This is a genomic window from Robinsoniella peoriensis (genome assembly GCF_000797495.1).
Classification (GTDB): Bacteria; Bacillota; Clostridia; order Lachnospirales; family Lachnospiraceae; genus Robinsoniella; species Robinsoniella peoriensis.
This window is the reverse complement of record NZ_JTGN01000001.1, coordinates 757,227-872,569: the sequence shown is the minus strand read 5'-3', so window position 1 is coordinate 872,569 and position 115,343 is coordinate 757,227. Positions and strand designations below refer to the sequence as shown.

Here is a 115,343-nt window from a genome sequence, read left to right as displayed (position 1 = left end):
GCCGGGTGATGATTATACGATTCCGGATCATGACGTAACCTTTACTGCCCAGTGGAGTGCGTTTTATACCTTTGAGGCAGGTACCGACGTATGGAATGTATCTGCGAAATGGTGCTACGGTCCTGAGGATGCAGGAATTATTCCTGAGGAAGCTGGAGCTAAAAATGGCAAAATGCCAAAAGGCAACGTAGAACGTATATACTTTGGCATGTCCGGTGAGATCAATCAAAATGCAGATAATTATTACAAATTCGAAGGCTTTACCATTAACGGAAAAACTTATACCGAAGCAACGACGATCTCAAATACCGATTATTTTTCCGGAAATGTGATTATCAGCTTACCGGATAAAGAAGATGCAGATGGCTGCAAAAATGGTAAAGTTGAATTTAAAAATGGTGAATTTAAAGATAACGTTGAGATCAGGCAGCATTACACAGAAACAACAGAAAAACGATATCTGGCGGATATTTCATCTCTTGCAATTAACGGTCGAACAGGGAATATTACAAATGATAAAATTGTTGTAAGCGTACCTGAAAATACGGATCTTACGAAATTGAAACCAGTCATCAAATTAAGTGATGGTGCCACAGTTTCCCCAAAATCGGAAGAAGAAGTGGATTTAACGAAGCCGGTTGTTTATACGGTTATATCCAAGGATGGCAGAATAACAAAGAAATATACAGTGTCCGTAGAATTTATACGGAATCACCTGGAAGAAAATCTGCCGGGATGGATTACACAGACATTTGAGGCACGCCGGGACAGAGATGGTGATGGTACCCTGGTACTGGGAAGCGAGCCATTCCTGAAGAGTGCCAGTTCAACCTGGTCCGACTGGGCTGCATTTACAATGGGACGTTTTGGCACGGTTAATTCCGATGGAAGCGTAAACCTGAATTATAAAGATGGTGAAAATAATGAAGGCTACAGCGCTTACATGGAAGCAATGAAAGCAAATATCGAAAAAAGGTATGCGGAGAACGATGGAAAATTAGATGATAATAAAGTGACAGAATGGCATCGTGCTGCACTTGCAATCGCAGCAATCGGAGGCGATGTTACTGATTTTGGAACTTATAATGGCAATGGAATTAATCTAATCAATGATGGAGCCTTTAATGCTGTTGTAGACCCCTCAAGGCAGGGAATTAACGGACCGATTTTTGCATTGATAGCAATGAATATACAGGACTTTACCCGTCCCGCTGAAATGAAATACTCTGATGAATATCTGATCAAATATATTCTGGAGAGACAGCTGAAGGACGGTGAAAATGGAAGCTACAGCGGATGGGCATTGTGGGGAGCGGTATCTGATCCTGATATCTCAGCTATGGCAGTACAGGCATTGTCTGCCTATTACTGGGATGATACGGAATATACTTACACAAATCTGGCAAGTGGTGAGACTGTAACCAAAACGGTTCGTACAGCAATCGATGAAGCATTGAACAGATTGGGGACATTGCAGACAGATCTGGGTGATTACTTATCCTGGGGAACACGAAATATGGAAAGTACGTCTCAGGTACTGCTTGCTATTATTTCTGTGGGAGTAGATCCTTTGACCGACCAGCGCTTTATTAAAAATGGAAATACCCTGATTGACGGTGTTTTACGGTACAAATTAGAGTCCGGTGGATTCTGCCATACCTTTGATTATGATCCGGATAATGCTGCGGCATCTAACGGAGTATATAATTCCATGGCAACAGATCAGGGAGGTTATGGTTTAGTTGCTGCCTGGCGGTATCTGAATGGTATGCGTTATATATATGACTATCGTGCAGAGTTCTCAGCCCAGGATACATCCGTTATAAACACCTTAAAAGCAACAATTGACAATGCATTAGCGAAAAAAGGAACGGAAGGATATTACGAAGCCTTAAATAGTGCTATGGAAACCTATAATAGTACTTTCAAAGAATTAAATGATAATTCTTTACGTAGATATGTACCAAACTACTGGCAGCTTTCCGATGCACTTGACGCTGAAAATGTCACAGTAGATGAGCTGAAAGCAGCAGCAGCGCCGGTAGAAAAACTTATTGTAGCAATTGGTCCGGTAACAAAAGACAGCAAAGCGGCAATAGAAAAAGCAAGAGCTGCATATGAAGCTCTTGCAGATGCAGCAAAAAAATATGTCAGCAATTACAGTGTCTTAACAGCTGCAGAAAAAACTCTGGCTGATTTATCAAAACCGGTACCGCCGGAAGTAGTAAAGGTTACAGGAGTTACATTACAGACAGCATCCATATCTATGTATCCTAACCAGGTACAATTGCTGAAAACAACCGTGACACCAGCCAATGCCGCAAACAAATCAGTAACCTATAAGAGCAGTAATACAAAGGCAGTCACAGTTGACGCAAATGGAAAAATAACCGCAAAATCTGCAGGAACTGCTGTTATAACAGTATCCGCACAAGATGGAAGCGGTAAGTCTGCTGCCTGTAAAGTTACTGTTAAAAAGGCAAATGTGAAATTAAATGCAACAAAATTACCATTACAGTTAAAAAAGCGGGTGACGCTTAAGGTATCTGGATTGGCATCAGGGGATAAAGTGGTCTCCTGGAAGAGTTCCAATAAAAAATATGCGGTGGTATCGGACAAAGGGAAAGTAACAGCGAAGAAACCTGGAAATACGAAAATTACCGTAACTACAAAATATGGAGCCAAAGCAACCTGTAAAGTAACCGTACAGAAAAGCAAGGTGAAAGTGTCCTCTATTTCTGTTAATATGAAAAAGCTTGAGCTGAAAAAAGGTAAGAAGGCAAAATTAGCAGTAACACTTAAACCAATTACGGCGAAAGATAAGGTTACATTTAAATCTTCTGATCCTAGTGTTGCGACGGTAGGTTCTAAGGGAGTAGTAAGGGCAAAGAAAAAAGGAGAATGTAAGATTATTATCCGTACGTCAAATGGAAAGAAGAAAACGGTAAGAGTGAAAGTTATAAATAGTAACAAAAAATAAAATTTTGTCACGAAATTCCAATTAAAACAATTAAAATACGACTGCACGATCTGGCTGCAGAGAAATGATGAATCAATCTATGGTGATGTCCATATTTGAATTCTTTCTCTGCGGTTCGGATCGTGCAGTTTTTGTATGTAGTGACTAAAAGTATCAAAATAAAATTTTTGCAGGCCTTATTGACAAATAGATAATAATAGGATATGATAACGATATAAATTAAATTAACAGTGTTAAGTATATGCAAAAACCAAAAACCAACAACTAAAAAATAAGTGTATAGGAGTAAGTGCATGAAAATATTGATACTATATGCAAGTAAATATGGATGTACAGAGGATTGCAGCAACTATCTCAAAGATAAACTGAACCAGGAAGTAAAAACAATAAATTTAAAAGAAGCCGGATCCGTCGATTTGCAGCAATATGACTGGGTTATCATCGGCGGATCCATATACATAGGGAAAATACAAAAAGAAGTAAAAGTTTTTTGTGAACAGAATCTACAAAGCCTGCTTACAAAAAATATTATTTTATTTATGTGCTGTACAACACCTGATCAGGAAAGTGGGTTCTTCATCAAAAATTTCCCCGCTTCGCTGCGAAAGCATGCTGAAAAAACAGTAAATATGGGAGGTGAACTTCGTCAACATAAAATGGGATTTTTCGATAAAAAAATAACAGCCATGGTGTCGAAACTGGAGCCTAAGAAAAATGAAATACTATATAAAAATATAGATGGATTAGCTGATTTTCTAAATAAGAAATGTTCTTAAATGAAGCTGCTAAAAGAAAAATATTTTTATAGTTTTGGAGGTAAAATATAAAAAAGATACCAATTATCCAAAGAAATTCATTGACTTTCCCATATCAATGAGATAGTATTATTTCATAAACAAAATATTAATTGCGGTCATTTTTCATGCATTTTTTCAGAATCTGCCATGAAAGTGATAATAGGGAAGCCGGTTAAATTCCGGCACAGTCACCTCTACTGTAACGTGGACGAGGAAACAATATGCCATTGGCGCTGCACGGATAGCTGCTGAGAAGGCGTTTCTAAGGTCGAAGCGGAGTCAGGATACCTGCCGTAAAAACAGATTGCTGTATTTCCGGGATGAGGAAGCAGATTTGTTTTTATACCGCGATTTAATGTTTGGTGCATTAGAATGATGGAATAAAGAGGATGGGAATCCGATTTGATTATAATATAAAAGCCTTTCTGTTTACACACAGGAAGGCTTTTATTTTTGTGTAAAAAAATATGATACATAATTCAGGAGGAAATGAAATGAGGGAGAAAAAAGTGATTCAGAAATTTTTCGTTTGGATGATTGTCATGCTGCTGTTGATAACAGATATTCCGGTAATGATTGTTCGGGCGGATGAAACAGGTTCCGGTCAGCAAGAAGTAATCATGCTGAAAACGACTTTACAGGATGGTTTTATCCAGCGGTCAAGCAAAAGAACATTTGATGTCTGGGCAAGGGACAGCGGAGATAACAAAGTGGATTCAGAGGCATTTCTGTACAATGAAGATATGCCCAATGACAGAGAAGCACTGAAGGTGAGCTGGAATGATAAGAAAAAGACCAGCTATTTATTGAATATGTCAGGAAAGCCAGATGGCAGTTACGTTATTATTGTCAGGGGATTTAAGGCAGACAAAGCAGAAAATGAGATTCAATATCATTTTACCTATCAGGCGGCAGATAAAGGCGATTGTATAGGATATGCGGCTTTTGATATCGAACTTTTCACGATTTCAAAAGATTATCTGATTGAACCGGTTCTGGTACCGGTATATGAAGGTGAGAATTCCGTTCGTGTACTCCAGCGGCTGATTCAAAAAAATGGATATGATATGGTATATACGGGGAGCCTGGATACCGGCTTTTATTTATCTAAAATTCAGAATCTTCCATCTGGATTTTTGAAGGATGCGGCTTTAGAGCCTACGGTGGCAACTGTTGATGAAGTGCGCAATGCCTTTGATCCAACTGCTTTTATTGACGGAGAACTGGGAGAATTTAATTTCAGCCGTATGAGCGGCTGGATGTATTGTCTGAATAATGTATTCCCAAATGTAGGATTTGCGGATACCTATCTATCAGACGGAGATGTGGTACGCGTACAGTTCACGGTAGGATATGGTTCTGAGATCGGCGGCTCCGGTGCAATGGGTGGCGGGGATATTGACGATTATTATCTGGTAGCAGACAAAGACCGTCTGACATATCTGCTTGCCAGTATAAATTCTGCAGCAAATAGAGAAGCGTTGCTGAATGATCCAAAGATCAGCCAGATGGTAAATCAGGCGAACCAGGTCATGAGGGATATAGGAGCAGAGCAAAATGTGGTAGATGAGACATCAAATATGTTGGAAGAAACATTGATTGGTGAAGTAACTGCTATAAAAATGCTGTCAGAAGATAAAGAGATTATGATTAATGACAGTGAAGAATTGCAGGTGGCAGTGGAGCCGGAACAAACTCATTTTCCAGTTAATCTCCACTGGACATCCAGTGATCCGGAAGTGGTGTCGGTAGAAAGCGGAGTGGTGACGGCTGTAAGTCCGGGTGTGGCACAGATTACAGCCAGTTATAGAGATATGCAGGCATCCTGTACCATTACTGTACCGGTAAGCCCTATGACCGGGATTGACCTGAGTGCGGATCATTTGGACATTCTGAAAAAACAGGAAAGTGAACTGGAAGTAATCTATCTGCCATCAAATACATCGGACAGCAGGGAAGTACGATGGTCTTCTTCTAACGAAAATGCCGCAACCGTGGATGATAAAGGTCTGGTCGTGGGGAAAGGAACCGGTGAGACGATTATCACGGCTGTCTGTAATGATTTTGAAGCCTCCTGTACAGTAAATGTCAAAGAGATTCCTATGACGGATATGAGTCTTAGTATGGAATCCATGGAATTAACAAAAGGTGCCACAATGACATTAAAGGCAAGTAGTATTCCTGAGGATGCAACAGATGACATTACCTGGACTTATGTAACATCTGATCCGGAAGTGGCGACCGTGGGTAAGACCGGGATTGTCAAGGGAATAGCCGAAGGGGAGGCGGATATTACGGTTTCGTCAGGGGCATTTAGCAAAACATGTAAGGTAACCGTAAAGGAAATACCGTTGCAGCAAATCAGTATCAGTTCCCCTTGTTTTTCCCTGTCCAGCGTCAGCGGCGTAAAAATTAAAAACTTATTATTAACCGTATCGCCGGATAACTATACGGAAAATATTAGATGGAATAGCTCAGATTCTTCCATTGCAAGTGTAGATGAAAAAGGTCTGGTGATGGCGAAGAAAAACGGTACGGTATGGATAACGGCATACGGAGATAAAAGCGGAGTCAGTGCCAGTACTATGGTAAAAGTGATTGACAAAGCAGTTTCCGTAAACAGTCTGTCATTTTCCCAATCTGAAATATCTCTGGAAGAAGGAAAAACATTAACATTACCGATCAAAACATCACCGGCAAATGCTACGGATCCGTTTATATGGGTATCCGATCAGGAAAGGATTGTAACGGTCAAAGATGGCACCATTACAGCAAAATCTTTAGGTACTGCGAATATAACAGTATATTCCGGTGATCAGGCGGCTTCCTGTAAAATAACCGTTCAGAAGAAATCAGAACCAAAGCCAACGCCGCCGCCGACTCCAACACCGCCTGTTCCGCAGCCCCCAAAACCGGTACCACAGCCAAAAGCCTATGTGAAATTAAATGTAAGCAGTATTCCTCTGCAGGTGAAAAAATCAACCAAAGTAGTGAAAGTTAAAAGCATTGGAAAAGGAGACAAGGTTGTATCCTGGACCAGCTCAAATAAAAAAGTGGCAACGGTTACAAGGAGTGGGAAAATTACAGCAAAAAAGAAAGGAACTGCTAAAATTACCGTCAAGACAAAACGTGGTGTAAAAGCAGTCTGCAGGGTAAACGTACAAAAAAGCAAAGTTGTTACCAAATCGATCAAAGTAAATAAGAGCAGTATGAGCCTGAAAAAAGGGAAAAAGGCAACGATTACAGTGGTCAGAAAACCAATTACGGCAACGGAAAAAATTTATTTTGAATCGTCGAATGAAAAAATAGCTACTGTAAATTCGAAAGGCGTAGTAAGGGCGAAGAAAGCAGGACATTGCAAGATTAAGGTGAGAAGCAAAAATGGCAAATCTAAAACCGTAAAAATTATGGTTATAAAATAAGTATTTAAACTTATTCGCGGGATGAAGGAGGATGGTTATGAAGTGGAATGTTTTTTGTAAAAGGGTACTTGCCCTGGTGTTAGTTGTTGTAATGATTTTAGGAATCGTACCGGTCACTTCTCTTAAGGTTCAGGCGAAAGCGTGGAACCCCAATGAGGCAAATCAGAATCTGGATATTCGATTCTGGGAAGATGAAAAGCCTGGTATAAGATTCTATATCAATGCAGGAGCACGGTATATCCTGGAGCATGTGAAAGAACCCAGTGTAGGAACCAATAATGGCGAATGGTCAGTAATGGATCTGCTTCGGGGAATGTATATTGGCGCTGATTATATGAATTATATTGACGAGGGATATTTTAGTGACTATTTGAAAAGGGTTGAGCAGTATGTGGTTGACAGAGAAGGCAAATTGGATTTTGCAAAGTCAACGGAGTGGTCCAGGGTTATATTAGCACTCACTGCTCTGGGTTATGATATTACTGATATCGGAGGTTATGATTTTATAGAAAAATTATCATCTTCTTATAAATTTTCTTATTTGCAGGGAATAAACGGTCCAATTTGGGAAATTATCGCTATGAATACAGGCGGATATTCTTTTATGAAAAATCCATCCGATGCTGAACCTGGTGATGTAAATACATATGGAAGAATGATAGATTTTATAGTTAGTAAAGAACTAAAGCAGAAGGATGGTACAAAAGGAGGGTTTTCACTGATAAACAATTTTCCGGATCCGGATGTAACTGGAATGGCACTGCAGGCTTTGGCACCATATTATTTGGATCAGGCAAAATACCTTCGCAGTGGAGCAGATACACCTTATGGTGAATTTTTAAAAGTTGTGGAGCGCGGGATTCTGGAACTCAGTAAATTGCAGGCAGCAAATGGTGCATTTAAGGGATGGGGAAATGTTAATGCGGAATCTACTGTTCAGGTTATTGTGGCATTGACTGCTTTAAATATTGATCCGATGTCTTCAGATGTGGAGCTTCCGAATATTGGTAAAAGATGCGGATTCATTCAGAAGGGCATGGTACAGGATGGTGTCAACACAAACAATATGATTGACGCGCTTCTTACTTTCTGGGCTTCAAAAAGTGGAGCATCACCGGGGTCTGGAGGATTTAAGCACATAACATCCGGATTTGATGGCGGCGGTGGTGCAGGAACATCCGTTAATGGAATGGCTACAGATCAGGCGGTTTATGGCTTAATTGCTTATGACCGTTTTATAAATAAGGAAAATACATTGTATGATATGACTGATATGATGGATGGAAGTTATCAGGAAATGGCGCCTGCCTCATATACAGTTGTTTTTGATGGAAATGATCATGCTGTAGAAAAAGAAGATGTAAAGGAATACAGTCCCTATGCTGAAGTAACAATGCCCGTTTTTACTTCACTTGATGAACAGGAATTTATCGGATGGAATACAAAGCAGGATGGAAGCGGAAGTTTTTATCAGCCGGGAGAATTATTATCAATGCCGGAAAAAGATATTACGCTTTATGCACAGTATGGACAAAATAATTATTCCATAAGTATAAATCTTGGAGAAGGAACACTTGCCCAGGGAGTTGTTATTCCGGAAAATTACACTCCTTATAGTGATACGATTGTTTTGCCAACAGAGCAGCAGATAACTAAAGATGGGTGTATATTTAAAGGTTGGTACAGAAATCCCTCATTTACTGGGGAACCTGTAACAGAGATACCGAAAGGCAGCTATGGACCACAATCATTCTATGCAAAATGGATTGTAAACTACACTACCGGATTAAACGAATTTTTCGCTATTGTAAATAAGTTAGATGTAGAGGCATTAACAATTTCAGACAGGTCTAAAATTAAAAGAGCGAGAGAAATCTATGATGGACTGTGTGCAATACAGCAGGCAGAAATTAATGCTCGTTATTATAAGCGTTTGGTTCAGGCAGAAGAAAAGCTTGCTGCTTTAGAAGCAGGGATGGAAGAAAGTAAAATTGTAATTGAGTTAATCAATAATTTGAAAACTGAAGTCACACTGCAGGATGAGAAAGCTATATCGGAGGCAAGAGCAACCTATGAATTATTATCGGAAGACGATAAAGAACTGGTTACAAACTATAGTAAACTGGTTGACTCAGAGGCCAAACTTGCAGTACTTGTAGAAAATAGCAATAAGGCAAAAGAAGTAGTGGATCTGATAAATTCTATAGGTGAGATAACATTAGAATCTCAGGAAATAGTGGAAAGAGTCAGAGGAGCTTATAATGAACTTAGTGAAGAGCAAAAAGAATTGGTGGATGCAGATAGCTTGAAAAAGCTTGAGTCTGCAGAAGAAATACTTGCTACATTATTAGAGAGTGCTGAAAGAATCGCTTTGGTTCAGGAAAAGATATCAGTAATTCCAAAGAATGAGGACCTTAACCTTGAAGACAATAGTTTTCAGCTAATAACGGAAGCACATGCAGCATATTTAATGCTTACAGAAGATGAAAGAGCTCAGATAGAGGCAGGAACACTGGCACATCTTATAGAAGCAGAGAAACAGTTGTATGATATGGCTCAGAAACTGGCTAGGGAAGAAGATTTTGTGGCTGCAATGGATGTTGTAAATAAAATATTGATTTTTGGAGGAGAAATCTCCTTAGAGATGGAATCGGAAATCATTGCAGCCAGAGCTTCATATGATGCACTGGAAAATAATATACAGAAAGTATTAGTAGATAACTATTATACATTGCTTCGGGCCGAGATGGATCTGGAAAATATGAAGAAGGACAAAATTCTGGCTGATGGATTAATAGAGCGGATTGATGCTATTGGAGAGGTAACGCTGGATAAAGAAGAGGAGTTGGTATCCATTCGTCGTGAATTCGGACGAATGACAGCAAGTCAGAAGAAAATGATTTCCAATTATCAGGTATTAGTTCAGGCAGAAAAAATTCTTTCGAATATGAAATATAATTATAAAAAGGCAAAAGAGGTAATAGATAAGATTGCTGCAATTGGTACTGTATCAATGAGCAGTAAGGATGCAATTCTGTCAGCACGGGCAGCATATGATATCTTAAAGGAAGATCAGCGTGCTTTTGTATCACAGGAGGAGTATCAGATTCTGGTAAATGCAGAAGCAGAGTATGCAAGAATATTAAGCCTCCAGCTAAAGAGTATTAGTCTTAACACATATCAGTTAACTGTAGAAGTAGGAGCCAGTGCCAGCCTTCAGGTATCGTATAATCCGATAAATACGATAAACGATAAAACAGTAAAATGGAGCAGCAGCAATAACAAAGTAGTTACTGTGCAAAATGGCCAGTTAAAAGGAATTGCTAACGGAGAAGCAGCGATTACCGCTAATGTTGGTAAGTTTTCAGTATTATGCAGAGTAGTTGTACAGTCACCCCTTAAAAACCTGACTATAAATAAGAACAATATTGCGCTTGTAAAGGGACAGAGTAGCTTGTTATCCATAGGATACGTGCCTGCTAATACCACTTCTGACAGAACAATTTCATGGAGCAGCAGCAATAATAAAGTTGCAACAGTAACTGGAGGAAGGGTGACCGGACAAGGAGCCGGTTCAGCGGTAATCACGGCTAAAGTAGGAAACCAGACTGTTAGCTGTAATGTAGCAGTGTCTAATTACAGTCTTACTTATGTGCTTGCCGGAGGAAGCGATTACAGTAAAAATCCTATTACTTATAACGGGGATAAAACCATTACCTTAAAGGAACCGAAAAAGGCAGGTTATCTCTTTAAAGGATGGTATACCGACCGTAAGTTTAAAAAGCAGATTAAAAAGATACAAAAAGGAAAAGGCAGTAATTATACGCTCTATGCAAAGTGGGAAAAGGTAAAGAAGCCGGCAAAGCCAGTATTAAAAGACCTTACCAATACGGGATCCAAAAAGTTAAAAGTTGTGCTGAAGAAAAAAGTGAAAAATGCTCAGGGATATCAAGTACAATATGCTTTAGATAAACGTTTTCGTAAAAGTATGAAAACAGTAACAATGAAAGGAACAAGCAAGACGATTTCAAAACTAAAAAAGAAAAAGACATATTATGTGAGAGTGAGAGCTTATCGGAAAGATTCACTTGGTAAATACATCTACGGTTCCTACAGTTCTGTCAAGAAATTAAAGATTAAGAAATAAATAAGTTTGAATGAAAAGCACTTTCAAACGACTAATTAAGGAATAGCACAAGCCAGCTTGTGCTATTCAAGGAGGTATAAAGATGAAAAAATTATGGGCATATATCAAGGCTAGTGTAAAAAAACATAGAAGTGCTTCAACCGGAATAACAACACTTCTTGTGATTGTTTTGATAGCAGTAACTTTTATAAATGCCTTAAACAGCCAGGCTTCAGCTATGCCATCCAATCCGATCCAGGGACTGTCAGAAGACAGCTCCCTGGTAAAATTGACTAGTACAAATGAAGTGGTATCTACTTTGCCAAAAGGAATACCATCGGCGACAACTTCCAAAGTAAATGCTGATTCCAGTGAAGAACAGAAAAAGGAAGAAAAGAAAAACATTAAAAGTTCTGATAAATCTCCAGAAAAACAAAATCAACCTACAGGAGCTGGAAATCAGAAAGGTAATCAGGGAGCAAATAGCGGAGGCAGTGGTAACGGAAATACAAATTCCGGGGGTTCTAACGGGCAAAAAGGCAATGGTAATGGCAACAATAATGGTGATGGAACAGGTGGAAGCGGAAAAGAAAACAATAACAAAGAGCTTGATAAAAATGGAGACAAGAAAAATGAATATTTTAAATCGTCTATAATTGATGGAGAAACTGTTACCAATAGTAATTACTCGTTTACCATTACCCAGTTAAATAAGGAATTAACTGTAAAAAACACATTTGTAAATTTAAATAATGATGGAGATACCGATTTAACAGGATATGCTAAATTGTCTCCCGGTGAGAATCAAATTAAAATATCTGTAGTTTATCGGGATAAAGATAAGAAGGAATTCACAGTCTCTAAAACTTATACGGTTTTTTTAGAACTTTTGAAAATACAAATAAACTGCGATATTAAGGACAGTGATATTGTGACAAAAAGTGCGTATTCATTTACTGCATACGCAGAACTGTCAGGCAAAGAAATTCCTGTTATAGTCACTTTAAATGGAAAAACCATTACATCGGACTCTAATAAATATAAAACTGAATTAATGGAAGGTAAGAACCATTTCTCGATTTCTGCTTCAGAAGGTGAGGTCAATGAGAAGAAAGAATATACAATAACCTATGATAAACCCATCAGTGATTTATCTATAAGTACAAATCTGGGGGATTTTGAGGTAGTAGATATCCCGGAAATTACTTTTTACGCCTATGGGTTAAGGGGTGGAGAAAAAGTAGGCATGAAAGTTATCTGTGAGGGCAATGAACTGACAGATGACGGTAATGGTAATTATACGATGACTTTTGAAAAGGAAACAACATATCATTTTGTACTGACAGCGTATGATGATAATGGAAAGTATCCGGAACCTTATGATGTCAAGTATACATTTGCGACTGGTCCTGGTGAAGATGGTGAAGATCCGCGTTTGCCTGTAATCATAACGGATCTTGCGGAGATAGAAAGCAGTGGGGAAACTGTTCCTGAATTATTTACCTTCTACGTCGCAGCAAAAGATTATAAGGGCATGTATATCCAGCCAAGTGATATTAAAGTATATTTAAATGGTGAAGAAATGACACCTGTATATCCCAATATAAATAAGATAAGCTATAATGCCAGTGTACCGGACGGCACGTACTCAATCAAGGTATGGGCTTATGATACAAATCACCAAAAAGAACAAGATCGAACATTCACGATCACCAGCAGTCCTAAAATAGTAGGAACAATGCATATTTCCATGGAGGCAACAACAGTTGGTGCTTCAAGTATATTTGATGAAACTGTTGATATCAAACAAGGAGAAAATCTGGCATATGTGTTAGAAAGAATCCTGGGTAAATATGGGATTGAGACAGAAATAACCGGTTCTTTAGACGAGGCTTACTATCTAAAAGCGATAAAAGCCAATTATAATCTTTATGAAACGCTCCAGATACCGGAAGATCTAATGGAAAAACTGGTAGAATGGGATGCCGGTACGGCACAAGTTCTTCATTTAGAAACGTGTCGGGGAAGTAATCAATTAGGAGAAATGGACTTTACAATTGGTGCTGGCTGGATGTATTCCGTAAATGGAGAATATCCTAATATCGGATTTTCAGATTATGTTCCAAAAGACGGTGATGACGTTCGCATCCGTTTCACCCTCGCATACGGCAAGGACATCGGCGGCGGCGACGCAATGGGCGGTAATAATCCGCCACCAGATGGCAATCAAAACGGCACCGACACCGGATCAGTCGTCTGGGATAAGGAGTGGTAATCATCATGAGATTAAAAATGAACGCAGATAAATTAATAAAGAAGTTTCTGGTAATGTGTACTGCCTGCTGTCTCCTTGCAGGTATATTCACAATTACTGCAGAAGCATCCCACAAAGATTATACCCCGGACGAACTGTTAAATGTCATGGAGGGCATTATAAACTGGCGCAAAGCCATTTCAGGCGTCAGCATGGATGAACCTCTGATGTCAGAAGTCTTTTTAGACAGTGTGGGATCTACCTCAGGGGATTGGGCAGCTATTGGCATAGGCAGAAGTGGATATGCAGATGATTACAATGCTTATATTGCCGTTACGGCAGCGTATATCAGTAAATCCTATCAGGAAAATGGATATTTAGACCGTACAAAAGCGACGGAATGGCAGAGAATCGCACTTGCGGTGCTGTCAGCAGGAGGAGATCCGGTTTCCATAGGAGAGGATCAGGAGGGCAATCCAGTTGATCTGGTGGCAGATGGCAGCTATAATCGGGGAAAGGTAATGTCACTGGGTATACAGGGAACTAACGGACTGATCTTCGGACTTCTGCTCATGGATAGCATGCGTTATGATATTCCGGCGGATGCGGCAGATACGAGAGAGGGTTTGCTGGAGAGGATTCTCAGCAGCCAGATTAAGGATGGCGGGTTTAATCTGACATCCTTAGATGCTCAATCGGATGTGGATATGACTGCCATGGCACTTCAGGCATTGGCACCTTACTATAACAGTGAGAAGACCTATCGTTATGTGCAGCAGGGAACGAAGCAGGGAACAAAGCAGGGAACGAAGCAGGAACAGGAAAAAAGTGTCCGGCAGGTTGTGGACGAAGCCCTGCAATTCCTCTCAGCCAGCCAGCAGGAATCGGGCGGCTTCACAAGCTGGGGATCGGAGAATTCGGAAAGCTGTTCCCAGGTATTGATCGCTTTGGCAAGTCTGGGCATCGATCCCGGAAATGATCAGCGGTTTATTAAAAATGGAAATACCGTCATTGATGGGTTGATGCAGTACCATATGGAAGAAGGGGGATTCATCCATTCCAAAGAATTTGATGAGGAGAACCCCAATGCCGACCCGGATAAATCCAATACCATGGCAAGTGACCAGGCATTATGTGCGCTGACAGCTCTGTGCCGCTTCTATGGGGGAATGCGGAATTTCTATGATTTCCGTCCGGAACAGACAGCGGAATTAAAAAAACAGATATCGGATTTGGAAACCCGGATACATAACCTGAAGGAAGATACATCACCAGAGGAAATCACAGCGGTTTACGATGCATATGAACAAATTCCGCCAGAAGAAAGAAGCTATGTTTACTCCTATGCTGTCCTGGCAGATAAAATGGCTGAAAATGGGATTGCAAACAACACGGAGCCATTGTCTGAACATATGGGGGTGAATACAAAGGGAAATGGTTCAGTCACATCTCTCTTTGGACAGGACCTTGACATGTCCGCAAATATCCATTTTACAGATGAAGATGCAAAAAAAGTAGAAAGTCTGCCCGATCCCATTACCAGCGAATCTTACGTGGAAGTCGTTACGCTCCTGGACAAATACCGAAAGTCCGATAATAAAGAGGACTATAAGCAGTATAAAGAAAAACTGGAAGAAAAATCACAGGAGATCGACCAGATTAAAGAAACGATAAAATCAATTAATGAAGAAGTAACAAAGAAGCTGTATCCACTGGACAAAATATCCTTAAAAGACAGGGAAGAAGTGAAGCAAATACAAAATAAAATCGAAAGCCTCAGTGCCTATGACCGGACAAAGATCTTACAATATGAGGATATTGTACAGGCAAATGTAAGAATTAAGAATCAGATAACGGCTATAATTGTGGCAGCTTTCTTCGGAATTTGTGTGATTATTCTGGTTGTGATTGTAGTAATTCGCATGAGCAGGAGGAAACGGCGAAAGAATGAGAAATTTATGAAAGACAATAACGATGATGACGACGATGATGAAGAAGATGAAGAAGACTATGAAGAAAACGAAGATAAGCCACGAAGGTGAAGAAGACTATGATAACAATTACGGACTGAAAACATAACGGTTAAGCATTCCATAAAGGTTGAAAAATAGCAATTAGAAAGGAAGTCACAAAGGTTTTTAACCTTTTTTTGCAGTGACTGTATCACAGAAACTCTGTGATCGGAAATGGGTACACAAATGAAAAAAGATTTACTGATACTTGCCTTTGCGGCTATCATTATCATCGTTCTGTTTAAAGGCACAAAGTTCCAGTCTGTGGAAGATTATTACCTCACTCATGTGGACGATATCACAGAAGATTCCCAGACTGTTACATTAAGCATCCGTTGCGATACAATCCTGGATAACTGGGATCAGCTTAAACCGGAACTACAGGATGAAAAATACGTTCCGGCAGACGGTGTAATCTTAGCACCGACAAAATATGTACTGCGTCCGAAGGACACCGTTTTTGATATTTTAAACCGTGCTACGCGCCATGAAAAAATTCATATGGAATATCAGGGGGCACAGGATAACGTTTACGGAAGTGCCTACATTCAGGGGATAAATTTTCTGTATGAATATTCCTGCGGTCCTCTGAGCGGGTGGATGTACCGGGTAAACGGAGCATTTCCGGATTACGGTTGCAGCCGTTATAAACCAAAGGATAAGGATATAATCGAATTTGTTTATACCTGTGACCTTGGACGGGATATTGGAGGAAGCTTCGATACGCAAAATGACAGCAAAGCTACTGAGACAGAAGAATGAGTAAGCGAAGGAGAAAGACATGAGCGGTTTTGAAAAATACCATCCGATTGTATTATTTTTATATTATGTATGTGTTATTTTGTTTACCATGTTTACTGCGCATCCGGTGATTTTACTGTGTACGCTGTTTGGTTCAATTCTCTTTTTTTCCATGCTGCATTCCGCCCGTATTGTGGCGCGCAACCTGGTATTCTATTTTTTCCTGTTTCTTCTGCTGGCAATCACCAATCCCCTGTTTTCGCATAATGGAGAGACAATTTTATTTTTCATGAACGATAATCCGGTTACCCTGGAAGCGATTATGTATGGAGGCGCCATCGCCGTTATGATTGTGGGGGTAATGTTCTGGTGTAAATGTATAAACGTCATTATGACATCGGATAAGTTTTTGTATCTGTTTGGCAAAACGATTCCGAAATTGTCGCTGGTGCTGTCTATGGCGCTGCGCTTTATTCCACTCTTTAAAGTACAGATCAAAAAAATTAACCAGGCACAGAAGGCAATGGGGCTGTATGCCAGGGACAGTAAGTTTGACAAGCTGGGTAGTTCTATGAGGGTATTTGACAGCCTGCTGTCCTGGTCTCTTGAAAACTCTATTGAAACTGCCGATGCAATGAAAGCGCGAGGATACGGGCTGCCAGGGAGAAAGAATTTTTCTCTTTTCCGGTTTCGGAAGGCAGATGTTATTTTAATTACAGCGATTGGGATTATGATGTTTTATATAGGCGGAAATTATTTTGCCGGTAAACTTGATTTTTACTACTACCCGGTTGTCTCCGGGATTGGAACGAAAGCCGGAGATATTTGGCGGTATGCTGTCGTTTTATTATTTATGATACTTCCCGGATTACTGGAATTGAAGGAGAAAATACAATGGAAATACTTAAGGTCGAGAATTTAAGTTTTACATACCCGGAACAGGAGGCAAGTGCACTGGATCATGTGAGCTTTTCGGTAGAAGAGGGAGAGTTTATTGTTCTGTGCGGGGAATCCGGCTGTGGTAAAACCACATTGCTTCGATTATTAAAAAGAGAGCTTGCACCCCATGGGGAGAAAGACGGAGAAGTGCGTTATCTGGGGGTAAGGCAGAAGGAATTAACAGACCGTGTTAGTGCCTGCGATATCGGATATGTTATGCAGAATCCGGAAAACCAGATCGTGATGGATAAAGTGTGGCATGAGCTTGCGTTTGGTCTGGAAAATATGGGGCTTGATAATCAGATTATTCGCAGAAGAGTGGGAGAAATGGCTTGTTTTTTTGGCATAGACGGCTGGTTTCGCAGAAATACTTCTGAGCTTTCCGGAGGGCAGAAGCAGTTGCTGAATCTGGCATCTATTATGGCAATGCAGCCCAGACTGCTGATTCTGGATGAGCCCACTTCCCAGCTGGATCCCATTGCATCATCTGATTTTATCGCTACCCTTGTAAAGCTGAACCGGGAGCTTGGAACCACGATTATATTGACGGAGCACCGCCTGGAAGATGTTTTCCCGGCTGCGGATAAAGTTGGGATTATGGAAAAGGGTAAGCTGCTGTTGTGGGAGAATCCCAGGGAAGCAGGAAAAAAATTAAAAGAAATTAAAGCAAACCATAAAATGATGCTTGGACTGCCCAGTGCAGTACGGATCTATAACGGGCTGGATGTGGATTGTGCCTGTCCGCTTACGGTAAGAGAGGGGCGCCAGTTTTTAAGTACCTGGTACAAGGAGGAACCAGAACTGGATCAGAAGAGCGAATCCATTCACAGGGATCATGAATTCACGCAGCAAGGGCTGAAGCAGGAAATAGTACTGTCCATGAAAGACGTCTGGTTTCGCTATGAACGGGAGCTGCCGGATATCCTGGAGGGTGTCAGCCTGGAATTATATAAAGGGGAGATCGTTAGCATTTTGGGAAGCAATGGTTCCGGGAAAACCACACTGCTCAGTGTGATCTCTCATGTAAACCATGCATATAAAGGAAAAATCAAAATTTTTGGTAAGAAACAGAAAGCGTATAAAGGAAATGAATTGTACCGACAGATTCTGGCATCACTGCCTCAGAATCCCCAGACGGTATTTTTAAAGGAAAGTGTATGGGAAGATTATGAGGAAATGGGGAAAGTAATGGGTTATGATAAGGAAGAATTGAGTGGGATGATTGAGCAGACGGCCAAGATGTTAGAAATTGAACACCTTCTTCCCAAGCACCCCTATGATTTAAGCGGCGGAGAACAGCAGAAAGCAGCCATCGGGAAAATGCTGTTGTTAAAACCTAAAATTTTGCTGCTGGATGAGCCTACCAAGGGAATTGACGCATCTTCGAAGAATCGGTTACTGGAAATTATGAGAGATTTAAAGAAAAATGGGATAACCATACTGATGGTAACTCATGATGTGGAATTTGCAGCAGAGGCATCGGACAGGTGCGGTATGTTTTTTGACAAAGAAGTAACCTCTATTGATCTTCCAAAGAATTTTTTCTGCAATAACAGTTTTTATACCACGGCAGCAAACCGGATTGCAAGGCATATGTACAGGGATGTGGTTACCTGTGAGGATGTTATCGCTATGTGCAGGACAACCGGGAGGAAGCAGGTATGAGTAAAAAGCGGATAACTATAAATGTCCTGCTGATACTGGCAGCTTTTGGGGTAATTGTTTTCGGTGTGCGTATGTTTCAGGACCGAAGGTATAATCTGATCTCAATACTGATTGCATTTCTTGCCTGCATACCGTTTTATATGGCATATGAAAAAAAGGAAGGCAGCATACGCCGAATGGTAGTCCTGGCAGTAATGGTGGCGATATCCGTTGTGGGAAGATTGATTTTTGCGGTGTTGCCCGGTTTTAAACCGGTAACAGCGATTGTGGTGATCGCTGCTATCTATATGGGTTCGGAATCCGGATTTTTAATTGGATCGCTGTCAGCTATTATTTCAAATATGTTTTATGGGCAGGGGCCCTGGACGCCTTTTCAGATGCTTGCCTGGGGAAGCCTGGGGCTGATTGCGGGGCTGCCGGTGATGCAGAAAATTTTGAAGAACAGAGGAATTTTGGCAGTATACGGGTTCCTGGCGGGATTTGGATATTCAGCCATTATGGACATATGGACGGTGCTTTCATTTGACGGAAGCTTCAGTCTGGCGAGATATCTGACGGTACAGGCAATCGCACTTCCGGTAAGCATCGAGTATGCCATATCCAATGTGGTTTTTCTGATGCTGGGAATCGGTCCAATCGGAAGAAAATTAAAGAGAATTAATATCAAACATAGAATATTTTAAAGGTCAGGAAGGAGAGGTATACATACATGAAGCATACAGAACAGTTAGTTCAGGAAATACAAAAGGTTATCGTAGGAAAAGAGGAAGTTATTCAAAAAGTGCTGATGGCAATTCTGGCAAAGGGACATATTTTACTGGAGGATATACCAGGAGTGGGCAAGACTACACTGGCACTTGCAATCAGCAAAACACTGGGACTGGATTACAAGAGAATCCAGTTTACCCCTGATGTTATTCCGTCCGATGTTGTAGGATATACGGTATATGATAAAAAAAGCGGTGAGTTTGTTTATAAGCCCGGAGCAGTTATGTGTAACTTGCTGCTGGCAGATGAGATCAACCGTACCTCCAGTAAGACCCAGGCTGCACTTCTGGAAGTTATGGAGGAAGGAAATGTTACTGTTGACGGAAATACCTATGAGGTTCCAAAACCCTTTGTTGTAATCTCCACCCAGAACCCCTTTGGTTCCGCCGGTACACAGCTGCTTCCCCAGTCCCAGTTAGACCGTTTTATGGTAAAACTGGAAATGGGATATCCGGATTTTGAGAGTCAGGTCAATATCTTAAAGGACCGTCAGGAAATCCAGCCGCTGGATACAATCAAAGCAGTGATTAACAAGGCCGATTTGGAAGAGATGCAGATGGAAGTGTCCAGGGTCAAGGTAAAAGATGAGATACTGCGTTATATAACAAGGCTTGCAGAAGCGACCAGAAGCCATGAATATATTCAGCTGGGCGTAAGTCCCCGTGGTGCCTACGCGGTCAATAATATGGCGAAAGCATCTGCCTATATAGCCGGACGTGGTTATGTGACCCCAGAAGATGTCATCGGTATTTTCCCCTCCGTCAGCAGCCATCGTGTGATACTCCATCCCAAGGCAAAGGTAACCGGAGTATCTGCCATGTCTATTATGGAAGAAATTACTAAGACCGTTTCTGTACCGGAAATCGCATAACCAGGAGGACTTTATGTTAAAGACAAGAATATGCTATGGAGTATGGCTGTTGGGGACGGTAATCCTGTACATCTATTCAGACTCATACTGGGCATTTTTTCTCCTGATTGCATCTGTGGCAATTCTCCCTGTCTGCGGGGCGGCAATTCTGACTGTCCGTCACAAATTGTCGTATTCATTTCAAGCGGTATCCATGGCAGGCAAGGGAAAGCAGGTACAAGGGGAACTCAGCATTCAAAATCAGAGTATTTTCCCTGTGCTAAAAGTGTGCTGCTACCTTCAGTTTTTTAATCAGCTGACCGGAGAGACTCAGACCCAGGAGATTTATTGCGCCATACCGGCAGGAAAAACGGAAAAGCTGAACTGGAATCTGAAAAGCAGATATTGCGGAAATGTACAGGTGACCATTGAAAAGGTAACTTTATATGACTGGCTTGGGATTTTTACTGCGCGGGAGAAGCCGGATCAACATGGACATATTGTAATATTACCCGACATATTTCCTGCAAATGTACAAATCAGCGACAGCCTGAGTGCGAATTGGGACAGCATTACTTATTCAGACAGCAAAAGAGGGGACGATCCAAGTGAAATATTTGGCCTGCGGGAATATCAGGCGGGAGACAGTCCGAAGAATATCCACTGGAAGGTATCCGGCAAGCTGGATGGGTTATATGTAAAGGAACTCAGCCTTCCTGTAGAAAATTCCATAATTCTGTTATATGAAACGGCATCTTTTGAAAAGAAGAAAGAAAAAGCCGCGCTTCGCGATGCAATGATGGAATCCTTTTTATCAGTATCCCAGTCTCTGATTCAGAATGGGCATCTTCATACTTTAGGGTGGTATGATCAGGAAAAGGGGCTCTTCCGCCGACAGGATGTTACATCGGTGGATGAGTTAGCAGAGATGACAGCAGGATTTCTCGGAATTCAGAATAAAGAGCTGGGAGAGACCAGCCTCCATTATTATTTAGAGGACTGTATTGACAATCCCTATGCCCATGTGATCTATATAACAGCCTCAGATGGTGGAGAAGATCTGAAATGCTTAAGTGAGATTTGTTCTGTGGCTGTTTTGCAGTGCCGGATAAATAAGCAGGAAGTATCCGGGAATTTGGACCATTCGCTGGTAGTATTTACACCGGAGACAATGACAGAAGAATTATGCCAGTTGGTAATATAGGGGATACAATGATATGAAAAATGGAAATCGAAACACAGTTAAGAAAAAATCTCAAATTACAATTCAATTGGAAAATCGGAAAAATAGTGGCAGAGAAGGTTTGTTTCACTTGCTGGCAGGATTACTTCCGGCTTTTTTGCTTTATCTTGGCATCTCTTTGTCTTTTATTTATCTTCTTGATCTGCCGGTGGAGGTATACTATTCGGCAGCTTTTGGACTGCTGATCCTGATACTGCTGCAGTTACAGGGAAAGTACAGCCGTTATGTGAAGGCAGGTACGGCTCTTCTGGCTGCTGTTGGAATCCTGTTTCTCTTAATACGCCAGGAGTTGATGCTGGACGGCTTTCTGCTGACCATGAACCGGATTGGGCAGGTAGTCGGCAGAAACTTTGGAATTTTCCTGAAAGTTTATGATATTGGTATAGCTGAGGAATTACATGGAATATCCCTTTGTCTGTTCTGGATATGGAGCTGTCTGCTGTCTGCTTCAGTTGTAACCGTAATTATCCGGCTGCGCAGTATAGTACTCTTATGCATAAGTGTATTACCATTATTGCTGCTGGAATTATGTACTGGTGAAAACTATGGTATCATACCTGTGATAATGATGCTGGCGTCCGTAATGGTTCTATTGAGTTTTTTTGTACATGGCAGGAAAAACCGGAGGGCATTTGGCAATGGTAAATATTTGGCAATCCTGCAGGTATCAGGAATACTAACGGTTGCTTTTGCAGCGCTCCTGGGATTGATGGTCAGTACAGTATCTGTAAATAGCTACACGAAAGCAGGATTAGCAGAGGCGTTAAAAGAAGGAATAGCAAAAACAACTTCCAATATACGCTATGAAAAAGAGAAGACCAATTCTTTTACACAGGGACAATTTAAGGGACTGGGAAATTTGACATTGAAGGATACAACTGCACTGGAAGTGCTGATGGATAAGCCGGAATCCTTGTATTTGCGCGGGTTTGTCGGAAGTACTTACACCCAGAATGGCTGGAAAGAGTTAGAAAAATCCGTCTATTATGAAGCGAAGGACCTGTTTTACTGGCTTCACGAAACAAATTTTAATGGATTAAACCAGCTCTCCCTGGTGAATCAGCTGGAAAATGGGAAAACGGATGATGAGACTGTGGAGATTACGGTGCAGAATGTAAATGCAAACAGCAAATACATCTATACCCCCTATGAACTTAAGACAGATCCCGGTAAGATAGATGGGAGCAAAAATATGGGGGATGTTTCCTTAAAGTCACAAGGATTGTTTGGAAACCGCCTGTATCACTATACTGCAAACAGTAATCTGGTGAAACGGTATCCTACACTGGCATCAAAGTTTTATGAAATCAGGAATAGTGATACTGCAGCTGAGTATGCGGGAAATGAAAGTTACTATAATGCCTTTATCTACCGGAATTACCTGGATATACCGGACCACCAGAAACAGATTCTGAAAAGTCTTCTGAAAATAGAAGAGGCATCAGGGAGTGCTCATTATCCCTATGAAGAAGCAAATGCTTTGATTATGGGATATCTGGACAAGAATATAGAATATTCGGAAGAAGTGGATACCTTTTCAGGAAATTATGATTTTTTGCAATGGTTTCTTCAGAGCCAGAAAAAAGGATATTCCGTCCACTATGCAACAGCTGCAGTTCTGATGTACCGGTATCTGGGTATTCCTGCAAGATATGTGGAAGGTTATCTTGTGACACCGGAGGACGTAAAAGGTGTGGAGGCTTATGAACCAATCGAAATTACCGGAGAAAATGCCCATGCCTGGGTAGAAGTCTATCAGGATGGCATTGGCTGGGTACCTATGGAAGCAACACCACCTTATCTGGGCATTATGGAAAGACCGGAATTTTCACAGGCTCCGGCACTTACGGGAGACGGAGGTCAGTCAGATGACTCAGGCAAATCAGAAAAGATAAAAGATGAGGAAAAAGAATTAAAGAAAAAGAAGACAGGCAAAAAGGCAGAAGTACCCGTGAAAAAGATGTTAGTGACTGCCGCAGTTGCTCTGGCTGTCATTTTAATATTATCATTGCTGATCTATGTACTTTATCACAGAAGGAAACTTGCAAATCGTAAAAAGAGTTTCCTTGTAGCTGATAATAGGTTGGCGGTAAAGCATCTCTATGCTTATATTTTATTTTTGCTTCACTATGATAAGACCCCGAAAGCAAAGGGATCCCATTATGGTTATGTAGGAATTCTTTCAGAAAAATATTCTGAAGATTTTGGAGAAAAATTCAGGGAGACACTGGATGTGGTACAGGGAGCAGTTTATGGTGATCTGGATGTTTCAAAGGAGCAGAGGGAAATGGCAGAGCAGCTGAAAGATGAGACATTGCATCTTATTTTGAAAAAGAAAAATTTGTTTAAAAAGATTAAAATGTGGCTGATTGATTTTGTATACTAAAATTTGGAGGAGCTAATCACCCGGACTATTTAATCCCTTTCCAAAAAATTTCCTTCAATAATCTGTTTCCTGATGTAAATTTGAGATTAATATGATAAAATAGTTTTGTAATTTAATTTTACATATACAGCATTTATGAAAAAGGAAAAGAGAGGGAAAGGATATGAAAAAAAGACATGGTATGATGTGGACATTGGCGATATTAATGTTCATGATGGTATTGCTGCCAATGAATGTTTTAGCTGAAAGCAAGGTGATTCCCAATGATGAAACAGGTATTCCGGACAAAGCCCTGTATCTGACTATTTTAAGGGAAATGGAGAAAAATGACGATGAAACATTTACAGAGAAGGAAGCTGCTGAAATAACTCAATTGGATACCTACTACATTAAAGATACAAAGCTGAAAATAAGGTCCTTAAAAGGGATAGAAAAACTGAAAAATTTAAGTGGAATAGATTTTTCGAATAACCAGATTACCAGTATTTCAGAATTAAAAACGCTGCGCGGCTTGAGAGATTTGGACGTATCACAAAATCAAATTACATCCCTTTCCGGTATTGAAAGGCTAGTGAAGATTGACTGTCTAGATGTAGCCATGAATAAGTTAAAAAGCCTTTCAGGAGTAGAGCACTTAAGAAAGTTAGCGATGTTTTATGCTGATGCTAATCAGCTGACAAGTATAAGACAGATCAAGCATTTGGTCAACTTAGAATATGTAAGTGTTATGGGAAATAAGCTCACCAGTGTAAATGAAATAAAAAATCTGCCGGGTTTACAATATTTTATGGCTGACGGGAATCGAATAACGAAACTGCCGAATCTTTCAAAGCATACAAATTTTGTTAATCTTGAATTGAAAAACAATCGTCTAAACAAAAAAGAACTGGATAAAAAGGCTCCAATTGCATTTAGAAATAATAACACCTGGTATCAAAACACACTCCGGCTTCAGAAGCTTGTAAAAACCATAAACATTATGAAGCCCTCATCTATTGATAAGATTACAAAGAAAACGAAAAAAATTGCAGGAAAAGCTAATAAAAATGCTACCATAGTGCTCCGGGATCCATCCAGAAAAAGAATCCAGACTGTAAAGTCTGACAGTAAGGGTTATTTCACCTTAAAAAATTTAAAGCTTAAAAAATGGGCAGGAAAGACTTTATCCCTAGAGTCGTTTGTTGTGGATAAAGATTTATCACGGTCACATACACTGAAAGTTGTAAAATTCACAGTTCGAAAATAATAAGTACATATTTTGTTTTCATTAAAAGTGATATATTTGTATCAATATAGTCTTGACAGCCTCGTTATAAAGTGATATATTTGTCATGTAAAGAGATAAATATATCACTTTTAAGGAGGGATATTAATGAAACGAAATAAGAAGTTTTCGGTTTTAATTTTATTGATGCTTTTACAATTTGCTGCAGTATTTTATGCTTCTGTTTATAACGAAGGAAGGCTTGTAAAGCCAATGGATTTCAGTACCTACCAATTCCAGACGAATGATTTGCCAATGATTATCGCGACTGCCTGTTTTGTGATTTATATGTTTTATTTCATATTCAGTATGATAATTAGTTCTTTCAAAGTAAATAAAGTTAATAAGGAAAAAAACAAAACCAGAAGCCTGAATCCGAAATTCGGGTGGTTTGGATTTTTCGGGTTTTTCGGATTTTTTGGAATTATGACGTATATGGAACAGCGGACAGTATGGCCTTTTATGTTCTTTGTCTTTTTCGGATTTTTTGGCTTTTTTTATGAGGCTAAGCTGAGCAATACACTCATTGACGAGCGTTTTAAGGAGGAGAAAACCAGGGCTGATTTGTCAGCTTTAAAAACAGGATTTTCCATACTCTTTCTTGTGACCTGGTTCATGGGGTTTGTAGGGGATAAATTAAGTACGGATGTGGTTGCAATTGCCTATATCGTTTCCTCTTCTCTTATCATTGCTCTGGTTATATTCCTCTCAAGTTACCTGCTTTATAAATACGACACAGAGGATATAGAGTAATATGGGAGCAGATTTTGTATGCAATTTAAAAAAATACAGGCAGTTAAAAGAAATGACGCAGGAAGAGCTGGCTAATGAGGTGGGAGTACGCCGGGAAACTATAATGCGGTTAGAAAAAGCTCAATATAACCCATCGTTAAAGCTGGCAATCGATATTTCCAGAGTGGTAGGAGCATCTATAGAGGATATATTTATATTTGATTAAGTTTAAAAGCGATATACAGATTATCGCTTAAACACAAGGTTTATCAGCAATAACTCAGGTTTTGCATTTGATTTACTACTATTTTACCACTTACAAAAGAACTTAGATATGACACTATAATTAAAAGCATATGATAAATGTTACAAAACCGCAGATTATAATTCACTAATTAATGATTCATAATCTGCGGTTTTTATTTGCTGTATTTAAGAATATCTATATCTAAAATATCTATGTTAATAATTTATATTTTTGGTATTAATAACATATACAATAATATAGTAGCAAAAGTACAATACCAAAAAACATAAAGTGTAGACACCTAATGAATATAAACAAATATTATTCAATACGTTTGGAAGCAAAGTGTTTACCTTATGATTAATTAGTGGTGTAGCAACTAACAATATAACAAAAGCCATAAATGAAGGTATAGATAAATTTATTAATGTTTGTTTTCTTATTAATGATTTCAGTTGTTTTTTATCTTTTCCTAGATAAGTTAATAGCCTTACTTCCTCTTCCTTATGTTTATTTTCTATAATCTCTTTTAATGAAATAATAGAGAAAAATAAAACAATAAAAATTATACAGATGAAAATTTGTAATACTCCCATCCAATTTTGATTATCTTTATTTAAAAACAAATCTGTGTCTGTAAACATTAGTACACCGAATATGAATGCCATTGCTGAAAACAGCAAACAGCAACAAAAAACAGTATTTATGATAGTGTTACTCTTTGAAGCGGAAGTGATTTTACCAACTAAATAGAGATATTCCTTTTTATACAGCTTTTCATTGCATTCTTTTCTTTTTGAAATTAGCAGTTGAAATAACCAATTATAAAATGAAAATACGTTCAGTAATATTGGTAAAGAAATACTCGGTATTAAAAGAAATACAAAGTCTTCTGATGAAAACACTATTGCGCAAAGCATAAATACAAAACATATAAAACTACTCAAAAATATAAAATACCAAAACTGATAATTATATTTTACAGTTGAACTTTCATTACGCTTTTTCTCTTTCATTAGTTCACATATCTGTAAATCTTTTATACGATGATATATAATTAAACAAGTGGAAAACGATTCAATGATTATAAAATAAATGACTCCGTGAAATATGCTTTGAATGAATATAATTACTGACATATTTATATTGAGTAAAATCGCAGTCAAATAGCAAATTGGAAAACAAAGTAAACTACTAATAAAAAAACAAATAAGACTAATTCCATTAAATTCTATCACGAACATTTTAATTAAATAATTTTTTTCCATTCCCATAAGTAAATAATTTGCAAATTCTTTAGACCGCTGCGTTAACATAAATTTATTGATATATCCCACAAGCACAATCGAAATCAGAATGATCAGTATGGGGAGAGATACTGTTTGAAAACCAAAATTAATATTACTAATCATCGAAATATAATTGCTGACAGACATAATTGTGAGTAGAATTACTAAAGTAAAAGTATACAATAGATAATCAATCATAGAGCGTTTTGCATTTCTGAGAGCTAATCTAAAGTACATGGTTAGCACCTCCCTCAATTTTAGCTATTGTATCTAATATACGAGTGAAAAAGCACTGCTTAGGTTCTTCTTTTCTTTGAATTTCCGTAAGAATCTTACCATCTTGCAAAAATAAAATTCTATCACAATAACTAGCAGATACTGTGTCATGAGTCACTAACAAAATAGTCGCATTATATTTTTGACGAAGCAAACATATGGTATCTAATAACTGCTTTGCAGAAATAGTATCTAAAGCTCCCGTAGGTTCATCTGCCAGAATTATACTAGGATTTACGGCAATAGCTCTTGCACAGGCACAACGCTGACGTTGACCTCCAGATACTTCATAAGGAAACTTTTGCAGCACGTCAAAAATATTCAAAGTGTCCGCTATGCTTTCAATTTTTTCTTTTATTTTCTCTTTAGGGAATGCTTTAATTGTTAGAGCCAATGCAATATTTTCATAAATTGTCAAAGTATCAAGAAGATTATAGTCTTGAAACACAAACCCAAGATTTTCACGCCGAAACTTTGCTAAATTTTTTTGGGAAATTGTTTTCAAGTCTTGCCCATTTATGATAATAGTTCCACTTGTTGGCGTGTCAACAGTAGCTGCCATATTAAGCAATGTTGTTTTCCCTGAACCTGATGCCCCCATGATTCCAACGATACTGCCTTTATGAATTTCAAAATTAACATTATTAATTGCACGAACTTCAGAATCGTTATTTGAGTATATTTTAGTCAAATCAGACACCTTTAGTATAACTTCTGATTGTTTTTTTGACATATATGAAAAACTTCTATCCTTTCCAATCCAGGCATTAATAATTTCATAAAGAACTTGATTTGATTTTTCTTTTATATCTTCCTCTGTAATGTATTCTCCGAGTAATAACTCGTTTAAGGTTATTCCCAGCAAATTACATAAAGGCATAAATAATGATAAATCTGGCATTGACTTACCATTTTCCCATTTGGATATTGCTTTATCTGTAATACCAAATTTTTCTGCTAATTGACTTTGAGTCAGCCCTTTTTGCTTACGGCAATGAGCTATAAATTTCCCGATTTTTACTTGATTCACTGTTATCCCTCCAAATTTTAATGTAATCTACATATCAAATTTAATATAAATACATCACATTTAACACCAACCAAAGGTAGAGTTATCTGTTTGATTATTCACAACTCTACCTTTGGTTGAGTTATAGATGTAATTTGCATTTATAATGATTAAAATTATCTTCTGACTTAGATTATAGCATTTCGCACTTTAGGAAACAATTATTGAAGTCCGCAAATTTTAATGTGCTAAAGCTTATGTATCACTCATATCGTCATATCAAAGATAATCCTTCCCTTTGTGCCCAAGATGTATTAAAATGTATAAGAGAAATACAGAATAATAGAAAGAAAGTAAAATGTAATAAAAATAGAATAGAATTTAATCAGGAGGATTTTATGGAATTATATTATAAGCAGCCCGCTGCCAGGTGGGAAGAAACACTTCCCATCGGCAATGGAAGCCTGGGAGGAATGATCTGGGGGAATATCAGCCAGGAGCTCATAGGTCTAAATGAAGAAACGATATGGTCAGGTTATCAGCATGATAAGAATAATAAAAATGCACTGGAATTTTTACCCGAAGCAAGAAAACTGATATTTGAAGGGAAAAATGCAGAAGCACAGCGGTTAGTGGAAGAAAAAATGCTGGCTGAATTTACAGAGAGCTATCTGCCGCTTGGAAATCTGAAAATAGAGTTCTCCCATGGCAGTAATGTAGAAAACTATGTGCGGAGATTGGATATTGACCATGCTTTGGCAAATGTCGCCTATGATGTTGACGGGGTGGGTTATAGTAGAGAATTTTTTGCTAGTTTTCCGTCCAAAGCAATGTACATACGGCTTTCCAGCAGTGCAAGCGTAATGGGGATTCGGGTATCCATTGAAAGCGATTTAAAACCGGTTTATGAAAGTAAGCCTGGGATGATCCGCATGAATGGAACTTGCCCGGAGCATGTAGACCCAAGTTATGTGGACAGTGAAACACCTGTTATATGGGGAGATCGCGGACAGAAATTTCATGCAGATCTGACCCTGCTGTCAACAGATGGAACACATGAAATCGTATTCGAAGAGGAAAAGGCAGTCCTGGCAGTGAATAATGCTTCGGAAATAATAATAGCATTGACCGCAGTCAGGAATCCCGATGTGGTCTCTGAATTTAACAGCTGCGGATATAAAGGGGTGAAAGAAAAGCACGAATTGGACTATGGGAACCTTTACAACAGGGTAGAACTGGATCTGGGCAGTCAACCGGATGTGCCAACCGATATTCGCTTACAGAATATGAAAGATGGAATTGAAGATACGGCGATGTATGCATTATATTTCCAATATGGAAGATATCTGTTAATCAGTTCCTCCAGAGAAGGGGGAATACCGGCGAATCTGCAGGGAATCTGGAACTGGGAATTCCGTGCGCCCTGGAGTTGTAATTTCACCACAAACATAAATGCCCAGATGAACTATTGGCATGCCCAGAGCTGCAATCTTGCAGAGTGCCTGGAGCCATACTTCAACTTTGTAAAAGGATTAAGCATTGAGGGGCAGAAAACGGCACAAACACATTTCGGATGCAGAGGATTTACCGTGTCCCACAATACGGACTACTGGATGAACACCAATCCGGTTGGAGTGGCCCATGGAAAAACCGGGGGACAGGAAAACAGTGGGTGTTATTCCTTCTTCCCGCTGGGAGGGGCCTGGATGTGTGAGGAATTCTGGAAGCACTATGAGTATCATCGCAATAAAGAATTTTTGAAGGAAACTGCATATCCGGTTTTGAAACAGGCAGCGCTGTTCTGCGCAGACTGGCTGGTGCCGTATCAGGGTTATTATGTAACCTGTCCGTCCGCTTCTCCGGAAAATGTTTTTCTCGTACCCGGCAAAGAAGGGGAAAAAGCGTCACTGACCTATGCCTGCACCATGGATATGACGATTATCCGGGAAGTGTTTGGAGATTTTAAAAAGATATGTGCAGAGTTAGAAATAGAAGATGAATTATTGCAGGAAATAGAAGAAAAAGAAGCAAAATTATATCCCTATAAGATCGGCAAATATGGACAGCTCCAGGAGTGGCCTGTTGATTATGAAGAATCTGAGCCGGGGCACCGCCATATATCCCATTTGTATGGAATGTATCCGGCGGAGCTGTTTGAAGAAGAATATCTGAAAGAAGCCTGCCGCAAAACGCTGGACAGAAGGCTGGAAAATGGTGGAGGCCACACCGGATGGAGCTGTGGATGGATCGTTCAGGTATTTGCTGTCATGGGGGATGCGAAAATGAGCTTTGAATATCTGAGAACCCTGCTTACCAGATCTACCTATCCCAATCTCTGGGATATGCATCCGCCATTTCAGATCGACGGTAACTTCGCCGGCAGCGCAGCCATTGCAAATATGCTTGTGCAGGACAGAGGAGGAGAATTGAAGATACTTCCGGCACTTCCGGTGGAATGGAAAGATGGGTGTGTGAAAGGTCTTCGGATCAAAGGTAACAGAACCATTGATATTCGTTGGAAAGATCATGTTTTAGAAAAGTATGAGATTCATGAAGAAGGGTAATTACCGGAATATTATTAGAGATAGACATAAAGCGAATAAAGGTGTTGTTAATGGAATAAAAAGAGGAAATGCAAGTATCACAGTAAAGACAAGCAGCGGGATGCAGGCAGTTTGTGAAGTTAGAGTCAAATAATGTTATAGTAATTATTTATCTCCAGCCATATTTATGTGGTTGGAGATTTTTTCAAAGTTCAGGCAACGCAGCCCGCTATACATCCTGAAATAGTGGAAAAATACCGCAAAGAAGGGATTGCAGATGCAGAGAATAATTTTCATACGTATATAAAAGCTTTCGTTTACTTCCTTTATTAAGGATGCTATACTATAATAAATTTATCAGTTTTAATAGAAGTGAATGAATATTTGTAACTTTAGAAGAGCAGGAATAATTTGGGTTTAACTGATTAATGGACGCTTTGCAAAATAAAATTAATCTTATTACACACATATCACACAGAACGGGCGAAACACACTACTGTTCGGATGGAGTACTATGATACAAAAATATAAAAATGTTCCAGAGAGCAGGAGGATACAAAATGCTGAAATCACAGAATCAGAACGATATCGATTATATTCATAATGTATATCGCAACATCGCATTTCTGGGTATCATCTTACATATGGTATATGCATTTATATACATTTATTTTCAAATTGTTCCTGCATTTGCCTATAATATTTTGAGTGTGTTATTTTATACGATATTAGTGATGATTGTCAGTAAACATAAATATGCACTTACCGTGGTTCTGATCCATTTGGAAGCATGTATTTTTGTTATCACACAAACACTGCTGTTTGGATGGGATGCGGGCTTTTACATGTTTTTAATAGCAATGGCGAGTATGGTCTACTTCTGCCCGTTTCGTTCCTCATATACACCTTATATATTTTCATTCATGCATATAGCGACAATGTTTATATTGTACTTTTATTTTATAAGACATAACCCAATGGTTTATTCAGAAAAGACATCTTTATATCTTTACTTTAGCTGCAACAGCATCAGTATGTTTATTATGATACTCTACACAGCATACGTTTCAAAAATAAGTGCATTAGTAAATAAAAAAGAGCTGATTAATGAAAATAGGAATCTGCGTGAACTGGCAGATTATGACCAGCTTACCGGATTATACAGCCGTCGTTATTTAAAAGACTGCTTCAATATCTGTCCTGGCGATAACAGTTATCTGGCAATAGGTGATATTGATAATTTCAAAAGAGTTAACGATACCTACGGACATATATGCGGCGATTTTATCTTAAAAGAAATGGCTGAGCAGATGCGTTCCCAATTTGATCCGAATGTATTTCTTTGCCGGTGGGGTGGGGAGGAATTTGTACTGGTTTTTTCAGAAGCAGAATACAGTGATCCCAAAAAACAACTGGAATTTTTTTGCCGCTGGATAAGTAATTACCAGTTTCAATATAATGATAGTTCTATTCCGGTCACAATAACATTTGGTGTGACAAAAGGAACTAATAACTTACCGTTGAACGACTGGATCGATCAGGCAGATAACTTATTATATCAGGGAAAGCGGAGTGGAAAAAACAGAGTGATTGCCGATATCAAAAGGAGAACAAATGAAAGAACAAATGAAAGAATACATGAATGAGCCGGAAGCTGCTGAAATTAGTAGTGAGGCTATCAGCAAAACGTATAAAGAGATTCAGGATATCAAGACAGTTGCAAAGCAATATTGTTTATCATCAAAAGAAGTAAAAGCTTTGCTCAGGAAATAACAGCACTGATTTCTATTAAGGTCTGGATTGCATTTTATCCCATGACCGCCCCCTTAATATTGTTGATTACAAAGCGGATTTCCGAGAACGTCAAAAATAATATAAGGGGGCGTGAAAATGCGAAACTATGTATAAAAATGTGTGGTGGCTTGTCTAGATCTGCTGCCGGTACGGTGCCAATCTGTGAATTAAAACTTAATAGTCACGGGAGCTTCTGTAAATGAGGAGATAGTCGCAATAGCATCTTTTAGATAAAAAACTTCGGTATTGCCATCATAAGCTGAATACATTTTCTGCAATTCAGGATAAGCGTCAAGCATGTGTTTCCTTGCTTCAACGTTGTCGTCTTCAATAGCAGCAGCTTCCACGCGGATCCATTTACCATCTGCCATTCCACAGATTTCGATTTGCGGATTAGAATGAATCTGTTTTGACACATTTTTAGTTTTTCCGGTTTGGATATACATTTTGTTTTCGAAGATATCCACAGTTCCAAATGGGCGGACTCTTGGTTTATCTCCGTCTATCGTTGCGATATAATAGGTTCCACATTTTTTTAAAAAATCAAATACTTCTTTCATGAATGTTACCTCCTTTTTTTCGATTGACCGTCAGTCATCGTTGCTATATAATGTTACATTAATAGGATATGCTTTTCAAGTACGCATATTTTTATTACATAGTCATAAAAATGTGACTATTGGATAAAGGAGCGGATTTACATGAATGATAAAATTGATGCAAATATATTTTGTCCCATATCGGTAACACAAAATGTACTAATGGGAAAATGGAAATTAACTATTTTATGGATCGTAGCTCAGAAAACCAGGCGTTTTGGCGAACTGCAGAGACTCATACCCGATGTGTCACGAGGTGTCCTTACCCAGCAATTGCGGGAATTAGAAAGAGATAAGCTGATACATAGAGAGGTTTTCAAAGAGGTTCCGCCGAAAGTTGAATATTCCATCACTGAAATCGGCAAGAGCTTCATCCCCGTGATGATAAACATCATGGAGTGGGGGGTATCTTATATTAAAGAAACAACCAACTGCGATATGGATATGTGCGTTGAAAATAATTTTGCATGTTCTAAATGTTATGAAATGTTAAATAATGTGGAATCTATGACGGAAAATCAGGAATAAATCAGTTGTAGACAGACACTGCAGTAAGAGCGCGTATGTTTTTAAAGAAATGAAAATGTAGTAGGAGGATTGCTGTTAATTTTCGGCGGTTCTTCTATTTTTTGATTCTATATATTTTTAGTCATATTTGCCCCGAATTCAGGTTACGTAGCCCGCTGCGCGCCTTCCATCCGGGTCAAATCGGCCACAAAGTGTGACGCACAGCTGCCAGAAAGCAAATTAAAATCACGCTCTGGTGCAAAATGGAAGAGTATATAAACTACTCTTCATTTTTAATTATAATCTTTTAAAAAACCTGGTACTTTTCTGCAGAATTCGAATAATTCTTTATCAGAAATATCAGGCGGCATAATTTCCCACAAAAAATCATAATCGTTATCAACTAACTTCCAATGGTAAAGTTCCACCAAAAAAGAAACTCTGCTTGTACCATGTTTAATGTGATTCCTATAGGCTTGCAGATATTCAATCATATGCTCAGTACCTCCCTTATACTATGTAATATATTATATTCTCAAATAAGAATATATTCAAGAATAAGAATATAATTTATGCTAAGTCTATTATTAATTGAAAGGTAGGAATTAGCATGATCGATTTTAAACCATTTTGGGAGACATTGAGAAAATCTGACGAAACATACTATACTTTAACAAATAAGCACAAAATTTCTTTTAGTACCTTAAATAAGCTAAAACACAATAAAGGTATCACCACACAAAAATTGAATGACTTATGCAGAATTTTAAAATGCGATGTGTCAGATATCTGCAGATATGTTCCTTCCGATGAGGATCAGCAACTGTAAAAATAAGTAAACAGGAGAGCAGTCATCAATCTGCTCTCCAAATGAAATATATTTAACTAACAATCCGTATGTATAATTTCTTTTATTCCTCCGACTTTTTCAATTCTCAGCACTTTTACTGACTTTTTTGATTTTTCTTCTCTTTCCAGCATAATCCACTCATCATCCATATCGATTAAAACACCCCTGGCGCTGTACATGACATCTAATAGATACAATCACAACTTGACAATAAAATTATTAGTGGTTATAATAAATATAAAACACAAACATATGTTTGGTAAAAGGACGATTCACATGAGCAAAAAAATGAAACACAAAGATATAAAATTTGAAAATGAGAGTGCAGAGCTGCTGTTTCAGGAAATAGAAAGCCATTATCCATCACTGGATCTTAAGGGGCAGCCACTCTCAGAAGAGCAGGCACTCGCTATGTATTATCATGCAAAAGGTCTTCAAATTCCAGAAATAAACAACAAGCGGTATATTCCAGTCTACAATATAATTGCATGTTAACTCTTTGAGCTACATATTTATGAAAGAAATGGAGATGATAATTTATGACTACCATAAATAATATTCCTTTTGAAAATGAGAATGCAAGACTTCTGTTCGAATTAATCCGTATGTTCTTTCCCAACATGGAATTAAACTGGTCTGGGGAAGAACTATCGGAGAGGGAAGCCTTAAAAATGTACCATAAAGCGTGCCGAAGACTGAAAGTAAAAATCGTCCCATATATAAATAGGAAGATAATGGTGTAACAAAATGTATAATCCCTGGAATCTCAAGATATCCATATGAATCCGGATGTAAAAGAGTCAAAAATGAGGTGCCCCCAATAAGTTGGTTTTTAGTTCTAACTTATTGGGGGCAGTTCAAAACGGCTCTTTTTTATTATTTAAATCTATAAGGGAAAAATTATCAAATTTGCTTTATTGATTGTTAATTCATACTTTAAAGACTACTGGAATAATAGATATTTTATACATAAGTCAAAAAATGTAGACTTTATTTGACGTATGGTATATAATAGGAATTGTGGAAAAAATACACATATTTTTCCTTTTTATGGCTGTAAAATAAAGTCTACATTGTTTGATAATTATATCAAATAAATCAATGTAAGAAATATCATGGCCAATTGTTAAGACAAATCACATATATAGAAGGTAGCTTGGAGAATGGAGGATTATGGATAAAAATTGTTGTAATTGTATTTATTCTTCGTATGGTAAAAAGAAAACAAAAAGATGGTTTTGCCATTTAAAATCCTGGTATGTCAAGAAAAAGGATACTTGCTGCTACTTTAAACTCCTTAATTAGTTAAATATAGCACCAACTTTTATAAAACACTTGTATATAACCTGGACAAATAGCCAATAATGATTTACAATATTAACATTAAAAGTAAATTATATTGGAGGAATTAATCATGGCAAGAGGACAAAGAAAATCAATTGACGATCAGATCGCGGTTATAGACGAACAAATTGCAAAAGTTCAGTCTAAAATGGATGCTTTGTTAGATCAGAAAAAAGCACTGGAACAGAAGAAAAGAGAAGAAGCACTGGGTCAGCTTTATGATATGATTCAGGAAAGCGGGAAATCTATCGAAGATATTCTGACATTGATTACTGACTAGTCACCAGCTTGTATAAAAGTAAGATAAGGAATATAGAATCGCAGAGGCGTACATGTAGTATGTCTCTTTTTTATTAATTGAATCTTGTTTTATTGATTTTGACAGAGTGAGTTTGATTTTTATCTTGTAAATGCTTTTATAATTTGATATACTTCATGTTGTTATCGGGTGAGCACCTACCGTATGCGAGGCTATATTCTTGCATACGTTTTTTTGGCTTTTAGGAGATATCGAAGATGTACAGAGATAAAAATAAAACAGAAAATGTAGCATTTTCATTAATCAAGTTTTGCTTGCCACTTATTTTAAGTGGCATTTTACAGCAGCTTTATAATTGGGCAGATGCTTTTATAGTAGGGAATGTAGTTGGAGAAGAGGCACTTGCAGCAATCGGTTCAACCAGTACTGTCATTAATTTTTTTCTAACTGCAATTACGGGATTTACACTTGGTCTTTCCATTTTATTTGCCCAGAAATTTGGTGGTGGGAAAATGGCCCATATATCAAAAATACTTTCGGTATTTTCTGTGGTAATGGGTGTTGCTTTTTTGGTTGTGCCGGTAATAGGGATGATAGGAGCGTACCGGTTACTTCTTTTGATGAATACGACACAGGATACGATTCATATGGCAAAGGATTATCTGCAGATCATCCTGATTGGTATGCCGATTCTAGCTGTATATAACGTTTATTCCTCAGCGCTTCGGGGGATTGGGAATAGCCGTGCGCCCTTTGGGGCTGTTTTGTGTTCTTCAATTGTGAATGTTATTTTAGATATTGTATTTGTAGGTGTTTTTCATTGGGGTGTTGTCGGTGCGGCTGTCGCAACGGTGGTTTCCCAAGCTGTTATGACAATATTTATCATTTTATACAGCGTGAAGAAATACCCCTGTCTGTGCTTCTCTCTCAAGGAATGGTCATTAAATCGTTTTGTTATAAGGGAGGGGCTTCATTTTGGCATACCGCCTATGATCCAATCCTGTATAAGTTCCCTTGGAGGCCTCATTCTGCAAAATTTCATGAACGGATTCGGAACGCAGACCGTTGCAGCAATAACGACGGCATATCGTGTGGACACAATGATACTTTTGCCAATTATTAATCTTGGATCCGGAATAGCTACCATTGTAGCACAGAATTTTGGAGCTGGAAGAAGAAAACAAATTCCAAAGATTGTATTTGTTGGGACTGCGCTGATGTTATGCGTATCGCTAATGCTGACGTGGCTGGTGGTGGAAACAGGTGGATACTTAATTGCTATGTTTGGAGTAAGTCAGGAGGCAACGGAGATTGGAAAGCAGTTCTTTCGGAGCATTGCTGGTTTTTATGCGGTTTACGGCATTGCAATGTCGATTCGGGGTTATATAGAAGGAATTGGAGATGTACTGTTTTCAAGTATTGCAGGTGGTATTGCATTGATATCACGTATTATATTTTCATATGGCTTTGTCGGACTATGTGGTAATATGATTATTGCATATGCAGAAGCTGGTTCCTGGGGAGTTCTGCTGCTGCTTTATCTGCTGCGCATATTGTGGAAGAAAAGATAACTGATTATAATATGAAAGGAAGCCGGGCATAATGATTACAAAAATTTATATGGAAAGTTTACCGAAAGATGCAAAAGTAATACGGAAAGCAGTTTTTATGGAAGAACAGGGCTTTAAAAATGAATTTGATGAAATAGATGATGAGGCTGCGCATATTGTAATATACAATGAAAAGGAACTGCCAATTGCAACCTGCCGGGTATTTAGGGATACTCAAATAGATTCCTATTGTATCGGACGCCTGGCGGTTCTTAAAGAATACAGAGGAAAGAATATCGGGGGGTATGTAATAAATGAAGCAGAAAAATATGTCTTTGAAAAAGGGGGGCATAGAGTGGACCTTCATGCACAATGCAGAGTAAGCTCTTTTTATCAAAAACTGGGATTTTCCCAATATGGGGGCGTAGATGATGATGAGGGATGCCCTCATATATGGATGAGAAAACTACTTTAATCTGGCTGAGGACAGTGAATTGCTGCTGCAATCCCACAAGCTTGGCACTCACAATATTTGGCGCTGCAGACTTGTAGTGGTGATTACTGAAATTCACACAGATATTTTCATGAACATTTAGCCGATAATATTTTTTGTATATCGTCAAAGTGTTCTTTACATGTGACGCGGTAATGTATCCACCCACCGTCACCACAAGGATATTTATGATCAATATAATCCTGGGTGTATTTTTGCACATTGGCATATATTGTTTGGAACTGTCCGTTCGATAATCTTATCATAACTGTAAAAGCATTATGTTCAGCAAAAATATTGCATAAGAGTTTTTGTTTCTTTTTGTGAGATATACCCCACCCATAATTATTGCCATATGGGAAAGTAACTTTCTGCACGGTGTCATATGTTTTAGACAGCCACTCATTGAGATTGGCAAATAATATTGCATTCTTACCACAATATTCTGTCATTTCTGCTATTGTGGGTATTTCTTGTTTGTTTAACATCCTTTCGTACATAGAAGTACCTCCCGTGAATCTTGTAGTGTTCTTCCATAAAATAGTCATGAAAACGCATCACACAAATGGCTGGAACAGAAGCCATAGTAAATATCATTAACTAATAAAAACAATTACAAAAGCCCATAGCATTATGAAAATGGGCAGAAACCATTCATTTTGTACAGAAGCACAATGTTTGGAAGCGGATTTCATCTTCCCTGGTTTAACAACAAGTCTAAAACACAATAAGCCAACGATTGTTCCAAGTACATTTGCAATCAGGTCATTGATATCTGTGGCTCTGTATAATGTAAATAACTGGCTTATTTCGATGGCAAGTGATAAACCAAAACCAAGCAGTGCTGCATTTTTTATTTGGTTATATGTCTTACTTATGACTGGGCACAGAAATCCTAATGGTATAATACAAAATATATTCAGTATGAATTCTAAGCCGATACCATTTACGAACGGTATCCAGCTAATATTAGGATGAAAAAATGTTTCCCCCAGATTTGTCAGCCTATTGAATTCGCTTATTGTTGGAATGCCAACTATATTATTTAAAACGATACACAGATAATAATACAATAGAACAGAACCAATTGTAATCTTTATTTTTGGCAACTGTTTGTTTCTTCGAAATATCAAGTACAATAATAACCCGGTTACCCCCAATCCCAACAGATACAAGGGTCTTAAACATAGCAAATCCATTATTGCTTCCATAATACTCAATTGATTTTCCATTATAAATGCCCGCTTTCTTTTTTACTATATTTTACAACATGATTATTAAAAAAAGGTTGATATAAACCTGAGTATTTCTGAAGATTTTCTTACGAATTATCATTTTAGGTGTCATTTAGGTGTCATCAAGATTTGATAATGACAACTTTACAAACCGCATATTATGACTTACAATAATAGCAATAAATGTATATTTGTGGTTTTCATCCTTCCGGTTACTGGAAATGTATCCACAACTCTTAGGATCAAATATGTATTTATGATTATCTTAAATTTAATTATAAAGGAGAATAGTCAAATGAAAAAGTATGAATATGTCAATGTAGAATACAAAATGAAAGATATGGTTATGGCATCCATATCAGAACACCGTGAAATTATCGAGAAATATGCGAAGCTGGGTTATAGGTATGCAGGTATGATACCAACGGAGATCAGTGCAAATGGCTGTTTTAGAAAAATAGATTTGATTTTTGAGAAAGAAGAATAGAAATGGAGTCATTTTATAATATTTGTGTAGCATTGTCATTAGGCATCGTGATTGGCTTTTTGTTTGGAGGAATCAAACTGACTACAAAAAGGACATATACAGAAGCGCAAAGCAGAGCAGCCAGAAAATTTATAAATAGAGCGGCTTTTGTATTGAAATATTTTACATTTCTTTTACTTGCCTTAGGTCTGGTTTGGTGTACCTATTTTTTGATTTTGGGCGCCGTCATTCCGGAACAAACGGACTATGCAAACAATGTGTCTGAACTAATTGTATCCGTTCTTACCGTAATTTCAATAATTTTTGCTTTTGTTGAGTTTTTAAGAAGAACCGACGATAAAGATTAGTTATTAGTCTCCTGGGATTTTACAGATAACTGCTGCCTGGACGAAGAAACTGTGAAATGTAATTGACAGATTGACAGATTAAGGCAAAAATGTTAAAATAATGTTGCGGGATGTAATAGAAACGTAATAACTATGAAAAAAATTGTAACGAAAGAGAGGTATGCGATTATTATGAAAAGACGTATGCTGAAAATTGCAGGCCTTCTTGCCATCAGTGTAATGGCATTTGGTGGAATGAGTCTTGTATCAATGGCTGCGAATACCGGGATGGCTCTTGTAGGAGTAGCTGTACACGTAGAAAATGTACAGACAGACACAACAGAAGCGAAAAAAGCAATTCCCTATGATAAGATGGTTATCGCTGATTTAGAAAAAAAAGAAGGCGTGAAACCGGAAGAACAGTATGTGAACATCCGTAAATCTGCAAATGCAGAGGATGGGGAAATTCTGGGAAAACTCTATAATCACAGAGCAGGAGTAATTGTAAAAGAAGAAGGCGACTGGTATCTGATTGAGTCAGGTTCTGTAAAAGGCTATGTGAAGAAAGATCTCGTTGTAAGCGGTGAAAAAGCAGCAGAACTGGCCAGAGAATTTGGCTGGGAAGTGGCAGTAATTAATGCAGAGGTATTAAATGTACGTTTGGAGGCTAGTGAAGATGCTGAAGTTGTTGATACAGCTATGGAATCTGAAGCATACTCCGTTATCTCAGATGCTGGGGATTGGGTAAAAGTACAAATGAGTGACGGACGCGAAGGCTATGTTGCTAAGCAGTATGTTACCTGTGAAGTTAGATTTGATGAGGCAGAATCACTGGAAGAGGAGCAGGCCAGACTGGATGGTGAATGGCAGGCATATCAGAAGGCTCAGGAAGATGCAAGGCTGGCAGCAGAAGAAGCAGCCAAAAAAGAGCAGGAGAAGAATCCTGTGACACAGACGGAAGTTGTGAAACCTGAGACAAATGTTCCAGAGACTGAATCACCAGAAACAAACGCACCCGCAACAGAAACTCCTGAAACAGCTGAAACAAATATCCCGACAACAGAAACTACAGAAACAGCTGCGACAGAAGCATTAGAGACGGAAACAACAGAGACAAATGCACCAGAGACAACTGTACCGGAAACAACTGTACCGGAAACAGAAGCGCCAGAGACAAATGCTCCAGAAACAGAAGCTCCGGAAACAGAAGTACCGGAAACTGCTGAAACGGAAGCGCCGGAGACAGAAACTCCGGTGACAAACACTCCGGAAACAGAAGCACCAGGCAACTCTTCTTCAGATTCATCTAATTCTGGACTTGGAAGCAATATTGCGAACTATGCACTCCAGTTTGTAGGAAACCCATATGTTTGGGGTGGAACTAGTTTGACAAATGGTGCGGATTGTTCAGGATTTGTACAATCTGTAATGGCAAACTTTGGTATTTCTCTTGCACGTGTGGCTGAAGATCAGGCTGCCGGCGGTACGTCAGTATCCCCGGGTAATGAACAGGCAGGCGATCTGGTATTCTATGTTGATGAAAGTGGTTATATTTATCATGTAGCACTTTGCATTGGCGGAGGCCAGGTGGTACATGCAAGTAATCCGACAAGCGGAATTATTGTATCTGGCATGTATTTTGATAGTGTATATGCTATAAAGAGATACATATAAGAAACAATAACAAAAGGAAGGCATCATATCAAAGTTTTGGTATGATGCCTTTTTTAGATCCAGCTAAATCAAACTTGCGAGTACAACAATTCCTAAACCTATCCGATACCATCCAAACACCTTAAAATCATGTTTTTTAATATAGCTCATCAAAAATTTAATAACTGCCAGCGATACGAAAAATGCCACAACCATTCCAACTATTAAAGCCAATATTTCATTTCCCCCAAAATGAAAACCATATTTTAACATCTTAAGTGCACTTAAACCAAACATAACAGGTACTGCAAGGAAAAATGTAAATTCTGCTGCTGCGATTCTGGATACTCCGATCAGTAATGCACCAACAATGGTAGCACCGGAGCGGGATGTGCCGGGAATTATGGATAATACCTGGAATAATCCGATGAGTAAGGCTGTTTGATAAGTAATATCCGACAGGTGAACAACCTTAGGCAATCTTTTTTTATTCCAGTTTTCCACTAAGATAAATGTAATTCCGTAGAAGATTAAAGCGGCTGCAATCACTATGGGAGTGTGCAGGTGTGCATCGATATAATCATCAAACAGAATGGTTACCACTGCACCTGGAATACATGCTACTACAACTTTAAACCACATGGAAAAAGTATCTTTAATAATAATTGGCTGCTTTTTATTTTTAAACTGAAACGGAAACATTTTTTTCCAGAAAACCATTACAACAGCTAAAATAGCACCTAGCTGTATGACTACGAAAAACATTTCTTTAAAAGATTCACTCATGTTCAGAGAGATAAATTCATCTACCAGGAGCATATGTCCGGTACTGCTGATGGGAAGCCATTCCGTGATGCCTTCTATAATACCGAGAAAAATGATTTTTAGTATTTCTATAAAATCCAGTGTCATTATTTAATATCCTCCTTCTGGAAATAGATGTAGGTGGCAGTAAATCCCAGAATTGACACCAGGGTGATGATGCCCACAGAAACCCAAACGGGGTAACCGGTAGCAGCCAGACTTCCCTGCATAAGAAATAGGATGGCTGTCCAGGGATATAATGCACCAAGATCCTGATTTGACAAAGCAGCGTTTCCCATAATGACGGCAGCTGATATGATCAACGGGACAACCAGGCTTTTTGTTTTCTCGGCAAGGAATGTAAAAGGTGTTATAGTTAAAAACATCAGTATTGTACTGGACATCATTTTTCCCAGATAAATCAGGGCAATATGAAATTGAAATTCTGCAATACCAAACACGGAATGATACAGGAGCGCCAAGAGAAAAGCAGAACCCCAGGAGAAAAAGGACAAAACTATCATCCAGATAAATAAAATGCAGAACTTACTGGTTAAAAATGATGTTTTTGAAACCGGTATTGGTAATATATTTTTCAAAGTCTTCTCTGTATATTCCCGGCTGAACAGGTAGGAGGCTATAATTATATAGACCAACAGATTCATTAGAATAATAGTATAGAGCAGCAGACTGTCATAGATATCCGCCAGAGTAAACATTTTTTCAGGGTGTTCGAAATGTGTCTGCAGACATTCCAGCAGCAGCATGCCCGGTGCTGCTAGGGCTCCCAGAATACTGATCAAAAGCATTTTGGAACGTTTAAGCTTTAATATTTCACAGTAAATCAGATCAACCAATTCCGCCACCTCCAATCAAATTTGAAAAATAATCCTCTAGTTTTTCTTCACTAATGTTGACTTTTGTTACAAGTAAGCCATTTTCCACAAACGACCGGTTTATTTCTCCCCGTCTGTTAATACATTCAAAAATCCGGATCGTATGATTATCGCATACGGAATAGTCATTAACAGCATGATGCCGTTCCAGTAACAGAGAAGCAGTATTTACATCAGAAACAATAAATTCCACATATTGGCGGTTTCGCTTGTGCAGTTCTTCCATGGAGACCTCTTCCAGTAAGTGTCCCTCATGCATAACACCAATAATATCAGCTAACTGTTCAATTTCACTTAGAACATGGCTGGAAAGAAATATAGTGGTTCCTTTTTTGCTCAGTTCCAGCAGAAAATTCCGAATCTCATGTATTCCGATTGGATCCAGTCCATTCACCGGTTCGTCCAGGATGAGCAGGCAGGGGTCGTGCATGATTGCGGCAGCAATGCCCAGTCTTTGTTTCATTCCTAATGAATAGTTGGAAAATGGTTTGTTGATTTCTTTTTCAAGTCCAACTAATTTAAGGGCATGCTCTGCGGTGTCTTTGCGGTGCCTTCCCCGCAGGCGGGCCAGCAGATGTAGATTTTCCCGGGCGGTTAAATTATCATAGAATCCGGGAGTTTCGATAATATTTCCGATGTTGCGGTAAGTTTTGCTGGGATTTTTTTTATAATCATTGCCAAACAGCAGGATTTCTCCGGATGTTGGCTGTACCAGATTCAAAAGCATTCGCATGGTTGTAGTTTTTCCGGCGCCGTTTCTGCCAAGTAAACCATAAATTTTGCCCTGGGGTACATGCAGATTTACATTATCCACGAGAAGTTGATTACCAAATTGTTTTGTCAGCCCGATTGTTTGTATCATATAGTTGTTCATTTGTTTGACTCCTTTCTGAAGTTTATTTTACCATCCAAAGCTGACAGGGGCCTTTATCAGATCTTACTTTTTTCTTACTTCATTACGGGATTTCCGTTAGCGCCGGCAGAGTGACTTGAAAGCATGTTCCCAGGGTCTGTGAACTGGTTACATTTATTTCACCATGTAAAGCTTCTGCCAGTTCCTTTGTAATGGCAAGCCCCAGTCCGCTTCCTTTGCCTGAACGGGCATGGTCACCCTTATATAAACGGTCAAAAATGTAGGGTAATTGCTCAGGAGGAATATGGCTGCCGTCATTTATAACTGTAATAAGCACTTTTTCGATACGGGGCTCAACAATTATTGAAATGCAGGTACAATGCCCATGGTGGATTGCATTTTGAATAAGATTATTGATTATACGTTTATATGCCATACTGTCAGTAGATATCAGTAAATCATCATCACTGATCTGGGCCCTGACCTCTATGTTTTCTTTTTCCAAACCAGGAAGCCATTCTATAATTATTTCCCGCGTCAGTTCATTGATGTCTACAGTGTCAAAATGGAATTGCTGCTCTTTTGAATTGAGTTTAAACCATTCAAAAAGCATATCAACATAGGATTTCAAATCATTCGCCTTTCGATATGCCACAGTAATATATTCCTGTTGTTCTGTTTTATTCTCCATCCCATTTTCCAGAGCTTCCAGATAGCCAAGCAATGATGCAAGAGGGGTCCTTACATCATGGGAGAGACTGGTTAAGATCTGTTTTTTTGCTTCATCTACTTTATTCAGATAGGTAATTCTCTTTTTATTTGTTTCTATAATCTCATTTAACTCATAGCCGATATCAGACATGATTCCGGAACCTTTGGTAAAAATCTTTTCTTGTTTGCCCTGGGAAACAGCTTGAAGAATGGAAAGCCAGTCTTCCGTCTGTTTCCTAAGACGGCTAATATAAAGAAACTGTTTAAAGCATAAGAGAAGCAAAAGGAAAATCACAAATCCTGTCATAACGAATCACCGCCAAACTTATATCCCACACCCCAGATTGTTAAAATATAAGTCGGCTTTTCAGGGCAGGGTTCTATTTTTTTACGTAATCTGCGGATGTGTACCATAATATTATTATCGTCAAAAGCATATTCATCATCCCAAACTGCGCGGTAAATCTGTTTTTTAGTAAATACCTTGCCCCTGTTGCAGGCGAAGAAATACAAAAGATCAAATTCTTTAGCGGTCAGGTCAATGACAGTGTTGTTTTGGCGCACTTCATGTGCAGCCGGATCAATATGGAGACTGCCAATATCCAATACGGGATCTGCCAGTTCCATGGAAGAATTAAATAAGGTGTACCTTCGTAAAAGTGATTCAACACGGGCAATAAATTCATTATTGCTGAACGGTTTTGTGATGTAGTCATCCGCACCCATACGCAGTCCGGATACTTTGTCTATCTCGCTGTCTTTGGCAGTCAGCATCAGGATAGGTACATGGCTTGTTTTTCTGATTTCAGTCAAAACTTCAAAGCCGCTTTTTTGGGGAAGCATAACATCCAGTACTATCAACTGGTATTCCAAATGTATTGCTTCGGCCAGTCCGCTTTCTCCATCATGGCGGAGCGTTACCTGGTTACCTTCGGCGGTTAAGTTTTTTTTCAGTAACAGACACAGATCTTTATCGTCATCAATTATTAGTATTTTGCTATTCATTTTATACTGTCCTCCCTGTAATTTTTCGGAATTCATCAGATTACATCTGATTGATACATGATTGTAATGCCTTTGTATGAATTTTCGAACAGGCTGCTTTTGCTGTTTATTATATTTCGCATGTGGAAAATAAACAAGGTAATAAATAAAAAAATAAAACCGTTTTATCTGAGGCATTTGGAAATAATCATCTTGACTTTTTGACAGGCGCAATGATAAAATAATAATAATCGAGTGGCAGAAGCGTAAATCCAGATTTGGGTTTGCGCTTTTTTGTCGTTGATTTATATTGCAGAATGAAATCCGGAATAAATTCTGCGGAACAGCAGGTTGTGGCAGCTTTCCTGAAAAGTCTCCAAATAAAAATAATGGAGGATAATAATGGAGGAAAAAGTAACAATGAACAAAATGGGTACGGAGCCGGTAAATGGACTGATGATTAAAATGGGAGTTCCCATGATTATATCCATGGTTCTGCAGGCATTGTATAATGTAGTGGACAGCTATTTCGTATCGAATATGAAGGATACGGCTGAAATTACCGGCATGGGGGAATATGCGGTTAATGCACTTACCCTGGCATTCCCCGTTCAGATGCTTATGGTTGCAATTGGTGTAGGCACCGGCGTGGGAATCAATGCGCTGCTGGCAAAGAGCCTTGGAGAGGGGAATCGTAAAAAGGCCAGCCGGATTGCGGGAAATGCAATATTTTTAGGTCTCTGTACCTTTCTTGTTTTTTTGATCTTTGGTTTATTTGGTGTAAATGCCTATCTTCATTCCCAGACGACAGACCCGATTATACTGGAAATGGGGCAATCCTATCTTAGCATTTGTACTATCTGGTCCTTTGGAATCATAATGTACACTATTTATGAAAAACTGCTTCAGGCGACAGGAAGGACGACGCTGACTACCGTGGCTCAGGTAGCAGGGGCACTGGTGAATATTGTTTTAGATCCGATTATGATTTTTGGATATTGGGGATGCCCTGAAATGGGAATTAGCGGAGCCGCATATGCAACCATAATCGGCCAGACGGTATCCTTCCTGATGGATGCTATTTTCCATTATGTATTTAACAAAGATATTGATCCGAGTCCCAGATATATAAAACCCAAGGGTGCAATTATCAACGAAATTTATAAGGTGGGCTTACCGGCAATTATAATGCAGGCCCTGATGTCATTTATGACATATGGTGTAAATATTATCTTTGGAGCAGTTTCCAGTGCGGCAGTTACGGCATATGGTGTCTATTATAAAATCCAGCAATTTGTATTTTTTGCTGCTTTTGGAATGAACAACGCATTAATACCAATTATATCATTTAATTATGGAAAACGGGACCGGAAAAGAGTGGATGAAGGAATTAAATATGGCATGTTATATACGCTGCTGATCATGGTTGTGGGATTGCTGGGGCTTCAGATCTTTGCAAATCCGTTATCCGGTGTATTTTCAGTGGCACCGGAAACACAAAAACTATGTGTGATCGCAGTTCGCATCGTGACCCTTGGGTATTTGTTTGCAGGTGCAAATATTGCATATCAGGGGATTTTTCAGGCATTGGGCTGTGGCATTAGATCTTTGATTCTTTCGCTGCTGCGGTTAATAGTAGTTGCGTTACCGCTGGCATGGCTGTTCACAAAATTTGCAAATGCCCCGGTTCTGATCTGGGTATCTTTCCCGGTTGCAGAAGGTGTAGCCTTATTGGCAGGGATCCTGTTTATGAAACAGATTTCTGATCAACAGCTGAAAGGTCTGCTATAGGGTTTCGAAATAATAGTTGTTATAAAATTTAATCTCAAAATAAAGGTTATATCTATCCATTTTGTAAATTACATGCTATGATAGGAGATATAAAATCTAAAGAGTATACGACTATCTATACACGTATACAGATGAAGGAGCTGAATAGTATGAGACTGGTAACACGTTCCGACTTTGATGGTTTGGTTTGTGGTGCGCTGCTTAAAGAAGCAGGAATTATTGATCATTGGAAGTTTGCACATCCCAAAGATCTTCAGGATGGTCTGGTGGAAATCAGAGAGGATGACTGCCTTGCCAATGTACCTTATGTAGAGGGGTGTGGGTTGTGGTTTGACCATCATTCCAGTGAATTTGAGAGAAACGAGCTGGAAGGCAAATATAAAGGGGAAAGCCGTATAGCCCCATCTTGTGCAAGAATAATTTATGATTACTATGGAGGGAATGAAAGGTTTTCCCATTTTAATGAGATGATGGAAGCGGTAGATAAGGTGGATTCAGGTAATTTGACAATTGATGAAATCCAGAATCCCAAAGGCTGGATACTAATTGGTTTTCTGATGGATCCAAGGACCGGTTTAGGCCGTTGGAGAAATTTTACTATTTCCAATTATCAATTAATGGAAAAGCTGATCGATGCCTGCCGAACCATGGATACAGAGGAAATTTTAAGTCTGTCAGATGTAAAAGAGAGAATTGAAGTTTATTTTGAACAGACGGCTAAATTCAAAGAAATGATAGAGGCGCATACCAGAGTGGAAAAGGATGTAATTATATCAGATCTGAGAGGTGTGGATCCTATATATACGGGAAATCGTTTCCTAATTTACAGCATGTATCCGCAACAGAATATCTCAGCCTGGATTGTTAATGGAAAAGGCGGTAAAGGGTGCTCAGCTGCAGTTGGCTACAGCATTCTGAACCGTACTTCCGATATCGATGTAGGAAGCCTGATGTTGAAATACGGAGGCGGTGGACATAAAGCGGTTGGAACCTGCCAGTTCAGTGATGACAGCATGGATGAGCTGCTTCCTAAAATGCTGGATGAGTTGGTGAATCATAGAGAAACAGGCTCTAATATTCACAATAGAAAATAAACGGGAATGAGGTTCTCCCCAGGTACAACAATACCTAAACTGCTATTAGCTGATGACTTCTGTTTTAGGACAGAAGTGTCAGCTTTTTTATGTGCAGAAACCTGAATGGCAGAGGTGCAATGAGAAAAAAGCCGGCAAAATTATTTATCCGGCGCAGAGGAAACATCGTTTAAAGTTTCAAAATAGTAATAAAAAAATAAAAATACAGGAGAGAATATTATGTTGACAAGTTTAGCTTTTATTTTTCTATTGGGAATGCTGCTTAGTTCTATTCTTAAAAAACTAAGGCTGCCGGGTTTGCTCGGCATGCTGATTACCGGAATTGTGTTAGGTCCGTATGTACTTAATCTGTTAGATCCCTCTATTTTGAGTATATCCGCAGATCTAAGACAAATTGCCCTGATTATTATTCTGACAAGGGCGGGGTTATCTTTAGATATCAATGATCTGAAGAAAGTGGGGCGTCCTGCGATCCTGATGTGTTTTGTTCCGGCGTGCTGCGAGATTGCGGGAATGATTCTGCTTGCACCGGGGCTTTTGGGAATTTCTGTGCTGGATGCAGCTATTATGGGGGCCGTTGTGGCAGCTGTGTCTCCGGCCGTAATTGTTCCGAAAATGCTGATGCTCATGGAGAAAGGTTACGGCAGAGAGAACAGAATACCGCAGCTTATTATGGCTGGAGCTTCTGTGGATGATGTATTTGTTATCGTCTTGTTTACCGCGTTTACCGGGCTTGCACAGGGGGAAAGTATCTCGGCTGCCAGTTTTGCACAGGTTCCGGTGTCAATACTTACCGGGATGATTGCCGGTGTTGGTACCGGAATGATACTGGCAGTCCTGTTTGCCAGACTGCATATCAGGGATTCGGGAAAAGTAGTAGTGCTGCTCAGCATTTCTTTTTTAATGGTGGCACTGGAAAATGTGCTAAAGGGAGTAATACCGTTCTCAGGTTTGCTGGCTGTTATGAGTATGGGAATTGCACTTCAAAAGAAGCGCCGTGTTGTAGCGGAAAGATTGTCGGTGAAATACTCAAAATTATGGGTGGCGGCGGAGATTCTGCTGTTTGTGCTGGTTGGGGCAAGCGTGGATGTGAGCTATGCACTGGCAGCAGGCGCATCGGCAGTTTTACTGATTTTTGGCGTATTGTTATTTCGAATGGCAGGGGTATTTCTGTGTATGCTGAAAACGAAATTGTCCGGTAAAGAACGGCTGTTCTGTATGATTGCCTACATGCCGAAAGCAACTGTGCAGGCAGCGATTGGAGGCGTACCTCTGGCATTGGGACTGGGATGCGGTAAAATTGTTTTGACTGTTGCAGTGCTTGCTATTTTGATAACGGCGCCCCTTGGAGCCTTTGGCGTTGACGTGGCTTACCGGAAACTGCTCCCCCAGACACATGACGAAATGTAGCTGAGAGTAATTTGTGGAATTAAAAAAGAACCGTGAATGGTTCTTTTTTTAATGATGGTGCATTTATCTTTTAAAATCGTGGTTCATAATAGCAGCAAGAATCTTTCATACTTACATATCCTATCTTCAAGTGACAGAACCATTTCTTTACTTTTTTTATATTTAAGGTGGAATATCGACAATTGCAGCAACACTTACACATAACAAACACTCCTTTAATATTATGTAATTATTCCGATTATTAACACAACACTGCATTTTGAGTCTACACTAAGTAGATATGTAAGAATATTTGGCATAGGATAAAAAATTTCAATAATTTCGTAAATATGAAAAATAATGGCGTATCAAATTATTTAGTTTCTAATTTTATAATAAAACGATAAGGATCTGTCACTACCTCAAAAATCGGTTTCTCCCATCCTTGTTCTTTCCATGCTTCAATTATTTTACCTATTCCACTGCCAGCCCGGTCCCCGATACCAATCTTACTAAACATTTTAAAAATTGTAGGATTTCTTGGGTCACTTACGCCGCCTGAAAGCATTTCCTCTTTTGAAATTAGGAGTCTTCCCGGATTTGAGATGGAAAGAGAATCAACTTTTTTCCTAATAACAACGCCTTGCCGCCCATAATAATCAGCGTGGATTACTGCATTAGCCAAGGATTCATTTAAGGCATTTTTAATTTTCATTTTACTGCTTTCATTTTTGGCTTTATGAACTGCAAAGCCATTATTGTTTTGAGATAAGAGTAATTGTAGAACATTTTGATAAAAATCAAATATATTTCCACTAAAAGTACTATCATCAGAAGTCAATCTATATGACCAGCTTTTATTTTTAGATGCTGTTTCTTCTCTATAATCCAAGAAATAGTTAGGAAATTCTTCCCGGATATATGACTCTTTTCCAAACATAAGTAAACCGGCAACTGTAGGAACATATTTTTCTCTTTTATTTGGTTTTAATGCAGATAAATTAATTAGAAAATCTTTTGTAAGCAGTTTTAAGTAAGCAGATTCTGGAGATTTATTCTGTAATATACAACGATATCGCTCTATAGTATCTTGAGAGAATACTGATATATCCATTTTTTCAATTATTGCATCATCATATGGCATTTTTCTACCTTCTATCATTTTAATTTCCTCTTTTTTGAAGTTTCCTTTTTGTGATTTTACCAGATAAAATATAGTCTAGCATATTTAATTTAAAGGATCAATTCAAGAATGTTTCAAGAATTATTCAAAAAAGTTTCAAGATTAAGATAATAGTACGGTTAAATTGTAGCTCGTCCAGGTGTTCATCACCCAACTCTTTTAAGTGCACAGTATTCCATGGCGGGTTTCTCGCAGATGACAGATTTTTTATCTTGTAAATGCTCTGTTTACCTCTTTTAAATATCGTCTGCTAATAGGAATCATATTTCCATTTTTCAAAATGAATCCATATCTGTTATATTCTTTGACATAGTTCAGGTTAACAATGTAACTGTTGTGGCAACGTATAAAAAATGCTGGTTCCAACTGTGGATGTAACTCCGGTAAACTCGATGTTGTACTAACTGTCTCAGTTGTACTCACTACGTGGGTAATTCTCCTGACCCGCTCTAAATATTGGATATTATTAGGTATGAGTATTATCTTATGATTCTTTATTGGGACAATTAATCTTTTCTTTCGAATTTGTTTTTTTCGCTGGACCTGTTTCTCCAGTATAAATGGGAGGGAATTTTCTAATTCTTTTTGTAATCCTCTGGAACGAAAATCTACAAAATTGGTCAGAAAAACAAATGACGTTCGACAGCATATATTTTTTATTTCTTTAGCCATGCCCATACTATCAACGTCAGGGGCAGAGTCCATAAAAAGTAAATCCAAATCAAACATTTCATTTAATATAAAAAAGTAAAGGTCTTTTATATTTGAAAATTCATAGATTTTGAATATTATATTTTGTGGGGCTAAATATTTCGCTACTATTTCTTTGACTGATTGAATCACACTTATATCATTATTACATAAACCAATCCGAAACATATATTTTCTTTATCCTCACTTTTTTAGTTATTTTAAACTATATAAAAGAATAGCAAATTTCTACTAAAAATGTTCCAATTGGCCTGAAATGTATGAAATTTCTGCCTGAAATGTTAAATCGTGCTGGATTATAGAAAAAACTTATGTTAAACTAATATGAATTTTTAGATAATCATGGAGGTAAAGAATTTGAAAATTGCAATTTGTGACGATGATTCATTAGAGCTTTTCCACATTTCGTCCATTTTAGACCGATACAGGCTTGAAAAGAAAGTGCCTGTTAAATACAAGACTTTTCAAAGTGCAACAGAATTACTTGTCACGATGAAGGCGATGGAATATGAGATAATCTTTTTAGATATACTGATGCCTGGTGTCAATGGGATCCAGACCGCAACGGAAATTCGTCAGGCAAACAATGATGTGAAAATCATATTTCTTACCTCCACTCCGGAGTTTGCCTTTGAAAGTTATGCGGTTAAGGCAAATGACTATTTATTAAAGCCCGCTTCACCGGAAAAACTATTTCCCATACTGGATACCTTGTTATCAGAGGAGCAAAATCCTCAAGAGGGCATTACTCTAAAAACAAAAAAAGGTATTGTGCGTATTTTATTCTCAAACCTGGCATTTGTTGAAGTTATGAGTAAGAAGCTCTATTTTCATCTGTCAAATGGCGATATCCGGGAAGTAACCGCTTCGCTATCGGAGGTTGAGGATAAACTCTTGTGCAGATCTGATTTTATTAAAGTGCATAGATCTTACATTGTCAACTTATGGCAGATAGGCACACTTACCCCAAAAGAACTTGTTACCCACGCAGGCAGAACCATACCTGTTTCACGTCTGCTTTATGCGCAGGTACGGGAGATATATATGGAACACTTGTTTGAAGTGAAGGGGGTAGAGTAATATAGCTGTGGCTGCATCACGTGAAGGTCAGATGCAAAAGTAATACCAATTATTGCGATGACGGCAAATGCCTTTGATGAAGATGTGCAGAAGAGTATGGAGGCAGGAATGTCGGCACATCTGGCAAAACCCATAGAACCTATGGTGTTGTTTCAAACGCTATATGATTTTATATCTGCGTCAGAAGAATCCTGAATATGTTATAGAGTGAGAAACCCCTTTGGGCTGGTGAGAAATCACCAGTCCTTTTTCCTGTGTAAATTCTTTAGACAATAGAAGCATGCTCTTGAATCAACACGCTTCTATGATTTCCCGCTCAAATACAAAGACATAATAGCCGGGCAATTGACCTCCATTATTCAGATCAGAAAATTCTGTGAGCAGCCGCCAATCCTGAGATGCATATTCATTTAACAGAGCTTCTAAATCATCAAATTCCTGTTCTTTTTGTTTTTTACTGCCGCAGTCTTTTAAGATTTCTTTTCTTACCAGTTTATATTCGTGCATCTTATTCTCCATAAATATTATGTTTTTCAAACAGTGACTAATGATAGTATATACATTTGGAGGGATTTTATTAATGAAGTACCTATTCTATTGAAAATATATCTTTCTGCTTTTGCAGGTATTCAATTAAAAAATTTAATTTAAAATCCCTGCCTTCTATAGTATAATAAATCCAGGAAACAGAACCCCGACATAGAATCAGGTTAAATCACCTATTAAATTAAAGGAGACCAGGAGATGAAGATTGACATTTCGAAAATACAGAAAAAACGTTTCCGCTACGAGGATATCTTAAATCTCTATCCGGATATGAATTACCGGCAATTGTTTGATATTCTGGAGGAACTCTGCGAATTAAAACAGATAGCACCAATCAAAAAAAGCGGAAAGACATCCTTTTATCCGGCGGTCTTTCGAGAATATAAAAAGCTGCCGCCTTCGGTAGATTACAGTTGTTACATCGATGAAATTGCAGCGTTGAATCCAAGGCTGAATATCAGCAGGTATCTGGAGAAGCCAGGGGAATTTAAGGAGCTGCGGGACGGAATCTGTAAGCTCAGTGAAATGCTCTGGAAAGATGACCCGCGGCTGCAGCAGAAAATGTCTGTTAAGGAAAAATCCTATGCGATCTGGGGTGATGAGAAATATCTGGAGAGTAAAAGCGGGAGCAGAATCCTGGCTTTTAATCAGTTTGACCAGGTGAGCCTGAATTATTATTATGCGCCGGAGCCGTTTTTTTGCAGGGTATTTGATCAGATTGCGGGTGATGTGATTGTCATTGAAAATAAAGACACATGGTATTCAATTGGTGAAGCATTGAAAAATTCAAAGAATAAAAGATTTTTAGGGGTCAAAGCCGGACTGCTGGTCTATGGAGAAGGAAATAAGGTGACAGGTGAAGCTGCACTGCAAACTTTTGTGACGGAATATGGTTTCGAGAAGAGAAAGATACTTTATGCAGGGGATATTGATATTGCCGGAATCCTTATGTTTTATGGTGCGGTCACTCATAACAGGGAGATTATGATACAACCTTTTATGCCCTTATATAACAAAATGGCCAAACGGGCAAAGAATTTACAGATGCAGCCGACAGATGATAACAGGGGAAGAGACTGGAATACCGGATTCCTGGATTTATTTGAAGAACAAAATCAGGAGGTTGTAAGAAAAGTACTGGATGAAAACAGAAGAATTCCCCAGGAAATACTAAGTTTTCAGGATTATATTGGAATGTGTGATTAGAACAGCTTTCATTACTACAAATGGAATAGAAGAGGAAATTATGTTTGATTTTTTAGAAGGTTTTGAAAAGAGAATGGGATTTGCGGCGGTTGTGGATTCCATTGTCAATCGAAAGAATACGAATATGGAAATTGAGGGCTGGTTTCAGGGAGAAGAATTAGATAATCTGTTCTTCACGCTGCTGGTCTATATTATGGAACAGACTTTGAATGAAAATGATGAATGTACACTGGAAAATATAGCGCGTTTCCTGGATGATATTCTGCCGGTTTATCAGAAGAAATGGCCTTTTGATCAGGTGATGAGGCTGGCTGAATATATGGTGAAAGATATTCTGCAAAATAAAGGGACGGTTAAAAATTATGGGATTATGGATTACGGGCGGCAGTGGCACGATATTCAGGTGCGCCTGATCAGTGATAAGATAACAGCAGATAATAAAATTATATATCAGCTGACGGATCAGGGATATGACTTCTTATTCCGGACAAAAGAAATAGATAAGGAAATGGATTTTAAACTGGAACAGTTAAAGCTGAAGATGCTGCTCAAGAGAAAGAACTATAAACATGCGTTAAAACAGAGCCGGGATTTGATCAACATGCTCCGGCAGAAGAAGCGGGAGATGGAATCCTTCATAGACCGTGTGAGGCAGAATATCCATACCATTGACCGGGGGGAGCATGAAAGGCTGCTTCTGGAGACTTACAATCTGATTGATGAAGAATATGAAGATATGCTGGAAATGAAAGAGGCGGTTGTGAAGGATGAAGACCGGATCGGACGGGAGATAGAGGAAAGCGGCTATTCGGATGAAACAATGAACAACGCGTTATATAACCTGAATCTGATTAAGCGGAACATTCAGATTGTGATAGGGGAACAGCGGAACCTCATTGGAAAACGTTTTAATATGAATGATATTTATGAAGAAACCATTCGAAACAGCTTTTATGCATCTGTGGTTAAACGGTTTGATTTCCAAAAAGAGATTATGGATGAGATGGAAAAAGTAAATTCAAAGAATGTATCAAATCTCTGGAAACTAATGACCCCTCTGTGTATGCCGTCATTGGACAAGAAAATGAACCTTTCCCTGATTTACCAGAATCAGGGAAAACTTAGAGAGAATGAGGAAGAAGACCATGTGGTGGAAGAAGAGGTTCTGGAAGAGGACTTACAGGCTGCAGACAGAGAAATTAGCAATGCTATGAATTTCCGGGTTATAGAACGGATCTTTAAGTTTGCTGGTGAACGGGGAACTTCTTTTACTTTTTCGCAGTTTTATGAACATATCGTGGAAAAAACCCAGAGAATACATCAGTATACGGAGAATAAAAGAATTTTTCTGATTCTGTTAAAGCTGTATGATTATGGGGTTATTGATATAGAATCGTGGAAAAAGCACAGCAGTGAAGATATGATTCCGGATACAAACGGAGAGTTTGACCTGTCCTGGTGTCTCCGGCAGATGGAAGACAGGTATCCGGATTTTTATGGTGTGGAACAGCTGGTATTTGAAAAAAAAGACTTTATTTTTCATGCCGTGTTAGAAGATACGGTTGGAGCAGAAGTGTTATACAGTACAATAGAAATGGCAGATATAGAAATAATACCTAAGATCAGAAGCGAGGTGGGGCAGGATGTTGAAACAGGCATTAGCGATATATAATCGTTTATTAGAAAACGGAGAAATTGATGCAAAAACGGATAGTGAATTGTACATAGAATATAAAAATGAAGAGGTCCGCGAAATTCTGGAGCAGTTTTCAGAAGAATTGAATTTCCGGATTCTGGATACAGGTAATACTATTTATATGATACCGAATCTGGACAATGATGTGCTGGGATATGTGATGAAAGATTTCAGGGAAAACATAGCGACGAACGCAAAGCTGGTTGATGCCTACCTGCAGTGTTATATCTGTATGATGATCTTCCAGATGTTCTACGGCGGAAAGAATACGAACCCAATCCAGCGAGAGTTTATCCAGACCAAAGATCTGATTGAGGTATTGGACCAGAAAATGGAGGGATACCTGGCAGGAGAAGAGGAGGCTCTTTCCCTGGAGAAGGATTACTGCATCAACTTTTATAAAATAGCTCAGCTATGGCAGAATAAACAGATTGGGGACAGTATTGCCAGAAAATCGAAGCTGGGAACGCTGGCACGTGCCTATGCGCAGCTGGAACATGAGAAATTGGTCCGTGTACTGGAAGAAGGCAGAGAAATCAGGCGTACCAGACGCATGGATGACCTGTTTTTATATTACTATCTGGATGAAGCCAGGGTACAGGAAATTCACCAGCTATTTTCACAGGGGGAGAAGATCAATGCCGAAGATTAACCGAATCAGGATCATCAACTTTTCTTACAATAATGATGCCAGAGAGATTCAGGATGAGATGTATTCTTTTTACGACGGAGAAAATGCTCTTTTAAATCTTTCCAACGGAGGCGGGAAAAGTGTACTTGTACAGCTGATTCTGCAGCCCATCATTCCCGACCATAAAATGCAGAAACGTAAGATGATTGAGTATTTTAAAAAGAATACAAGTCCGGCCTTTATTATGATTGAATGGCTGCTGGACAATCCCTCAGTTAAAGATTATCTGATGACCGGAATTGCAATTGCACCAAGGAGCAGCATGAGAAGTGAAGAAAGTAATAAAATTAATTACTTTACCTTTGCCAGTCATTATCAGCAGGCATGCGATTTTGATATCAGCTATGTTCCGTTTGCTAAACGGGAAAATGACCAGCTGGTTCTGATGCCTTTTGAGCGTGCCAGAGAAGCTGTGAGAAAACTGGTTTCTGCTCATCGGGAAATGTTCTATTACAGTAGGGATGATGCGTCCCAGTACCGCAGGATTTTGCAGGATTTTGGGATTTCTCAGGAAGAATGGAAGAATCTCATCGCCCGGATGAATAATGATGAAGGCGGAATAGATGAACTGTTTGAGCGCTGCAGTACATCCGACAGTGTATTTAATGAGTGGATTATTAAAAATATTGAAAAAGCGATTCTGGCACAGGACAGCGGAGAAACCAGCATTCAGGATCTTCTGGAAGGACTGGTGTCAGATACTATAAAAAATGAAGAATACATACAGGCTCAAAAGGTGATCAACGAATATCTCAGGAGGCATCAGGAGATGGAAGAAAGCCTGAATCATGTCTGTCAGAGTCTGGACGTTGTGAATCAGACGGAGGCATTGCTAAATCAGATGCATCAGAGCCTGAAGCGAAAAGGCGCCGGGCAGAAGGCGGAACTGGAACAGATTCATGACAGGCAGTATGAATTGGAGGAAGAAAGGTCCGGGATTTATAAAGAGAAGGCATCCGAAGAATATTATCTTGCCAGTGATAAACTGCAGGAAGTAAAAGAACAGGTTGCAGAAGAAGAAGCAAATGCCAGGGAAATCAAGGCTCAATGCAGTCAGGTACACTTCCGGTATCATTGCCAGCGTGGGGCTAAGCTCTACGGGGAGTGGAAGGTGATACAAGGGGCAGTATCGGCCCTAAGGCAGAAAATCGCAGCGGAACAGGGGGATGCAGATACCAGAATCCGGCTTGATGATCTGCGGTATTCATTGAAATACTGCTTAGAAAAGAAGCAAAGGGAACTGCTGGACGAAATTGAACAATATAAAGTACGAATCACTGTCAATGGACAACGGCAGAAGCAACTATCTGCTGATACACGGGAATACGACAAAAAGATCAGTCAATGTGATGTAAGGATTGGAGAACTGCGTGGATTTGTGACGCGGTTTGAGAAGGAAGAGGAGCAGATTTTCGAAAAGCTGGGTACGGTATTGCTTCGAAATGTCTTAAAAGAGCTGGATAAAACCTCGGTAAATAACCTAAAAAAAGAGCAGGAAAGTCAGGAGAAAGCAAAGGCGGAAGAACTGAAGGACGGGCAGGACAGACTGGTACGGGTAAAGGAGCAGCAGAGGGTCACAGGCCCTTTGATTATGGAAGCGGTGCAGAAAAAAATATCCGTGGTAAGTCACTTGACTAGCTTAACAGAAGAGCAAAACCGCTTTGCATCAGAATATGCACGTTGCAGCGAACTGCTGGATAAATATGAACTTAGCCGGGAATTGATCTATGAGAAAGATGCATTAAATGAGTTCTTCCGGAAGCATACGGCTGACTTAGAGCAAAACAGATATCTGAGGCAGACAGAGCGGGATCAGATATTGGATATGATAAAGGGTATTCGCAATAAATGTGTATATCTTCCTCAGACATTGATTCAGGCAATAGAAAATCAGGATATTACCTATCAGACCGGAGAGGCATATCTGAATAATCTGACGGAGGATAAGAGAGAGATTCAGCTTAAGAAAAACCCAATGCTGCCATTTTCCCTGGTGGTGAAAAAGCAGGATATTTCCAAAATAGGGCAGATTCCACTCAAACAATGCCTGCTTAGACAGGTAGTCCCTGTATTATCTTATGAGCAGCTGGATACGGTGATGGAGCAGCAGTATCAGCTGGTACAGGCAGGTACGCAGGCATCTTTTATCAGCAGTTACGAAGACGAAATCTTCGTAGATATACAGAGGGAAAAATATCTTAAGGATTTGGAAATCCAGGAAGAGAGGCTAAAAGAGCAGACTGTGCACATTTCAAAGGAGCTGGAAAATGTGCGAAAAGCATGGGATGACCTGAATAATTTCCAATATGGGAAGTCATATGCGGAGCAGTTAAGTAAGGCGGTTTCAGCGGATGAGCAGGAAATAGAGAAGCTTTCTGTGCAAAAGAAAGAGCTGGAAGAAAAACTGAAAACCCTGGAGGCAGAATGGACCTCACTGGAATTCAATAACAGGGAGTGTGAAATAATCCTTCGTGAAATTAATGCCAGGAAAGAGCTTCTGGAAAAATTTCTGGCAGATGATGAACAATATCAGATACATTACCGTAACTTAGGGGATGCATCTGCTGAAAGTATGTCGTTAAAAGAAAAGAGGGAAAAAGCCGGGCAGGAGCTGGAAAACTGCCGGGCTGAAGCAGAACGGATCAAGAGTATTCTTTACGAGAAGAATACGCTGTTTGACCAAACCCGGGAGAGTTACCGGAAATATGAGAATGCCGGGGAGGCTAACCTGCTGGATGATCCATATGAACAAATGGAGCAGGAATATGAACAGCTTCTGAAAAACCAGAAAGAAGCTTTGTCAAGTCTGGAAGAAATGCTGCGTGGAAAATTACAGCAGCTCTCTACGATAGAGGATGCACTTGCTGAAATCGAAGTGGATCAAAAGGATTATGAGACACTTCACTATGACAGACAGGAATTGCAGCGTCTTAAATCAGAAGTTTCGGTATTAGAGGCTGAAAAGATAAAGGCAGATCGTAACTTGGGCAATCTTAGGATTACATTTGGTAAAATGGAAACAATGCTGGATTATGCTGCTGCGGCTCTGCATAATCTGGGGCTTACAGAGCCTTTGGAGAAGAGCCGGATCCTGCAGGATTATGACCGCCGGCTTAAAAACTTGAAATCAGAACTGGATCAGCTCCATGAAAAAGAAAAAGCAGCCAGCCGGCTTGGGGATATCTGCAAGAGCCTGGTAGGCAGAATTCAGGATATTATTACAGTTGCATATGTACCAATCGGTGATTTCGGGCTGGAAGAGGATATGGAAGCCCAGTTCACGAAGCTCAAGGACAGTTACCGCAATGCCAGAACAACAGAAAACCAGTCCAGAAAAGCATGTCAGAATCTGTATCGGGAAATCAGAAGGAATTATCTGGGTAAAAATCAGTGTGTAACCGATATTCTGGAATCTTTAAGTACACTTAATCTGGATGATGAACAGATCCGTTTCGATATTGTTTATTTTTATATGGAAGAATTCATGAAAAAACGGGAAAACCTGTTGAAACTGTCAGCGTTTTATGACAGCCAGCTTGAGAACATAGCGCGGACCAGGAATCAGATTATAGACCAGTGCATCAGTCATGCTGCTCTGATCTATGATGATGTAAAGCTGATTGCACAGAGTTCCAAAATCAGGCTCACCGGGAAGAGCCGGCCGGTACAGATGCTGCGTATAGATGTGCCGGATGAACTTGGAAGTGATATGCGTGGCCGTATGGAGAGTTATATAGATCACAGCCTTCAGACCATGGTGGAATTATGTAAGGCTGGGGATGGCAGCCAGGAGAAGAAGTGGAAAGATAAGCTGACTGCGCTTATGTCCAGCAGGGAACTGCTGAATCAACTGATCGGCACCAATAAAATTCCGGTTTATGTATATAAAATTGATCTGAATGATAAAAACAATGGCATGAAAAAGTGGGAAGATGCCATGGCGCAGAATTCCGGTGGAGAAAAATTCGTCGTATTCTTTACGATGGTGTCTACCCTGATCTCCTATATACGAGAAGTAACCAGAAGGGATGCCAGAGCAAATAATATGCAGGAATCTAAGGTAATGATAATGGATAATCCATTTGCAAGGACATCTTCTGAGCATTTGCTAAAGGCAGTGATTGATATTGCGAAGACCTTCAACATCCAGTTAATCTGCCTCTCAGATTTAAGCCAAAGTTCCATAACAAACAGGTTCAGCCTGATCTACCAGCTGAGCATCCGTAAGCGCATGTACAGTGACAGGGAATTGCTGAAGGTTGGAAATGTACAGATAAACAAAGGCGGACTGCACGAAAATGAAAGGCTGGAGCACGTTGGTCTATTTCAGAAGTTCCAGCAGGGAAGTCTCTGGGACTGGGTGGATCAAAACGGATAAGAAGGATGGTATAATAAATACAGTAAAACAGCTGTAATTTTTCTGGTGTTAAATGTACAAGTGCTATGATATGATTTTTCTGTTTCTAATTATGCAGTTATGAGTTTGCATTGATTAATGAAAATAAAACTATATGAAATGGAGAGATTATATGAAATACAAAAATCCAATTATACCTGGATTCCATCCGGATCCCAGCATTTGCAGAGCAGGAGATGACTATTATCTGGTGACAAGTTCCTTTGAGTATTTTCCTGCGATACCTGTTTTCCACAGTAGAGACCTGGTGCACTGGGACCAGATCGGACATTGTATTACCAGGAATGACCAGCTGGTTCTTGCCAAAGGGACACCGAATGCTACAGGCATATATGCCCCGACCATCCGTTTCCATAAGGGAATCTTCTATGTCATAACAACAAATGTTTCCAACGGTACAGGCATTGGGGAAAATGAACAAAATTTTATAATATGGACCAAAGATCCGGGTGGTGAATGGTCTGATCCCATCTGGCTGGATTGTCCCGGGATCGATCCGTCCCTGTTTTTTGACGACGATGGGAAAGTCTATTACTGCGGTACCCATGGAGAAATCTATTTATGCGAAATTGATATAGATACGGGAAAAAGGAAGACGGAAAGAACATATATCTGGGGCGGAACCGGAGGCTGTTGTCCGGAAGGCCCCCATATTTATAAAATCAATAACTGGTATTACCTGTTTATCTCAGAAGGAGGAACAGAATATGGGCATATGCTGACGGCAGCCAGAAGCCGGAATATATGGGGGCCATATGAAGGCTATAGCGGCAATCCGGTATTGACAAACAGGAGCAGAGGGACATCCCTGAAGGCGATCGGGCATGGAGATATTACCCGGGATCAGAATGGAAACTGGTGGGCCGTATGCCTTGGAATCCGTCCCGTTTCCTATCCATTCCGTCATAATCTGGGACGGGAAACCATGCTTGTACCCATGGCCTGGAATGATAATGGCTGGCCTGTGATGGGAAATAATGGAGTGGTGGAAGAGGAAGTAGAAACAGATTGTCTGCCGGCATGCACGGAAATGTACCATTCAAAAAAGGAAGAGATCACGGTCAGAGATACCTTTGATTCTGAAAGGCTGGATTATGCCTGGAATTTTATATATAATCCTTATCCGCAATTATGGGATATCGCCTCGGGGAGAGGGCTTACTCTCTATGGCAATGAAATAGCACTTTCGGAGGCGGATAGCATCGCATGGCTTGGACGAAGGCAGGAGCACCATAACTGCATTGCCAGGACAGAAGTACATTTTGTCAGAGAACAGGATGGAGAAGAAGCGGGGCTGACGGTTTATATGAATAACCGCCACCACTATGAAGCCGCAGTAACAAGGCAGGATGGGGAAGACTGCATCATATTCCGCAGACAAATAGGAAGTCTGTGGAAGACAGAAAACAAAATCCCCTGCACCGGAGAGCGGATATATCTGGAAGTGGAGGCAACGAAAGAAACATATATTTTCCGCTGCAGCATGGATGGCACCCGGTATGAAGAAATCGGAAGAGGAGAAACCGGGTATCTGACTACGGAAACAGGGGGTGTCTTTACCGGGAATTATATTGCGATGTATGCTTCCGGAAATGGAAAGAAATGTGTTCGTGGAGCTGATTTTAAATGGTTTGAATACAGCGCCGTTTCAGGCTGAACGGGCAGGCGTTCTACTTTTTTGTACTGTTAAAATATATAAACACAAATTTTATGATAAAATGCACAATATAAAAATAGTATATATTCATAAAATTTAACGAAAAATAAATGTTTTGCAGAAAACACTGACAATTTTATTTTTTTTGTGTTAATATAAGATAATAGAGAATAAGCCAATGGGGCTGAAATGGAGAACGTATAAATGAAATCATTAAAAAACGAAAAGGTATGTCATAAAAGTTTTGGGAAAGGTGTTATTACAGAGAATAATCCACTGAAGATTAAAATACAGTTTTCAGATATGAATGAAACCAAAATATTTTTGTTTCCATATGTATTTGAAAAATGTCTGGTATTGGAAAATGAAAAATTGCAGCAGGAATGTTATAAACAGGCTGTTCAAATCAAGGAAGAACGGGAAAAGATAGAAGAAGAAAAAAGAATCGAACAAAAACAAGCGGAGGATTTAAGGCGCATAGAGATCAGAAAAGCGAAATTGGCTCTGACGAAGAAGAAGAGAGCAGATGCCGTCAGAAAGTTAAAGGTAACCGTATGACAACTCCTGCTAAATTACAGGCACTCGATGAGGCAGTCAGTAAAATCGAAAAGGACTTTGGAAAAGGTTCTGTTATGAGATTAGGGGATGCCAGTGAAGCAATGTCGGTAGAGACAGTGCCAACCGGGGCTTTGAGTCTGGATATAGCATTGGGTCTGGGAGGAATTCCAAAAGGAAGAGTTATAGAAGTTTTTGGTCCCGAATCCAGTGGAAAGACAACGGTAAGCCTGCATATGATTGCAGAAGTGCAAAAAAGAGGAGGAATTGCAGCCTTTATAGATGCAGAGCATGCGCTTGATCCGGTGTATGCGAAAAAAATAGGTGTAAATACGGACGAACTCTACATTTCCCAACCGGACAGCGGCGACCAGGGTTTGGAGATAGCAGAGACTCTGGTGCGTTCCAATGCCGTTGCTATTGTGGTAATTGATTCTGTCGCAGCGTTGGTGCCCAGGCAGGAAATAGACGGTGAAATGGGAGATGTCTTCATGGGACTGCAGGCCAGGTTAATGTCTCAGGCACTTCGAAAACTGACCCCTGTGGTAAGTAAATCCAATTGTATAGTCGTCTTTATTAACCAGCTTCGGGAGAAGATTGGAGTCATGTTTGGCAGTCCGGAAGTTACCACAGGAGGAAAGGCACTAAAATTCTATGCATCCGTCCGTTTGGATGTGAGAAAAATAGATATCATTAAAAGTGCCGGAGACCGTATCGGGAACAGAACACGAGTAAAAGTGGTGAAAAATAAAATAGCGCCGCCATTTAAAGAGGCAGAATTTGACATTATATACGGATTGGGAATATCCAGAGAAGGGGATATCTTAGATCTGGCGGCCGATATTGGTGTTGTGGTAAAAAGCGGTTCCTGGTATTCTTATCAGGGATCAAAAATGGCACAGGGCAGAGAAAGTGCAAAACAATATCTGGAAGAAAATCCAGTTGTGCTGGATGAAATAGAGTATGAGGTCAGGAAACATTATGGTCTGCCGGCGGAAAAGAAAGTAGAACAGGAAAAATAGCAGTCATGTATATCATCCATGCAGAGAAATTAATTCTGTATGGATATTTTTTGCGATTGTATTTCAAAGTTATATAAATTATACTTAGTTTTATGAGCTCTGAAATAAAGATAAAAAGGAAAAATCATAATGCTAAATATTATCTTAAAGCATATCATGCGTACCGCACATACCTCTATTCGAATATTTGACAGAGAAAACCGGTTAAGGGAGTATCTGGGGGATGGATCCTGTTCAGATCCCGTACTACATGATGAAATCTGGAGATCCCATCTGCTTGGCATGGCGGATATGGATCGTCCTTGTATCTATTTAGAAAAATATCCGATATACTATGGTGTGATTTTAGGTGGAGAAGACCGGTATATTATTGGACCGGTGAGCATTGATTTTACCGTTCAGTTCCAGGAAGGGATACCAATTGGAGAAGCCTATGCAAGGCAGCATGGAATTCCGGAGAAAAAGATCAGAATTTCTTATTGTGAATTTGAGTTGTTTTGCGAACTGGTGTTATTGCTTTATCATGTTCTGACCGGAAAAGATATGAAAATTTCGGATTTAATACAGCGCAATTTTGACAATAATGAATTGCAGCACGGCATTAAAAAGGAATTGAACCGGGTATATTTTCAATATCAGGAAAACGAAAAGGTACATAACTCTTATGAACATGAATTACGGGAATTAAACAGTATCCGGGAAGGTGATACCGGTAAATTAAAACGGTGTATGGAGGAAGTTGTAGAGGGAGAATACGCAGTGCTCTCCCAAAATCCCCTTCAGGCGGCAAAGAATCTGGCGATTGTTGCCCTGGCAATTGCGGCAAGAGCAGCAATTGACGGAGGAATGCTGCCGGAGGATTCCTTTTCTATAAATGACAGCTACATCTTACGGGTGGATGCCGCAAAGGATCAGGGACAGATAATGGCGCTGGTAAACAAAGCAAAAATGGAATACGCTGAATTGGTTTATGAAAAGAATCGTTCCGGGGAAAATAACAGGATTGTGGAAGAAGCGAAACGGCTGATCTATAAAAATATGCACCAAAAGATTGTGATCTATAAGATAGCGGAAGAACTGCATGTAACGCCGGAGTATCTTTCCGCTGTTTTTAAGCGGGAAGAAGGAATTACAGTTAATGATTATATTATGAAGGGTAAAGTGAAGCTTTCACAGAATCTTCTGATCTATTCCGATTATACAGTGGAAGAAATCGGATATTATTTTGGATTCAGTTCCCAGAGTCATTTTGGCAAAGTGTTTAAAAAATGGAGTGATATGACTCCGGTTCAGTACCGGAGAAGATATGGGATAAAGAGTTTTACTGATAAGGAAAAAAGGATAGACCGTTATTAAAAATGTGATAAAAGCATTAAGAATATAGTATAATCCAACTTCTTTTTCTGGTATTTTTATGTATAGAAATCCAAATATAAGGAGTATTCATTATGAAAAAGATAAATAACAATAAGATGAGTAATAAAATAAATATCAATAAAATAGTTATTAATACATTTGAAACCGATGGTCACATTCAACCGGAACTTCACAGTCAGTTTATTGAATTTCTGGGATCCTGCATCTATGATGGCATATGGGTGGGGGAAGACTCCCATATCCCCAATTATCATGGTATCCGAAAGGATGTGGCAGATGCGTTAAAAGAATTAGAACCGCCTGTAATACGCTGGCCGGGTGGATGTTATGCAGATACTTACCACTGGAGAGACGGGATTGGTGAAAGATCAAAAAGGCCTGTCACCTATAATGAAAATTTCGGAACATTTGAGTTAGACAGCAACCAGTTTGGCACACATGAATTTATGGAGCTTTGTAAATATGTGGGCGCAAAGCCCTGGCTGAATATTAATTTGATGAACGGCAGTGTAGCCGAGATGAAAGAATGGATGGAATACTGTAATCGGAAAGAGAAAACCACGCTGGCTTTGGAACGTAAGGAAAATGGGTCCGAAGAACCATTTCAGGTGGAATATTGGGGGATCGGAAATGAAATGTGGGCAGGCGGGGGAAACGCCACCCCTCAAAGTTATGCAGCAGAATACCGGAAATATGCTACGGCATTTCCTGTGTTTTCTAAAGGACAGGGGAAAAACCCAATACAGATGAAACGTATTGCCTGCGGGCCGGACGGCAACAAAAAAGAAGAACGTGTGGAATGGACGAAACAGTTTTTTGAATCTATGGCAGAGTTTCGCCAGCCGCCTTTGGACGGATATGATATTCACTTTTATAACTGGAATTTAAAAGATCTCACTCAACAGGAAACAGATTTTTTAGAAGCAGAATGGTATGAGGTTATTAATGGCTGCCTGGAACTGGAAGAGGTAATCCGGGAACAGGAAAAACTGGTTTTGGATGGGATTTCTGACTATCCGGAAAGTGAAGGTTTTTTTAAGACTCTGAAACCACAGGTCGATTTGATTATCGGAGAATGGGGAAATTGGCACGGGGCTTCGTTTGCACACCGTCCGGCGCTGTATCAGCAATGTACAATGCGGGATGCCGTCACAAGTGCATTAACGTTAGACATTTTTCACCGAAATTGTAAGGCGGTGAAGATGGCATGTGTGGCACAAACAGTAAATGTATTAAATTCTCTCATTCTGACAGATGGACATCAATGTGTGCGGACTCCTAATTATGACGTTTTTCAGATGTATAAAGTGCATCGGGGCGGGGAGGCGTTAAATTTCAATACAAAAGTAAAGCCTGATAAACTGTTTCTGTTTGCCTCTGTAAAAAAGGATGTAGTCAGCGTTAATATTGTTAATACAGAATGGCAGAAAGAGCAGGAAGTATTTTTGGAATTCCCGGAAGATTGTAAGTATGTGGGAGGTCAGACGCTGAAAGGGGACTCGCCTCAGGCATGCAATACATTTGATGATCCGGACCGTGTAAGGGCGCAGGAAGCAGAAATGCCGGTGGAAACAACGGATGGCTTTAAAATACAGATTCCGGCGGCTTCTGTAAATGTGTATCAGTTTCAGATTGTGAAAGGATAAAACACGAATATTTCTGGGAATCAAAGATAAACGCAAACGAAGAATCAGCTGGAAATTGTCCTCCATGTGGTGTATATTGTACAAAGAAGCTCTTTAATAGTGAGTTATTTATAAATCGTTCGCTGCAGTACTAATCGGAGGATAAAAATGAATAAAATTTTAATTATAGAAGACGAACTAATCATCAGGGAGGAATTGACGATCCTGTTAAAAAATGCGGGATACCTGGTGGAAGCAGTTCTTGAATTTCAAAACTGTGTGGTGGATATAAAAAGATACAAACCGGACCTGATCCTGCTGGATATCAACCTTCCGGAGCAGGATGGTTTTCGCTTATGTTCTTCCATCCGCAGTTTTTCTTCGGTTCCCATCATTTTTATTACCGGCAGAGACACCGCTTTCGATGAGCTGCAGGCGTTGACTCTTGGTGGTGATGATTACATTACGAAACCATATAATATTCCCATACTTCTGGCGCGGATTAATCTGCTGCTTCGAAGAACGGGGGGCACAAGTGCCCCAATGGAATTCATCGAATATAAAGAAGTGAGGTTATTTCCCATATCTGCATTTATTCAGTATAAAGATCAGAAAGTGGAACTATCGAAGACGGAATTGAAAATACTCTATTATCTCTTTACAAACAGCCAGAAAGTTGTTTCGCGTTTGGAGTTAATCGAATATTTATGGGATAATGAAATCCATATAGATGATAATACTTTAAGTGTGAATATGACAAGAATCAGGGACAAGCTTACACAGATTAGCGTGAATGATCTTATTCAGACGAAAAGAGGAATGGGGTACAAAGTTTGAAAGGCCAGCTTGCGCTATTCAGGGGGGGATCAGTATGAAATTAAAAGATTATCTTTCGGACAGATCGGGCGCATTGCTTTTAAATGCTGCCTGCATTTGTGGTCTGTCCATATTTTTGTATATGATCGGAAATGGCATCGGGGAGATAATGGTAATCATAATGTTCTGGCTGATCATATTGTTTTTTTACTTGCTTCCGGATTACAGATACCGGAAGAAATATTATGAGGAGTTAATATCGCTGTCGGATGCGTTGGAACAGAAATACCTTACTGCTGAAATAGCGAAGGTTCCTGTTTCAAGAGAAGGCGGTGTCTATTTCCGGATTATGAAAAATGCAATGAAGTCCATGGCGGATGAAGTATCCCGGGCACAGCGTGAAAATGAAGAGTACCGGGATTTTATTGAAAAATGGATACATGAAATAAAGGTACCGATTACAGGAACAAAACTAATATGTGAGAACCATAAGACGGACCAGTCAAGGAAAATTCTATCCCAGGTAGAGCAGATTGAAACAGATGTGGAAAGAGTGCTCTATTATGCCAGAATGGGAAATGTCGAAAAGGATTATATGATCAAAGAAGTGAGCTTAAAGTCAGCAGTTCAAAATGTGCTTGCCAGAAACAAGCAGCTGTTGATTTCAAACCATGTTGCTGTAAATGCAGAGCAGGTAAATCTCGCGGTATATACGGATCAGAAATGGGTCGAGTTTATCATTAATCAAATTATCATTAATTGCATCAAATACGGAAAGCAGGATTCTCTACAGATCGATATATTGGCAAAACAGATTGAGCAGGGTGTATCGCTTACGATCCGGGACAATGGAATAGGGATTAAAGAAAGTGAGCAGAGCCGTATATTTGATAAAGGATTTACAGGCAGCAATGGCAGGGCGAACCATAATTCTACCGGGATTGGGCTATATCTGTGCAGGGAATTGAGCAAAAAACTGGGAATAGAGATTTCAGCCATGTCTGTTTCGGGGGAGTATACGGCTATCAGGCTTTTCTTTCCAAAAGGAAATTATATTCAGGGGCAGTGATGGTTTGTTTTCTTTCAAATTTGTAAGTTAAAATAAAGCTTCCTGTATACAACAGAGGGGAAAATACTGCTACAATGACAGCATTCCGGAGTAAGTTTCAAAGATGATTCGGGAAAAAAGCGAAAAGGAGTAAGTATATGTTGTTGCAGGTGGAATATATCGAAAAATATTATGGTACGAAAACGAATATTACTAAGGCTTTAAATAAGGTCAGCTTTTGTGTGGAAAAAGGTGAATTTATAAGTATAATGGGGGCTTCCGGTTCCGGAAAAACGACACTGCTCAATTGTATTTCCACCATTGATACGGTAACATCGGGTAAAATCCTGTTAGACGGGGATGACATTACGACAATTAAAGAAGAGGAAATCACAGCCTTTCGCAGGGATAATCTGGGGTTTATTTTTCAGGAGTATAATCTGCTGGATACCCTGACAATTGAGGAAAATATAGCTTTGCCCCTGACGATAAAAGGGATGAAGCCTAAAGAAATTACCAGAAGTGTCATGGAAATCGCAGGGAAGCTGCAGATTGAGGATATTCTGCCTAAATTCCCGTATCAGGTATCCGGTGGACAGCGGCAGCGATGTGCATGTGCAAGAGCTGTTGTTACCAGGCCGAAACTGATATTGGCTGACGAGCCTACCGGTTCTCTGGATTCTAAATCGGCATTCAGGCTGTTGGAGGTGATGGAAGAGTTAAACCGGGATTTGACAGCCACTATTCTCATGGTTACCCACGATGCTTTCTCAGCCAGTTATGCAAACCGTATTTTATTTTTAAAAGATGGAAAGATCTTCAATGAAATATGGAAAGGTGAGAAAACGCGTTCAAAATTCTATCATGAAATTCTGGATGTGCTCTCCTTATTGGGAGGTGATGTTCCATGCTAAAACAACTGTCCATAAGGAATGCAAAGCGGCAGACAAGGGAGTACATGATTTATTTCATTACAATTACCTGCACCGTTTCTTTCATGTATGGTTTTAATGCGCTTATTTTTTCAGATATTGTTGCCAGTCTGCCTGAACTTGAAATTTTATTTTACATGATAATTACGATTTCCCTCCTGATTGTTTTTATACTGGGATGGCTGGTTCATTACATGACTAATTTTATGTTAAAGAAGCGGAGTAAAGAGTTAAGTACCTATATGATACTGGGTATTTCCAATAAAAATATTTCCAAATTATTTTTCAAAGAAAATTTTCTGATCTGCGGAGTGGCATTTGTTTGCGGCACTTTATTTGGATACCTGATTTCTGAAATCCTGAAAATTATAATCTTAAATTTATTTGGTATAGATTATCAGTTCTCTATTTCATTTTCCATACCGGCAATTGCACTGACAGGCTTGTATTTTCTGATGATTTTTATTTTTGCACTCTGGAAAAACGGCAGATCTATCCGGAAAATGAAGTTGTACGATTTGCTTTATTATGAGAAAAGAAATGAGAATACCAGTTTGGAAAAAACCGGCTGGATGGCTGTGGTTTTTGTAATATCACTTGTTTTCGGCGCGGGCGGAATTGGTTTATTTATGTATATGCCCCTTGGGAAAGGGTATGATGTCTTGCTGGGACTGGTATTAATCGTACTTTTTCTGTTTGGTTTTTTCCAGAGTGTTCCCGGGTTTCTTGCAAAGGTATTCGGCAGCAGGGAAAATATAAAATACAGCAAAAACAGGCTTTTTTTACTCCGTTCTTTTACTTCTAAGATAGCATCCCTAAGTATGACACTGTGCATGATATCTGTACTCTTTACACTGGCACTGACTGCTATGGGCGTTGCAGTTTCCGTAAATGAGATAGCCGGCAGATCGATAGAGTTGAATGTGTTTGATATTGTAATTCTCAGTAAAAACCCAAACAGTGATTTTTCCGGTTACCGCAGTAGAATAGAAGAGACTGTACCGGTGGAAGCAGATCATTTATATTATATCTATCATAATGAGGATCAGACATTTCGGGATATTCGGGCTAAGGCTGCTGCCAGTTACAGCGATCTGCCGCAAGAGATATATGTGGAATACCAATATGATACTTACATGAAATACAGCGACTACCGTGCGTTGTGCAGAATGCTTGCCATAGATGTTCCTCAGATAAAAGAAAATGAATATATCATACATTGCGTTCCGGCACTGCAAGATGCTTACAGCGAATACATGCATCGTCAGGTTGTCATGAATGGTAAAACGATGGAGTTAAACAGCATTAACACAGCACCTTTTAACCAGGCAGATTCTTATGGTAACGGTATGGATTTTATTATTGTCGTACCGGATGAAATGGCGGATAAACTGCCTGTGATATACCAGGTATATACGGCGCAGACCTCCGAACCGGTCAGCAGTATAGCGTTAGAAAATTTGTGTGCACAGGATGAACGCCTGGAGATTCTAGACAGGAATTTAATGGTGTCCAGCAGTGATATGGGTGCTTATGGTACAAGTATACCGGATGCCGGCAAAGACTATATATCCGGAAGATCGGCATTTAAGAAGAATTATGCGGATGTCTATTCGATCATGATAGCGCTTTTTTATCTGGCGCTTATATTTGTCATCACAGGTGCTACGATTTTAGTAACTCAGATTCTCAGTGATTGCGGAAAACATAAAAAGCAATATGATATATTAAGGCATATTGGTATGAGCACTCAGACAGTAAATCAAACTGTAAATAAGCAGCTGGCTGCATTTTTTCTCCTGCCGGTGATTCCGGCTGTTGTGATCAGCAGCAGTCTGGTGTTCATTTCCATGAATATTATGCAGCCTCAGTCCTATAGTTTTCCTGTTTTTGAGGGGCATGGATGGATTTGGGGAGCGATAGCCAGTGCAGTGGGCTTGCTTTTTATATTATATGGTATTTACTTTATTGCAGTTTGTAAAAATTATAAGAAGAGTATTATTTGAAGATGAGCAAAAGATGTAATCAGATAAATGCAGAAGATAAATGCAGAAGATAAATGCAGAAGATGAATGCGTAATAAGAATGAACGCAGAGGAAAGCATGAGAAGATAAAGCAGAAGTTGAGTATAAAAGGTTGAATAAAAGACATATATGAGAAAAAGTATCAATATAGATATTGTAAAAAACAGCAGCCATGGTATGATATTATATATGTAAGAAAAAAGGCAGGGGGTACACATGAACCGGAATGATAAAAATACAGATTGCAAATTGACCGGGAGGCAGTATGAATATTTGCAGGTATTACATAAACATTTGCTGAATAAGGAAAGACCGGGACTGCGAAGACTGGGAGAAGAGCTTTCGGTAAATGCTTCGACTTTATCACGTTTTTATGGGGAGTGCGTTTCTAAGAGTATACTGACAGAGGAATATGAATTTACCCCGTTTGGGGAAGATTTACTAAAGGATTACCGCTGCAAGCTGGCTGAGATCAGTTTATGGCTGCAAAAAGAAGGCATGGATTCCATCCGGGCAGAAGATCAGGCCAGGTGTATCATAGAAGCATGCAGCGATGATGTGGTACAGATTTTAAGAAGACTTGGAATATTACATAGAGCCTGTGATTCCCTGAAGGCAAGTGATAAGCACGTACAGACTTTTAATGGCAGAAAACTAAGTGATTATTTAGCCGTGGGTGATTATGACATTTCCTTTACCTTCTATCGGGAAAAAGACCGCATACCAGGCAGGATTTCAATGGCTAATCAGGCATTTCGGCACCCGGGAAACATGATCTGCAGAAAGAGGGACGGATACCTGGAGCTAACCGCGCTGGATGTGGAGGTGCCCGTATCCCATATGGCAGACGTGTCTCTCAGAGGACGGATGCAGACTATGAAGTACAGCGAAGACGGAATCTGTAAGCTGGCGCGTATTAAGAATAACAAGGTACGGATTCCTATGTCAGCCATTACTTTTACTTATATTCAGGAGAGCAATATCCTCCAGGGAACGGTACTTCTGACCATGACCTGCAATGAAGAAGAGGCGGGGATGCCGGAAAGTACAGCAATATTGGTGCTATATATATAATATAAATTGATAAAGTTTATCATTAATTTATGAAGTGTTGCACTGGCACAACGATTAGGTATAGAAATTATCAGCAATTTTCGGATTCATACCACAACGTTGCGCATGTGCAACACTTTTTTGTTCACATTGACAGTTTCCGTTTCGTAATATATAACTATAGCGTAGATAAGTTAGCTGTTGCTAATTCGGAAAGCATTTATCCGTTAAAAGATCAGAAAAAGGAAGGAAGGCGTATATGAAAAAGAATCCATTTAAATTACTGTGGCTGATACTGGCTTTTCTAAGCTTGGGAATAGGAGCAATCGGGGTGGTATTGCCAATTCTGCCCACCACGCCGTTTTTGTTAGTATCTTCATTTTGTTTTGCAAAGGGGTCGAAGCGGTTTCATAACTGGTTTATGAATACCGGACTTTATAGAAAGCACCTGGACAGCTTTGTCCGGAACCGGGCTATGACACTGAAGACAAAGCTCTTTATCCTGCTGCCGGTATCGGCGATGCTGACCCTTGCATTTTTTATGATGCACAATATCCCAGGACGGGTGGTAATCGTGCTGCTGGTGTTGTTTAAGTATTATTATTTCTTTTTTCGGATTGCAACAATACCAGGTGGTAAGAAAAATATGGACTATGCAGCAGACAGAGCGGAGTTAACAGATTAATATGGCAGAACGTAGTAAGGGAGAGTTAAAGCGTCTCCAGGAACAAGAAACAGTCAGCATGATGATCCAATTATATTGCAGGAAAAACCATAATAGTAATCAAAATAAAAAACAGGATAACAACCGGAAGGAATTATGTCCGAAATGCAGGAATTTACTTGCTTATGCTGAAAAAAAAATTCAAAGATGTCCTTTTATGGAGAATAAGACGTTTTGCAGCAACTGCCGGGTACATTGTTACCAGTCAGAAATGCGGGAAAAGATTCGGGAAGTGATGCGGTTTTCCGGTCCCAGAATGCTTTTTTATCACCCGTTTATGGCAATACACCATATGTGGTGTACCCTGAAAGAAAAAAAGAAGGAGGCAAAACGCCATGATTAAAACAAGATTAGTCGGCTTGCTGGCTGATTCTAAAAAATATATAATACAGAATGTTTTGTGGCAATGGGTGGCTCTGATTGCAAATATATCAGCAGCTGCGACAGTTGGAAATTTAATTGAAAAAACATATCGGGGGATACTGGGAACGGAGCTTTTGGCAGTCAGTGCCTGCATCCTGGCGGTATCTGTTTTGATACGGTTTGGCTGTGACAGGCTTGCTGCAAAAGCATCCTTCCTTGCAAGCCGGGATGTAAAAATTACAATCAGGGAGAAAATTTACGAAAAACTGCTGCGATTGGGAGCTTCCTATAAGGAAAAAATCTCTACGGCAGAGGTTGTCCAGGTATCAGTAGAAGGTGTGGAGCAGTTAGAGATCTATTTTGGTAAATACCTGCCCCAGCTTTTTTACAGCCTTCTTGCACCGCTGACTTTATTTGCAGTGTTATCATTTATCAGTTTAAAAGCATGTATTGTGCTGCTTATCTGCGTTCCGCTGATTCCTGCATCCATTATGGGAGTACAGAAGTTTGCAAAAAAGCTTCTGAATAAATACTGGGGATCTTATACAGAACTTGGAGACAGCTTTCTGGAAAATCTACAGGGTCTTACCACACTTAAGATTTATCAGGCTGACGGGAAAAAAGCGGAAGAAATGGATAAAGAGTCCGAACAGTTCCGACGAGTAACCATGCGTGTATTAACCATGCAGCTGAATTCCATCAGTGTTATGGATTTGGTGGCTTACGGAGGAGCAGCGATTGGTATGATCGTTGCAGTCCGGGAATATATAGCAGGAAATATTGGGTTGGCAGGTACTGTTACGCTGATTCTTCTGGCAGCGGAATTCTTTATTCCCCTCCGTGTACTGGGGTCTTTCTTTCATATTGCTATGAACGGAATGGCAGCCAGTGATAAGATGTTCCGCCTTTTGGATCTGCAGGAAACGAAAAACGGGCAAGAGGAGGTACCGAAGCAAAATCATACGATCAGATTTAAAGATGCGGGATTTTGTTATGACAGCGAACGTAAGATTTTAGATCATGTTAATCTTACGATTTCCAAGGGAAGTATTGTTTCGCTGGTAGGCAACTCCGGATGCGGCAAGAGTACGCTGGCGGCGATCCTGACCAGCAGGAACAAAGGCTATGAAGGCAGTATTACCATTGGAGGAAAAGAACTTTCGGACATTTCAGAAGCCAGCCTTATGTCACATATTACCATGGTTGGGCAGAATAGTTATTTATTTAAAGGTACCGTTGAGGAGAATCTGGCGATGGGGAATCCTTCTGCATCTAAAGAACAGATGGATCAGGTATTAAAGGATGTGGATTTATATGAATTTTTATATGCCGGTCAGGGACTGAATACACAGCTTCAGGAAAAGGCGTCCAACCTTTCCGGAGGACAGCAGCAGAGATTGGCATTGGCCAGAGCATTACTGCATGATTCGGAAATCTATATATTTGATGAAGCGACTTCCAATATTGATGTTGAAAGTGAAGAACGGATTATGTCAGTCATCTATGGACTGGCGGGACACAAAACGGTTCTTCTGATTTCCCACCGCCTGCAAAATGTAGTTTCCTCGGATTACATCTATGTACTGCAGAATGGGAAAATAGCAGAATCGGGATCTCATGAGAATTTACTCGGCAATGCCGGTGTTTATGCAAAACTTTATGAAAATCAACAGCAGTTGGAACAATACAGACAGAAGGAAGGAGCAGAATATGCATCGTAGAAGTGGAATTAAAATTATGGGAAAATTGATCGGTCTGATCAAACCATTAATGCATGTGATGGCTGCGGCAATCCTGCTTGGTGTTGTGGGATATCTGTTTGCAATATTTCTGACTATACTGGCAGGTGTGGGGATCCTGCATGGTTTGGGTGAAAAGAATCTGTTGTCTTTAACAGTTACCTTTGGCCTGCTTATTGCGTTTGCCATCTGCAGGGGAATTCTCCACTATGGGGAACAGGCTTGTAATCATTACATTGCATTTAAATTACTGGCAATTATCCGTCACAAAGTATTTTCTGCACTTAGAAAACTGGCTCCGGCGAAACTGGAAGGCAAGGATAAAGGAAATCTGATTTCTATTATCACCAGTGATATAGAGTTGCTGGAAGTGTTTTATGCACACACGATTTCTCCAATCGCCATTGCATTTTTAACCTCCCTGTTTATGGCATGCTTTATTGGATATTTTTATCTTCCGGCTGGAATACTGGCACTGGTGGGCTACCTTATCGTAGGGGTTTGGCTTCCGCTTTGGAATTCAAAACGTGGTTCTTCCAAAGGAATGAAATACCGCAATGATTTGGGAGAAATGAACAGTTTCGTTCTGGATAATCTTCGGGGGCTTCACGAGACCATTCAATATGGATGCGGAAATGAACAAAAGAAGCGTATGCGGGAACAATCGGAGAGATTATCCGGGGAACAGGAAGAATTACAGAAAATGGAGGGCGGTTCCAGAGCTGCTACTAATCTGGTGATCCTTCTATTTTCCTTCAGTATGCTGTTCTTAATGTTGTATGCATATACTGCGGGATACAGCAATTTTACCGGCGTAATTATCTGTACCATTGCCATGATGGGATCATTTGGACCTACTGCGGCACTATCAAGCCTTTCCAATAATCTGAACCAGACATTGGCAAGCGGTGAGCGGGTTTTATCTCTTTTAGAGGAGGAGCCTGAGATCAAAGAGGTTACCGGAAAAGCAGCAACCGGATTTTCCAGTGTATGCTGCAAACAGGTTTCCTTTGCATATGGAAAAGAAGAAATATTGAAGGATTATTCCCTGAAAATGAAGGAAGGGGAAATCATCGGAATTTTTGGAAAAAGCGGTTCCGGTAAATCAACACTTTTAAAATTACTGATGCGTTTCTTTGATGTGCAAAAGGGCAGTGTTAAAATTTCAGATAAAAATGTCAGGGATATTAATACCTCTGATTTGAGAAATATGGAAAGCTATGTAACGCAGGAAACCTATCTCTTCCATGATTCTATTGCAGCGAACATTGCAGTTGCCAACCCCAATGCCAGCAGAGAGGAGATCATGCAGGCCGCAAAGAAAGCTTCCATTCATGAATTTATAGAAAAGCTGCCAAAAGGGTATGACACACCGGTTGGAGAGCTTGGAGATACGCTGTCCGGAGGGGAACGGCAGAGAATTGGAATTGCAAGAGCATTTCTGCACAACGCGCCATTTATTTTACTGGATGAACCTACCAGCAGCCTGGACAGCCTGAATGAAGGGATTGTACTGAAATCCTTGCAGGAAGCCTGCAGAGAGAGGACTGTACTGCTTGTATCCCACAGGCAGTCTACCATGAATATTACGGACAGGGTGTATCATATGACAGGAGACAGAGCGTCCTGATATATAAGAGAAGATAAAAACCGGACCATCCCATGACAGATTGGTTTGCTTTTATCTTCTTTTATCAATAAAGTTTTAGAGTGCAAAAATGGGAGGGAGCTATTCCCTCCCGAAGCTGCATCTTAATTACAACTTATTTTCCTGTTCTTGTTTTGCTTCGCTGATCCCGGTATGCGAATCCTTTTTATTATCAAAATCGCATTTCCGGCAGCGGTTTCCGTGGCAGCCGGGATGTTTGGGACAATCCATACCTTCGTAGAATTCAGGACGTTCTGTGTCTTCGGTAAAACCTTCTGAGGCTTCTTCCAGATGTCCCGGATGTTTTGGGTATCCAGAATAATCCGGTCGTCCCTCAAAAATTGTCCTGTGAATGTGTTTATCGCCAATGGGATTGCCGAAGTCCTGTGGTCTGCCGAAATTACGTTCCTGTCCACGCGGATGGTCATGAGGATGTCCCTGCTGCTGCTGACCATATGGATAGTCATGCGGATGATCATGCGGATGTCTCTGCTGCTGTAAATATGGATGGTCATGCGGATATACCTGCTGCTGATCACGCGGATGGTCATGAGGATGTCCCTGCTGCTGATCATACGGATGGTTATGAGGATGTCCATGAGGATGATCAAGAGGACGATTCCCATGATGTCCGTGGTCATGTTCCGGAATACCCATTTCTTCAAAGGTTTTTTCTAATGCATTAATGAGCCGTTCCAGATAATCACTCAACATTACCTGTTCTTCATCGCTCAGGCAAGAGAAGATTTGGTTTACATCATCTTGTTTTCCGCCCAGCTCTTCAGCCGCTTTTGATCCATCATCCGTGAGTCTGATATTCATTACACGACGGTCTTTTTCTGAGGGAGTACGTGTAATATACCCATTTCGCTCCAATTTTCCTAAAAGTTCTCCAAGTGACTGATTCCGCATATCCAATAAATATCCGAGTTCCTTTTGCGTGATCTCAGGCTGTAGTTTCAAGAGGGAGAGTACGCGGCCCTGTCCCTTATGAGGGCTTGAGAAAGGACCGAAGTTTCGGAAGTATGCCCCCTGATATCGGTGCAGCAATGCATCTGCTCTTGTAAAAAGTTCCATTAGATCTTTTATTTGATCGTTCATATTGGTGTTCTCCTTTCTGTATCTGATTGTGTATTTAAAAAAACAAAGGTACCTTGATTTATATAATACAGGTACCTTTCTAATTTGTCAACATGTTTTTGAAAAAAAGTAAGGTACCTGTGTAAATTATGATGAATCAACTGAATTGTATTTATTGTATACAATATTATTACGTGGAAACGGTTGGCAAAGTAAGTTATATAATGTTAAAATAAATTATAAAGTGATTAACCAAAACGGTTAATTCATACTTAGCAGTGATTTATCGCAGAAGCTGTCTGGTTATGCATATAAACTATTTGGTTATGCGCAGTGAAGCCATATAATTAAAACTTGCAAAAGAAAGGGCAACGATATTGGAACGATTTAAGGAAGCAGATAAGATGCAGGCAGTACTACGAGAGGCCCAGACCGGATTATGGGCAATCGAATTGGATCAGAAAAAAGAACCCAGGATGTATGTGGATAATGTCATGTTGGAATTGCTGGGATTCGAAGAGGCGCCTACACCTGAAGAATGCTACCGGGTGTGGTATAACCGCATTGCAGATGAGCATTATCATGTAGTGCAGTCGGGAGTAGATAAAATAATTTCTGATAGCAGGGCAGAAGTGAAATATAACTGGACACACCCAAAATGGGGACGAATATATGTTCGCTGCGGCGGTGTCAGGGATTGGAGCTATGAAGAAGGAATTTGTCTGAGGGGATACCATCAGAATATCACGGATACCGTTATGCTGGAACATGAGCATGATTTGGTGATACAGACGCTGAGTGAAAGCTACAGCGGTATTTTCATGTGTAACCTGAAGGATGATTCCTATAAAATTGTGAAAGCGCCGGAGGAGTTTCGAAAACTTGCATTGAAATACTCTGATTATAAAGAATATTTCCGTTTTTATGCAGAACAGATCGTAGCGCCGGAATATAAAAAACTTGTGCTGGATATGGTGGACTTAAGCAAGGTCAGGGATATATTGTCGAAAGGGGATAAATGGTTAGAAAGGCTGTACCGGAACGTGGATGGAGGATGGCGGCGTATCCGGTTAGTTCCTTCTTCGCGGTATTCAGCCGAGTATCCATGGATCATAGCTGCTTTTGATGAGCAGGACGGGGAAGTTGCCAAGAGAATGGATGAGACAACTTCTCAGATAGCAGTATCCCAGATGTATAAACTGGTTGTCAGCATGGATTTGGAAAAAACAGAGTATAATTGTATCCATTACTCAGGTGATCTTCTTCATTTATCACATCATGGGGATTTTGAACATTTTTACCAACAGATGATTGGGAAAATGCCATCGGAGGATAAGAAGGAACTGGATCAGATTTTAGATGCAGGTAAATATCAGGTAAACAACTACATGGAAGGACGGCTTCGTTTATGGGATAGTGAAGGGGTTCTCCACTACTACAAATATTATTCCACCATAATCAGACAGGATATGGTAGAGCGTATCCTGGTTACAATTAGGAATATAGACGAAAAACAGGAGGCAGAGCAGAGGGAAAATGTATTGTCCAATTTATGCCAGTGCTATTATTCCATATACATTTTTGATTTAGAAAATAACATCGAGGAAGCTATCTGGCAGGAAGATATGATTCGCAACAGTCATGAATTTCCCAAGGGAGAACTGAATAAGTATTATGAGAAATTTATACAGACACAAGTGTATAAAGATGATCAGGAAAAAATGCGAAGAGCCGGAAATCCGGATATTTTGCGGCAGACGCTTACCTTGGAACAGCCGGTTTTTGATATTGATTTCAGAAGGATGTATCAGGATCATCTGGAGTGGGTACGGTCACGTTTCAGTATTGCAGAGATGCAGGATGGTGTGGTAACCAGGGTTATTTTTGCAAATATGAATATTAATGAACAAAAACAGGAGGAGCTGGCAGAAGAGCAGCAGAAGAAATTATATTTTGAATATCAGAATATTATTAGGGGGCTGTCTTCTTTCTATCACTCGGTATTTTATGTGGATCTTGCAGCCGGGACATATCAGGCTTTCAATCAGCGTAAAGATATTGCCGACTATATTGGCGACAGTGATGACTATAAAGTTCTCATGAGAGTCTATAGTGAACGTCTGATTCAAAAAGAAGACCGGAATCGGTTCATTCAAGAGCTTTCCATAGAAAAAATCCGCAGCAGGGTCGGTCAGGAAGAACCTATCTACGACTTGGAGTACCGGAGAGATTACGGCGGATATTTTGGATGGATGCGTTTACATATTATATTGGCCGAGAGCAGAAATGGGATCCCGGTTAAAATTATTCTTGCAGCGCACAGTGTTGAGGAAGAGAAAGAGCAGGAAGCTCAAAACAGGAAGGCATTATTGGCCGCATATGAAGCAGCGAAGAATGCTAACGAAGCAAAAAGTAATTTTCTGGCGCAGATGTCCCATGACATCCGGACACCCCTTAATGCAATTGTAGGGATGTCGGCTATAGCGGCTTCTCATATAGATGAAGCAGACAGGGTGACAGACTGTCTGGAAAAGATTAATATATCCAGTAAACATCTTCTGGGACTGATCAATGAAATTCTGGATATGTCAAAGATTGAAAAAGGGAAACTGGTACTGTTAGAAGAGCCGTTTCATCTGAAAGAACTTATGAGGAGTATCAGCTCTATCATTCGTTCGGCTGCAGAGGAAAAAGGCCATGAATTACAGTTTAAATATATTGATCTCGTTCATAAGATGTTAATTGGGGATATGAACCGGATCAGGCAGGTATTATTGAACCTCCTGTCTAATGCTGTGAAGTATACGCCGGACGGAGGAAAAATATGTGTAACCATACAGGAGGTTACCGCACGAGCTTCAGAGCTTGGATGTTTTGTCTTTACGGTGGAAGATAATGGGATCGGAATGTCGAAGGATTATCTGAAGCGTATCTTTGATCCGTTTTCCCGGTCAGAGGATGTAGAGGTACAGCATATACAGGGAACGGGTCTTGGAATGCCGATTGCACAGGGGATAGTAGCGACTATGCAGGGAAATATCCAGGTAGAAAGTGTACTGGGTGAGGGAAGCCGTTTTATTGTCACACTTTATCTGAAAACAGCAGATCCAGGTCTCGAAACAGAATTTATAGATGAAGATGATACAGATGGCAGTCAGGAAGAAATGATCTTGGAAAAGGCTTTGATCAAATTTAAAGGAAAACGGATTTTACTGGCTGAAGATAATGAACTGAATATGGAAATAGCAAAAACTATATTACAGGAGGCGGGGCTGGTAATTGACGGTGTGGAAAATGGGAAGAAGGCTCTGGAAGTATTTAAGAAATCCGGTCCGGGTACATACCAGGCTGTTCTGATGGACCTTCAGATGCCGGTAATGGATGGTTTCGAAGCAGCCAGGATGATACGGAACAGTAATCATATCCAGGCTGACAGCATTCCGGTTATTGCATTGACGGCAAATGCATTTGCCGAGGATATTGCAAAAGCATTGATGGCAGGGATGAACGAGCATGTTTCAAAACCAATTGACTATCAGCAATTGCTGACTACTCTCGAGAAGTATATATAGAACCGCATTTTCTTATTTTCTGTTAGGAGAAGCAATGAACAGCTTTGTGATTACATGACAGCTGCTGTCGATGGAATATACAGCTTTTTGTATAGATTCCACCAGCAGCTGTATCGTATGCAGAAATTATATTCTTCGGGAGCTGTTAGGAGCACGGCGTACGGATCGTCCTCCTCTGTTATCAGATTCTTCAGTATGTTTCATGGGGTTACCTCTTTATAGTAAGACACTCTCTAAGCTTTTACGGTATACTCAGCGTCAATAATATTTGTTTCAGCCAGAAGATTGCGTTCAATACCGTAAGCTATCAGCTCCCGGTCCTCTAAAGGTGTAAAATGAACATCGATTTCCGCACGTTTAATTGAATATTCGTCCACAACGATTTGCTTATCCTTCAATATCTTTAGATGCTTGTCCAGTTCTTTTTTCAATGCCGCCGGATTCATCCGCGGCAATTTCATATGTGCACGGAAGTAATTCAAAGTAAAAGTCGCATCAAGGCTGTTATTCATGTAAGACATCAATCGTTCGGACTGAAGCATAACCAAGATTGCTTTTGTTTGCGGCGAATCAATCAAACGATAACTCTGGGAAAGAATATTGACATATTTTTTCTGAATATAAGTGTTAATCATCTGGTCACTTGGCTGAACTTCAAAATAAACTACACCGTGGTCTTCATAAACACGGGCAGTTACAATCATATTCAACTGAAGCTTTTCGGCCTCTTTACCGGTTTCCTTATCGGTAATAGTTACCGAATAGTTGTAGTCCTGTAGTTTAAAGAGCCGTTCTTTGATATCATCCAGATGCTTTTTACGCGGAGTTTCAATGTTAAATACCAGCCGGGCCAGATTCTTTAATTTCCCGGTAATTAATCTTGTACGAACTGTTTCTGCGGACATCATCGTATAGAGACAGTTCAGAATCTCGCGGTCCTTCATATCCAGATCCCGTTTAGTCATAGTATTAATATTATATTTAGATTTGATTTCGTCTAAAGTGTCTGCGGAAGTGACGGATGGAAGGTCCAGATTCTCCGTACTCATTTCCACGCGGACATTTCCGCCTTCAAAGTCATAACTGTTGAAAAGACGGATTTCATTCTGCAGGATTTCAACTTCAAAATCCAGATTTGTGCTTCGGTAATTGAAGATCGGCGCCTGCATGTAGACCATTGGGAATTTCGTTGTGTACCCTTCTAAAGAGCCATTGAATTCACGGTTGACAATGATCAAAGATTCAAGAGCAATATCATGAATAAAAGCATTTGCCTGTGATTTGGCTGGTTTTCCTCCATAAAAATGGAAATCAGTAATCAGAGCGGTTACGTCCGCCCTCCAGTTTTCAATTTCTTCATAACGCTCCCGCATGCGGGCCTCCACCGATTTACGATGGTCAGTTCTCTTATAAATGCTGATGTCATAAGCTGCTTCCGCTTCTTTACGTAGCAGCTGGGGGTTACGCGGTTTCAAATTCTCAGGATCCATGACCTCTTCGCGAATGGTATCCGACCAGTTTCGCTTATAAACCCGGCGCAATTCACGCAGCTTACGGATTCCCTCCTCCACATCAATCGATTCAGAGGCGGCTTCCTTTACTGCGTGGGCAATTATTTTCTCTAAGGTGAGATCATCGTGCCTTAATTTAAGTATATTTTTCCGGATATAGTGACCTGCTCTACTGCAATTGATGTAGGCTTCGTATGTTTGGATCAGGTTTTTTTTCAGCATTGGACGAAGAACTGCGGCTAGTTGTTCATATTGGTCGTCTTTCATACCTACATCTCACCTCCTGGTTCTGTCTAAATAGCAATTAAAGTAATTATAACGCACATTTTGAGGTTTGGCAATGAAACATTTTGGATATCAACTGCTCCTGATTCAACCCGTTATATTTGTCAATCAAAAAGGAAAGACGCAGTAAGAAGCAGGTCTGTGTATCTTCCAGATCCACCCGGCAAACATCGGTGATCCGGTTTAAACGGTAAACCAGGGAATTACGATGGATGTAGAGCTGTTCAGAAGTGATTTTAATACTGCATCCGCAATCCAGATATGCACAGAGTGTCTGATAAAACTGTGTATTATTTTTATGGTCATATTGTCTTAAAAGTGACAGCGCAGGATGGCAGAACCGCCCCAGGGACTCGGGGGATTTTATGTTGGAAAACAGGTCAAAAATCTGATAATCCAGATAGCGGCAGATATTTTCCCCGGGAGCCAGTTTCAATCCCAGTTCAAGGGCGGAATTTGCCTGTTCATAATGCAGCATAAAATTCTTGATATGGGTAAAGGTGTTACTGATTCCAATTCTGACGTGTTCCGTATCGGAAAATTTCGTCAGTTTTTCCAAAAGCTCTGTGGTGATATCTGCAGCTTCTTCTATAGGAATGACTGCAACAACGTTCTTTTTATGATAAGTAACATGGGTGCCGGGGAATAGGAGTTTCAGGTTTTTCACTGTGTGGTCTTTCAGGTGCCGGCTGCCCAGATATTGTGTGGGATTGATGCACAGAGCAGACATTTTAGGGGGAAAAGCGATTCCGCTTAGCCTGGGGGCGATATCTTCGGACGGCGCTCCAATCAAAAGGTCGTAGAGCAGCTGCTGGTGGGGGCTGGTAACCGGAAACAAATCCGGCATATAATGAGCAAGAATATAGCTGATTACCTGGCTTAAGGTGCTGAGCATTTCCCGGTGGACAGGAAGAATCGCGGTTTCACCGCCAATCATCAGTATAAATCCGACCTGCACTCCATTATGAAAAACTTTGCTGCTCAGTTTCCGGTATGGGGATTCAGTGCAGCTGACCTCCACGGCATCAGTGGTCTGGGCGGCGTTTTTCAGTGGCTCCAGCAGTCGTACGGCACCTATGAAATCATAACTGCAGTAGCCCTGGCGGATATTCGTCTTCCAGAGTGGGTCAATAACAGGAATGGAGGCAGAAGCAGCAATGATTTTAAAATTAATATCATTTAGCACAAGTGAGTTACCAAGCCGGATGGAGGCAGCATTTAACACGGCTTCCATAGAGCGGGTTCTATCTGCAAGTGCTGCCAGTTCTTCATACAATCCTTTGCTTCGGGTAGATTCAATGATTGTTTTAGCATTGTTAAAAACGGAAAACAGTGATGCTTCATCCACTAAGGCACTATTGCCGGGAACAGCAGGGGAAGGGGAATCATTTCCGGTTCGGGCAAGAATACACTGAATTGAGGATATGTTACAGTTTTTCATTTGGTGATCATAACCAAAGTATAGAGTGTTGCGAAGAAAATCCTTCTGCCGCACATCCAGAAGGGCGATATCCTGTATCTCCCATTCCTCATTGGAAGATACAATATCGATGGAAAATTCATAAGACAGTTGGTCAATTAAACGGTGAAATGTCATAGGATTACCTCACTTTAGGGAAACTTTTGAAAAGGAATAAACGGATCAGATATATGCTTTGTTTTCAGTATAGTGTACGATGCACAAATTGTCAAATATTTATCATACATGGTGCACGTTGAAAAACACCGGCTTCTGGTATAAGGTTAATTCATCAGAAAGGGAATAGAATCTAATTCAGGAGGTAATGGTATGTATAAAAAACTATTTGAATCTGGCAGTATCGGAAATGTAGAAATGAAAAACCGCCTGGTCATGTCACCAATGGGAATTGGACTGGCGAATCTGGACGGAACCCCTACCGATGATATGATCGCATATTATGAGGCAAGGGCAATAGGAGGAGCCGGACTTATCATTCCGGAAATTACCAGAATCAATGACGGGCATGGAGCAGGACTTATGAGGCAGCTGTCGGTTACCAAGGACCGCCACATCGCACCGTTGTCTGAATTGGCTGATGCGGTACATAAACATGGCACTAAAATCTTTATACAGCTTCATCATCCCGGAAGGGAAACCGTGTCAGCGCTGATGGGCGGACAGCCGGTAGCAGCACCATCTGCCATACCTTGCAAATACCTGCGGCAGGAGACACGTGCCCTGAAGACTGAAGAAATAAAACAACTGGTGCAGCAATTTATCGATGGTGCGGTACGGGTGCAGAAAGCAGGCTGTGACGGAGTGGAACTTCATGCGGCTCACGGGTATCTGTTACAGCAGTTTTTATCTCCTTATACCAATAAAAGAGAGGATGAGTATGGGGGCAGCTTTGAAAACCGTCTGCGTATTGTGACTGAGATTATTGCAGGTATCAAAAAAGCCTGTGGTGCGGATTTTCCGGTTGGTGTCCGCCTTTCGGTGGAAGAGTTTCTGAATCAGACCGGTGTGACCGAAGATTATATTCATATCCAGGACGGCATCAGAATCGCCATGGCATTAGAAAAGACCGGGATTGAATTCCTGGACGTAAGCTGCGGCCTTTATGAAACGGGAATGACCTGTATCGAGCCGATTTCATTTGCCCAGGGCTGGAGGCACGATTTGCTGGCTGCTGTTAGGAGTCATGTAAAAATACCGATTATAGGGGTATCCGCTATTCGTGAACCGGCAGTGGCAGAGAAATTCCTGGAAGAAGGGGTGGAAGATTTTGTTTCTCTTGGCCGTGCGTGGCTGGCGGATGAAGAATGGGGAAGGAAGGTGCAGGAAGGAAGAGAAAAAGAACTGCGTAAGTGCATTTCCTGTCTGCGCTGCTTTGAAAGCCTGAATGAGTATAATGCAGCCGGGCTTCCGCCGGAATGTGCTCTGAATCCCAGATTGGCAAGAGAGCGTAAGTACAGCGGTCTTCCCCGTGATACCAGGGGGAACCGGGTTGTGGTTGTAGGTGCAGGACCTGCGGGAATGTGTGCCGCACAGACATTGGCTTTGCGTGGTGTGAAGGTAGTCCTGATGGATCGGAAGGCAGAACTGGGCGGAACCATTAATCTGGCAAAAAAACCGCCGCTGAAAGAGCGGATGCAGTGGATTGCAGACTATTACCGGCAGGAATTTGAGCGTCTGGGTGTGGAAGTAAGATTAAATACAGAGGCGGCCATAGAGAATGTTATGGAATGTGAACCGGATGGGGTCATTATCGCAACTGGCTCTGTGTCCGTAGTTCCTTCAAAAATACCGGGCATTCATGGAGAAAATGTCTACACCGTAGAAGAGGTTCTAAACGGAAATGCAAAGATTACGGATAAGCAGGTTGTGGTAATCGGAGCAGGACTGACCGGTCTGGAAACAGCGGAATATCTGGGTGATCTGGGAAATAAAGTGAAAATTGTGGATATGCTGGGCGAAGTCGCTCCCGGATGTAATCATACAAATGTGGCGGATGTCTGCGGACGTCTGACTAAGTATGGTGCAGAGTATCTGCTTGGGCATGCCTTAAAAGAGGTTCGTCCGGATGGTGTTATCCTGGAACAAACAGAAGATCATCAGGAAGTGCATGTGCCTGCAGAGGCAGTCGTGCTCTCGCTGGGATTCCGCCCGGATGCTTCTCTTGCAGAGGGACTGAAGGAAAAGAATATTGAGCTTAAGGTAGTGGGAAGTGCGGTGAAAGATGGAACCATTGCACCTGCTGTCCGCACCGGATACGAAGCAGGCCGTCAACTGTTTGCAGAAAAGAAAAAGGTGCCAAGTTTCCGGGTGGCATCTGAAGAGATTCCTGAATTTGGAAAAGTATCACTAATGGATAATCAGGAGGGACTGTACATTAGTTATCTGTCAGATCCATCCGCGATTGCAGGATTGCTGCCGCCGCCGCTGAAACCATTTTCCATTCCGGTGGTAACCCTGTCCATCTGCCATGTTAAGAATCCCACATTTGCTGACGATTATTACGAAGCCATTCTGGGTGTCTATGCTACGTATGGGAAAACCTTAGGCCTTTATCCGCTTGGTCTGGTACTTGGAGGGCAGGGAGCAGAAATGGCAGTCCAGTGCGGACGTGATAATGGAAGCATTCCCAAAAAGCTGGGAGGAGAATTTGTCATCCGGCGAAATGGGAATTCTGTAACAGCCAGCGTTACCAGAAGAGGGACACAATTGGTTGAGGCAGCTATGGAGCTTGGCGAATACAACAGCCCGCTGACTCATATGCTGTACCAGGCGCCGGAAGCAGGAAAGAAGACCTATGGCGGAGGATTCTATTATCATTTTGACAGGGAGCCGGATGAAAATGGGGTGTCCCATTTCCGCAACGGAGCACTTCTGATGAATCTATGCGAATATAATTATAATTCCTGGGAACCGGGAATGGTTTCACTGAATATGAAATCCAGTATTGACGATCCCTGGGCGGAACTTCCGATTCATACCATCGTAGGCGGAGCCTATTCTAAAAACAGCCTGCTGGTGCATAAACTGAATCTGGTAGAAAATTTAGATGCTGATGATATTATTCCTTATCTGCTGACGGGGCGTTATGACAGGACAACATTTATGGAAACTGGACGCATTTAAATAACAATATATAGAAAGTGAGGCAATCAGATATGAGTAATTTGTTTGATTTGACAGGTAAAGCAGCAGTAGTAACAGGTGCAAGCTCAGGATTAGGAGCAGACGCAGCACTGGCATATGCACAGGCAGGAGCAGATGTGGCAATTATGGCAAGGCGTGTGGAAAAGCTGAATCAGGTAAAAAAGGAAATTGAAAATACAGGAAGAAAAGTAATGGCTGTGGGCTGTGATGTCACGAATGAAGAAAGCGTTAAAGCTGCGGTGAAGCAGGTATTGGATAGCTTCGGACATATTGATATTCTGTTAAATAATGCAGGTATTGCGGTACGAGGCGGGGTGGACAGCATGACCGAAGAAGATTGGGATAAATCTTTTGATACCAATGTAAAGGGTATCTTCCTCATGTCGAAATACATTGTTCCTCAGATGAAAGAACGGAAATATGGAAAAGTGGTCAATATTGCTTCCGTCAATGCGGTTATCGCAGATAAAGATGATATGTTTATCCGCCATTCCTACAATGCCTCCAAATCTGCGGTTCTTGGATTAACCAAAGGCATGGCGTGCTCTTATGCAAAATTTGGAATTACCGTAAATGCAATCGGTCCTGCTTTATTTGAAACAGAGATGACTGGCGGGACGCTGTTTAAATCCGAGAAGTTCTTACAGGGATATTCCATGATGAATCCCGCCGGACGTCCGGGAGAAAAAGGGGAATTGAATGGTACCGTGCTCTATCTTTCCAGTGACGCTTCCAGTTATGTGCAGGGGCAGTTTATTGTTGTTGATGGGGGAGGAGCTATTGTGTAAAGTTTGGCTGTAAATTATTTTGTGTGGAAAATAGATAAGTGTAAGTAGATAAATAAGAAGATAATTAAGAAGAGAACCTGTTATGAGGATAATCATAGCAGGTTCTTTTAAATGTTCTTTTCATCAGAATTCCTGGACTGGGAAATAATTTACATCATCAGAATAATAATCCTGAGCCAATCAGCAAGTGTCCGGCAGATTAGGTGTATATCTAAAGCCATTATGTAACCATAATTATTTTGATTTTACATATGAAAAATCGGGCTCTGCCAGAAAAGAAAGGTTTTACTTGATTATTCCTACAAATTTCATATAATAAATGTTAGGGAAGCTAAATATAAGGAGGAATTTAATTTGAAAGCAAAAAAAGCGGCTGTATTAACTGGAATTTTACTGGGCTGTGCAATTGGTATCACAGCATGCAGTCCCACAGCAAAAGAAAGTGGGACAACGGGAGAAACCAAAAAGGTCCAGGAGACACAGAATGCTGGAGAGACCCGGGAGACACAAAAGGCAGGGGAAACGCAAGCACCCGGAGAAGCTCAGGGAGAACAGGATTCGAAGGATTCCCAGGCATCGGAAGGGAGCATGACTCTGGGACAGGCATCGGATCTTATGGTTGAAACTGCTGCTAAATATGGCAACAGAATAAAAAGAGATTCTCTTTTGAAAGGGTTGGAAGATCGTGAGAACGAAGAGGCTGACGGTATGGATATGCTGGTGATTGTGAGCAGGGCGTTTGGAACACTGCCTGAGCCGGAAGCCAGTAAAAAGCAGAAAGAAGATGTAGATATCAGTTCTGTGCCGGAATGGGCGATGTCAGATGTAGAAAATTTGAAACGGGTAGGCGTTCTCAAAAAAAGTGATATAGATGGAGCGGAAAAGACAGTGTCAAAATCTGATGTTGAAGCTATGGTTCAGAGAGTCATGGATCTGTATGGTAATTGATGGAAACTGACACGATTGACAATAGCGATATGGTGAATATAAAGTATAACGAAAATAATCTTAATTATAATCAACTTTACAAAGTATAAATGCCAGCTGGCTGAAGTTAGTAATTAGTAACAGGTCAGCCGGCATTTTTTATATTTGTAAGGGCAGGTAAGGTCACAATTTAATTGAATTTAATTCGATTTGAATTAGAATTACAGCATATGTAATGCTGTAATTTATTCGATATTATGTTATACTGTAATCCTATATTGAATATATGAGATAACTAATCATAATTTATATCATGCTTCAATATTTATAAGAGACACAAAGGAGATACGAAATGTTCCAGAAAGTAAAAACTAATTTTTTAGGTAAAACAGTTGATTTATATCCAGAAGAGATCAGGATTAGAAATTATAAAAGCTTAAGGGACTTTTCCGTTGTTGGGGTTATTATTTCCGTTGCAGTCTTATTATTTTGTCTTTTATTGAGAGACATTGTTACGTTTAATACCCAGTTTCTAATTATGGCAGTCTATTATGTTGCGATGTTATTTTTGGCTGAATTTTTACATAAGAAGAAGATAAAACATATCATATTTGCCTTTTATGCAGTGATAACGCCGGTTATGATCATGGCAATTATGCTGGGAACATTCCTGGATCCGACCCAGCCTTCCATAACTATAATGATTTTTATCTGTGTCCTGCCATTATTTATATTGGATAAACCCTGGAGAGTATGTCTCTATATTACAATCATTGCTGTTATCTACTGTATATGTAACTATCTGGCTAAGGATTTTCAGTTGTTTTTAGAAGATTTCGTTGATTTAGTGGCATTTTATTTTCTGGCAGCCGGTGTTAATTTTTTTATCCTGGATGACAGGCTTGAGAATGTGGAAAACTATGTGAAATTCCGGGAGAAATCTGAGAAAGATGTGCTTACTGGAATCTATAACAGGGGTATCGGTGAGGAAAAGATAAAGCATCTTGCTGAGCGCAAAGAGTATGGGGCATTTTGCATTTTAGATATTGATGATTTTAAGTCCATAAATGATACTTATGGTCATGCCAGTGGTGATGAAGTTTTGAAAGAAATTGCAGAAGTTATTCGGGCTCAATTTTCAAAAGAAGATGTATTTTTCCGAATGGGAGGAGATGAGTTCGTTGTGTACAGTTTGAAATGTGCGGATGAATCCATCTGCAGGCAGAGTCTTGACTGTCTTTATGAAAAGATACGGGGGCTTCAGATTGCCTGTATCAATTATATTCCTGTAAATGTCAGTATTGGCTGTTGCATTTATAATCAGGGGACGACGGATTATCATAGACTTTATCAATACGGTGATAAAGCTCTTTATCAATCAAAACATATGGGAAAAGGACATTACACCATCCGTGTGTTAAGTCCGGGCAGATAAACTCTCCCGGGATCAGAATGCCTGTGCAGGAATTTTGCTGCACAGGCATTTTTTCAGGGGTATTTTGTATTTTAATAAAAAGTGGCTGCAATGTCTCTGAATTGAAATACCTGTTTGTTTTGCTGCCCGCAAAGAGTCACCATATGCAGATCAAAATCTTTTATTTCCGGAATTTGAAATGCGGTAAGATTATTTTTTCCGGCAATAAGGCTAGAGGGCAGCAGAGAGATCCCCATACCAAGTGACACAGCATTCATGATTGCTTCTGCCGTATCAAATTCGATGACTGACGGTTCCGAATGATTCTGAGAAAAAGACCAGGCGGCCAGCTGTTTTCGAAAAGGGCAGGTAGTCAAAGTATTTACAACAATCGGACGAAATGGCAGGGATTGCGGCGAACTCTTCAAAGGAGCGATGACGCTTAATTCTTCTGAAAATTGAAAGATGGATTTCCCACAGGGTGATATGTATTTTGATTCTACAAATACACAATCAAGTGCGTGCTTTTCCAGATTTTGAATCAGATCCTCCTGACTGCTGGTGACAACTGATAATCGGATGTCCGGATATATTTTCCGGAAGGCGGATATCCAGAGGGGCAATCGGGAGGCGGCCAGTGTCTGTGTTGCTCCGATTTGCAGTCTATCACATTCTTTTTGAAATGCGGATAAAGCATTGTCCAGCATTTCAAGAATTTTATCCGCATAATGCAGCAGCTTTTCGCCGTCTTCGGTCAGTGTGACACCTTTTCCATGGCGTATAAATAATGTAGTGCCCAGTTCTTCTTCCAATTTCTTTATATGTGCAGTTACATTTGACTGTACGTAATTCAGATTTTCAGCAGCTTTAGAAATTGAATTCGACTTGGCAGCTTCTCGGAATATTCGTAGTTCTAAACTCTCCATTTTTTCACCTCATCATTTTATCTGATTGATCTTATCACTATCAACTATTATACACGATAACCGGATAAATGTATAATAAATGAAAAGAGTAAGGAGGTTGATGAAATGATCACATGGAAAGATAAATGGAAAGATAAAGCAGTTCTTGTTACAGGAGGAGGAACGGGAGTGGGCAGAGCTGTATGCATAAAACTGGCTGAATACGGAGCTGCAATTGCATTAAACTATGCAAATTCTGGGAAAGAAGCCCGGGAAACCGCAAGAATCATAGAAGCTATGGGAGGCAGTGTAATTACACTTCAGGCTGATGTATCGGATGATTATGCCGTACGGAAAATGGTTCGGGAAGCCGAAAGTGCGTTGGGAGCAATTCACTATCTGGTAAATAATGCAGGTATCACAAAGCAGATAGACTTGTCGGATATGGAAAGCGTCACAGAGGAGGTGTGGGATCATTTATTCTCTGTGAATGTCAAAGGAATGTTCTACTGTGCCCGGGCTGTTGCGCCGATTATGAAAAAGCAGAAAGGTAAGCAGGAAGACTGTGCTATATTGAATATGGGAAGTATTGCAGGGATTACAGGTACCGGCTCGTCCCTGCCCTATGCGGTGTCCAAGGGAGCGGTGCACTGTCTGACGAAATCATTGGCACATGTACTGGCGCCGGATATCAGGGTAAATTGTATAGCGCCTGCTGCCATATCCACCAGATGGTGGGAGGGGGAAGAAGAAAAGATGTACCGGCTTAGCGGAAAGTTGCCCTTACAGCGTATTTCCACACCGGAAGATATTGCAGAACTGGTTTGCAGTATTCTTGTTCAAAGTTCAATGACCGGGCAGATCATCAGTCCGAATAATGGAATGGTTATTTAGGGTGTAGAAATTCTTTTAAATTTGGGGTTTAGCTGATTAATGACGCTTTGTAGATGTAGGTAGTGTACGGAAAGATGGGTGTGGGAAACTGGCATGGGCTCCGTCAGCTGGCCGCAGAACTGGTATTTTCTAACCTTTTCGAAGCGCTTTTTGGCGGCACGCGGGTATTCACCGAGAAATCCTGATGCATTTCTCGGTTCAGTACCCGCTTAGTATCCGATGGGAGCCAGTCGAATACTATCCGCCAAAAAACACTTCGAAAAGGTAAGTAAATACTCAGCTCTGCTCTATGCTTCCTCCGCCCATACCAGTTTCCCACACCCATCTTTCCGAGATCCAGGTTGTCGCCACAAAGCTGGTTTTCTCAGCCGAGTGGAGACCCTGGGGCTGTGTCCAGCTGTTCGTTTTTGGATTCAGCAGAGTGTGTTTGGACAGTTTAGTATGAATTGGGAGAAAGTTTAATTTTACTTGCTTTCCTATCACAGAAGTAACTGGATGTAAGTACTATAACCATAAATATACTGTATTAGAATGAAGAATCCCACTACAGTGATAAGATGAAGCTGCTTTACGCCAATAGCGTCCAGCATGCCACAACCCCAGGGTCCCACMACGCTGAGAAAACCAGCTTTGTATCAACGAATGCTATCTCGGAAAGAGAAGGGGCGAGCCAGGACATTGATTTGGAAGGCGTATAGCAGAGCTGAGTATTTACTTACCTTCCCAGAGTGCTTTTTGGCGGATACGATTCGACTGTCTCACATCGGATTGTAAGCGGGCAGTGAGCTGCGAAATGCATCAGGATTTCGGAGYGAATGCCCGCGTGCCGCCAAAAAGGGCTCTGGGAAGGTTAGAAAATACCAGTTCTGCGGTAAGCCTTCCAAATCAATGTCCTGGCTCGCTCCTTCTCTTTCCGTACACTACCTATCATCTACAAAGCGTCCTTCCTCAGCTAAACCCAAATTTAAGCTGAAATATTTCGCTGTACTAGATACAAAGCGTCTTCTTAAACTACTCATAAGGAGATAAAAAATATTAGAATTTTATTAAAAATTACAGACAAATATTTGATAAAAAGGTTACTTGTGGTATAATTCAGGTAACGGCTTGAAATATCAGTTGTTAGTTGCAGAGAAACCCAAAAGAATAGATAATAATACGGAGGTAAACAAAATGACAGGAGATATATTTAGTAGTTTAATGAAAGGCTTATCAGAACTAATGCCAGAGGATGACCCGTGTATCAGAGCTTTTCAGCTGCAAAGTGATATTAAAAAGTTTAAAGCAAAAGAGGATGAGATTTATAGAGAAGTTGGTAAAAAGGCATTGGAACAGGATGGGGAAATTCGCTTTCCTGAAGATCTTAATAAGCTTTTAGCAGCCAGAAGACAGCGTCAGGCAGCAGAAGAAGAACTATTTGACCTGCAGTCGGGAAGAAAAGGTAGAGAAGAGGAAACTAGAGAAGAATGTGAAGAGGAAGACTGTACAGTCTGTGCAGAGTGCGGAGCAGCGAATCCCTGTGATCATGCTTTCTGCAAGGAATGTGGAGCAAAATTAAAAACAGAAGGCAGGAAATGCCCCGACTGTGGAAATGATGTTGAGACAGATGCAAAATTCTGTGGACAATGCGGTAAAAGAATCGGTTAATATATCGTTGACAGAAGATGGAAAATGTCCTATAATTAATAATAGTAATCATTACTAATATTAAAGAATATGAAAGGAAAAGTACATATGAGCAAACATCAGTTTACAGACATCCGGGTACCAATCGAGCCCGGCAATCCATCTATTCAGCGTCATGAGGAAAAATGTATCAAGTGCGGTCAGTGCAAACAGGTCTGTACAAACGACATTGCAGTAGCAGGAACATATGATTTGAGGAAGACAGGAGATATCCCAATCTGTATACACTGCGGTCAGTGTGCTAATGTCTGTCCGGTGGAATGTATAACGGAAGTCTATGAATACGACCAGGTTCGTGAAGCAGTAAAAGCAGAAGAGAAAATTGTCATATTCAGTACATCCCCCTCTGTCAGAGCGGCGCTTGGTGAAGAATTCGGACTGGAGGAAGGAAGTTTTGTCCAGGATCAAATGGTGGCACTCATCCGCAGACTTGGAGCGGACTATGTTCTGGATACTAATTTTGCGGCGGATCTGACCATTATGGAAGAAGCCAGTGAATTGGTGGAACGTGTGACAAAAGCAAATAAGCCGCTGCCCCAGTTTACCAGCTGCTGTCCTGCCTGGGTAAAGTTTGTGGAAACCTACTATCCGGATATGAGAGAGCATATTTCTACCGCGAAGAGCCCGATCGGAATGCAGGGACCTACCATTAAGACTTATTTTGCGAAAAAAATGGGAATTGATCCTGAAAAAATAGTTAATGTGGCGGTAACTCCCTGTACGGCAAAGAAGTTTGAGATTCGGCGTGAAGAAATGAATGCGGCGTCTAAATATCTGGGCATAGAAGGTATGCGGGATATGGATTATGTCATTACTACCAGAGAACTGGCAAAATGGGCGCGGGAAGAAGAAATTGATTTTGTGTCTCTTGAAGGTTCAGACTACGATGATTTCATGGGTGAAGCATCAGGTGCAGGTGTGATTTTTGGGAATACCGGCGGTGTTATGGAAGCAGCTGTTCGAACAGCCTATCATTTTATTACCAAAGAAGAAGCGCCGGAAGAACTGTATGATCTCCAACCGGTCAGAGGGCTTCAGGGAATCAAGGAAGCAAGTGTACGAATCGGAGATCTGGATGTTAAGGTGGCTGTAGTATATGGTACGGCAAATGCGAAGAAGCTTATGGAAAAAATAAAGACTGGGGAAGCAGATTATCATTTCGTTGAAGTTATGACCTGCCCTGGCGGATGCATTGGCGGAGGCGGTCAGCCTAAGGATACAAAATGGCTGGGTGACACGCTAAGAGAGAAGCGTATAAAGAGCCTGTATGACAGAGATAAAAGCATGGAGCTGCGTTTAAGCCATAGAAATGAAGAGATTGTTAAATTATATGAAGATTTCTACGGTGAGCCATTAAGTAAGCTCGCAGAAGAAATGTTACATACCGGTTATTTTGACAGAAGCGGGGATCTGGACGCAGGTTCCGGCGAAGGGATGAAAGGCAGCGTGAAAAGTATGTCAAAGTTTAAATGTAGTATCTGCGGATATATTTATGATGAAGAAAAAGAAGGAGCTCTTTTTACTGAATTAAAGGAATGCCCGATTTGTAAGAATCCGATAAATGTATTTGAAAAATTAGGCGCACAAAATTCTGATGTGGTGATATACGAAAGCTCTATGACGGACGAAGCTGTCAGGGCACAGGATGTAGAATCAGAGGAAGAAAATGAAAATCCGCTTGCCTATCCAAAAGAATTTGTCAGGAAAGACTCCAATAATCGATTTATGAGTGAAATTCATCAGATGGCAATGACCGGAGAAACAATAATCGAAGCGATGGGTACCAGAATGCCAATGCCAAACTGGGATGATATCCTTATTCTGGGTGCCCAGTTAAATCCACCGCCGCTTGATGAACATGCACCGGTAGACATCACTACGGTAATTGGAAAGCATGCGAAGAAGCCAATGGTCTTAGAAGGACCGGTATATATTTCACATATGTCTTTTGGGGCATTATCAAAAGAGGTAAAAGAGGCATTAGCTAAGGGAAGTGCAATGGCAAAGACTGCGATGTGCAGCGGCGAAGGCGGAATTTTGCCGGAAGAAAGAGATGCAGCTTATAAATACATTTTTGAATATGTACCGAATCATTACAGTGTTACACCGGAGAATCTGAAAAATGCAGATGCAATTGAAATTAAAATCGGTCAGGGTACAAAGCCAGGAATGGGTGGACATCTTCCAGGAGGCAAGGTTACACCTGAAATTGCAAAAATTAGAAATAAGCCCATTGGACAGGATGTGATCAGTCCATCAAAGTTTGAAGATATCAATACGAAAGAGGATCTGCGTGACATTGTTGAACAACTTCGTTTCGCTTCGGAAGGAAGGCCGATTGGAATTAAGATAGCTGCTGGAAGAATAGAAAAGGATCTGGAATTCTGTGTCTTTGCCAAACCTGATTTTATTACAATTGACGGACGGGGCGGTGCAACCGGAGCTAGCCCGAAGATCGTAAGGGATGCTACCAGCGTGCCAACGATCTACGCATTATATCGTGCCAGAAAATATCTGGATGAAGCAGGTGCTGACATTGATCTTGTTATTACCGGTGGTCTGCGTATATCATCTGATTTTGCGAAAGCAATCGCCATGGGAGCGGATGCGGTAGCAGTAGCATCTGCAGGCTTAATCGCAGCGGCTTGCCAGCAATACCGTATCTGTGGAAGTGGTAATTGTCCGGTTGGAGTAGCAACACAGGATCCGGAGCTTCGAAAACGTTTGAAAGTAGATTCATCTGCAAAACGTGTGGCAAATTTCCTGAATTGTAGTTTTAAGGATTTGAAAACCTTTGCCAGAATTACCGGACATGAAAATCTGCATGATATGAATGTCAGTGATTTGTGCACCATTGACAGAGAGATATCCGAATTTACAAATATTCCACATGCATAAATTAATTTTAAAATAATAGTGAGCCGTATCCGAACCCAATTACTATAGCTTGTAACTGTGATCAGATACGGCTTAACTTATATGATGAAACAGAATCTTCCAGACTATTTTGCACAGGACATATATATTGTGATGTAGTAATGAAAACTATGTGAAAATATACAAGATATAGTAAAAAAGTCTAAATTAATGTTGTAATATAAGTCAATATTAGATACAATAACAATGATGTCTAAAATCGTTAAAATGCAGAAGAAGGAAGATATGAATATGAAAAAAATAGCTATTGTTACAGATAGTAATAGTGGGATAACACAGAATAAGGCAAAAGAATTAGGGATTCATGTAGTACCGATGCCTTTTTTTATCAACGGTGAAATGTTTATGGAAGATATTACCCTGAGCCAGGAAGAGTTCTACCGGAAACTGGCATCCGGAGCTGATATCAGCACATCTCAGCCATCTCCGGGGGATCTTACGGAACTCTGGGAACAATTATTGGAAGAAAATGAAGAAATCGTTCATATCCCGATGTCCAGCGGACTGAGTTCCTCGTGTGAAAATGCAATGAGTTTATCCATGGGGTTTGACGGAAAAGTACAGGTTGTAAACAACCAGAGAATTTCAGTTACACAGTATCAATCTGTTATGGACGCAATTATGATGGCAGAGGATGGGTTCAGTGCATCAGAAATTAAAAATAAAATGGAAGATATGTCATTGGACTCCAGTATCTATATTACAGTAGAAACGTTAGAATATCTGAAAAAAGGCGGACGAATCACTCCGGCAGCAGCAGCGGTTGGTACGATTTTAAATATTAAGCCTGTTTTACAGATACAGGGCGCGAAGCTGGATGCTTATGCGAAAGTGCGTGGAAAAGTGAAGGCTAAAAAAACGATTCTGGATGCCGTAAAAGAGGATCTGGCTACGAGATTTAAGGAGTATGCGCAGCAGGGAAATATGGAATTTGGAGCTGCATATTCCGGTAATCTGGAAGAGGCATTGATCTGGAAGAAAGAAATTGAAGAAGCATTTCCTGACATCCCATGCCGTATGGATCCATTGTCTTTAAGTGTGTCATGTCATATAGGCGAAGGGGCAATTGCAATAGGATGTTATCGGAAATATGTATCAGTAAAATAATAATAGTAAAATAATTAATGTTCAGTGGATAAGAGGATTGAAGAAAGAGAGAAGGGAAGGTTATGAAGTGTGGAAAAAAGAGGTGGATATGGGCACTTCTTTTAATTATTACAGTAGCCATGATGTCCTCAACAGGAGCATCGGCAAAGTCTCAGAAAACTGTTGATAAGTCTGGCAGCGGCACTAAGACCGGAAGGAAAGTCTCTGGAAAAGCAATCCAGGGACAGCCGCAGCTGAAAAATGTCATGAAAGCAGCTCGCAGAAACGGAAAATGGGTGAAATCGGCAGGCAGATATAAGTTCCGTTTTATTAATGGGACTTATGCTTCTCATCAGTGGGTGAATATTAAAGGAAAAATCTATTATTTTAATAAAGAAGGATTCCGTGTTTCCGGCTGGAAAAAATATGGCAATTACAAGTATTTTTTAAATAAAGACGGTTCACTGCGAACAGGATGGTTTCAATATAAGCGCAGACAGTATTATTCAAATACCAGGACGGGTGTGATGCGGACCGGTTGGTTTACCTGGCATAAGAATAAGTATTATTTTGGTAAAGACGGTAAGATGGCTGTGGGGTGGCGTACCATAGACAAAAAGCGTTATCATTTTGGAAAAGATGGCAAAATGTCAAAAGGTTTTCAGAAGATCGGTTCCGCTACGTACTATTTTACCGGGAGCGGCAGGCGGGTGACAGGCTGGCTGCGTTATCATAACAAATATTATTACCTGAAGTCTGACGGCAGGATGGCAGCTGGCTGGCTCAAACGAAATGGAAAGAAATATTATTTCCGGGAAGATGGGACAAGAACCACGGGAGATTCCTTCATAGAAGGACAGTGGTACCACTTTAATAAGAATGGTGTGTACGATCCAAAAGCGAAAGTAACTCCAAAGATCGATCCGAAAAAACCTATGGTGGCGCTGACCTTTGATGATGGTCCCGGACCATATACAGAAAGGCTGCTGGACTGTATTGAAAGAAATAAAGTACGGGCAACATTTTTCCTGGTAGGCCAGAGTATTCCGATTTATCCAAATGCGGTGAAAAGAGAATATGATTTAAAATGTGAGATTGGCAATCATACATATGATCATCCACAGCTGACAAGAATTTCAGATAGTCAGATATCGTCACAGATCAACAGTACCAATACAAATATTCGGAATATAACAGGGCATAATGCTACGCTGTTAAGGCCGCCTTACGGAGCTTATAATGCTGCGGTAAACGCATTGGCAGGAATGCCAGTAATTATGTGGTCGATTGATACAAGAGACTGGGAAACAAGAAATACCCAGAGTACAGTTGATGCAGTTCTAAACCATGTAAGAGATGGAGACATTATTTTGATGCATGATATCCATCTTCCTACCGTTGCTGCAGCTGAAATTATAATACCGGAATTATTAGGACGAGGGTATCAGCTGGTTACCGTCAGTGAGTTGGGATATTATAAGCGGGGCGGACTGACAAATGGTGCGGTGTATTCCAGTTTATATTAGAGTGAATGAGGCGTATAGAAAAGAGCAGCAGAGAAAAAGTAATGATTTCTCTGCTGCTCTTTTTATTTTAGATTTCTTTCCCTTTTAACAATACTTTTTCAATATTGAGGTCCTGATCCAGAAGAACAATATTTGCTATCTTACCTGTTTCCAGGCTGCCGTATTGATCATATATCTCAACGGATTTTGCAGAATTTACTGCAGCACATTTGATAGCGCTTGCAAGGGGAATGCCCATTTTTTTAACGGCTGTGCGGACACAGTCCATCAGATTCGTCGCGGAACCGGCGATGGTACCACTCTCTAAAGTTGCCAGGTTTCCGACTACTTTTACCGGCTGGCCGCCAAGGGAATAGTCACCGTCTGTCAGACCGGTTGCCATCATGCTGTCGCTGATCAGTATAACACGGTCATCTCCGAACATTTTAAAGGTTGTTCTGACTACGGAAGGGTGGATATGGATACCATCACAGATCAATTCAACACGGCAGTTATCGTGATCGCATGCGGCTCCGATTACACCGGGTTCACGATGGGAAAATGGTGGCATCGCATTGTAGAGATGGGTTGCATGTCTTGCACCTCTGTCATATGCTTCGTTTGCAATCTCATAATCAGCTGTTGTATGAGCGATGGATATTCCAACTTCATCTTTCAGGGCGTCAATAAATTCCATTGAGCCTTCCTCTTCCGGTGCAATATCAACCAGTTTTACAAGGTTTCCGGATGCAGCCTGAAGGCGGCGGAACATATCAATATCCGGTTTGTGGATATATTTACCATTCTGAGCTCCTTTTTTCTTTGATGCAATAAAAGGACCCTCCATATTAATACCGCAGAGGATAGCACCTGTTTTATTTTCATAGGCAGCTGCAGTCTTGCAGATTTTTTCCAGACGCGGTTCATCGAAAGTCATCGTTGCAGGCACAATGGTCGTAATGCCGTTTTTAAGCTGATATTCAGCAATTTTTTGAATGGCTTCTTCCGTTCCATCACAGAAATCATAGCCTACGCAGCCATGAAAGTGGATATCCGTCAATCCGGGAATAGCATACATGCCTTCCGCATCGATAATTACGTCATCTTCCGTATCTGGGCTGTCAGCAAATTTATCATTTTGTATATAGAGGTCTTTTTTTTCAAAATAACCATCTGAGTGAAATACATTTGCATTTTTTATTATCATATTTTATTTCCCTTCATTACTGTTATGCATTTTCAATTTTCGATAAAGCTGCAGCATCTGCTACAATTGTTACATCATTGTGAAGCTGCAGAATGGATGCAGGAACCAGTGGAGTGATTGGTCCTTCCACTACTTTTTTAAGAATTTCAGCTTTGTCTGCGCCGCTGACAACTACTAAAACCTTGCGTGCCTGCATAATGGTCTGAATTCCCATTGTGTATGCCTGTCTTGGAACGTCTTCTTCTTTTTCGAAGAAACGTGTGTTTGCTTCAATGGTACTTGCTGTCAAGTCAACACAATGTGTCTGTTTTTCAAAATTATCGCTTGGTTCGTTAAAACCGATATGGCCGTTATGTCCAAGTCCCAATAACTGTAAGTCAATTCCGCCTACATCAGAAATGATCTGATTGTACATAGAGCACGCTTTATCCGCATCCGGTTCTAAACCATCCGGTACAAATGTACGTTCTTTGCGGATATTGATGCTGTTAAACAGGTTGGTATTCATGAAATAACGGTAGCTCTGGTCGCTGTCGGCGCCAAGTCCTTTGTATTCATCCAGGTTTACACTGGTGACACGTCCAAAATCCAGGTCACCTTTGGTATACCAGTCAATTAATTGTTTGTATGTTCCGATCGGAGTTGAGCCGGTAGCCAGACCCAGTACGCAGTCAGGTTTCATGATAACCTGTGCAGAAATAATATTTGCTGCCTTTCTACTCATATCATCATAATCTTTTGCTTTTACTATTTGCATAATTATTCTCCTTTTCTATTTACGGCAGAGTAGCTCTGCTTTCTTAACGTTTTGTATTTCTATTGTATGACTGCTTTTGCGAAAAATTGTGGTAAATGAAAATTTGGTGTTTCATTTTCAATCTTTGTAAAGCTGCCAAAATGAGTCAGACCTTCGCTCTCTTTTATTTTATAAAAATTACAGGTGATGGCATTTCCTGTTTGGAAATCACAATGACCATATACATACCGGATCAGGTCCAGTGGTACCGTCAATTCCAGTGTCCAGAAGTTTTCGTATAAAGTACCGGTGCATTGACAGGCTTCATGCAGTTCCATTGGAAAAATCTTTCGGTTGTTTCTTTCGTCCCCATATTTGGCATGGAGTGCTCCGTTGGAATTTGCTTCAAGGTTAATGTAGCAATTCGGGCGTTCCGCAGGATAAAATTGAAAGAATGCTTCCATAGTGCTGTCCAGATGTACCGGGTCGTTGGGATTAAAATATTTCCTTACCGGATCTTTTTCTTCGCAGGTCATTTTTACATAAAATCCGGTTCCGGGGATAAATCCCAGACTTCCATAGGTTTTAGGACGATAGTCGCCTCCCCAGTTATACTGGTCAACATTAAAAACAGGACAATTTCCAATCTCTTCTTTTGAAGAAATGGTTTGGATTATGTATTCCATTAAATACCTCCCTTGCATATAAAATCGAACTTAGAAAGCTTGTATGCTCACAATTACTATTGTAACCTATACAGGAAAAAAAGGCAAAGGGTTCATGAGAAATTGGCAAATAATTATAAAAAATAGCAGGAATGTACAAATGAATAACAGACAGAAAGCATTCTTTAGCAGGTCTGAAGTTAGGCAATTTTTCAATTCAAAATTATGAAGATTTGGTATAAACATAAAAATACAATAAGTAAAAAAGACAAGAAAGATAAAATAATAGGCAATATGACTAAAAAGTTAAAAATATGTAATAAAATGGATAAAATATTAACCAATAAAAGTAAAATAGTAACGGTTACATATGTTTACAATGCACATCTCGTCATGTTATATTAAGGCAAGCTTTGATAGTGCGAAGAGATATCTGAGGTGGTTTTTTGTGAATGTTGATGAAAATAACAGGAAAGGAGAAGAAAAATTAAAAGCCAGGAAGATAAAGCGTCGCTAATTCATTGTATAACGAATTGTAAGGGAGATTACTATGAAACTGAAGAAGATGATAGCAGGTATTTTAAGTACATGTATGGTTGCAACATCCCTAGTGGTTCCAGGAGATGTCCTCAATGTGCAGGCGGCGGAATCCAAAGCGGAGACAAAAGCAGCAGGACAGGAGAATCCACTCAGATTGTGGTATAATAAGCCGGTGAGCAAGGGAAATCTTATCCCGGGCAGAACGGGCGGTTTCGGAACAACAGCGGAAGATGACCGCTGGCAGCAGCTTACATTACCAATCGGCAATAGCTATATGGGCGCAAATGTGTATGGTGAAATTGGAAAAGAACACCTTACTTTTAACCAGAAGACATTATGGAATGGCGGACCAAGTACGAAAAGGCCGGATTATAATGGCGGAAATAAACAGACGGCATCCAACGGGGCAAAAATGTCAGATGTCTTTAAATCGGTGGGACAGCTTTTCCTGGAAGGGAAAAACGATGAAGCTTCCAATCTGTGTAATCAATTGACAGGAGAATCCGATGGTTATGGGGCTTATCAGTCCTGGGGCGATATTTATCTGGACTTTAAAGGGGTTACGGATAGTACTGCTGTTCAGAACTATCAGAGGGATCTTGATCTTACCAAAGCAATTGCAAATGTAGATTATACCCTGGAAGGAACGAATTTCCACAGAGAATATTTTATTAGTTATGCAGATAATGTACTGGCTATGAAATTGACGGCAGATGGATCGAAAAAGTTAGAATTTGACGTGAGTTTCCCGGTAGATAATGCAGAGAATGTTGCAAATAACGGATTAGGTAAATCGGTTACCTATAAAGCAGAAGGAAATACGCTGATTACTGCCGGACAGATGCAGGATAATCAGCTGAAAATGAATTCCATGCTGAAGGTTGTCACAGAAGGACAGGTTAATCCGGGATCAGATAACCAGTCATTGCATGTATCGGATGCTTCTTCTGTAGTAATATATGTATCAGCAGATACAGACTATAAAGATTCCTATCCGAAATACCGCACTGGAGAGAGCGACGAGGAACTGGCTGCAAGTGTGAAAGCAACAGTTGAAAAAGCAGCAGGTAAAAATTACGATCAGGTAAAAGCGGATCACATTGCGGACTATACCAATATCTTTGACCGTGTAGATCTGGATCTGGGACAGGGAGTTTCTTCCAAGCCAACAGATGAACTGCTGGCAGCTTATAAGGCAAATACTGCAACACCAGAAGAACGCAGCCAATTGGAAGTTATCTTATACCAGTATGGACGTTTTATGACGATTGAGTCTTCCAGAGAAGGGGATTTACCGGCAAACTTACAGGGTGTATGGCAGAACCGTGTAGGCGATGCAAATCGTGTACCCTGGGGCAGCGATTACCACATGAATGTAAATCTTCAGATGAATTACTGGCCAACCTATTCTGCAAATATGGCGGAATGTGCAAAACCATTGATTGAATATGTGGATGGATTGCGTGAACCTGGCCGTGTTACTGCAAAAGATTATTTTGGAATAGAGAGCACAGAAGAAAATCCGGAGAATGGATTTACTGCACATACACAGAATACACCGTTTGGATGGACTTGTCCCGGATGGGCATTTTCCTGGGGATGGTCACCTGCAGCGGTTCCGTGGATTCTTCAAAATTGCTGGGAATATTATGAATACACCGGCGATGTTGAATACATGAGAGATAAGTTGTATCCGATGTTAAAAGAAGAAGCAAAGCTTTATGATCAGATTTTAACAGACAGTGGTGTTGAAATTACAAAACCGAATGGTGAGAAATCCACAAGACTGGTATCTGTTCCTACATATTCCCCGGAGCATGGACCAAGGACATTGGGAAATGCATACGAGCAGGAACTGATCTGGCAATTATACGAAGATGCAATTATCGGTGCTAAGATTTTAGGTGAAGATGAGGCTCTGATTCAGAAATGGCAGGATACTCAGGACAGATTAGCACCAATCGAAATCGGTGAAAGCGGACAGATTAAAGAATGGTACGATGAAACTACCCTGGGAAGCATTGGTGAAAGAGGACATCGCCATATGTCACATTTACTGGGACTGTTCCCGGGAGATTTGATTTCCGTAGACAATGATCAGTATATGGATGCAGCAATCGTTTCCTTAAAAGACCGTGGTATGAAGAGTACCGGATGGGGAATGGGTCAGCGTATCAATTCCTGGGCAAGAACAGGACAGGGAAACAGTGCTTATGATTTAGTGAAGACACTGTTCAACGATGGTATCAATCCAAACCTTTTTGATTCCCACGCTCCGTTCCAGATCGATGGTAACTTTGGTTATACCTCCGGCGTTAATGAAATGTTAATGCAGAGTAATATGGGTTACATCAATGTACTTCCTGCACTTCCGGATGCATGGTCCAGCGGATCAGTAAAAGGAATTGTAGCAAGAGGAAACTTTGAGACAGATATTAACTGGGAAGATGGAAAAGCAACCAGTGTGAAGATCCTGTCAAAGAATGGTGGAGATTGTGCGGTACAGTATACTGGAATCAGCCAGGCAAATGTAGTGGATTCTAAGGGTAAGCAAGTAGAATTTACAAAATTGTCCAGAGACAGAATCCAGTTTGTATCAACACAGGGTGAAACATATACCATTACTAATTTCCCGGAACTTGCAAAGGGACCGGAAAATCTGGAAGCAGTTTATACCGGAGCATCAGGGGTAGAATTAACCTGGGATAAAGCAGCTTCCGAAACTGCAACTTACAATGTATATCGTAAAGAAGATGGTTCTTATGAAAAAGTCGCAGAAGGTCTGACAAAAGCAAACTATACAGATAAAACAGCAGTAAAAGATATTACGAAGGTTCGATATAAAATAACCTCTGTAGAAAATGGTGTGGAAAGTCTGTATTCGGAAACCGTCAGTGCACTGGATATTACGGTAAGAGGCATGGTGGATGATTCTGATTCCAGAATTGAATATAGTTCCAGATGGCAGACGTGGAAGGATGCTGCGCATTACGGCGGTGGAATTCATTTTGTAGAAACCAGCAGTGCAGATGATACAATTTCCTTTGTATTCTCGGGTAAGGGCATTCGTGTGTATGCAACTAAGAATGCAACCTGGGGAATCATGGACGTTTACATTGACGGAGTAAAAGCAGATTCTATTGACTTCTACGATCCGACACCACAAGGCCTGAAACAACAGATGGTTTATGAAAAAGCAGGTCTTGAGGATACAAAACATACTATTAAATTGGTTGGAACAGGAACCAGGAATCCAGCCAGTACAGGAACGAAATTAGAATTTGATGCATTCCAGGTATTAGGCGACCAGCACACCATTACTTTTGAAAGTAATAAAGAAGGAGAAGGAAATCTTCCGGAGTCTATAACAGAATATGAAGGCAGCGCGATTACATTGCCGGAATGCGGTATAACAATTGCTGGCATGACTTTTGCAGGATGGAGTGACGGAGAAACCACATATGCTGCAGGTTCTAAGTATCGTATTGAGAAGAGTGATGTTACGTTAACTGCTTTATGGGAAGAAACATCCAACAAGATAGCATCCAATAAAATGACGGCAGTAGCTGACAGTGAAGAAAATACCAGTACCGATGGTCCGGCATCCAGTGCTGTGGACGGTAATGAAGGTACTTATTGGCATTCTGCATGGAGCCACGATCCAAAGCCGGATATCGCAAATAACGTAAATAACAGTTTTACCATTACATTAGATAAGTTATACCAGATCAACAAATTAGAGTATGTACCCCGTTCTTCTATTAATGGAAGAATATTAGGATGCGACCTTTATTACAGCACTACTGAGAATGGAGATGACTTCCAGTTAATAGAAGGCGGAACCAGTGAATGGGCAAATAATACTGATAAAAAAGTTACGAGATTTACTCCCGTAAGTGCAAGGCGAATTCAGATCAGAGCTACCAAGACGGCTGGAGATACACCGAATGCATTTATTAGTGCATCAGAATTCTACCTTTACGAAACAGGCCAGACAGTCACAGACCCGACAGAAGTAACCGGAGTCAGACTGACACCGGAAGAAGTTACATTAGAAGCAGAAACCACAGCAACATTAACAGCAGCGGTAATCCCGTCTAATGCAACAAATAAAAATGTTACCTGGTTATCAAGTGATGAAGAAGTGGCAACTGTAGTTAATGGTGTAGTGAATGCACTGAAACCAGGAAATGCGACAATCACCGTAACCACAGCAGATGGAAACAAAACGGCACAATGTGCAGTAACCGTTACGGAAAAAGAAGTGATACCGGTCAGCGCAATTACCGTATCACCAAAAGATGCAACTGTTAAAACAGGAGCAAGTGTAACCTTAACCGGGGAAATACAGCCGGAAAATGCATCTAACCAGAATATGATCTGGACTTCTGATAATGAAGGCGTAGCAACGGTAGCAGGTGGTGTTGTAACCGGTGTGGCAGAAGGAACTGCTACAATTACAGTCACATCAGCAGAAAATGATACCATCCGTGATACCGCTACAATTACAGTAGAAAACGGAGAACCTGAAATTGTAGAAGTAGAAAGTGTCAGTGTTGAGCCGGCAGAATTATCTTTAATAGAAGAAGGAACCAAAAAATTAACTCATACAATTACACCTTCAAATGCAACAAATCAGAATGTAAGCTGGAGTTCTGATAATGAAGCAGTGGCGACCGTTTCCCAGGCAGGAGTCGTAACCGCAATAAAAGAAGGTACTGCAAATATTACAGTTACCACAGAAAGTAACAACAAAACAGCAATCTGTAAAGTAACCGTATCAAGAAAAGATATAGCAGTTACAGGGGTAACATTATTGCCTGAAGCACTGCAAATGAAGCTAAAAGAAACAGCAACACTTACAGCAGCTGTTCAACCAGCAAATGCAACGAATCAAAACGTTTCCTGGACATCAAACAATGAAGCTGTTGCTACTGTAGATGGCGGTATAGTTACAGCAGTTGCAGATGGTAAAGCTACGATTACAGTAACCACAGAAGAAGGCGGATTCACAGCAACATGTGAAGTAACTGTAAAGAGTGAACCAGAACCGGAAATCATAAAAGTAACTGGTGTAACCCTTGATAAACAAGCGGTTAATATTGAAGTAGGCAAAACAGCTGTCATTAAAGAAAGCGTTCAGCCGGAAAATGCAACCAATAAAAATGTTACCTGGGATTCAAACAACGAAACAGTTGCAAGTGTTGACAAGGGTGAGATCACAGCATTAAAAGAAGGCATCGCAGAAATCATTGTTACTACAGCGGATGGAAATAAGACAGCTACCTGTACGGTAAATGTAATACCGAAGCAGATACCGGTTGAATCCATTAAGATAAACCCATCCAGTGCAGCAATGCAGACCGGAACGAAGGCTACCTTAAGAGTAGGATATACACCGGAAAATGCAACAAATAAAGCAGTAGTGTGGGCTACGGACAATGAAGCAGTGGCAAGTGTGAGTAATGAAGGTGTTGTAACGGCGAAAGCAGCAGGAACAGCTAATATTACAGCAACAACTTTAGATGGACAGAAGTCCTCATCCTGCACCGTAATTGTTACAGAAGCACCGAAACCAACACCGGATCCGGAAGTGAAAGAGTACACTGTTATCTTTGATACAGATGGCGGATACGTTTTACCGGCAGAAATCAAAGTACAGGAAGGCAAACCTTATGGTAACCTGCCTACACCGAAAAAAGGAAGCTACAAATTCCTTGGCTGGTATCTGGGAAATACACAGGTAAAATCAACGGATATCTGTAAGGGCGATGTGACCCTGAAAGCAAAATGGAAGTTGATGGAACCTGGACGAGTGACAGGTGTAAAAGCTTCAAAACAGACAACAAACAGCATTAAAATATCATGGAAGAAGGAAACAGGAGCAAAATCATATATTGTCAGCAGTTATAACTATTCGAAGAAAAAGTGGGAGAAAATTGCAACCACCAAGAAAACTTCTTATGTAGACAAAAAGAAAAAGGCTGCGACAAAATATAAATACCGTGTAACTGCTGTAAACAAAGCTGGCAGCGGTTCTGCTTCTAAATCTATGATTACAGCAACACAACCTGTAAAACCGACCATATCCCTGAAACAGTCAGGAAAGAAAGTGAAAATATCCTGGAATAAGTTTAAGGCAGATAAGATTGAAATCTTTATGAAGACAGGAAATGGAAAATATAAGAAAATTTCCACAAAACCTGGTAAAAATACAGCTTACACGAAAACCAAACTGAAAAAGGGAACTAAGTACAGATTCCGTATCCGTGGATACATGGAAAGAGGAGAGAAGGTTTATGGTGCATACTCTGCATCCAAGAGAATTACAATAAAGTAAGCAGAATACGTACAAACAGATCATAGAAAAAGCCGCTTCAGCAAAGGGAACTGCACCCGTTAGTCAGACCAGAGAGTTTAACTAGTGGGTGCGGACCGAAATTGCTGTGCGGCTTTTTGTACCTATATAAATGTAGTTCCAGACAGGGATAATCGTGATAATACATCTTTATATGCTAGGAATCAAAACAGATCTGTGCGTTACAGAAATTTATATAGATGCTGTTTTGCTTATTTTTGATAGCGCAAAGCAGCCTCAACCAATCCGCGAAAGAGCGGATGCGGCCTGTTTGGACGTGACTTCAACTCCGGATGTGCCTGGGTGGCGATGAAGAACGGATGATCTTTGATTTCAACCATTTCCACAATGCGGCCGTCGGGTGAGATTCCGGAAAGGGTTAAGCCATTGTCGGTCAATGCCTTACGGTAGTCGTTATTCACCTCATAACGGTGTCTGTGGCGTTCCTGTATAGTTTCTTCACCATATAGCTCAAATGCTTTCGATGACTTGTCCAGGATACAGGGATAAGAACCAAGTCTTAAAGTGCCGCCGATGTCTTCGATACCATCCTGGTCCGGCATCAGGGAAATCACGGGATGGGTAGTGGAAGCATCCAGTTCGATGCTGTGTGCATCATGGAAACCAACCACATTTCTGGCAAATTCAACTATGGCAAGCTGCATGCCCAGACAGAGCCCAAGGAAAGGGATCTCATGTGTTCTGGCATATGCAATCGCCATAATTTTTCCTTCAATTCCCCGGTTGCCGAAACCTCCGGGCACCAGAATGCCATCCACATCTCCAAGGAGATCTGAAATATTGTTCTCATTTAATAATTCTGAATCAATCCAGCGTATATTAACTGTGGCGCGGCTGGCGATACCACCATGTTTAAGGGCTTCTACAACACTGATATAGGCGTCATGGAGTTGGATATATTTACCGACAAGAGCAATTTCTACTACTTTGGTTGGATGTCGCAGAGCATTTACCATGTCTTCCCAGTCTTCCAGATTGGGTTTTGGGCATTCCAGATTCAGACATTCACATGCCACCTGGGCCAGATGCTCCTGCTCCATTGCAAGAGGTGCTTCATACAGATATTCCACATCCAGATTTTGGAGGACGTGATGATTAGGGACGTTACAGAAAAGTGCGATTTTGTCTTTGATGCCTTGTTCCAACGGCAGTTCGGAACGGCAGACAATGATATCCGGGCGAATACCCATACCCTGTAATTCTTTTACACTTGCCTGGGTGGGTTTGGTTTTCATTTCACCCGAAGCTTTCAGGTAAGGGATTAAAGTTACGTGAATCAGAATTGCGTTTTCCCGGCCTACGTCATGCTGGAACTGACGGATGGATTCCAGGAAAGGCTGGCTTTCGATATCTCCGACCGTACCGCCGACTTCAATAATGGCAATTCTTGTTTCATCGGATGTAAAATTCCGGTAAAAACGGTTCTTAATCTCGTTTGTGATGTGGGGGATGACCTGTACAGTACCTCCGCCGAAATCACCGCGACGTTCTTTTTGCAGTACGGACCAGTAAATTTTACCGGTGGTTACATTGGAATTCTTATCAAGGCTTTCGTCAATGAACCGCTCATAGTGTCCTAAATCCAAATCCGTTTCGGCACCGTCATCTGTAACAAATACTTCGCCGTGCTGGATAGGATTCATAGTTCCGGGGTCAATATTGATGTAAGGGTCGAACTTCTGCATGGTTACCTTGTATCCCCGGGCCTTCAGTAAGCGGCCGAGTGAAGCGGCAGTGATGCCTTTTCCCAAGCCTGATACTACTCCGCCTGTTACAAATACATACTTTACTGGCATAAATTTCCTCCTGTTTTCTCAAACACACTCTCGTGCTGGTCAAAAAATAACGAAAGAATTATACACCTTCAGAGTTAATAAATACAGTGTTTTTTACAAAAAAATAAAATTTGCGCCAAATAAACAAAGATTCATTTATTTGGCGCAGATATTTGTTTAATGTCATAAAGTTAATTACCGGGTTTTATAAAAAGGTAACAAATAATAATGTGACATACAGCCTGCCAAAAGCAATTTTAATTGTAATTTAGTGATAAATACGCTTGTCCTCATATACCGGTTCAGAAGTCAGCTGGACGGAAAGACGTTTAAACTGCTTTATATCTACCATAGACAGCATAACGGAAGTATGGGCCTGACATCCGGATAGCTTGGGAAGCTGTTCCAGTGCAAGCTTGGCATTTTCACTGGTAGCAGCAGAAATGGAAAGTGCGATCAGTATTTCATCCGTATGGAGCCTTGGGTTTTTGCTGCCCAGATATGCAGTCTTCAGAGTCTGGATAGGTTCAATGGCTTCCGGTGAAATAACATGGGCTTTATGGTCGATGCCGGCAAGTTCCTTCAATGCATTTAGAAGAAGGGCTGCGGATGCTCCCAAAAGGTCAGAAGTTTTTCCGGTAACCATTCTGCCATCAGCCAGTTCCAGGGCAGCAGCCGGGGCACCTGTAGCTTCTGCGCGGTCCAGTGCAATCTGTACCACCTTTCGGTTCGCTGCGGTCAGATGAGCCTGTTTCATGATCAGTTCGATTTTAAATACTTCTTCTTCCTGTTTTGTACCTTCCGCAAGTCCGTTCAGTGCATAATAATAACGGCGAAGGATCTCCTGGTTAGAGGCTTCTTTGCAGGCTTCGTCATCGAAGATACAATTTCCAGCCATATTAACACCCATATCCGTAGGGGATTTATAAGGGCATTCCCCAAAAATACGCTCGAAAATAGCACCTAAGACCGGAAAGATCTCAACATCACGGTTATAATTTACAGCTTTTTCATCGTATGCTTCCAGATGGAACGGGTCAATCATATTTACATCATTTAAATCGGCTGTTGCTGCTTCATAAGCCAGATTTACAGGATGTTTCAGGGGGATATTCCAGATCGGGAAGGTTTCAAATTTGGCATAACCGGCACGAATGCCATGTTTTTGCTCGTGGTAGAGCTGGGAAAGGCAGGTTGCCATTTTTCCGCTTCCGGGACCGGGTGCTGTGATCACGACCAGCGGTCTCGTTGTTTCAATATATTCATTTTTACCATATCCGTTATCGCTGACGATTAATGGTATATTGCTTGGATAGCCTTCGATGGCATAGTGGACATACACTTTACGTCCTAATTTTTCCAGTCTGGTTTTAAAGAGCTGCGCGCTGTTCTGACCGGAATACTGTGTAATGACAACACTGCCTACGTAGAGCCCTTTTTCTTCGAATGCGTCGATCAGACGGAGAACGTCTGTATCATAAGTGATCCCAAGATCACCCCGGACTTTATTCTTCTCTATGTCACCGGCGCTGATGACGATTACAATTTCTG

General features: G+C 40.3%; 88 protein-coding genes, 2 pseudogenes and 2 riboswitches (2 of these 92 cut by a window edge). Of the genes and pseudogenes, 66 read left to right on the top strand and 24 right to left on the bottom strand.

Annotated elements, in window-relative coordinates:
• The 16 genes from QR40_RS29450 to QR40_RS03510 all read left to right on the top strand — a co-directional run.
• Positions 1-2,980 carry the 3' portion of an Ig-like domain-containing protein gene (locus tag QR40_RS29450; protein WP_052430674.1) on the top strand. The gene continues 1,169 nt to the left of window position 1, outside the view, so only the last 2,980 of its 4,149 coding nucleotides appear in the window; the start codon falls outside the window, past its left edge; its stop codon occupies positions 2,978-2,980.
• Between the two features lie 293 nt (positions 2,981-3,273).
• The gene (locus tag QR40_RS03580; protein WP_044293329.1) at positions 3,274-3,756 is read left to right on the top strand and encodes a flavodoxin domain-containing protein; all 483 of its coding nucleotides are present in this window, start codon (positions 3,274-3,276) and stop codon (positions 3,754-3,756) included.
• A 117-nt stretch (positions 3,757-3,873) separates the two neighbouring features.
• A riboswitch (cobalamin riboswitch) is annotated at positions 3,874-4,087 on the top strand.
• Between the two features lie 184 nt (positions 4,088-4,271).
• Entirely contained in the window at positions 4,272-7,199 is a 2,928-nt protein-coding gene (locus QR40_RS03575) for an Ig-like domain-containing protein (protein WP_044293327.1), read from the top strand.
• Positions 7,200-7,236: 37 nt separating this feature from the next.
• Entirely contained in the window at positions 7,237-11,346 is a 4,110-nt protein-coding gene (locus QR40_RS03570; RefSeq protein ID WP_044293318.1) for an InlB B-repeat-containing protein, read from the top strand.
• Between the two features lie 82 nt (positions 11,347-11,428).
• A complete protein-coding gene (locus QR40_RS03565; RefSeq protein WP_044293316.1) occupies positions 11,429-13,600 on the top strand; it encodes a DUF4430 domain-containing protein in 2,172 nt (723 codons plus the stop codon).
• Positions 13,601-13,605: 5 nt separating this feature from the next.
• Entirely contained in the window at positions 13,606-15,621 is a 2,016-nt protein-coding gene (locus tag QR40_RS29445) for a hypothetical protein (RefSeq protein WP_052430673.1), read from the top strand.
• Between the two features lie 144 nt (positions 15,622-15,765).
• Entirely contained in the window at positions 15,766-16,353 is a 588-nt protein-coding gene (locus QR40_RS03555) for a DUF4430 domain-containing protein (protein WP_242858442.1), read from the top strand.
• Between the two features lie 19 nt (positions 16,354-16,372).
• Positions 16,373-17,254 (top strand): energy-coupling factor transporter transmembrane component T, encoded by an 882-nt coding sequence (locus tag QR40_RS03550; protein ID WP_044293313.1) that lies wholly within the window; start codon positions 16,373-16,375, stop codon positions 17,252-17,254.
• On the top strand, positions 17,227-18,936 hold the full coding sequence (locus QR40_RS03545) for an ABC transporter ATP-binding protein (protein ID WP_044293311.1): 1,710 nt from the start codon (positions 17,227-17,229) through the stop codon (positions 18,934-18,936). Before QR40_RS03550 ends, QR40_RS03545 begins: the two co-directional genes overlap by 28 nt.
• Positions 18,933-19,619: an ECF transporter S component gene (locus QR40_RS03540; protein ID WP_052430672.1), complete on the top strand. Its 687-nt coding sequence runs from the start codon at positions 18,933-18,935 to the stop codon at positions 19,617-19,619. Before QR40_RS03545 ends, QR40_RS03540 begins: the two co-directional genes overlap by 4 nt.
• A 26-nt stretch (positions 19,620-19,645) precedes the next feature.
• Positions 19,646-20,575 carry an AAA family ATPase gene (locus QR40_RS03535; RefSeq protein ID WP_044293308.1) on the top strand — a complete coding sequence of 310 codons (930 nt, stop codon included), beginning with the start codon at positions 19,646-19,648 and terminating at the stop codon, positions 20,573-20,575.
• A 13-nt stretch (positions 20,576-20,588) separates the two neighbouring features.
• Positions 20,589-21,758, top strand: coding sequence for a DUF58 domain-containing protein (locus tag QR40_RS03530; protein WP_044293306.1), 1,170 nt, complete (start codon positions 20,589-20,591; stop codon positions 21,756-21,758).
• A gap of 13 nt (positions 21,759-21,771) precedes the next feature.
• Positions 21,772-24,183: a transglutaminase-like domain-containing protein gene (locus QR40_RS03525; protein WP_044293304.1), complete on the top strand. Its 2,412-nt coding sequence runs from the start codon at positions 21,772-21,774 to the stop codon at positions 24,181-24,183.
• Between the two features lie 163 nt (positions 24,184-24,346).
• A complete protein-coding gene (locus QR40_RS03520; RefSeq protein WP_027292010.1) occupies positions 24,347-25,429 on the top strand; it encodes a leucine-rich repeat domain-containing protein in 1,083 nt (360 codons plus the stop codon).
• A gap of 126 nt (positions 25,430-25,555) precedes the next feature.
• Positions 25,556-26,200, top strand: a complete 645-nt coding sequence (locus QR40_RS03515; protein WP_044293301.1) for a DUF3796 domain-containing protein — start codon at positions 25,556-25,558, stop codon at positions 26,198-26,200.
• A 1-nt stretch (position 26,201) separates the two neighbouring features.
• The gene (locus QR40_RS03510) at positions 26,202-26,405 is read left to right on the top strand and encodes a helix-turn-helix transcriptional regulator (protein ID WP_027292008.1); all 204 of its coding nucleotides are present in this window, start codon (positions 26,202-26,204) and stop codon (positions 26,403-26,405) included.
• Between the two features lie 236 nt (positions 26,406-26,641).
• On the opposite strand, the gene QR40_RS03505 is transcribed toward QR40_RS03510, so the two are convergent.
• Positions 26,642-27,952 carry an FtsX-like permease family protein gene (locus QR40_RS03505; RefSeq protein ID WP_044293299.1) on the bottom strand — a complete coding sequence of 437 codons (1,311 nt, stop codon included), beginning with the start codon at positions 27,950-27,952 and terminating at the stop codon, positions 26,642-26,644.
• A complete protein-coding gene (locus QR40_RS03500; RefSeq protein WP_081998770.1) occupies positions 27,942-29,021 on the bottom strand; it encodes an ATP-binding cassette domain-containing protein in 1,080 nt (359 codons plus the stop codon). The genes QR40_RS03505 and QR40_RS03500 overlap by 11 nt, the downstream gene beginning before the upstream one ends.
• Before the next feature lie 377 nt (positions 29,022-29,398).
• Between QR40_RS03500 and QR40_RS03495 the strand changes: the two genes are divergently transcribed.
• The 3 genes from QR40_RS03495 to QR40_RS31675 all read left to right on the top strand — a co-directional run bounded on the left by QR40_RS03495 (position 29,399) and on the right by QR40_RS31675 (position 33,316).
• A complete protein-coding gene (locus QR40_RS03495) occupies positions 29,399-31,564 on the top strand; it encodes a glycoside hydrolase family 95 protein (protein WP_052430671.1) in 2,166 nt (721 codons plus the stop codon).
• Positions 31,565-32,103: 539 nt separating this feature from the next.
• The gene (locus QR40_RS32195; RefSeq protein WP_044293297.1) at positions 32,104-33,189 is read left to right on the top strand and encodes a GGDEF domain-containing protein; all 1,086 of its coding nucleotides are present in this window, start codon (positions 32,104-32,106) and stop codon (positions 33,187-33,189) included.
• Positions 33,158-33,316: a hypothetical protein gene (locus QR40_RS31675; protein ID WP_160295767.1), complete on the top strand. Its 159-nt coding sequence runs from the start codon at positions 33,158-33,160 to the stop codon at positions 33,314-33,316. The genes QR40_RS32195 and QR40_RS31675 overlap by 32 nt, the downstream gene beginning before the upstream one ends.
• A 188-nt stretch (positions 33,317-33,504) precedes the next feature.
• Here QR40_RS31675 and QR40_RS03485 read toward each other — a convergent pair whose 3' ends face one another.
• Positions 33,505-33,897, bottom strand: a complete 393-nt coding sequence (locus QR40_RS03485) for a pyridoxamine 5'-phosphate oxidase family protein (RefSeq protein ID WP_027292005.1) — start codon at positions 33,895-33,897, stop codon at positions 33,505-33,507.
• Between the two features lie 141 nt (positions 33,898-34,038).
• Between QR40_RS03485 and QR40_RS03480 the strand changes: the two genes are divergently transcribed.
• Both QR40_RS03480 and QR40_RS32985 read left to right on the top strand, forming a co-directional pair.
• On the top strand, positions 34,039-34,464 hold the full coding sequence (locus tag QR40_RS03480; protein WP_044293296.1) for a winged helix-turn-helix transcriptional regulator: 426 nt from the start codon (positions 34,039-34,041) through the stop codon (positions 34,462-34,464).
• Positions 34,465-34,575: 111 nt separating this feature from the next.
• Positions 34,576-34,722: a DUF6783 domain-containing protein gene (locus QR40_RS32985; RefSeq protein WP_334291767.1), complete on the top strand. Its 147-nt coding sequence runs from the start codon at positions 34,576-34,578 to the stop codon at positions 34,720-34,722.
• A gap of 14 nt (positions 34,723-34,736) precedes the next feature.
• Here the strand turns inward: QR40_RS32985 and QR40_RS03475 are convergent, their stop codons facing one another.
• Positions 34,737-34,937 carry a hypothetical protein gene (locus QR40_RS03475; protein ID WP_027292004.1) on the bottom strand — a complete coding sequence of 67 codons (201 nt, stop codon included), beginning with the start codon at positions 34,935-34,937 and terminating at the stop codon, positions 34,737-34,739.
• Between the two features lie 116 nt (positions 34,938-35,053).
• Between QR40_RS03475 and QR40_RS32980 the strand changes: the two genes are divergently transcribed.
• A complete protein-coding gene (locus QR40_RS32980) occupies positions 35,054-35,272 on the top strand; it encodes a helix-turn-helix domain-containing protein (RefSeq protein WP_047833040.1) in 219 nt (72 codons plus the stop codon).
• A gap of 56 nt (positions 35,273-35,328) precedes the next feature.
• Here the strand turns inward: QR40_RS32980 and QR40_RS31670 are convergent, their stop codons facing one another.
• The gene (locus tag QR40_RS31670; RefSeq protein ID WP_160295766.1) at positions 35,329-35,472 is read right to left on the bottom strand and encodes a hypothetical protein; all 144 of its coding nucleotides are present in this window, start codon (positions 35,470-35,472) and stop codon (positions 35,329-35,331) included.
• Positions 35,473-35,569: 97 nt separating this feature from the next.
• On the opposite strand from QR40_RS31670, the gene QR40_RS03470 reads away from it, so the two are divergent.
• From QR40_RS03470 to QR40_RS03450, 5 genes are all read left to right on the top strand, one after another.
• Positions 35,570-35,788 (top strand): hypothetical protein, encoded by a 219-nt coding sequence (locus tag QR40_RS03470; RefSeq protein WP_027292003.1) that lies wholly within the window; start codon positions 35,570-35,572, stop codon positions 35,786-35,788.
• A 44-nt stretch (positions 35,789-35,832) separates the two neighbouring features.
• Positions 35,833-36,036 carry a hypothetical protein gene (locus QR40_RS03465; RefSeq protein WP_027292002.1) on the top strand — a complete coding sequence of 68 codons (204 nt, stop codon included), beginning with the start codon at positions 35,833-35,835 and terminating at the stop codon, positions 36,034-36,036.
• A gap of 671 nt (positions 36,037-36,707) precedes the next feature.
• Positions 36,708-36,917: a hypothetical protein gene (locus QR40_RS03460; protein ID WP_027292001.1), complete on the top strand. Its 210-nt coding sequence runs from the start codon at positions 36,708-36,710 to the stop codon at positions 36,915-36,917.
• Positions 36,918-37,153: 236 nt separating this feature from the next.
• Positions 37,154-38,467 carry an MATE family efflux transporter gene (locus QR40_RS03455; protein ID WP_044293294.1) on the top strand — a complete coding sequence of 438 codons (1,314 nt, stop codon included), beginning with the start codon at positions 37,154-37,156 and terminating at the stop codon, positions 38,465-38,467.
• 31 nt (positions 38,468-38,498) lie between these two features.
• The gene (locus QR40_RS03450) at positions 38,499-38,921 is read left to right on the top strand and encodes a GNAT family N-acetyltransferase (RefSeq protein WP_044293293.1); all 423 of its coding nucleotides are present in this window, start codon (positions 38,499-38,501) and stop codon (positions 38,919-38,921) included.
• A 107-nt stretch (positions 38,922-39,028) separates the two neighbouring features.
• Here the strand turns inward: QR40_RS03450 and QR40_RS03445 are convergent, their stop codons facing one another.
• Both QR40_RS03445 and QR40_RS03440 read right to left on the bottom strand, forming a co-directional pair.
• Entirely contained in the window at positions 39,029-39,439 is a 411-nt protein-coding gene (locus tag QR40_RS03445; protein ID WP_027291998.1) for a DUF3788 domain-containing protein, read from the bottom strand.
• A gap of 96 nt (positions 39,440-39,535) precedes the next feature.
• Positions 39,536-40,171, bottom strand: a complete 636-nt coding sequence (locus tag QR40_RS03440; protein ID WP_044293291.1) for a VanZ family protein — start codon at positions 40,169-40,171, stop codon at positions 39,536-39,538.
• 298 nt (positions 40,172-40,469) lie between these two features.
• Here QR40_RS03440 and QR40_RS03435 point away from each other — a divergent pair, with 298 nt between their 5' ends.
• The 3 genes from QR40_RS03435 to QR40_RS03425 all read left to right on the top strand — a co-directional run bounded on the left by QR40_RS03435 (position 40,470) and on the right by QR40_RS03425 (position 42,661).
• The gene (locus QR40_RS03435) at positions 40,470-40,661 is read left to right on the top strand and encodes a DUF4177 domain-containing protein (protein WP_044293288.1); all 192 of its coding nucleotides are present in this window, start codon (positions 40,470-40,472) and stop codon (positions 40,659-40,661) included.
• 2 nt (positions 40,662-40,663) lie between these two features.
• Positions 40,664-41,008, top strand: a complete 345-nt coding sequence (locus QR40_RS03430) for a hypothetical protein (protein ID WP_044293286.1) — start codon at positions 40,664-40,666, stop codon at positions 41,006-41,008.
• 132 nt (positions 41,009-41,140) lie between these two features.
• Positions 41,141-42,661: a C40 family peptidase gene (locus QR40_RS03425; protein ID WP_052430670.1), complete on the top strand. Its 1,521-nt coding sequence runs from the start codon at positions 41,141-41,143 to the stop codon at positions 42,659-42,661.
• A 63-nt stretch (positions 42,662-42,724) separates the two neighbouring features.
• Here QR40_RS03425 and QR40_RS03420 read toward each other — a convergent pair whose 3' ends face one another.
• From QR40_RS03420 to QR40_RS03400, 5 genes are all read right to left on the bottom strand, one after another.
• On the bottom strand, positions 42,725-43,552 hold the full coding sequence (locus QR40_RS03420) for an undecaprenyl-diphosphate phosphatase (protein WP_044293284.1): 828 nt from the start codon (positions 43,550-43,552) through the stop codon (positions 42,725-42,727).
• Positions 43,552-44,301 (bottom strand): ABC transporter permease, encoded by a 750-nt coding sequence (locus QR40_RS03415; RefSeq protein WP_044293282.1) that lies wholly within the window; start codon positions 44,299-44,301, stop codon positions 43,552-43,554. The genes QR40_RS03420 and QR40_RS03415 overlap by 1 nt, the downstream gene beginning before the upstream one ends.
• Positions 44,294-45,214 carry an ABC transporter ATP-binding protein gene (locus QR40_RS03410; RefSeq protein ID WP_044293281.1) on the bottom strand — a complete coding sequence of 307 codons (921 nt, stop codon included), beginning with the start codon at positions 45,212-45,214 and terminating at the stop codon, positions 44,294-44,296. The genes QR40_RS03415 and QR40_RS03410 overlap by 8 nt, the downstream gene beginning before the upstream one ends.
• 82 nt (positions 45,215-45,296) lie before the next feature.
• Positions 45,297-46,211, bottom strand: coding sequence for a sensor histidine kinase (locus tag QR40_RS03405; RefSeq protein WP_044293279.1), 915 nt, complete (start codon positions 46,209-46,211; stop codon positions 45,297-45,299).
• Positions 46,208-46,909 (bottom strand): response regulator transcription factor, encoded by a 702-nt coding sequence (locus tag QR40_RS03400; RefSeq protein WP_044293526.1) that lies wholly within the window; start codon positions 46,907-46,909, stop codon positions 46,208-46,210. Before QR40_RS03400 ends, QR40_RS03405 begins: the two co-directional genes overlap by 4 nt.
• Before the next feature lie 381 nt (positions 46,910-47,290).
• On the opposite strand from QR40_RS03400, the gene QR40_RS03395 reads away from it, so the two are divergent.
• From QR40_RS03395 to QR40_RS03385, 3 genes are all read left to right on the top strand, one after another.
• Positions 47,291-48,679 (top strand): MATE family efflux transporter, encoded by a 1,389-nt coding sequence (locus QR40_RS03395; RefSeq protein WP_081998768.1) that lies wholly within the window; start codon positions 47,291-47,293, stop codon positions 48,677-48,679.
• A 149-nt stretch (positions 48,680-48,828) separates the two neighbouring features.
• Complete coding sequence (locus tag QR40_RS03390) at positions 48,829-49,773, top strand: DHH family phosphoesterase (protein ID WP_027291992.1); 945 nt, start codon at positions 48,829-48,831, stop codon at positions 49,771-49,773.
• Positions 49,767-49,842: riboswitch (Fluoride riboswitch) on the top strand. Its footprint overlaps the gene before it by 7 nt.
• A 150-nt stretch (positions 49,843-49,992) precedes the next feature.
• Complete coding sequence (locus tag QR40_RS03385) at positions 49,993-51,183, top strand: cation:proton antiporter (RefSeq protein WP_044293278.1); 1,191 nt, start codon at positions 49,993-49,995, stop codon at positions 51,181-51,183.
• 352 nt (positions 51,184-51,535) lie between these two features.
• Here the strand turns inward: QR40_RS03385 and QR40_RS03380 are convergent, their stop codons facing one another.
• Positions 51,536-52,324, bottom strand: coding sequence for an ATP-binding protein (locus QR40_RS03380; protein ID WP_052377599.1), 789 nt, complete (start codon positions 52,322-52,324; stop codon positions 51,536-51,538).
• Positions 52,325-52,552: 228 nt separating this feature from the next.
• A complete protein-coding gene (locus QR40_RS03375) occupies positions 52,553-53,224 on the bottom strand; it encodes a LytR/AlgR family response regulator transcription factor (RefSeq protein WP_044293277.1) in 672 nt (223 codons plus the stop codon).
• 189 nt (positions 53,225-53,413) lie between these two features.
• Between QR40_RS03375 and QR40_RS03370 the strand changes: the two genes are divergently transcribed.
• Together QR40_RS03370 and QR40_RS30670 are read left to right on the top strand one after the other, a co-directional pair.
• Positions 53,414-54,136 (top strand): LytR/AlgR family response regulator transcription factor, encoded by a 723-nt coding sequence (locus QR40_RS03370; RefSeq protein ID WP_242858440.1) that lies wholly within the window; start codon positions 53,414-53,416, stop codon positions 54,134-54,136.
• A 30-nt stretch (positions 54,137-54,166) separates the two neighbouring features.
• Positions 54,167-54,331, top strand: a pseudogene (locus QR40_RS30670) (response regulator); the annotation flags it as partial.
• Between the two features lie 96 nt (positions 54,332-54,427).
• Here the strand turns inward: QR40_RS30670 and QR40_RS03365 are convergent.
• Positions 54,428-54,655, bottom strand: coding sequence for a DUF4177 domain-containing protein (locus tag QR40_RS03365; RefSeq protein ID WP_081820059.1), 228 nt, complete (start codon positions 54,653-54,655; stop codon positions 54,428-54,430).
• 225 nt (positions 54,656-54,880) lie between these two features.
• On the opposite strand from QR40_RS03365, the gene QR40_RS03360 reads away from it, so the two are divergent.
• The 18 genes from QR40_RS03360 to cydC all read left to right on the top strand — a co-directional run bounded on the left by QR40_RS03360 (position 54,881) and on the right by cydC (position 79,258).
• Positions 54,881-55,888, top strand: coding sequence for a Wadjet anti-phage system protein JetD domain-containing protein (locus tag QR40_RS03360; protein WP_044293274.1), 1,008 nt, complete (start codon positions 54,881-54,883; stop codon positions 55,886-55,888).
• Between the two features lie 40 nt (positions 55,889-55,928).
• Positions 55,929-57,560 (top strand): hypothetical protein, encoded by a 1,632-nt coding sequence (locus QR40_RS03355; RefSeq protein WP_027291965.1) that lies wholly within the window; start codon positions 55,929-55,931, stop codon positions 57,558-57,560.
• A complete protein-coding gene (locus QR40_RS03350) occupies positions 57,532-58,236 on the top strand; it encodes a DUF6063 family protein (protein WP_027291964.1) in 705 nt (234 codons plus the stop codon). The genes QR40_RS03355 and QR40_RS03350 overlap by 29 nt, the downstream gene beginning before the upstream one ends.
• Positions 58,223-62,653 (top strand): coiled-coil domain-containing protein, encoded by a 4,431-nt coding sequence (locus QR40_RS03345; protein ID WP_027291963.1) that lies wholly within the window; start codon positions 58,223-58,225, stop codon positions 62,651-62,653. Before QR40_RS03350 ends, QR40_RS03345 begins: the two co-directional genes overlap by 14 nt.
• Before the next feature lie 151 nt (positions 62,654-62,804).
• Positions 62,805-64,349, top strand: coding sequence for a glycoside hydrolase family 43 protein (locus tag QR40_RS03340; RefSeq protein ID WP_044293271.1), 1,545 nt, complete (start codon positions 62,805-62,807; stop codon positions 64,347-64,349).
• 204 nt (positions 64,350-64,553) lie between these two features.
• Positions 64,554-64,907 (top strand): hypothetical protein, encoded by a 354-nt coding sequence (locus tag QR40_RS03335; protein ID WP_044288800.1) that lies wholly within the window; start codon positions 64,554-64,556, stop codon positions 64,905-64,907.
• Positions 64,904-65,926: a recombinase RecA gene (gene recA, locus QR40_RS03330; protein WP_044293269.1), complete on the top strand. Its 1,023-nt coding sequence runs from the start codon at positions 64,904-64,906 to the stop codon at positions 65,924-65,926. Before QR40_RS03335 ends, recA begins: the two co-directional genes overlap by 4 nt.
• A gap of 129 nt (positions 65,927-66,055) precedes the next feature.
• Positions 66,056-67,282: an AraC family transcriptional regulator gene (locus tag QR40_RS03325; protein WP_044293268.1), complete on the top strand. Its 1,227-nt coding sequence runs from the start codon at positions 66,056-66,058 to the stop codon at positions 67,280-67,282.
• Positions 67,283-67,374: 92 nt separating this feature from the next.
• Positions 67,375-68,949, top strand: a complete 1,575-nt coding sequence (locus tag QR40_RS03320; RefSeq protein WP_200889729.1) for an alpha-N-arabinofuranosidase — start codon at positions 67,375-67,377, stop codon at positions 68,947-68,949.
• Between the two features lie 147 nt (positions 68,950-69,096).
• Complete coding sequence (locus tag QR40_RS03315) at positions 69,097-69,765, top strand: response regulator transcription factor (protein WP_044288799.1); 669 nt, start codon at positions 69,097-69,099, stop codon at positions 69,763-69,765.
• Positions 69,766-69,799: 34 nt separating this feature from the next.
• Entirely contained in the window at positions 69,800-70,813 is a 1,014-nt protein-coding gene (locus tag QR40_RS03310) for a sensor histidine kinase (RefSeq protein WP_044293267.1), read from the top strand.
• 137 nt (positions 70,814-70,950) lie between these two features.
• Positions 70,951-71,706, top strand: a complete 756-nt coding sequence (locus QR40_RS03305; RefSeq protein WP_027291956.1) for an ABC transporter ATP-binding protein — start codon at positions 70,951-70,953, stop codon at positions 71,704-71,706.
• Positions 71,700-73,730, top strand: coding sequence for an FtsX-like permease family protein (locus QR40_RS03300; protein WP_044293266.1), 2,031 nt, complete (start codon positions 71,700-71,702; stop codon positions 73,728-73,730). The genes QR40_RS03305 and QR40_RS03300 overlap by 7 nt, the downstream gene beginning before the upstream one ends.
• Before the next feature lie 235 nt (positions 73,731-73,965).
• On the top strand, positions 73,966-74,823 hold the full coding sequence (locus QR40_RS03295) for a hypothetical protein (protein WP_044293264.1): 858 nt from the start codon (positions 73,966-73,968) through the stop codon (positions 74,821-74,823).
• A gap of 238 nt (positions 74,824-75,061) precedes the next feature.
• Positions 75,062-75,487 (top strand): YbaN family protein, encoded by a 426-nt coding sequence (locus QR40_RS03290; RefSeq protein ID WP_044293262.1) that lies wholly within the window; start codon positions 75,062-75,064, stop codon positions 75,485-75,487.
• Between the two features lies 1 nt (position 75,488).
• A complete protein-coding gene (locus tag QR40_RS03285) occupies positions 75,489-75,869 on the top strand; it encodes a nitrous oxide-stimulated promoter family protein (protein WP_044293261.1) in 381 nt (126 codons plus the stop codon).
• Positions 75,862-77,610, top strand: a complete 1,749-nt coding sequence (locus tag QR40_RS03280) for an ABC transporter ATP-binding protein/permease (RefSeq protein ID WP_044293260.1) — start codon at positions 75,862-75,864, stop codon at positions 77,608-77,610. Before QR40_RS03285 ends, QR40_RS03280 begins: the two co-directional genes overlap by 8 nt.
• Positions 77,600-79,258, top strand: a complete 1,659-nt coding sequence (cydC, locus tag QR40_RS03275; protein ID WP_027291951.1) for a thiol reductant ABC exporter subunit CydC — start codon at positions 77,600-77,602, stop codon at positions 79,256-79,258. Before QR40_RS03280 ends, cydC begins: the two co-directional genes overlap by 11 nt.
• 126 nt (positions 79,259-79,384) lie before the next feature.
• Here cydC and QR40_RS29435 read toward each other — a convergent pair whose 3' ends face one another.
• A complete protein-coding gene (locus tag QR40_RS29435; RefSeq protein WP_052430669.1) occupies positions 79,385-80,377 on the bottom strand; it encodes a MarR family transcriptional regulator in 993 nt (330 codons plus the stop codon).
• Positions 80,378-80,760: 383 nt separating this feature from the next.
• Between QR40_RS29435 and QR40_RS03265 the strand changes: the two genes are divergently transcribed.
• Positions 80,761-83,928 carry a PAS domain-containing hybrid sensor histidine kinase/response regulator gene (locus QR40_RS03265; protein WP_081998766.1) on the top strand — a complete coding sequence of 1,056 codons (3,168 nt, stop codon included), beginning with the start codon at positions 80,761-80,763 and terminating at the stop codon, positions 83,926-83,928.
• Positions 83,929-84,161: 233 nt separating this feature from the next.
• Here QR40_RS03265 and QR40_RS03260 read toward each other — a convergent pair whose 3' ends face one another.
• Both QR40_RS03260 and QR40_RS03255 read right to left on the bottom strand, forming a co-directional pair.
• A complete protein-coding gene (locus tag QR40_RS03260) occupies positions 84,162-85,706 on the bottom strand; it encodes a hypothetical protein (protein ID WP_027291949.1) in 1,545 nt (514 codons plus the stop codon).
• A 46-nt stretch (positions 85,707-85,752) separates the two neighbouring features.
• Entirely contained in the window at positions 85,753-87,321 is a 1,569-nt protein-coding gene (locus QR40_RS03255; protein WP_044293256.1) for a PucR family transcriptional regulator, read from the bottom strand.
• Between the two features lie 192 nt (positions 87,322-87,513).
• Here QR40_RS03255 and QR40_RS03250 point away from each other — a divergent pair, with 192 nt between their 5' ends.
• The 4 genes from QR40_RS03250 (at position 87,514) to QR40_RS03235 (ending at position 93,498) form a co-directional block, all read left to right on the top strand.
• The gene (locus QR40_RS03250; RefSeq protein WP_044293255.1) at positions 87,514-90,327 is read left to right on the top strand and encodes an oxidoreductase; all 2,814 of its coding nucleotides are present in this window, start codon (positions 87,514-87,516) and stop codon (positions 90,325-90,327) included.
• Positions 90,328-90,359: 32 nt separating this feature from the next.
• Positions 90,360-91,136, top strand: a complete 777-nt coding sequence (locus QR40_RS03245) for an SDR family NAD(P)-dependent oxidoreductase (protein ID WP_081998765.1) — start codon at positions 90,360-90,362, stop codon at positions 91,134-91,136.
• 354 nt (positions 91,137-91,490) lie between these two features.
• A complete protein-coding gene (locus tag QR40_RS03240) occupies positions 91,491-92,084 on the top strand; it encodes a hypothetical protein (protein ID WP_044293253.1) in 594 nt (197 codons plus the stop codon).
• A 331-nt stretch (positions 92,085-92,415) separates the two neighbouring features.
• Positions 92,416-93,498 carry a GGDEF domain-containing protein gene (locus tag QR40_RS03235; protein ID WP_044293252.1) on the top strand — a complete coding sequence of 361 codons (1,083 nt, stop codon included), beginning with the start codon at positions 92,416-92,418 and terminating at the stop codon, positions 93,496-93,498.
• 71 nt (positions 93,499-93,569) lie between these two features.
• Here the strand turns inward: QR40_RS03235 and QR40_RS03230 are convergent, their stop codons facing one another.
• Complete coding sequence (locus tag QR40_RS03230; RefSeq protein WP_044293250.1) at positions 93,570-94,403, bottom strand: LysR family transcriptional regulator; 834 nt, start codon at positions 94,401-94,403, stop codon at positions 93,570-93,572.
• Positions 94,404-94,508: 105 nt separating this feature from the next.
• On the opposite strand from QR40_RS03230, the gene QR40_RS03225 reads away from it, so the two are divergent.
• From QR40_RS03225 to QR40_RS29430, 7 genes and pseudogenes are all read left to right on the top strand, one after another.
• A complete protein-coding gene (locus QR40_RS03225) occupies positions 94,509-95,276 on the top strand; it encodes an SDR family NAD(P)-dependent oxidoreductase (protein WP_044293249.1) in 768 nt (255 codons plus the stop codon).
• 62 nt (positions 95,277-95,338) lie between these two features.
• Entirely contained in the window at positions 95,339-95,461 is a 123-nt protein-coding gene (locus QR40_RS32420) for a hypothetical protein (RefSeq protein WP_255348041.1), read from the top strand.
• A gap of 988 nt (positions 95,462-96,449) precedes the next feature.
• Positions 96,450-96,923, top strand: a complete 474-nt coding sequence (locus QR40_RS03220; protein ID WP_044293248.1) for a zinc ribbon domain-containing protein — start codon at positions 96,450-96,452, stop codon at positions 96,921-96,923.
• Between the two features lie 69 nt (positions 96,924-96,992).
• A pseudogene (locus QR40_RS32975) lies at positions 96,993-98,351 on the top strand ([FeFe] hydrogenase, group A); the annotation flags it as partial.
• 66 nt (positions 98,352-98,417) lie between these two features.
• Positions 98,418-99,860: a glutamate synthase-related protein gene (locus QR40_RS32970; RefSeq protein WP_044293518.1), complete on the top strand. Its 1,443-nt coding sequence runs from the start codon at positions 98,418-98,420 to the stop codon at positions 99,858-99,860.
• Between the two features lie 270 nt (positions 99,861-100,130).
• Positions 100,131-101,006 carry a DegV family protein gene (locus tag QR40_RS03205; RefSeq protein WP_027293246.1) on the top strand — a complete coding sequence of 292 codons (876 nt, stop codon included), beginning with the start codon at positions 100,131-100,133 and terminating at the stop codon, positions 101,004-101,006.
• 62 nt (positions 101,007-101,068) lie between these two features.
• On the top strand, positions 101,069-102,511 hold the full coding sequence (locus tag QR40_RS29430) for a polysaccharide deacetylase family protein (RefSeq protein ID WP_052430668.1): 1,443 nt from the start codon (positions 101,069-101,071) through the stop codon (positions 102,509-102,511).
• A 67-nt stretch (positions 102,512-102,578) separates the two neighbouring features.
• Here the strand turns inward: QR40_RS29430 and nagA are convergent, their stop codons facing one another.
• From nagA to QR40_RS03185, 3 genes are read right to left on the bottom strand one after another with little or no spacing between them, the layout of a single operon-like run.
• On the bottom strand, positions 102,579-103,697 hold the full coding sequence (nagA, locus tag QR40_RS03195; protein ID WP_044293246.1) for an N-acetylglucosamine-6-phosphate deacetylase: 1,119 nt from the start codon (positions 103,695-103,697) through the stop codon (positions 102,579-102,581).
• Positions 103,698-103,719: 22 nt separating this feature from the next.
• Positions 103,720-104,454 (bottom strand): glucosamine-6-phosphate deaminase, encoded by a 735-nt coding sequence (gene nagB / locus QR40_RS03190; RefSeq protein WP_044293244.1) that lies wholly within the window; start codon positions 104,452-104,454, stop codon positions 103,720-103,722.
• Between the two features lie 59 nt (positions 104,455-104,513).
• A complete protein-coding gene (locus QR40_RS03185; protein ID WP_027293249.1) occupies positions 104,514-105,119 on the bottom strand; it encodes a carbohydrate-binding family 9-like protein in 606 nt (201 codons plus the stop codon).
• 529 nt (positions 105,120-105,648) lie between these two features.
• Between QR40_RS03185 and QR40_RS29425 the strand changes: the two genes are divergently transcribed.
• Positions 105,649-111,978, top strand: a complete 6,330-nt coding sequence (locus tag QR40_RS29425) for a glycosyl hydrolase family 95 catalytic domain-containing protein (RefSeq protein ID WP_052430667.1) — start codon at positions 105,649-105,651, stop codon at positions 111,976-111,978.
• Between the two features lie 230 nt (positions 111,979-112,208).
• Here QR40_RS29425 and QR40_RS03165 read toward each other — a convergent pair whose 3' ends face one another.
• Together QR40_RS03165 and QR40_RS03160 are read right to left on the bottom strand one after the other, a co-directional pair.
• The gene (locus tag QR40_RS03165; RefSeq protein ID WP_044293241.1) at positions 112,209-113,813 is read right to left on the bottom strand and encodes a CTP synthase; all 1,605 of its coding nucleotides are present in this window, start codon (positions 113,811-113,813) and stop codon (positions 112,209-112,211) included.
• A gap of 247 nt (positions 113,814-114,060) precedes the next feature.
• Positions 114,061-115,343, bottom strand: the 3' portion of a protein-coding gene (locus QR40_RS03160; protein ID WP_027293252.1) for a DUF1846 domain-containing protein. Its footprint extends 196 nt past the window's final position; only the last 1,283 of its 1,479 coding nucleotides appear in the window; the start codon falls outside the window, past its right edge; the stop codon is at positions 114,061-114,063.

What these genes read in the sequence shown, in the direction of transcription:
- QR40_RS03365 (WP_081820059.1), bottom strand. Translation starts at nt 54,655, where the DNA reads ATGGAGAATAAGATGCACGAATATAAACTGGTAAGAAAAGAAATCTTA.
- QR40_RS03460 (WP_027292001.1), top strand. Translation starts at nt 36,708, where the DNA reads ATGGCAAGAGGACAAAGAAAATCAATTGACGATCAGATCGCGGTTATA.
- QR40_RS03320 (WP_200889729.1), top strand. Translation starts at nt 67,375, where the DNA reads ATGAAAAAGATAAATAACAATAAGATGAGTAATAAAATAAATATCAAT.
- QR40_RS03565 (WP_044293316.1), top strand. Translation starts at nt 11,429, where the DNA reads ATGAAAAAATTATGGGCATATATCAAGGCTAGTGTAAAAAAACATAGA.
- cydC (WP_027291951.1), top strand. Translation starts at nt 77,600, where the DNA reads ATGCATCGTAGAAGTGGAATTAAAATTATGGGAAAATTGATCGGTCTG.
- QR40_RS03325 (WP_044293268.1), top strand. Translation starts at nt 66,056, where the DNA reads ATGCTAAATATTATCTTAAAGCATATCATGCGTACCGCACATACCTCT.
- QR40_RS03255 (WP_044293256.1), bottom strand. Translation starts at nt 87,321, where the DNA reads ATGACATTTCACCGTTTAATTGACCAACTGTCTTATGAATTTTCCATC.
- QR40_RS03360 (WP_044293274.1), top strand. Translation starts at nt 54,881, where the DNA reads ATGAAGATTGACATTTCGAAAATACAGAAAAAACGTTTCCGCTACGAG.
- QR40_RS03520 (WP_027292010.1), top strand. Translation starts at nt 24,347, where the DNA reads ATGAAAAAAAGACATGGTATGATGTGGACATTGGCGATATTAATGTTC.
- QR40_RS03445 (WP_027291998.1), bottom strand. Translation starts at nt 39,439, where the DNA reads ATGTACGAAAGGATGTTAAACAAACAAGAAATACCCACAATAGCAGAA.
- QR40_RS03455 (WP_044293294.1), top strand. Translation starts at nt 37,154, where the DNA reads ATGTACAGAGATAAAAATAAAACAGAAAATGTAGCATTTTCATTAATC.
- QR40_RS03235 (WP_044293252.1), top strand. Translation starts at nt 92,416, where the DNA reads ATGTTCCAGAAAGTAAAAACTAATTTTTTAGGTAAAACAGTTGATTTA.
- QR40_RS03570 (WP_044293318.1), top strand. Translation starts at nt 7,237, where the DNA reads ATGAAGTGGAATGTTTTTTGTAAAAGGGTACTTGCCCTGGTGTTAGTT.
- QR40_RS03280 (WP_044293260.1), top strand. Translation starts at nt 75,862, where the DNA reads ATGATTAAAACAAGATTAGTCGGCTTGCTGGCTGATTCTAAAAAATAT.
- QR40_RS03555 (WP_242858442.1), top strand. Translation starts at nt 15,766, where the DNA reads ATGGGTACACAAATGAAAAAAGATTTACTGATACTTGCCTTTGCGGCT.
- QR40_RS03510 (WP_027292008.1), top strand. Translation starts at nt 26,202, where the DNA reads ATGGGAGCAGATTTTGTATGCAATTTAAAAAAATACAGGCAGTTAAAA.
- QR40_RS03230 (WP_044293250.1), bottom strand. Translation starts at nt 94,403, where the DNA reads ATGGAGAGTTTAGAACTACGAATATTCCGAGAAGCTGCCAAGTCGAAT.
- QR40_RS03345 (WP_027291963.1), top strand. Translation starts at nt 58,223, where the DNA reads ATGCCGAAGATTAACCGAATCAGGATCATCAACTTTTCTTACAATAAT.
- QR40_RS03350 (WP_027291964.1), top strand. Translation starts at nt 57,532, where the DNA reads ATGTTGAAACAGGCATTAGCGATATATAATCGTTTATTAGAAAACGGA.
- QR40_RS03185 (WP_027293249.1), bottom strand. Translation starts at nt 105,119, where the DNA reads ATGGAATACATAATCCAAACCATTTCTTCAAAAGAAGAGATTGGAAAT.
- QR40_RS03575 (WP_044293327.1), top strand. Translation starts at nt 4,272, where the DNA reads ATGAGGGAGAAAAAAGTGATTCAGAAATTTTTCGTTTGGATGATTGTC.
- QR40_RS03220 (WP_044293248.1), top strand. Translation starts at nt 96,450, where the DNA reads ATGACAGGAGATATATTTAGTAGTTTAATGAAAGGCTTATCAGAACTA.
- QR40_RS03290 (WP_044293262.1), top strand. Translation starts at nt 75,062, where the DNA reads ATGAAAAAGAATCCATTTAAATTACTGTGGCTGATACTGGCTTTTCTA.
- QR40_RS03535 (WP_044293308.1), top strand. Translation starts at nt 19,646, where the DNA reads ATGAAGCATACAGAACAGTTAGTTCAGGAAATACAAAAGGTTATCGTA.
- QR40_RS31670 (WP_160295766.1), bottom strand. Translation starts at nt 35,472, where the DNA reads ATGTACAGCGCCAGGGGTGTTTTAATCGATATGGATGATGAGTGGATT.
- QR40_RS03540 (WP_052430672.1), top strand. Translation starts at nt 18,933, where the DNA reads ATGAGTAAAAAGCGGATAACTATAAATGTCCTGCTGATACTGGCAGCT.
- QR40_RS03435 (WP_044293288.1), top strand. Translation starts at nt 40,470, where the DNA reads ATGAAAAAGTATGAATATGTCAATGTAGAATACAAAATGAAAGATATG.
- QR40_RS03450 (WP_044293293.1), top strand. Translation starts at nt 38,499, where the DNA reads ATGATTACAAAAATTTATATGGAAAGTTTACCGAAAGATGCAAAAGTA.
- QR40_RS03315 (WP_044288799.1), top strand. Translation starts at nt 69,097, where the DNA reads ATGAATAAAATTTTAATTATAGAAGACGAACTAATCATCAGGGAGGAA.
- recA (WP_044293269.1), top strand. Translation starts at nt 64,904, where the DNA reads ATGACAACTCCTGCTAAATTACAGGCACTCGATGAGGCAGTCAGTAAA.
- QR40_RS03530 (WP_044293306.1), top strand. Translation starts at nt 20,589, where the DNA reads ATGTTAAAGACAAGAATATGCTATGGAGTATGGCTGTTGGGGACGGTA.
- QR40_RS03300 (WP_044293266.1), top strand. Translation starts at nt 71,700, where the DNA reads ATGCTAAAACAACTGTCCATAAGGAATGCAAAGCGGCAGACAAGGGAG.
- QR40_RS03250 (WP_044293255.1), top strand. Translation starts at nt 87,514, where the DNA reads ATGTATAAAAAACTATTTGAATCTGGCAGTATCGGAAATGTAGAAATG.
- QR40_RS03245 (WP_081998765.1), top strand. Translation starts at nt 90,360, where the DNA reads ATGAGTAATTTGTTTGATTTGACAGGTAAAGCAGCAGTAGTAACAGGT.
- nagA (WP_044293246.1), bottom strand. Translation starts at nt 103,697, where the DNA reads ATGATAATAAAAAATGCAAATGTATTTCACTCAGATGGTTATTTTGAA.
- QR40_RS29425 (WP_052430667.1), top strand. Translation starts at nt 105,649, where the DNA reads ATGAAACTGAAGAAGATGATAGCAGGTATTTTAAGTACATGTATGGTT.
- QR40_RS32970 (WP_044293518.1), top strand. Translation starts at nt 98,418, where the DNA reads ATGTCAAAGTTTAAATGTAGTATCTGCGGATATATTTATGATGAAGAA.
- QR40_RS03420 (WP_044293284.1), bottom strand. Translation starts at nt 43,552, where the DNA reads ATGACACTGGATTTTATAGAAATACTAAAAATCATTTTTCTCGGTATT.
- QR40_RS03355 (WP_027291965.1), top strand. Translation starts at nt 55,929, where the DNA reads ATGTTTGATTTTTTAGAAGGTTTTGAAAAGAGAATGGGATTTGCGGCG.
- QR40_RS29430 (WP_052430668.1), top strand. Translation starts at nt 101,069, where the DNA reads ATGAAGTGTGGAAAAAAGAGGTGGATATGGGCACTTCTTTTAATTATT.
- QR40_RS03405 (WP_044293279.1), bottom strand. Translation starts at nt 46,211, where the DNA reads ATGACAGGATTTGTGATTTTCCTTTTGCTTCTCTTATGCTTTAAACAG.
- QR40_RS03395 (WP_081998768.1), top strand. Translation starts at nt 47,291, where the DNA reads ATGGAGGAAAAAGTAACAATGAACAAAATGGGTACGGAGCCGGTAAAT.
- QR40_RS03580 (WP_044293329.1), top strand. Translation starts at nt 3,274, where the DNA reads ATGAAAATATTGATACTATATGCAAGTAAATATGGATGTACAGAGGAT.
- QR40_RS03440 (WP_044293291.1), bottom strand. Translation starts at nt 40,171, where the DNA reads ATGGAAAATCAATTGAGTATTATGGAAGCAATAATGGATTTGCTATGT.
- QR40_RS31675 (WP_160295767.1), top strand. Translation starts at nt 33,158, where the DNA reads ATGAAAGAACAAATGAAAGAATACATGAATGAGCCGGAAGCTGCTGAA.
- nagB (WP_044293244.1), bottom strand. Translation starts at nt 104,454, where the DNA reads ATGCAAATAGTAAAAGCAAAAGATTATGATGATATGAGTAGAAAGGCA.
- QR40_RS03470 (WP_027292003.1), top strand. Translation starts at nt 35,570, where the DNA reads ATGAGCAAAAAAATGAAACACAAAGATATAAAATTTGAAAATGAGAGT.
- QR40_RS03335 (WP_044288800.1), top strand. Translation starts at nt 64,554, where the DNA reads ATGAAATCATTAAAAAACGAAAAGGTATGTCATAAAAGTTTTGGGAAA.
- QR40_RS03265 (WP_081998766.1), top strand. Translation starts at nt 80,761, where the DNA reads ATGCAGGCAGTACTACGAGAGGCCCAGACCGGATTATGGGCAATCGAA.
- QR40_RS03380 (WP_052377599.1), bottom strand. Translation starts at nt 52,324, where the DNA reads ATGATAGAAGGTAGAAAAATGCCATATGATGATGCAATAATTGAAAAA.
- QR40_RS03545 (WP_044293311.1), top strand. Translation starts at nt 17,227, where the DNA reads ATGGAAATACTTAAGGTCGAGAATTTAAGTTTTACATACCCGGAACAG.
- QR40_RS03375 (WP_044293277.1), bottom strand. Translation starts at nt 53,224, where the DNA reads ATGTTTCGGATTGGTTTATGTAATAATGATATAAGTGTGATTCAATCA.
- QR40_RS32980 (WP_047833040.1), top strand. Translation starts at nt 35,054, where the DNA reads ATGATCGATTTTAAACCATTTTGGGAGACATTGAGAAAATCTGACGAA.
- QR40_RS03525 (WP_044293304.1), top strand. Translation starts at nt 21,772, where the DNA reads ATGAAAAATGGAAATCGAAACACAGTTAAGAAAAAATCTCAAATTACA.
- QR40_RS03390 (WP_027291992.1), top strand. Translation starts at nt 48,829, where the DNA reads ATGAGACTGGTAACACGTTCCGACTTTGATGGTTTGGTTTGTGGTGCG.
- QR40_RS03310 (WP_044293267.1), top strand. Translation starts at nt 69,800, where the DNA reads ATGAAATTAAAAGATTATCTTTCGGACAGATCGGGCGCATTGCTTTTA.
- QR40_RS03480 (WP_044293296.1), top strand. Translation starts at nt 34,039, where the DNA reads ATGAATGATAAAATTGATGCAAATATATTTTGTCCCATATCGGTAACA.
- QR40_RS03505 (WP_044293299.1), bottom strand. Translation starts at nt 27,952, where the DNA reads ATGTACTTTAGATTAGCTCTCAGAAATGCAAAACGCTCTATGATTGAT.
- QR40_RS29435 (WP_052430669.1), bottom strand. Translation starts at nt 80,377, where the DNA reads ATGAACGATCAAATAAAAGATCTAATGGAACTTTTTACAAGAGCAGAT.
- QR40_RS03475 (WP_027292004.1), bottom strand. Translation starts at nt 34,937, where the DNA reads ATGATTGAATATCTGCAAGCCTATAGGAATCACATTAAACATGGTACA.
- QR40_RS03425 (WP_052430670.1), top strand. Translation starts at nt 41,141, where the DNA reads ATGAAAAAAATTGTAACGAAAGAGAGGTATGCGATTATTATGAAAAGA.
- QR40_RS03340 (WP_044293271.1), top strand. Translation starts at nt 62,805, where the DNA reads ATGAAATACAAAAATCCAATTATACCTGGATTCCATCCGGATCCCAGC.
- QR40_RS03495 (WP_052430671.1), top strand. Translation starts at nt 29,399, where the DNA reads ATGGAATTATATTATAAGCAGCCCGCTGCCAGGTGGGAAGAAACACTT.
- QR40_RS03205 (WP_027293246.1), top strand. Translation starts at nt 100,131, where the DNA reads ATGAAAAAAATAGCTATTGTTACAGATAGTAATAGTGGGATAACACAG.
- QR40_RS03385 (WP_044293278.1), top strand. Translation starts at nt 49,993, where the DNA reads ATGTTGACAAGTTTAGCTTTTATTTTTCTATTGGGAATGCTGCTTAGT.
- QR40_RS03430 (WP_044293286.1), top strand. Translation starts at nt 40,664, where the DNA reads ATGGAGTCATTTTATAATATTTGTGTAGCATTGTCATTAGGCATCGTG.
- QR40_RS03260 (WP_027291949.1), bottom strand. Translation starts at nt 85,706, where the DNA reads ATGAAAGACGACCAATATGAACAACTAGCCGCAGTTCTTCGTCCAATG.
- QR40_RS03410 (WP_044293281.1), bottom strand. Translation starts at nt 45,214, where the DNA reads ATGAACAACTATATGATACAAACAATCGGGCTGACAAAACAATTTGGT.
- QR40_RS03515 (WP_044293301.1), top strand. Translation starts at nt 25,556, where the DNA reads ATGAAACGAAATAAGAAGTTTTCGGTTTTAATTTTATTGATGCTTTTA.
- QR40_RS03225 (WP_044293249.1), top strand. Translation starts at nt 94,509, where the DNA reads ATGATCACATGGAAAGATAAATGGAAAGATAAAGCAGTTCTTGTTACA.
- QR40_RS03295 (WP_044293264.1), top strand. Translation starts at nt 73,966, where the DNA reads ATGAACCGGAATGATAAAAATACAGATTGCAAATTGACCGGGAGGCAG.
- QR40_RS03465 (WP_027292002.1), top strand. Translation starts at nt 35,833, where the DNA reads ATGACTACCATAAATAATATTCCTTTTGAAAATGAGAATGCAAGACTT.
- QR40_RS03165 (WP_044293241.1), bottom strand. Translation starts at nt 113,813, where the DNA reads ATGCCAGTAAAGTATGTATTTGTAACAGGCGGAGTAGTATCAGGCTTG.
- QR40_RS03550 (WP_044293313.1), top strand. Translation starts at nt 16,373, where the DNA reads ATGAGCGGTTTTGAAAAATACCATCCGATTGTATTATTTTTATATTAT.
- QR40_RS03305 (WP_027291956.1), top strand. Translation starts at nt 70,951, where the DNA reads ATGTTGTTGCAGGTGGAATATATCGAAAAATATTATGGTACGAAAACG.
- QR40_RS32195 (WP_044293297.1), top strand. Translation starts at nt 32,104, where the DNA reads ATGCTGAAATCACAGAATCAGAACGATATCGATTATATTCATAATGTA.
- QR40_RS03285 (WP_044293261.1), top strand. Translation starts at nt 75,489, where the DNA reads ATGGCAGAACGTAGTAAGGGAGAGTTAAAGCGTCTCCAGGAACAAGAA.
- QR40_RS29445 (WP_052430673.1), top strand. Translation starts at nt 13,606, where the DNA reads ATGAGATTAAAAATGAACGCAGATAAATTAATAAAGAAGTTTCTGGTA.
- QR40_RS03485 (WP_027292005.1), bottom strand. Translation starts at nt 33,897, where the DNA reads ATGAAAGAAGTATTTGATTTTTTAAAAAAATGTGGAACCTATTATATC.
- QR40_RS03400 (WP_044293526.1), bottom strand. Translation starts at nt 46,909, where the DNA reads ATGAATAGCAAAATACTAATAATTGATGACGATAAAGATCTGTGTCTG.